General features: G+C 60.5%; 109 protein-coding genes, 2 tRNA genes and 3 pseudogenes (1 of these 114 cut by a window edge). 52 read left to right on the forward strand and 62 right to left on the reverse strand.

Annotated elements, in window-relative coordinates:
• The 3 genes and pseudogenes from AC0L2C_RS20890 to AC0L2C_RS20900 form a co-directional block, all read right to left on the reverse strand.
• Positions 1-380: pseudogene (locus tag AC0L2C_RS20890) on the reverse strand (hypothetical protein); the annotation flags it as partial.
• Between the two features lie 81 nt (positions 381-461).
• Positions 462-845, reverse strand: coding sequence for a hypothetical protein (locus AC0L2C_RS20895; RefSeq protein ID WP_287240880.1), 384 nt, complete (start codon positions 843-845; stop codon positions 462-464).
• Between the two features lie 418 nt (positions 846-1263).
• A complete protein-coding gene (locus tag AC0L2C_RS20900) occupies positions 1264-1422 on the reverse strand; it encodes a hypothetical protein (RefSeq protein WP_287364366.1) in 159 nt (52 codons plus the stop codon).
• A gap of 508 nt (positions 1423-1930) precedes the next feature.
• Here AC0L2C_RS20900 and AC0L2C_RS20905 point away from each other — a divergent pair.
• Positions 1931-2857 (forward strand): adenylate/guanylate cyclase domain-containing protein, encoded by a 927-nt coding sequence (locus AC0L2C_RS20905; RefSeq protein ID WP_287240882.1) that lies wholly within the window; start codon positions 1931-1933, stop codon positions 2855-2857.
• Positions 2858-3655: 798 nt separating this feature from the next.
• On the opposite strand, the gene AC0L2C_RS20910 is transcribed toward AC0L2C_RS20905, so the two are convergent.
• The 5 genes from AC0L2C_RS20910 to AC0L2C_RS20930 form a co-directional block, all read right to left on the reverse strand.
• Positions 3656-4192: a hypothetical protein gene (locus tag AC0L2C_RS20910; protein WP_287240884.1), complete on the reverse strand. Its 537-nt coding sequence runs from the start codon at positions 4190-4192 to the stop codon at positions 3656-3658.
• A 3-nt stretch (positions 4193-4195) separates the two neighbouring features.
• Entirely contained in the window at positions 4196-4630 is a 435-nt protein-coding gene (locus AC0L2C_RS20915) for a hypothetical protein (RefSeq protein WP_473524316.1), read from the reverse strand.
• A 236-nt stretch (positions 4631-4866) separates the two neighbouring features.
• The gene (locus tag AC0L2C_RS20920) at positions 4867-5892 is read right to left on the reverse strand and encodes a hypothetical protein (protein ID WP_473524317.1); all 1026 of its coding nucleotides are present in this window, start codon (positions 5890-5892) and stop codon (positions 4867-4869) included.
• Position 5893: 1 nt separating this feature from the next.
• Positions 5894-6091, reverse strand: coding sequence for a hypothetical protein (locus tag AC0L2C_RS20925; RefSeq protein WP_128248483.1), 198 nt, complete (start codon positions 6089-6091; stop codon positions 5894-5896).
• Positions 6092-6174: 83 nt separating this feature from the next.
• Complete coding sequence (locus AC0L2C_RS20930) at positions 6175-6384, reverse strand: MerR family transcriptional regulator (protein WP_287240889.1); 210 nt, start codon at positions 6382-6384, stop codon at positions 6175-6177.
• A 197-nt stretch (positions 6385-6581) separates the two neighbouring features.
• On the opposite strand from AC0L2C_RS20930, the gene AC0L2C_RS20935 reads away from it, so the two are divergent.
• The 5 genes from AC0L2C_RS20935 (at position 6582) to AC0L2C_RS20955 (ending at position 9261) form a co-directional block, all read left to right on the forward strand.
• Positions 6582-7139 (forward strand): hypothetical protein, encoded by a 558-nt coding sequence (locus AC0L2C_RS20935; RefSeq protein ID WP_287240890.1) that lies wholly within the window; start codon positions 6582-6584, stop codon positions 7137-7139.
• Positions 7140-7153: 14 nt separating this feature from the next.
• The gene (locus AC0L2C_RS20940) at positions 7154-8020 is read left to right on the forward strand and encodes a tyrosine-type recombinase/integrase (RefSeq protein WP_288142329.1); all 867 of its coding nucleotides are present in this window, start codon (positions 7154-7156) and stop codon (positions 8018-8020) included.
• A 6-nt stretch (positions 8021-8026) separates the two neighbouring features.
• Positions 8027-8359: a tyrosine-type recombinase/integrase gene (locus tag AC0L2C_RS20945; protein WP_288142330.1), complete on the forward strand. Its 333-nt coding sequence runs from the start codon at positions 8027-8029 to the stop codon at positions 8357-8359.
• Between the two features lie 226 nt (positions 8360-8585).
• Positions 8586-8675: transfer RNA gene (locus AC0L2C_RS20950), tRNA-Ser, on the forward strand.
• Between the two features lie 85 nt (positions 8676-8760).
• Complete coding sequence (locus tag AC0L2C_RS20955) at positions 8761-9261, forward strand: hypothetical protein (protein ID WP_473524318.1); 501 nt, start codon at positions 8761-8763, stop codon at positions 9259-9261.
• 600 nt (positions 9262-9861) lie between these two features.
• Here AC0L2C_RS20955 and AC0L2C_RS20960 read toward each other — a convergent pair.
• Positions 9862-10191 carry a hypothetical protein gene (locus tag AC0L2C_RS20960; protein ID WP_473524319.1) on the reverse strand — a complete coding sequence of 110 codons (330 nt, stop codon included), beginning with the start codon at positions 10189-10191 and terminating at the stop codon, positions 9862-9864.
• An 82-nt stretch (positions 10192-10273) separates the two neighbouring features.
• Positions 10274-10603 (reverse strand): hypothetical protein, encoded by a 330-nt coding sequence (locus tag AC0L2C_RS20965; protein ID WP_128248488.1) that lies wholly within the window; start codon positions 10601-10603, stop codon positions 10274-10276.
• A gap of 724 nt (positions 10604-11327) precedes the next feature.
• Here AC0L2C_RS20965 and AC0L2C_RS20970 point away from each other — a divergent pair.
• Complete coding sequence (locus AC0L2C_RS20970; protein WP_287240898.1) at positions 11328-11621, forward strand: hypothetical protein; 294 nt, start codon at positions 11328-11330, stop codon at positions 11619-11621.
• A 477-nt stretch (positions 11622-12098) separates the two neighbouring features.
• Positions 12099-12266 (forward strand): DUF3606 domain-containing protein, encoded by a 168-nt coding sequence (locus tag AC0L2C_RS20975; protein ID WP_128245077.1) that lies wholly within the window; start codon positions 12099-12101, stop codon positions 12264-12266.
• Between the two features lie 651 nt (positions 12267-12917).
• Here the strand turns inward: AC0L2C_RS20975 and AC0L2C_RS20980 are convergent.
• Positions 12918-13130 (reverse strand): KTSC domain-containing protein, encoded by a 213-nt coding sequence (locus AC0L2C_RS20980; protein ID WP_473524320.1) that lies wholly within the window; start codon positions 13128-13130, stop codon positions 12918-12920.
• A 248-nt stretch (positions 13131-13378) separates the two neighbouring features.
• Between AC0L2C_RS20980 and AC0L2C_RS20985 the strand changes: the two genes are divergently transcribed.
• Complete coding sequence (locus AC0L2C_RS20985; RefSeq protein WP_128245074.1) at positions 13379-13735, forward strand: DUF2934 domain-containing protein; 357 nt, start codon at positions 13379-13381, stop codon at positions 13733-13735.
• Positions 13736-13890: 155 nt separating this feature from the next.
• Here the strand turns inward: AC0L2C_RS20985 and AC0L2C_RS20990 are convergent, their stop codons facing one another.
• The 7 genes from AC0L2C_RS20990 to AC0L2C_RS21020 form a co-directional block, all read right to left on the reverse strand.
• A complete protein-coding gene (locus AC0L2C_RS20990) occupies positions 13891-14709 on the reverse strand; it encodes a hypothetical protein (protein WP_473524321.1) in 819 nt (272 codons plus the stop codon).
• A 1144-nt stretch (positions 14710-15853) separates the two neighbouring features.
• Entirely contained in the window at positions 15854-17626 is a 1773-nt protein-coding gene (locus tag AC0L2C_RS20995; protein WP_473524322.1) for an adenylate/guanylate cyclase domain-containing protein, read from the reverse strand.
• Positions 17627-17966: 340 nt separating this feature from the next.
• Complete coding sequence (locus AC0L2C_RS21000) at positions 17967-18767, reverse strand: endonuclease/exonuclease/phosphatase family protein (protein ID WP_128245071.1); 801 nt, start codon at positions 18765-18767, stop codon at positions 17967-17969.
• A 153-nt stretch (positions 18768-18920) separates the two neighbouring features.
• Positions 18921-20381, reverse strand: coding sequence for a phospholipase D-like domain-containing protein (locus AC0L2C_RS21005; protein WP_128245070.1), 1461 nt, complete (start codon positions 20379-20381; stop codon positions 18921-18923).
• Positions 20382-20522: 141 nt separating this feature from the next.
• A complete protein-coding gene (locus AC0L2C_RS21010) occupies positions 20523-20741 on the reverse strand; it encodes a DUF3072 domain-containing protein (RefSeq protein ID WP_128245069.1) in 219 nt (72 codons plus the stop codon).
• Positions 20742-20887: 146 nt separating this feature from the next.
• Entirely contained in the window at positions 20888-21562 is a 675-nt protein-coding gene (locus AC0L2C_RS21015; RefSeq protein WP_287241527.1) for an ATP-dependent DNA ligase, read from the reverse strand.
• A 478-nt stretch (positions 21563-22040) separates the two neighbouring features.
• A complete protein-coding gene (locus AC0L2C_RS21020) occupies positions 22041-23183 on the reverse strand; it encodes a helix-turn-helix domain-containing protein (protein ID WP_287363496.1) in 1143 nt (380 codons plus the stop codon).
• A gap of 229 nt (positions 23184-23412) precedes the next feature.
• Between AC0L2C_RS21020 and AC0L2C_RS21025 the strand changes: the two genes are divergently transcribed.
• The 3 genes from AC0L2C_RS21025 (at position 23413) to AC0L2C_RS21035 (ending at position 26774) form a co-directional block, all read left to right on the forward strand.
• A complete protein-coding gene (locus AC0L2C_RS21025; protein WP_287241524.1) occupies positions 23413-23715 on the forward strand; it encodes a hypothetical protein in 303 nt (100 codons plus the stop codon).
• 85 nt (positions 23716-23800) lie between these two features.
• Positions 23801-24034 carry a hypothetical protein gene (locus tag AC0L2C_RS21030; RefSeq protein ID WP_023801795.1) on the forward strand — a complete coding sequence of 78 codons (234 nt, stop codon included), beginning with the start codon at positions 23801-23803 and terminating at the stop codon, positions 24032-24034.
• Positions 24035-24734: 700 nt separating this feature from the next.
• Positions 24735-26774, forward strand: coding sequence for a family 16 glycosylhydrolase (locus AC0L2C_RS21035; protein ID WP_473524323.1), 2040 nt, complete (start codon positions 24735-24737; stop codon positions 26772-26774).
• Between the two features lie 245 nt (positions 26775-27019).
• Here the strand turns inward: AC0L2C_RS21035 and AC0L2C_RS21040 are convergent, their stop codons facing one another.
• On the reverse strand, positions 27020-27316 hold the full coding sequence (locus tag AC0L2C_RS21040; RefSeq protein ID WP_473524324.1) for a hypothetical protein: 297 nt from the start codon (positions 27314-27316) through the stop codon (positions 27020-27022).
• 162 nt (positions 27317-27478) lie between these two features.
• On the opposite strand from AC0L2C_RS21040, the gene AC0L2C_RS21045 reads away from it, so the two are divergent.
• On the forward strand, positions 27479-28330 hold the full coding sequence (locus AC0L2C_RS21045) for a LysR family transcriptional regulator (RefSeq protein ID WP_473524325.1): 852 nt from the start codon (positions 27479-27481) through the stop codon (positions 28328-28330).
• A 14-nt stretch (positions 28331-28344) separates the two neighbouring features.
• Here the strand turns inward: AC0L2C_RS21045 and AC0L2C_RS21050 are convergent, their stop codons facing one another.
• The 3 genes from AC0L2C_RS21050 to AC0L2C_RS21060 all read right to left on the reverse strand — a co-directional run bounded on the left by AC0L2C_RS21050 (position 28345) and on the right by AC0L2C_RS21060 (position 30205).
• Entirely contained in the window at positions 28345-29163 is an 819-nt protein-coding gene (locus tag AC0L2C_RS21050; RefSeq protein WP_128172559.1) for an ATP-binding protein, read from the reverse strand.
• Positions 29164-29270: 107 nt separating this feature from the next.
• Complete coding sequence (locus AC0L2C_RS21055; protein ID WP_287067154.1) at positions 29271-29795, reverse strand: plastocyanin/azurin family copper-binding protein; 525 nt, start codon at positions 29793-29795, stop codon at positions 29271-29273.
• Positions 29792-30205: a DUF5602 domain-containing protein gene (locus AC0L2C_RS21060; RefSeq protein ID WP_128170655.1), complete on the reverse strand. Its 414-nt coding sequence runs from the start codon at positions 30203-30205 to the stop codon at positions 29792-29794. Before AC0L2C_RS21060 ends, AC0L2C_RS21055 begins: the two co-directional genes overlap by 4 nt.
• 431 nt (positions 30206-30636) lie before the next feature.
• On the opposite strand from AC0L2C_RS21060, the gene AC0L2C_RS21065 reads away from it, so the two are divergent.
• Complete coding sequence (locus tag AC0L2C_RS21065) at positions 30637-31161, forward strand: PTS sugar transporter subunit IIA (RefSeq protein WP_287055665.1); 525 nt, start codon at positions 30637-30639, stop codon at positions 31159-31161.
• Here AC0L2C_RS21065 and AC0L2C_RS21070 read toward each other — a convergent pair.
• The gene (locus AC0L2C_RS21070) at positions 31073-31789 is read right to left on the reverse strand and encodes a winged helix-turn-helix transcriptional regulator (RefSeq protein WP_473524326.1); all 717 of its coding nucleotides are present in this window, start codon (positions 31787-31789) and stop codon (positions 31073-31075) included. The two genes, AC0L2C_RS21065 and AC0L2C_RS21070, sit on opposite strands and share 89 nt — an antisense overlap.
• A 200-nt stretch (positions 31790-31989) precedes the next feature.
• Here AC0L2C_RS21070 and AC0L2C_RS21075 point away from each other — a divergent pair, with 200 nt between their 5' ends.
• Positions 31990-33639 (forward strand): alpha/beta hydrolase, encoded by a 1650-nt coding sequence (locus AC0L2C_RS21075; protein ID WP_473524376.1) that lies wholly within the window; start codon positions 31990-31992, stop codon positions 33637-33639.
• A gap of 250 nt (positions 33640-33889) precedes the next feature.
• On the opposite strand, the gene AC0L2C_RS21080 is transcribed toward AC0L2C_RS21075, so the two are convergent.
• The 7 genes from AC0L2C_RS21080 to AC0L2C_RS21110 all read right to left on the reverse strand — a co-directional run bounded on the left by AC0L2C_RS21080 (position 33890) and on the right by AC0L2C_RS21110 (position 43502).
• The gene (locus tag AC0L2C_RS21080) at positions 33890-34876 is read right to left on the reverse strand and encodes a DUF2950 domain-containing protein (RefSeq protein WP_473524327.1); all 987 of its coding nucleotides are present in this window, start codon (positions 34874-34876) and stop codon (positions 33890-33892) included.
• 20 nt (positions 34877-34896) lie between these two features.
• Positions 34897-36237, reverse strand: coding sequence for a DUF3300 domain-containing protein (locus tag AC0L2C_RS21085; protein ID WP_473524328.1), 1341 nt, complete (start codon positions 36235-36237; stop codon positions 34897-34899).
• Between the two features lie 451 nt (positions 36238-36688).
• Positions 36689-38773 (reverse strand): adenylate/guanylate cyclase domain-containing protein, encoded by a 2085-nt coding sequence (locus AC0L2C_RS21090; protein ID WP_287241515.1) that lies wholly within the window; start codon positions 38771-38773, stop codon positions 36689-36691.
• A 382-nt stretch (positions 38774-39155) separates the two neighbouring features.
• On the reverse strand, positions 39156-40124 hold the full coding sequence (locus AC0L2C_RS21095; protein WP_287241514.1) for a formylglycine-generating enzyme family protein: 969 nt from the start codon (positions 40122-40124) through the stop codon (positions 39156-39158).
• Positions 40125-40141: 17 nt separating this feature from the next.
• Positions 40142-41149, reverse strand: coding sequence for an HAD family hydrolase (locus AC0L2C_RS21100; protein ID WP_473524329.1), 1008 nt, complete (start codon positions 41147-41149; stop codon positions 40142-40144).
• A 55-nt stretch (positions 41150-41204) separates the two neighbouring features.
• Positions 41205-41792, reverse strand: coding sequence for a hypothetical protein (locus tag AC0L2C_RS21105; RefSeq protein WP_287241510.1), 588 nt, complete (start codon positions 41790-41792; stop codon positions 41205-41207).
• Between the two features lie 72 nt (positions 41793-41864).
• Positions 41865-43502 (reverse strand): arylsulfatase, encoded by a 1638-nt coding sequence (locus AC0L2C_RS21110; protein ID WP_473524330.1) that lies wholly within the window; start codon positions 43500-43502, stop codon positions 41865-41867.
• Positions 43503-44137: 635 nt separating this feature from the next.
• Between AC0L2C_RS21110 and AC0L2C_RS21115 the strand changes: the two are divergent.
• The 5 genes and pseudogenes from AC0L2C_RS21115 to AC0L2C_RS21135 all read left to right on the forward strand — a co-directional run.
• Positions 44138-44403 (forward strand): annotated as a pseudogene (locus AC0L2C_RS21115) (hypothetical protein); the annotation flags it as partial.
• A 145-nt stretch (positions 44404-44548) separates the two neighbouring features.
• Complete coding sequence (locus AC0L2C_RS21120) at positions 44549-46624, forward strand: mechanosensitive ion channel domain-containing protein (RefSeq protein WP_473524331.1); 2076 nt, start codon at positions 44549-44551, stop codon at positions 46622-46624.
• A gap of 175 nt (positions 46625-46799) precedes the next feature.
• Positions 46800-47240: a hypothetical protein gene (locus AC0L2C_RS21125; RefSeq protein ID WP_287290416.1), complete on the forward strand. Its 441-nt coding sequence runs from the start codon at positions 46800-46802 to the stop codon at positions 47238-47240.
• Between the two features lie 94 nt (positions 47241-47334).
• On the forward strand, positions 47335-47862 hold the full coding sequence (locus AC0L2C_RS21130) for a hypothetical protein (RefSeq protein WP_353836000.1): 528 nt from the start codon (positions 47335-47337) through the stop codon (positions 47860-47862).
• 442 nt (positions 47863-48304) lie between these two features.
• Positions 48305-49018 (forward strand): annotated as a pseudogene (locus tag AC0L2C_RS21135) (mechanosensitive ion channel family protein); the annotation flags it as partial.
• Between the two features lie 218 nt (positions 49019-49236).
• Here AC0L2C_RS21135 and AC0L2C_RS21140 read toward each other — a convergent pair.
• The 6 genes from AC0L2C_RS21140 to AC0L2C_RS21165 all read right to left on the reverse strand — a co-directional run bounded on the left by AC0L2C_RS21140 (position 49237) and on the right by AC0L2C_RS21165 (position 56942).
• Complete coding sequence (locus tag AC0L2C_RS21140) at positions 49237-49371, reverse strand: HupE/UreJ family protein (protein WP_473524332.1); 135 nt, start codon at positions 49369-49371, stop codon at positions 49237-49239.
• A gap of 35 nt (positions 49372-49406) precedes the next feature.
• Positions 49407-50963, reverse strand: coding sequence for a DUF1254 domain-containing protein (locus AC0L2C_RS21145; protein WP_023801817.1), 1557 nt, complete (start codon positions 50961-50963; stop codon positions 49407-49409).
• A gap of 916 nt (positions 50964-51879) precedes the next feature.
• Positions 51880-53835: a DUF3604 domain-containing protein gene (locus tag AC0L2C_RS21150; protein ID WP_473524333.1), complete on the reverse strand. Its 1956-nt coding sequence runs from the start codon at positions 53833-53835 to the stop codon at positions 51880-51882.
• 54 nt (positions 53836-53889) lie between these two features.
• Entirely contained in the window at positions 53890-55005 is a 1116-nt protein-coding gene (locus tag AC0L2C_RS21155; RefSeq protein WP_473524334.1) for a hypothetical protein, read from the reverse strand.
• A gap of 21 nt (positions 55006-55026) precedes the next feature.
• Positions 55027-56070, reverse strand: a complete 1044-nt coding sequence (locus tag AC0L2C_RS21160; protein ID WP_473524335.1) for a HupE/UreJ family protein — start codon at positions 56068-56070, stop codon at positions 55027-55029.
• On the reverse strand, positions 56067-56942 hold the full coding sequence (locus AC0L2C_RS21165; RefSeq protein WP_473524336.1) for a peptidyl-prolyl cis-trans isomerase: 876 nt from the start codon (positions 56940-56942) through the stop codon (positions 56067-56069). Before AC0L2C_RS21165 ends, AC0L2C_RS21160 begins: the two co-directional genes overlap by 4 nt.
• Positions 56943-57177: 235 nt before the next feature.
• Here AC0L2C_RS21165 and AC0L2C_RS21170 point away from each other — a divergent pair, with 235 nt between their 5' ends.
• Positions 57178-57306, forward strand: a complete 129-nt coding sequence (locus AC0L2C_RS21170) for a mechanosensitive ion channel domain-containing protein (protein ID WP_473524337.1) — start codon at positions 57178-57180, stop codon at positions 57304-57306.
• A gap of 70 nt (positions 57307-57376) precedes the next feature.
• Here AC0L2C_RS21170 and AC0L2C_RS21175 read toward each other — a convergent pair whose 3' ends face one another.
• From AC0L2C_RS21175 to AC0L2C_RS21185, 3 genes are all read right to left on the reverse strand, one after another.
• Complete coding sequence (locus tag AC0L2C_RS21175) at positions 57377-58657, reverse strand: alpha/beta hydrolase (RefSeq protein ID WP_473524377.1); 1281 nt, start codon at positions 58655-58657, stop codon at positions 57377-57379.
• A gap of 62 nt (positions 58658-58719) precedes the next feature.
• On the reverse strand, positions 58720-59520 hold the full coding sequence (locus AC0L2C_RS21180; protein ID WP_473524338.1) for a porin family protein: 801 nt from the start codon (positions 59518-59520) through the stop codon (positions 58720-58722).
• Between the two features lie 275 nt (positions 59521-59795).
• Entirely contained in the window at positions 59796-60107 is a 312-nt protein-coding gene (locus AC0L2C_RS21185) for a hypothetical protein (RefSeq protein ID WP_473524339.1), read from the reverse strand.
• Positions 60108-60469: 362 nt separating this feature from the next.
• Between AC0L2C_RS21185 and AC0L2C_RS21190 the strand changes: the two genes are divergently transcribed.
• The 5 genes from AC0L2C_RS21190 (at position 60470) to AC0L2C_RS21210 (ending at position 65764) form a co-directional block, all read left to right on the forward strand.
• The gene (locus AC0L2C_RS21190) at positions 60470-62188 is read left to right on the forward strand and encodes a hypothetical protein (protein ID WP_473524340.1); all 1719 of its coding nucleotides are present in this window, start codon (positions 60470-60472) and stop codon (positions 62186-62188) included.
• Positions 62189-62758: 570 nt separating this feature from the next.
• On the forward strand, positions 62759-62983 hold the full coding sequence (locus tag AC0L2C_RS21195; RefSeq protein ID WP_473524341.1) for a hypothetical protein: 225 nt from the start codon (positions 62759-62761) through the stop codon (positions 62981-62983).
• 640 nt (positions 62984-63623) lie between these two features.
• Positions 63624-63857 (forward strand): hypothetical protein, encoded by a 234-nt coding sequence (locus tag AC0L2C_RS21200; protein WP_023801823.1) that lies wholly within the window; start codon positions 63624-63626, stop codon positions 63855-63857.
• 118 nt (positions 63858-63975) lie between these two features.
• Positions 63976-64185, forward strand: a complete 210-nt coding sequence (locus AC0L2C_RS21205; RefSeq protein ID WP_023801824.1) for a hypothetical protein — start codon at positions 63976-63978, stop codon at positions 64183-64185.
• 427 nt (positions 64186-64612) lie between these two features.
• Positions 64613-65764, forward strand: a complete 1152-nt coding sequence (locus AC0L2C_RS21210) for a hypothetical protein (protein WP_473524342.1) — start codon at positions 64613-64615, stop codon at positions 65762-65764.
• On the opposite strand, the gene AC0L2C_RS21215 is transcribed toward AC0L2C_RS21210, so the two are convergent.
• From AC0L2C_RS21215 to AC0L2C_RS21240, 6 genes are all read right to left on the reverse strand, one after another.
• Positions 65745-66305 carry a hypothetical protein gene (locus tag AC0L2C_RS21215; RefSeq protein ID WP_473524343.1) on the reverse strand — a complete coding sequence of 187 codons (561 nt, stop codon included), beginning with the start codon at positions 66303-66305 and terminating at the stop codon, positions 65745-65747. The two genes, AC0L2C_RS21210 and AC0L2C_RS21215, sit on opposite strands and share 20 nt — an antisense overlap.
• Positions 66281-66874: a hypothetical protein gene (locus AC0L2C_RS21220; RefSeq protein ID WP_473524344.1), complete on the reverse strand. Its 594-nt coding sequence runs from the start codon at positions 66872-66874 to the stop codon at positions 66281-66283. Before AC0L2C_RS21220 ends, AC0L2C_RS21215 begins: the two co-directional genes overlap by 25 nt.
• Positions 66871-67356, reverse strand: coding sequence for a hypothetical protein (locus AC0L2C_RS21225; protein ID WP_473524345.1), 486 nt, complete (start codon positions 67354-67356; stop codon positions 66871-66873). The genes AC0L2C_RS21220 and AC0L2C_RS21225 overlap by 4 nt, the downstream gene beginning before the upstream one ends.
• A 313-nt stretch (positions 67357-67669) precedes the next feature.
• Positions 67670-68026, reverse strand: a complete 357-nt coding sequence (locus AC0L2C_RS21230) for a VOC family protein (RefSeq protein ID WP_473524346.1) — start codon at positions 68024-68026, stop codon at positions 67670-67672.
• 29 nt (positions 68027-68055) lie between these two features.
• Positions 68056-68454, reverse strand: a complete 399-nt coding sequence (locus AC0L2C_RS21235; protein ID WP_473524347.1) for an SRPBCC family protein — start codon at positions 68452-68454, stop codon at positions 68056-68058.
• Positions 68455-68522: 68 nt separating this feature from the next.
• On the reverse strand, positions 68523-69317 hold the full coding sequence (locus AC0L2C_RS21240; RefSeq protein ID WP_473524348.1) for a helix-turn-helix domain-containing protein: 795 nt from the start codon (positions 69315-69317) through the stop codon (positions 68523-68525).
• A gap of 316 nt (positions 69318-69633) precedes the next feature.
• Between AC0L2C_RS21240 and AC0L2C_RS21245 the strand changes: the two genes are divergently transcribed.
• Together AC0L2C_RS21245 and rimO are read left to right on the forward strand one after the other, a co-directional pair.
• Positions 69634-70320 (forward strand): TerC family protein, encoded by a 687-nt coding sequence (locus AC0L2C_RS21245; RefSeq protein ID WP_023801832.1) that lies wholly within the window; start codon positions 69634-69636, stop codon positions 70318-70320.
• Between the two features lie 193 nt (positions 70321-70513).
• Positions 70514-71827 (forward strand): 30S ribosomal protein S12 methylthiotransferase RimO, encoded by a 1314-nt coding sequence (gene rimO, locus AC0L2C_RS21250; RefSeq protein ID WP_023801833.1) that lies wholly within the window; start codon positions 70514-70516, stop codon positions 71825-71827.
• 172 nt (positions 71828-71999) lie between these two features.
• Here rimO and AC0L2C_RS21255 read toward each other — a convergent pair whose 3' ends face one another.
• From AC0L2C_RS21255 to AC0L2C_RS21290, 8 genes are all read right to left on the reverse strand, one after another.
• Positions 72000-73067, reverse strand: a complete 1068-nt coding sequence (locus tag AC0L2C_RS21255) for a BMP family ABC transporter substrate-binding protein (RefSeq protein ID WP_023801834.1) — start codon at positions 73065-73067, stop codon at positions 72000-72002.
• 53 nt (positions 73068-73120) lie between these two features.
• Complete coding sequence (locus tag AC0L2C_RS21260) at positions 73121-74041, reverse strand: ABC transporter permease (protein ID WP_473524349.1); 921 nt, start codon at positions 74039-74041, stop codon at positions 73121-73123.
• Entirely contained in the window at positions 74041-75153 is a 1113-nt protein-coding gene (locus AC0L2C_RS21265; protein ID WP_128169542.1) for an ABC transporter permease, read from the reverse strand. Before AC0L2C_RS21265 ends, AC0L2C_RS21260 begins: the two co-directional genes overlap by 1 nt.
• Positions 75150-76727, reverse strand: a complete 1578-nt coding sequence (locus tag AC0L2C_RS21270) for an ABC transporter ATP-binding protein (RefSeq protein WP_287241493.1) — start codon at positions 76725-76727, stop codon at positions 75150-75152. Before AC0L2C_RS21270 ends, AC0L2C_RS21265 begins: the two co-directional genes overlap by 4 nt.
• Positions 76728-76934: 207 nt before the next feature.
• A complete protein-coding gene (locus tag AC0L2C_RS21275) occupies positions 76935-77912 on the reverse strand; it encodes a quinone oxidoreductase family protein (RefSeq protein WP_473524350.1) in 978 nt (325 codons plus the stop codon).
• Between the two features lie 34 nt (positions 77913-77946).
• Positions 77947-78783 (reverse strand): phosphatidylcholine synthase, encoded by an 837-nt coding sequence (pcsA, locus tag AC0L2C_RS21280; protein WP_287174826.1) that lies wholly within the window; start codon positions 78781-78783, stop codon positions 77947-77949.
• Positions 78780-79394, reverse strand: a complete 615-nt coding sequence (locus AC0L2C_RS21285) for a DUF1326 domain-containing protein (protein ID WP_023801840.1) — start codon at positions 79392-79394, stop codon at positions 78780-78782. The genes pcsA and AC0L2C_RS21285 overlap by 4 nt, the downstream gene beginning before the upstream one ends.
• Before the next feature lie 12 nt (positions 79395-79406).
• Positions 79407-80345 carry a DUF2182 domain-containing protein gene (locus AC0L2C_RS21290; RefSeq protein WP_473524351.1) on the reverse strand — a complete coding sequence of 313 codons (939 nt, stop codon included), beginning with the start codon at positions 80343-80345 and terminating at the stop codon, positions 79407-79409.
• Between the two features lie 62 nt (positions 80346-80407).
• On the opposite strand from AC0L2C_RS21290, the gene AC0L2C_RS21295 reads away from it, so the two are divergent.
• Together AC0L2C_RS21295 and hspQ are read left to right on the forward strand one after the other, a co-directional pair.
• Positions 80408-81619 carry a UbiH/UbiF family hydroxylase gene (locus AC0L2C_RS21295; protein ID WP_287174830.1) on the forward strand — a complete coding sequence of 404 codons (1212 nt, stop codon included), beginning with the start codon at positions 80408-80410 and terminating at the stop codon, positions 81617-81619.
• 200 nt (positions 81620-81819) lie between these two features.
• Entirely contained in the window at positions 81820-82143 is a 324-nt protein-coding gene (hspQ, locus tag AC0L2C_RS21300; RefSeq protein ID WP_023801843.1) for a heat shock protein HspQ, read from the forward strand.
• A gap of 172 nt (positions 82144-82315) precedes the next feature.
• Here hspQ and AC0L2C_RS21305 read toward each other — a convergent pair whose 3' ends face one another.
• A complete protein-coding gene (locus AC0L2C_RS21305; protein WP_023801844.1) occupies positions 82316-82945 on the reverse strand; it encodes an invasion associated locus B family protein in 630 nt (209 codons plus the stop codon).
• A gap of 232 nt (positions 82946-83177) precedes the next feature.
• Here AC0L2C_RS21305 and AC0L2C_RS21310 point away from each other — a divergent pair, with 232 nt between their 5' ends.
• The 3 genes from AC0L2C_RS21310 to AC0L2C_RS21320 all read left to right on the forward strand — a co-directional run bounded on the left by AC0L2C_RS21310 (position 83178) and on the right by AC0L2C_RS21320 (position 88115).
• Positions 83178-84992 carry an extracellular solute-binding protein gene (locus AC0L2C_RS21310; protein ID WP_473524352.1) on the forward strand — a complete coding sequence of 605 codons (1815 nt, stop codon included), beginning with the start codon at positions 83178-83180 and terminating at the stop codon, positions 84990-84992.
• Positions 84993-85015: 23 nt separating this feature from the next.
• Positions 85016-85696, forward strand: coding sequence for a DsbA family oxidoreductase (locus AC0L2C_RS21315; protein WP_023801846.1), 681 nt, complete (start codon positions 85016-85018; stop codon positions 85694-85696).
• A gap of 514 nt (positions 85697-86210) precedes the next feature.
• Positions 86211-88115, forward strand: a complete 1905-nt coding sequence (locus AC0L2C_RS21320; protein ID WP_473524353.1) for an ABC transporter ATP-binding protein/permease — start codon at positions 86211-86213, stop codon at positions 88113-88115.
• A 117-nt stretch (positions 88116-88232) separates the two neighbouring features.
• On the opposite strand, the gene gor is transcribed toward AC0L2C_RS21320, so the two are convergent.
• The 3 genes from gor to rpiA all read right to left on the reverse strand — a co-directional run bounded on the left by gor (position 88233) and on the right by rpiA (position 91047).
• Positions 88233-89621, reverse strand: coding sequence for a glutathione-disulfide reductase (gene gor / locus AC0L2C_RS21325; protein ID WP_128169533.1), 1389 nt, complete (start codon positions 89619-89621; stop codon positions 88233-88235).
• A 144-nt stretch (positions 89622-89765) separates the two neighbouring features.
• Positions 89766-90332: a DUF2059 domain-containing protein gene (locus tag AC0L2C_RS21330; protein ID WP_023801849.1), complete on the reverse strand. Its 567-nt coding sequence runs from the start codon at positions 90330-90332 to the stop codon at positions 89766-89768.
• Positions 90319-91047, reverse strand: a complete 729-nt coding sequence (gene rpiA, locus AC0L2C_RS21335; RefSeq protein ID WP_473524354.1) for a ribose-5-phosphate isomerase RpiA — start codon at positions 91045-91047, stop codon at positions 90319-90321. The genes AC0L2C_RS21330 and rpiA overlap by 14 nt, the downstream gene beginning before the upstream one ends.
• Positions 91048-91213: 166 nt before the next feature.
• Here rpiA and AC0L2C_RS21340 point away from each other — a divergent pair, with 166 nt between their 5' ends.
• From AC0L2C_RS21340 to AC0L2C_RS21370, 7 genes are all read left to right on the forward strand, one after another.
• Entirely contained in the window at positions 91214-91897 is a 684-nt protein-coding gene (locus tag AC0L2C_RS21340; RefSeq protein ID WP_023801851.1) for a phosphoglycolate phosphatase, read from the forward strand.
• Positions 91898-92025: 128 nt separating this feature from the next.
• Positions 92026-92100: transfer RNA gene (locus AC0L2C_RS21345), tRNA-Val, on the forward strand.
• Between the two features lie 447 nt (positions 92101-92547).
• Positions 92548-93810 carry an ABC transporter substrate-binding protein gene (locus AC0L2C_RS21350; RefSeq protein WP_473524355.1) on the forward strand — a complete coding sequence of 421 codons (1263 nt, stop codon included), beginning with the start codon at positions 92548-92550 and terminating at the stop codon, positions 93808-93810.
• A gap of 69 nt (positions 93811-93879) precedes the next feature.
• Positions 93880-94947 carry a carbohydrate ABC transporter permease gene (locus tag AC0L2C_RS21355; protein ID WP_473524356.1) on the forward strand — a complete coding sequence of 356 codons (1068 nt, stop codon included), beginning with the start codon at positions 93880-93882 and terminating at the stop codon, positions 94945-94947.
• 1 nt (position 94948) lies between these two features.
• Positions 94949-95824 carry a carbohydrate ABC transporter permease gene (locus AC0L2C_RS21360; protein ID WP_473524357.1) on the forward strand — a complete coding sequence of 292 codons (876 nt, stop codon included), beginning with the start codon at positions 94949-94951 and terminating at the stop codon, positions 95822-95824.
• 129 nt (positions 95825-95953) lie between these two features.
• Entirely contained in the window at positions 95954-97039 is a 1086-nt protein-coding gene (locus tag AC0L2C_RS21365; RefSeq protein WP_473524358.1) for an ABC transporter ATP-binding protein, read from the forward strand.
• Positions 97040-97163: 124 nt separating this feature from the next.
• The gene (locus tag AC0L2C_RS21370; protein ID WP_027151749.1) at positions 97164-97421 is read left to right on the forward strand and encodes a PepSY domain-containing protein; all 258 of its coding nucleotides are present in this window, start codon (positions 97164-97166) and stop codon (positions 97419-97421) included.
• Positions 97422-97511: 90 nt separating this feature from the next.
• Here the strand turns inward: AC0L2C_RS21370 and AC0L2C_RS21375 are convergent, their stop codons facing one another.
• Positions 97512-99404, reverse strand: a complete 1893-nt coding sequence (locus tag AC0L2C_RS21375) for a L,D-transpeptidase family protein (protein ID WP_473524359.1) — start codon at positions 99402-99404, stop codon at positions 97512-97514.
• A gap of 329 nt (positions 99405-99733) precedes the next feature.
• Entirely contained in the window at positions 99734-100645 is a 912-nt protein-coding gene (locus tag AC0L2C_RS21380; RefSeq protein ID WP_473524360.1) for an alpha/beta hydrolase, read from the reverse strand.
• 47 nt (positions 100646-100692) lie between these two features.
• Here AC0L2C_RS21380 and AC0L2C_RS21385 point away from each other — a divergent pair, with 47 nt between their 5' ends.
• Positions 100693-101145: a MarR family winged helix-turn-helix transcriptional regulator gene (locus AC0L2C_RS21385; protein ID WP_091590958.1), complete on the forward strand. Its 453-nt coding sequence runs from the start codon at positions 100693-100695 to the stop codon at positions 101143-101145.
• A 108-nt stretch (positions 101146-101253) separates the two neighbouring features.
• Here AC0L2C_RS21385 and AC0L2C_RS21390 read toward each other — a convergent pair whose 3' ends face one another.
• The gene (locus AC0L2C_RS21390) at positions 101254-101865 is read right to left on the reverse strand and encodes a pyridoxamine 5'-phosphate oxidase family protein (protein ID WP_473524361.1); all 612 of its coding nucleotides are present in this window, start codon (positions 101863-101865) and stop codon (positions 101254-101256) included.
• Positions 101866-101913: 48 nt separating this feature from the next.
• Between AC0L2C_RS21390 and AC0L2C_RS21395 the strand changes: the two genes are divergently transcribed.
• Positions 101914-102450, forward strand: a complete 537-nt coding sequence (locus tag AC0L2C_RS21395; RefSeq protein WP_473524362.1) for a nuclear transport factor 2 family protein — start codon at positions 101914-101916, stop codon at positions 102448-102450.
• A gap of 23 nt (positions 102451-102473) precedes the next feature.
• Here the strand turns inward: AC0L2C_RS21395 and AC0L2C_RS21400 are convergent, their stop codons facing one another.
• A complete protein-coding gene (locus AC0L2C_RS21400) occupies positions 102474-102827 on the reverse strand; it encodes a gamma-butyrobetaine hydroxylase family protein (protein ID WP_023801862.1) in 354 nt (117 codons plus the stop codon).
• A 304-nt stretch (positions 102828-103131) separates the two neighbouring features.
• Between AC0L2C_RS21400 and moaA the strand changes: the two genes are divergently transcribed.
• From moaA to AC0L2C_RS21450, 10 genes are all read left to right on the forward strand, one after another.
• Positions 103132-104127: a GTP 3',8-cyclase MoaA gene (gene moaA, locus AC0L2C_RS21405; RefSeq protein ID WP_473524363.1), complete on the forward strand. Its 996-nt coding sequence runs from the start codon at positions 103132-103134 to the stop codon at positions 104125-104127.
• A 147-nt stretch (positions 104128-104274) separates the two neighbouring features.
• The gene (locus AC0L2C_RS21410; RefSeq protein ID WP_287241942.1) at positions 104275-105195 is read left to right on the forward strand and encodes a DMT family transporter; all 921 of its coding nucleotides are present in this window, start codon (positions 104275-104277) and stop codon (positions 105193-105195) included.
• 61 nt (positions 105196-105256) lie between these two features.
• Positions 105257-105766: a molybdopterin-guanine dinucleotide biosynthesis protein B gene (mobB, locus tag AC0L2C_RS21415; protein WP_473493228.1), complete on the forward strand. Its 510-nt coding sequence runs from the start codon at positions 105257-105259 to the stop codon at positions 105764-105766.
• A 235-nt stretch (positions 105767-106001) separates the two neighbouring features.
• Complete coding sequence (locus AC0L2C_RS21420) at positions 106002-106784, forward strand: ABC transporter substrate-binding protein (RefSeq protein WP_027151758.1); 783 nt, start codon at positions 106002-106004, stop codon at positions 106782-106784.
• Between the two features lie 113 nt (positions 106785-106897).
• On the forward strand, positions 106898-107611 hold the full coding sequence (locus tag AC0L2C_RS21425) for an ABC transporter permease (protein WP_023801867.1): 714 nt from the start codon (positions 106898-106900) through the stop codon (positions 107609-107611).
• Complete coding sequence (locus tag AC0L2C_RS21430) at positions 107608-108441, forward strand: ABC transporter permease (protein ID WP_473524364.1); 834 nt, start codon at positions 107608-107610, stop codon at positions 108439-108441. The genes AC0L2C_RS21425 and AC0L2C_RS21430 overlap by 4 nt, the downstream gene beginning before the upstream one ends.
• A gap of 62 nt (positions 108442-108503) precedes the next feature.
• Entirely contained in the window at positions 108504-109373 is an 870-nt protein-coding gene (locus AC0L2C_RS21435) for an NAD(P)-dependent oxidoreductase (protein WP_473524378.1), read from the forward strand.
• Positions 109374-109381: 8 nt separating this feature from the next.
• The gene (locus AC0L2C_RS21440) at positions 109382-110083 is read left to right on the forward strand and encodes a DNA alkylation repair protein (RefSeq protein WP_473524365.1); all 702 of its coding nucleotides are present in this window, start codon (positions 109382-109384) and stop codon (positions 110081-110083) included.
• On the forward strand, positions 110046-110624 hold the full coding sequence (locus tag AC0L2C_RS21445) for a GNAT family N-acetyltransferase (RefSeq protein ID WP_473524366.1): 579 nt from the start codon (positions 110046-110048) through the stop codon (positions 110622-110624). Before AC0L2C_RS21440 ends, AC0L2C_RS21445 begins: the two co-directional genes overlap by 38 nt.
• A 47-nt stretch (positions 110625-110671) precedes the next feature.
• The gene (locus AC0L2C_RS21450) at positions 110672-111241 is read left to right on the forward strand and encodes a DUF3299 domain-containing protein (protein ID WP_473524379.1); all 570 of its coding nucleotides are present in this window, start codon (positions 110672-110674) and stop codon (positions 111239-111241) included.
• Positions 111242-111252: 11 nt separating this feature from the next.
• Here AC0L2C_RS21450 and AC0L2C_RS21455 read toward each other — a convergent pair whose 3' ends face one another.
• A protein-coding gene (locus AC0L2C_RS21455; protein WP_006333679.1) for an Lrp/AsnC family transcriptional regulator crosses the window boundary here: on the reverse strand, positions 111253-111286 show its end. It continues 458 nt past the right edge of the window; the window shows 34 of its 492 coding nt (coding positions 459-492); its start codon lies off the right edge, out of view — the gene reads right to left on this strand; it ends in the stop codon at positions 111253-111255.

Genomic DNA, 111286 nt, shown 5'->3' on the forward strand with positions numbered 1-111286 from the left:
TCAATGCTGCCGCTGCCGTCAATGCTGCCGGTGGCGCTGCCGTCAATGCTGCCGCTGCCGTCAATGCTGCCGCTGCCACCGATGCTGCCGGTGGCGCTGCCGTCAATGCTGCCGCTGCCGCTGCCGTCAATGCTGCCGCTGCCGCCGACGCTGCCGGTGCCGTGGTCGCCGACGCTGCCGGCGATGGTGTCCCTACTAGCTGTGCCTGTCGGATGGCCCTCGCCAGTGGTGAGCGGCGGGCACAAGCGACATTGCTGCCCCGCCAAGATCTGGCGCTCAATCGCCTGCGCAAATACTGGAACGGTCGCCGCTGAGCCGAAAAATGCACCTGAAATCAGCACCATACCGGTGCCGGCGAGGAGATGATGGATGGTTTTCATTATGTTGCTCCCTAAGACTTTCACCTTGGGTTAACAATTGAAACTCAGAGCTTGTTAAATCGGTTCCCTGCTATGTCGTTCTTAGGCGGGCCGTGCCGGAAACTGGCCGTTGGCAAGCGCCTGGGGTTGATTTTGAAACGCAGGCGAGCCGCTGGACGCGATCTCGCCCTTGGCTGGTCTTATGGACCGGGATGCGGCTCCCGCGCGTCCTGACGCGGCCGTAGGACTCGCCAATCGCCAATCCTGCGCCAGTCTGGTCAGCCGCGCATCGTCTTCGATCCACTCGGCATGCATCGGGTAGCACAACACCGCCCATGTTGGCGCGCCGTACCTCCGCTCAAGCTCATCGTCGCTCACGCTAAGATTGCCCCAGTACCTCGCACGCCATACTCGATCCGCCTCGGGCTCGGGCTCCGGATCGACCTGCACCCGCTTCGGTTTCGCGCCCTTGAGCTCCAGCAGCATTGCATCGAGACTGGTTTTCGTCCGCGTAACTGGGATCGCGTCAGCGACAGACGGCGCTGCGGTCGCGTCGAGATCGTTGAAGCGGCAGCCAAGGCCGCCGCAGCGGCAGCGGCGGTTGAAGTAGCCGCGAGGCCAAGCAGAAGGCGGCGGCGGTTGATATCGGGCATACCTTCGGCGGCTGCCCGAACAGTGGTGTTCTCGGGCTCGCCCAATACGCAGCGGGTCAATACGCCGATGCCGTCGAAACACTCAGGCATGAGGCGACGCATCGGCTCGGTTCGCAGCGCATCTTGGCTGCAAGTCTGGCGCGGCTGGGGCAGTTGGCAGAGGCCAAGGAAGAAGCAAGGGAATTCCTCGCCTCGAACCCGGATTTTTCGATACAGCACTTCGCCTGGTCTTCCGCCGTCCGGCAAAGCTGTCAGGAACTGCCCTCGCAATCGATGCAGTTCGGCGTCCGGCCAGCGCTGCCCCGCCGCTCGACCGCCGCTATAGCCTCATCCAGTTCCCCGAGCGCCCGTCGCACGTCACCGGAGAGTGCGCAGGCGTCGGCAAGCAGGCTGAGAAAGAATGGTCGCATCCATTCTGCGCCGCTGCCCGTCCACTCCGCGAGACCGCGCCGTCCGCTTCGACCGAGCATGACACCGAGGCGCTAGGTTCATGAGGTTGACGTTATTTTTTTCCGTCACCCTGCCCCCCATCGACATCGCACGGCATGCCGTGCGATCCTCCGGTACAATCACCCACGGGGATCTCGACGGCGGCCTGCCGGGCTCCATCGGGGCTCCGGGCTTGGCGGCTGGCGCTCCGGCTCGCAAATAAGAAGAACGCGAAACGTCGACGATGCAGCTTCCGCAGGACGCGACGGAAGCGGTCACCGTCCATGACTTCGGGACCCTCCCCCGCCGGGCGGCTTTTCGGGCCCTCCGGTCGACACAACGCGCTTCCTGTTCGCTGCGGCCAGAATCGCCATCCCCGCGCCCAGAAAGAGTGTTTTCAGTATCTTCATGCGACGCGGGAATGCGACGTAGACTCAGCCACCGGAGCACGGCAAGCTTCGGCTGCTCACATCGAGCAGGGACAGTTCAATGTCGGCGACACGACGCAAACTGACGACCATCTTTTCGGCGGATGTTCAGGGCTATACGCGCCTGATGGAAGCCGACGAAGAAGGAACGCTGGCGACTCTGAAACAGTACAGGGACGCAATGGCGCGCCTAATCGAGGCCCGCGGCGGGCGTGTCGTCAACACCTGGGGCGACGGGTTGATCGCCGAATTCCCGAGCGTGGTCGAGTCCGTCCGGACGGCCATCGACGTTCAGAACGAGTTGGCCGGGCACAATGCCGTTCGCCCGGCCGAAACGCAGATGCGCTTTCGGATTGGAATCAACCTTGGCGATGTCATGGTCGAGGGAGATGACATTTATGGAGACGGCGTCAACATTGCCGCCCGCGTTCAGACCGCCGCCCCGGCAGGCGGGATCGTGATCTCAAATACGGTGTACGATCAGGTCCGCAACAAAATGGCGGTCGGGTTCGAGTTCCTGGGCGACCTCGCCGTCAAGAACATCGAAGAAGGTGTGCCGAGCTACGTTGTCCGGATCGGCGGTGAGAAGAGCGGGGCCGAAGCGGTGGCGCGCCGTGCCGAACCGGCCGCTGACGGGCGGTCGCGCGACGCCGCCCGGTCTGGCGCTTTCCTCGGGCGCAGGATCAGCCGGAAATTCCTTCTGCTTGCCTTGACCGCGTTGGGGTTGGTGGCCATCAATGTGCTTTCGTGGAATGGGATTTTCTGGGCTGGGTGGCCGATGCTCGCCGTAGCGGTTCTGGCGGGCCTCCGCTGGGCAAGCATGACGAGGCTCATCAATCGGGGCGTCGCCATGCTGAGTGTCGTCGCATTGGGGGTCGTCGGTGTAAACCTGCTGACCTGGAACGGGATTTTCTGGGCGAAATGGCCGCTACTCGGCATCGCGCTTGCGGGAGGCATCGGCTGGATCATCCGGAAACGGGCGTCATGAGCAGGCTACATGCCTGATCGTCCCAGTTCTCAGTTTCATCCTCTTTGGCGTACAATGATTTCAAAGGTTTACCAACCAATCGCCCAATCGTAATGGCGGAAGGAAACCACGTGCTAGCAACAGCCGAATCTATTGCCCCACGCGTGCCGTCGAACTGTCCTAAAACTTTTTTCGTGGCGTTTATGGAAGAGAGACGACCCGACCGGTACGCACGCTCAGATGGCGCAGGGTTGTCGATGCCCCCCCGCCCCCCAGAGCCTCAACCGATGTCGTCTAGCGTCTGTCGGCAGAGCCACGCCATTGCTCGGACGTTAGCCAAGGATGCCATGATTTCCTTTGTCTGCCCGCCGTGGCGATAGTTGCCGTTACGCTTGCCCTCAGGTGCGCCGCCGGAAGCGCAAGCCGAACACGGGTGGCTAAAGCGAACGCTGGACACTCTGCGCGGGTGGATGAAATAGCCCTTCATTCAATCAAGGCCGCAAGCTAAGGAGCGCAGGCACAACGCCAGAATGAAGGCCGCGGCGAGCAGCATGGCGACTAGTGCCCAGTTAATCCGGTAGATCATCGATCGTCTGCCGACATATCCGCGCCATTGCCTGGACAACCGCCAAGGCTGCCATTGTGCGTTTGGTCCTGCCTCCTTTGCGATAGTTGCCGTTCCGCTTGCCTTCAGGTGCGCCACCGCCGGCACCGTGCATGCGACAGACTGCGCTGCCCCTCACCGCTGGTGACCGACACTGGCAACCCGTCCGCTTCGACCGAGCATGACACCGAGGCGCTAGGTTCATGAGGTTGACGTTATTTTTTTCCGTCACCCTGCCCCCCATGCGAGACGTTGCCGACAATAGCTTGGCCGCCTTCGTTCACCGTGACGTGCTTCACGGTGACGAGCTGCTGGCCGCCCGTGCGGTATTTCTTTAGGGCTTCGACCTGGGCCGCGAATGTCCTGGTGAGCTTGTTGAAAGCACGTTCGGCGCTGTCTTGCTGCGGGATAGTTTCGCAGTGAGCAAGGCGGCGGGCGAACGTCATTGTCGCTATGTGCACAGCAGCCATCTGCGAAGCCAACATAGCTTCGATCTGATCCTGCGGTTCAATGCCTTTCACGATCGAGGCAACGAAGGCCGTGCCCTGATCGTCTGGCGTTTTGCCGTGGCTGCCGACATTCACCAGCTGGCGAAGGAAGCCATTGATGAAATCTTCGTCTGATGACCCGAAGGCTTTCTGGGCTGCCGTATGATCGATCGTGACGCTGCTGCCCTTGATCTTTAAGAGGCGCGACGGCTTCGCTTGGCTCGCGCTATCGGGCTTGGGAAGGACTTCTGCTTTTGCCGTCATGGATTAGGCCGCCCATATTTCACGACTGCGATTAAGCGGCACCTTGCCCTGCTGGACAGGAACGTTGCCATCACGGTTGCCATTGGGATCGAACTTTGCCGCTGCGATGTCGCGGACCCAACGAGGAGCCTTCGCAGCGGCTTTGGCTTGCTTGCGCTCACGCTTGGTCTTCTTCTTCGGGCCGACCGGCATCGGGCCGCCCGACAGGATCTTGCTCGATATCCAGTCCGCACGATTTTCGGCCGTCGATACCGGCGAGTCCGCTAGCCGATCGGCAGCGCGCCACGCTTCCGCATTCGTCGGGAATGGTCCGGCGAGCGTTCGCCGATCATTCGGCGAACCGTCGTCGACCACAACGAGGCCTCCCTCAGTCTCAATCACCGTCATGCTGGCACCCCTCCTTTTCGGACCAAAAAATTTTTTGGCTTTCTCGCCCAAATCCTGTTTTTCCCCCCTTAAAACAGCAAAAATCGGCCGAACAGGAGAGACGGAGGAGGAAGAGGCCGGGGCACCTCTCTCCATATGTAAGACGTTTATGGCACACGTTCCTGTATCCATTAGGTAATTTCCTTCAGCCAAAGGTGACTTGCAGGGCTTCTATTCCAGTCTCGTAGGCCGCCCTCTGCATTGCCTCTTCAAGCAATTCGGCCTTCGACGCTTGGACCAGAAAACTGTCATGTACCGGCAGGACCGTGACGCCAGCCATCAGCATCAAGTGCATGACAGTTTCGGCAATGGCGCTGTCCAGGCACATAAAGTTCCGCGCCTTTGTCAGAGTGGAAGTACTTAGCGATGCGGTGATGAGCCTGCTTCACATCGGTTATCAATTCGTCTGCCGCTGCAAACGCCAATTGCGATCCAGGCCCCGCAACCCGCGCCATCTCCTTGTGATGCGCAATGGCAAGGCGAGCTTTTGCCTTGGTTGGGGCGTTGACCAGAACAAGCAATCCAAGTTTGGCGAGCGGTCTCGGCCAACCTGCTATGGCGTAGCAGTCTTCGGGCAAAGCTGCGCCCGCCTCGGCGTATAGGAGAGCTGGGTGCAGGGTTTTGTAATCAATCTCTACGACGCTCTCGCCGCCGATCGTAATCAGTTTTCGCGCTTCTTTGCTCATCGACTGCCAGCCTCCACCTAATGCGTAATAGCGGCCACCTCGGTTGAAGGTGCGGTTGAATATTCGAACCATTGGAGAAGGCAGGACGCCCGTTAGAAGCGTGCCGCGAATGGCTTCGTTCATCTCTTCGACACGACGGCGCATCCGGCGAATCGCGGGGGTGTCGCGATAGTCGACAGGCTCTTTGTCCGCGTCTCGAAGGATGATGCTTTCCCGAGGTCTGGCGATTAAAAGAGCCGGACCAGCGTTCAGTATTTTGCCGGTTCGCTCGATTAGCTCAGGCGTGGCTACCATCGAGCTTTGCCACCTCCGATGATTGGGTGGCACCTTGTCATGATGAACAAGGCCGACGCCATCGAGATAGTCGGCCGAGCCCGTCACCTTGACGTAAGTGTAGAGGGACTCAATGTAGCGGCGCGGCCGGGTGTAGTGATTGCGATTGCGCGAATACGAAACAGCACCATCAGCGGTGACAAGTGAGAGAATAATGGCGGCCGTTGTTTCAGAGCCGCCATACTCTTTGCGAAGGGCCGGCCAGTGAGGCCGGTGCTCCCATCGAAGTGACAGAGGGGTTTGCGCTTCCTCCAACCTACGCAGCCCTCGCCGTGATCAAGTGGCTTCTCGCATTTGCCTGGAGGGCCTGCAATGCAGTCATCGCCCAAGCCGGCCGGCCTTCAAGGTGGAAGATTTCGCCATCCGGCTCGACCTTGACCGTGAGAGTGAATTTCTTGTTCGCCGATGCTGAATGTGAATTAACGTGCGCCTTCGCGCCTGCTATGTCCTGCATGTCTGTTTCTTTCAATTCCCTGGGAGGGGTTGCGAAAAATTGGGCAGATTGGCTTGAGCGGTCGGGTCTGGAAACTGGACCGCTCAAGCAGCTTCCCTCCCCGCCGTTGAGCGGAGGCCGAGTTGCAGTGCGACCGGCGCCACCGGCACTACAATCTTTCGACCAATGCGGATTGTGGGAATGTCGCCACGTTTGGCGGCATCATAAGAGCCGTTCCGACTCAGGCCGTAGAATACCGCCCCGGCATCTGTCACGGAGATGGTGGGGCGGCTCAGCGCGTCTTCCAACGTCATATGGCCGTATCCTGTTCGTTCACGTGGTCGGATCATCCAACGCACTGCCATAGTAATACATCCCGCGATTCGGCGGTTCAAGGGCGGACAAGGGCAAAGTAGGGCTTTCCCCAGTCAAATTCACGTCATTTGAGGGTTTTTGTTGCTTCAATCGCCGACAGCGTGTACCGCTATGGCACTACAAAGGAGTAAGTGGCATGGCGAAAGAGGCGAAGCGCGGCGGCAAGACTGAGACGTTGACGATCCGCCTCGATCCGAAGACTCGCTTCATTCTGGAATACCTCTCCAGGTTGAAGGGCCAGAACATCACCACGGTTGTGGAGCGCGCTATCATGACGGCGGCGTCTCACGAGACGGTGCGTGATCCGAAATTTCCCGAGGAGCCGGACAGCTGGCAACGATTTTGGGATGTCAGCGACGGGTGTCGTGCGCTGCGGATGGCGGAACGCCCCGAATTCTTTCCAACGTATGAAGAAGAACGTCGACTGGCGTTTGCAAAGGAACACTGGCCTTTTTTCTACGCCTCACAGCAAAAAGAAACGTTCCTGACGTTCTACGTTGATGTGCTGTGGCCGCGCATTGATGAATTTATTCAGATTCATGACGACCAGAAAGCCGATGACTACTTTGCGGCCGGAAAGGCCATGCAGGGCGCTCTCCGAGCGGCTAAGCTCAGTGCGCCGGAATGGCCGATTCATGCGAAACCTAAACCGTCAGGGCCACCTCGCGACCTCGACGACGAAATCCCGTTTTGAAAGGGTGAATTGCGATGAAAGGCCACATTCGCGAGCGCAGCCCAGGCAAATGGGCAATTGTCCTTGATGTCGGCGAGATCGACCCGAAGACCGGCAAGAAGAAACGCAAATGGCATAGCTTCAGCGGGACGAAGCGCGAGGCGCAGAAGGAATGCTCCCGCCTCATCACGATTCTTGACCAAGGGCTTTACGTCGAGCCTACCAAACAGACGGTCGCCGAGTTTCTTGACGAATGGCTGGCGTTTATCAAGCCGTCAGTCGCCCCAAAGACGCACGAGCGGTACGCCGAGATTTGCCGGAAGGGTCTGGCGCCGCTCATCGGCAATGTGATCCTGTCCAAGCTGAAGACCGACCGGATAGACGCGACCTTCACCACAGCGCTGACAACGCCACGCGTTGACCATCGCAGAAAGAAAGATGGCGAAGCGCGCGATCCCCTGCCGCCGCTGTCGCCTCGTACCGTCCACCACTACCGCCGCGTGCTTATCAAGGCGTTGGGCCAGGCGGTGACATGGGAAAGGCTGTCGCGCAATCCGGCGCGCGCGACGACACCGCCGAAGGTCGAGCGGAAGAAAATGCTTGCCTACGACGTGAGCCAGACCGCCATCTTGCTTGAAACGCTCCGACCGACGCGCATGTTCATCCCGGTTCTGCTCGCTGTGACGTGCGGATTGCGACGCGGCGAGATCCTGGCGTTGCGCTGGCACCATATCGAACTAGGCGATAACCGCCGGCAGGTATCTGTCGTGGAGAGTGCCGAACAAACTGCAGAGGGTGTCCGCTACAAGGAGCCGAAGTCCGGCAGGGCGCGGACCGTGGCGCTGTCGGCCAGCGTCGTTGCCGAACTGAAAGCGCATCGCATTCGGCAAGCCGAGGAATAGCTCCGGTTGGGGCTGCGGCCGGACGGTGACAGTTTCGTTATCGCCCAGGTCGACGGATCGCCTTTGCAGCCAAGGTCGCTTACGCATGAGTGGGTGCGCGTCTTGGGCAAGACAGCCCTGCCCCGCATCCGCTTTCATGACCTTCGGCACACCCACGCCACGCAGATGCTATCGGCCGGCGTTCATCCAAAGGTCGCCAGCGAACGCCTTGGGCACTCGACCATCGGGATCACATTGGATCTGTATTCCCATGTCATGCCCGGCATGCAGGCTGACGCGGCAGAGCGAGTTGACGCGGCGTTGCAGGTAGCTATAAGCGCAAGTCGAAAGAACATATAGTTGCAAAGTGCGTAGCAAGCGGCCTTTTGAGCAAACCGCAAAGAGGCAGAAAGCACTGTAAAGTCAACTACTTGGAGGGATGGCCGAGCGGTTTAAGGCACCGGTCTTGAAAACCGGTGTGTGCTATCTCGCAAGACATTGTGGATTATTGAGTTTTACGGAGATAAGGCGTCGCAAGTGGCACAGAAATGGCACAAACTGAAAAAGCGACGCCGAGCAGTGACTTGGATGGGTGGCCGAGTGGTTTAAGGCTCTGGTCTTGAAAACCAGCGTAGGGGCAACTCTACCGTGGGTTCGAATCCCACCCCATCCGCCAGCCCTCCCCGCAAGTTGCCCCGCTTGACGGCGGCTTGCCGTTAGAGACAACTTCACCACCAGGAGTGGCATCAGGAGGAGGAACCATGCCGAGCCAGGCCTGGAACAAACCCAAATCGTATCGGCGGTCGTTTTCAGTGCCATTGGCGTTGCGACAAATGTCCCCGACGAGAGCCGTCCTTCTCGCTGTCAGCTTCTCGTCTTTTGCCACTGCGACGTCGGGTGCAGAGTTGCAGAGAAGCTGCATAGAACCGCCTGCGACAGTCATCGAGATCACCGGCGTTAACACCAAACATGCACGCGCCACGGCAAAATTCACGGAGCCGGATATCGTCAAGGCATGCCATGAAGGCTATGTGAACCAAGGCGGCTATGCCTCGCCCGAAGAGTGCATTCGCCAGCCGAAAGCGGACCTTCTCGGCGATGCAATTCGTGCGGAAGCAAATTGCAGTAAGGGCACCATCAAGTTGGGGCAAATGTCCTTCAAAATGCCCGTTGAAAATAACTGCGCCTCCGGCGGTATTTTTGCCGCGCCAGCTTTCACAATGCTCTGCCCTCAATATCGAGGCAAGGTTGTGAATGAATGAGCGAGCATTAGCTTTCTTAAAAACTGCCGTGTGGGATCACACGAAAGCTCCGACAAACGACCGACCCAGCAGAAGAATACAAGATGGTTGGATGCTGCCCTCGCCCGGCACTTCCGAGGCGCCGTGGTTCGCCCGATCGGGATCAAGTCTTCAAATGGGTGGGGTCGCAGGTTCAATCCCTGCATCGCCCACCAATTCTTCAAATTATATCAGCCACTTACCGTCAACTCTCCTCGGCCGCTGGACCTCTGCATCTTCCGTGTCGCCACAGTGTCGCCACCGTGCTGGCCGCTTTCGGATGTGTCTGCAAATGCGATGGACCCGCCACCAACGCCTCTTTCACGGCGGCAACAGGGGTTCGATTCCCTTGGGCGTACCAGAAAAATCAAGTACTCAGCTGAAAGCCTCCCCTCCCTGTCCAACGTTTGGACCAATTTCCCTTGGCGGGGCCGATTCGCATAATGCCGAATTTGCTTTCCACGGGTTTCCTGCGAGTATCCGCCTAGGGACTTCCGCGATCACGGAAGTTACATGAATCGCCACGGTCGGTACTTTCTAACGGCGGACCCCAATCCGCCCGGCCGGCGCACTCAGGCGATCTTACCCCAACGCCCCCCACAAGCGGCGCCGGCCACTTTCAGCCCTTCGTTCGAAAGTTGGCTTCCAGTCGCGATTGCGCGCCCGCTGCTGGCCTTCGTAGTCAGGAATGCATGTGAAGAACACCTGCCGGCGGTCACGGCCGGCAGCCTTGCAATTCGAGCAGACAAAGAGCCCGACCAAGTCGTCATGCATCGAGCCGTGGTCACGGCCGAGCCTGTCGATCAGCGCCTGGATGTCGAGTTTCGTCGATTTGCAGCACATCGGGTGTCCGCAATTGACATAGATGGTTTCGCGGGCGGCCAGGGTGTCGGCGAGGGTCTTTTGGGGCATGGCGATCTCCGTGAAAGGGGTTCGCCGCAACGGAGAGGATTATATTCCTGAGGTCTATGGGAAACGCAAGTGGGCCTCCCGATCAGAGTGTTGACGCAACCGCCTCATCTAATAGCCCGGAACCTGCCACGCCCAGGAGCAACAGCACGGAAAGCGCCAAAACAGCCAATAGCATGATGGGTGTTGCGTCTGGGAAGATGACGGTGATCGCGCGAGTCGACAGAGCCCCCAAAATCTCACCGCCGCCCTCGATCGACGCTTCTTTCCGCTGGCTTCTCCTCATCCCACGGGACGGGACCCCAACATTGTTCATGTTCAAAATTCTGGCCGAGATGTCTCTGGCAATTACCGGATCATCGGACAGATGGCCTGTAATCCATTCAGGGAGGTATTCCTCACCGCGCTCGCTCATGGCACCTAGTAACCCGCGTCACATTTACTCAACTTTTAGACTTAATCATATCAGTTACTACCATCGGTTGCGACAGGCAAGTCTTAAAGCGCGCGTCTGACCGACCTCATGCGACGCGCTTTATCCTGGCGCGCGGCCGGTATGTAGTAGACCCGCCGCTCCATTTGCGAAGCGACCGGCCTCCAACCCATTCCCCATCCTTGACCATGCAATTGCGGTGCCAGACGTATTGACCCATTGCGGGGCACCTTATGGCTTTACACAGCGGACTACCGCCAGTCAGCTTTGACGACAAGACGCCGTACAGCGAAAAGCCCGCTGGCGGGAGGGGCCGGCAACGGGCTTTCACTTGGGGAGTGTCTTAGCGGCTACATCCTGAAGGAATCGACCGCTGCAGTTGTAATGCGTGATTTCTGCAACGGTTCCGAAGTTTTTTGAGGCAGGGACCACGACCAACCAATCAAGCCCGAGGCGGAGCATTTCGAACATTGTCCAGTGTGCGGCATTTCGACATGCGCGATCTCGGCCAGGTGCTTCACCATGCGAAGCCGGAGCATCAACCGCTGCAGCCTGTGAATTGAAAAGCCCGCGCTCCACAGAGGAGAATGAACCCTACGGCGGGGTGGCGCCTGCCTTGTCGGCTAGACGCTCTAGCTGCTCCGGGTGAAGCTGCGGAACCACTGGCGAAGGTGCGCGTTAGGCACGACCCTGGTGAGGATGCAGCATGACAGCTCGCCCAATCGTATCGACAGCCGCGGCGATCCTGTTCGCGGCCACAAGCATGGCTTACGCCCGGCCGGATGCGCGCACCATGACTTGCGAACAGACGCAGCAGCTGATCCAGAGCCGGCGCGCGGTCGTCCTGACCACCGGCCGCAACACCTATGATCGATATGTCCGCCAATTTGGCAATGAGTGCGACCGGCCCGCCGTGCCCGTCGCCTCCTATGTCCAGACGCTTGAGGGTCAATGTCGGGTCCATCGATGCGTGGAATGGCAGCATTTCGATTTCCCGTGAGCCGGCTTTTGATCCAACGTCTGTTCGCGCGACGTCTCTGCCCCGCTCTTCACGGAGAAAAGCGAGAGAAGCCCGCGCCTCTGGCGGAGAGCGCGGGCCCGATCGGGTTGCAGCCCGATCTACAGCGGGCAGCGGGGGGCATGCCCACTGGTCACAGACAATTTTTAGAAATGGCTAAAGTTCCAGGAAGTTTCTGTGTTGGATTATGGCTCGCTATCGTCGGGTTGGAATGGCGCAAACCTCCCATGCAAACTCCAACGCAACAGACCCCACTCAATAAAATTTGAACGTTTCGGTTCCTGTGCACGGCGAAGCCAGCCCCATGAGGGGATTCGGTCCGATCCTCCACCGGACCTAAGTCTTATCTGTTCGCAAAACAGGCAAGGACGTATCGCCGCTCGGAACCGCGGCTGCAGGCAGTCGTTGCTAGGGTCCTTTCAACGTGCCGTTTGCTTGAACCCGGCTAGGAATACGGAAATGGAAGACAACCAGAATCGTTTGTCGATCGACGAGTACTACGAGATAGAACGTTTCGCGCGAGAGAATGGAATCTCGCCGAGCCAGGTCAGCAAGCTGATCAAAAAGAACGGCAATGATCGGTCAGCCCTGACAAAAGCCGCGAGGGTATTGCGGGAGCGGAAATGAGATATCGGACCAACAACGAAGGCACGGGTTTTCGAGGCAAAGATCACGACCGGCCGATCAAGCCCGAGGCGTAGCATTTGGAACACTGCCCTACATGCGGGCAGCATTTCGACATGCGCGATCTCGGCCAGGTGCTTCACCATACGGAGGCGGAGCACCAACCGCTCGAGCCTGTGAATTGAAAGTGTGCGACATCCGGTGTTCAACAGCACGCACGCGAAGTGAGCCCTAGTTGGAGGACTTGCGTAGCAACCCCTCCTCCTGGGCAGCAGCCTCGAAGGCCTTTCCTTACGTCGTCGCGGCCCTACTGACGCCGCGCGAGCCGGTCCATGGGTGCGTTTGCTTCGGCCAGACTAGCCAGCGCTTGCTCGACTTTTTGAGCCGAGGCGCCAGTGCGCTTGATGTGCCGGATCATTTGCTGCCTCAGGCGAACAAGCCTTGCGGCGCGATATACGTCGCCGTAACTCGCAGTTTCAAGGTGGAGGGTCGCGAGCCTCATGGGCGACGATTCCGATTATCTCGCAGTAGAATTCGCGAATCCGCCTTTCGTTCCGATATAAGACCTTGCCTCGCAAAGGGCCGGCCGGACGGCCGGACGGCCACGGCGAATGAGCCGCATCCCTGCCCAAAGAGATCGTCCGCTGATGCTGCTCAGTCGACCGCCGGTCCAACCAGACGGTAGCGGAAGTGATTGCGGATGTGCTCGTTGAAGTAGCGGCCCTTGGCAAAGGCGGCTTTGAACGCGGCAAAGGTCTCCGGCGGCACGCGCTCGAACTCGTACCGTTTGCCGCTGGCCACGAACCACACCGAGAGGATTCTGCTGTCGGGATCGTATGCCATTTTTCGTATCGAGGTCGATGGCATGATATGGCTCGATCAAAAGCCTTCAACGATCGGAGAGCCTGTCACGTTCCTTCGTGGTGTTGCTCCCGGAGCAGCGCACGAGGATTTGCGCTGGGCCACCTAACGCATCGCGGCATCGCAAACGCGGCAGGCACGGTCTTCCGGAAGCTAGCCTTCCGGGTCTCTGTTTTTCTCCGAAATAGGCGTCTAGGGTCGGATCGTTCCGACGCTCCTTCGCGTTGGGTGAGAACCTACAAGGAGGAACGTTCATGTCAGACGACAAACACGAACGCATTCGGCGCCGCGCATATGAGATCTGGGAACGAGAAGGCCAGACGCACGGTCTGCACGAGCGTCATTGGAATCAGGCGACCTTGGAAATCGAGAACGAAGACCGCTCGCTTGGTGCTCGTCCACCGGCCGACGTACCAGCTCCCGCGCAGACCCAAAGCCGAGGGAAGCAAGGCAAGCGCGCCGCTGGTCAATCGGATGTTGAGGCAGCGGAAGCGCTGGCGATGAGAACAGCCATCACCGGCGATCAAGCTCAAGACCTCATAGATCGCCTCGGTGACGATCCGCTGGCACTCGATGAGGCGGCGCGGAGCCTCAGGGCATCCGAAAGGTAACCGCCGGCTTTCTCAGGGAGCCCATCGCTGTACTCGACAGATCACCACAGATTTTCAACCTCGGCCCCCCGCCAGCGGACCGCCGCATCGGCCAAACAAATGAAAGCCCGCGCCTCTGGCGGAAAGAGCGGGCCGGCCGGGTCGCGGTCGGAGTTTCACGACATTGGACTGAGACGGCGGTTTCGCCTTCGACGCTCGATGACGCGCGCGTTTCGACGAGCAATTCTAAGTTCGCCAAGCGTCGGCCGCCACCAGCCGCGGGAGTGCTCCATTTCGCCGGCCTCACGACGAGCGGGCCATGTCCTGATGAGTTCCGTCAGCGTCGCCGAGCACCACGTTCCCCACACGTAGTCGATGTCCGTCCGCGTCGCATGTGGATAGAAGGCGGCCATTACTGGCGGCTCGGCGACTTCGCCTGACACATCGGTAAAGACGACGACGCCGTACTGCTCTGTTGCGACGGGGCGGCCCATCGGAGGCAAGTCTTCAGCCGACAACGGATAGCGTTGGCGGCGGCGTTCCGCATATCGCAACCGTGTGGCTCTTTGAGCCTCCGAGTCCTTCTCCGCCTCTCGTCGTCGCTTCCTTTCCTCGGGTTCGCTACATTTGGCAGCCTCTTCGATTGTCGGCCATCGGCGCCGCAGTTCCTCATAGGACCGAAACGGCACGCGCCACGCGCGGAGTTCATCATCCCAACTTGCCCAGGGAATTTCGTGTAGTTCCCGAAGGATGGTCTTCGAATAGGGTGTCCGAATGCGCAGATCCTCGGCAACCTCGAGATAGGGACTGGAGATGGGGTCGAACGAATAGGCATCCCGCCCCTTGCTGTCGCCGTGGATCGCCAGCAATTCGGCCTCGCGCGCCAGCCAACGGTCGACGCGGCGGGCTGCCGTCTTGCCTGGTACAAACCAGCTCCTGCGCTCGTCGCTCCACCTCGCTCGCGGAAAGGCCGCCCGAAATCGTTCGACAGTCATTCGGTCGTACGGAAAGTTCGCCAAAGCACCGGGCGTGTCTTGTTTCTGCCGCGCAGGCTTATGCTCGGATTTCTCCACGGTCTTGCCGTCAATGGTGTTGGATTCGCAGAGAAACGTCCGCCGGCCTTATCAGTTCACTCGGGAACCAGAACGCGACTGCCCTTCGCGACTGAAGGTCGCCCGCGGGTCGGAGCGCGAAAATCACGAATGTGGCAGCCGCTAGGCCGCGCGATCTTCGCAGGCGTCCCTTCGGGTCGCAACTCGGCATAAGCTCGAATCACTGCTCCCTTCGCCGCCTTGCGCTGCACCGCCACTGATCATTTGGCCCGCTCCCTGCCGGCCAGCACTGAAACTCCGTGTTAACGTCGTTCGCGGGTGAGAGGATGCGGCCGCAGCTCGAAAGTGTAGGGTACAGCTCGCTGCCAGGCACGGAGGCGGAAATGAAATTGCTTCGGATTGCGCTCTTGTGCACGGGCATGATCAGCGTAGCAATGCCGGCCGTTCGCGCTGAGGATCAGCTTGTTCCGCCTAACCACGTAGAAGCGCCAGAGCCGGCAGTTCATTGCGAGGGCCAAAACTGCCTTCCACCAGCCGATAACCCTGTCGAGGAATGCAAGGGGCAAGATTGCACGCCGGCTCCGCCGGTCGACCCAGGTCCGCAGATTGAACAGGTCGACTGAACAGCATCGGCCGAACACCCCGACTACGAAGGTGATCGCAGATTCGTGGAGAAGGTTGGATTTCAGGTCCTCTCCCTCCGCCAACGCACCTTGCCCCAACATTCTCTGTCGGTCTAACGGCCCGCGAATCCCGCAGAACTGCGGGCTTTTCAAAGAAAAGCTGGCAGCCGCACCGCCGACTATTCCCCGTTGAATGAGGGCTCTCTCGGCCGATATTCTCCGAACCTGGCAACCTCGCTCTTTTGGTTCACAGATTTCGATACCAATAGTCTCAACAGGTTACCGGTTTCGTGATCGTGCGAAGTTGCTAGGCGAATGCAATTGAGTTCCAACCTGCATGACGCGAACTGACCGCCAGTAGCGGCCGTCAGAGCGAGTGGCATTAAAAGACCGAAATGGGCCGGGAGCAGTAGGTCCGCTTGTGGTGCAGGGAAGAACGATAGCGGACGTCGATGCAGAGGAGCTTAGCCCTTTGCCGTGGCGTCATTCGCAGCAGGATCTAAATTCGGCCGCTCGATCCCTTGCGTCTCAACATTGTAGACGCGAACGTGCCCGTCTAGGCCTTTGAACTGGCGAGTACTGAGGTCAACGATCGGTATTTTGTCATGCAGATGGCGCGCTACGGAATAATCGATGAGGATTTGTCGATCTTCAGCGGACGAACACAGCCTCGATGCCAAGTTCACGACATTGCCAATTGCGGTGTAGTCAGCGCGGGCCTCATAGCCAATTCGACCCACCGTTGCCCACCCCATAGCGAGCCCCATGCCGAAGCCAATATCATAACCACGCTGCCGCCAGCCAGATATGAGCTCTTGTGTGGAATCCTGCATGTCGACAGCCATTTTTACGGCATGAAGCGCCGGCTCTTCACATGGAACCGGGGCGTTGACGAGAATCATCAATCCATCCGCCGAAAAACTGGTCAGCGTCACCTCATACCGGGTGATGATCGCGCCGAGCGCCTCGTAGTACTCACGCAAGAGCTGCATGATGTCCTCAGGCGCAGCGTGCGCCGAAAATGCGGTGAAGCCACGCAAATCGCAAAAAACAGCGACCACTTCCGCGCGCTGTCCGGCGAGCATTCTCTCGTCGCCAGCCTTTTCTACGAGCTCCGCCACCTGTGGCGCCAGGAAGCGCTTCAAACGCGTCATTCGCTCAGCGCGGTCCCGCGATATGGCGAGTTCCTGCGCCATTTGGTTGAACCGCGCAGCCAGCCGCTCGAGTTCGTCTCCACTGACAATGTTGATCCGATGATCGAATTGCCCGGCACCGATCTTGAGGGCGCCTTCTTCCAGCAATCGGATGGGCCCGCTCATTCGTCTGGCAAGCCAATAGGCGAGTACCGCCGCAAGGACTGTGGCGGCGAGGAACAACCCGCCGGTCCGCCACAATGAAGCGTATAGGGGTGCAAAAGCCTCTGCCTGCGACTGCTCGACAAATACCGTCCACCCGGCCGCGGCAACGGGCGCGCCAGCGGTCACAACGCGTTCATTCTCGGCGTTGCGGTTTGCAATCGCAGTGCCGCCCGCGGCGGCGATCGCATCCCCCAATCCGCGCAGGGCCAAAGCTGCTTTCTCGTCGGCGCCCTGCATCACTTTGCTGATCGCGGGGTGAGCGATGAGGTGGCCGGTCTGGTCGACGACAAGTCCCTGGCCGCTGCGGCCCACGCGGATTTCGGAAACGATGAGCCAGATCGGCTTCAGACTGATTTCGGCGATGATCGTGTTTTCTAGGACTGTATCGTCGTAGTTCGCCATCGCCATGGTTACCGACGGTTCGGAACCCTGGCGATAGGCGACCGGGCCATACCAGACCTTCGCCGTCCTGGCGCCGACGACAGCGGGATCGCCCGAGCGATCCGCCCCGCCTTCCGTCCTGTTTGAGCCAGTGCGCGAGACGTGCAGCCGTTCCGCGCCGGCGCCGTCGACGAAACTGATGCTGAGAATTCCCGGGACCTGGTGCATCACGCGCAGGACAAGAAGCCGAAGCTGTTTCACGCCGGCATTGGCCGACACGTCCTCCGGGATCGTGGAGCCGAGCGGAATCTTGATGTCGTCAAGATAGCTCTCAATTTTGTCGGCCGCCGATGTTGCCTCGGACCGCAGCAGGGCACTGAGGATCGCTCGCTGGTCGAAATAGCTGAACCACGTGTTGCTGATGCCACCGGCAGCCATTGGAAAAATGGCCGCCGCGAACAAGACTACAAAATACTTCTGAAATAGCGATCGACGCATGGAAGCGGCTTTGAGATTGGAGAAAGGTCTCCCACATGATGCGACCGACCATAAGTCGCGACAGCTCAGTCCCAGAAAGGTAGCCTAAATTCTTGCGTCTTGGTATGGGCTGAGCCGTTCCCACTCATGGTCGAGTCTGGTGCCTTCCATGGGGCTTGGATGGACGTTTCCCTGATCGGGGAGAGTCGCGTATTCACCAGCCACGTGAGCACGCCCCCGAAGGCTCGCTAGGCCCAGCGACCTCCCCCCGCAACCAAAGCCGCTGGGCCGCCCCGCTCCGCTAGTCCAGTCTAGAGCTTCCCTTTGAACCGATCTCCATTCATGGGGCTCGGCAGCTACATCACAGGCGAACGAATCCTATAAGCGGCAGATGATCGGAGGCGACCCGCGAAAGCGGCGTGTCATGGGCTTCGACGGATGAGATCATTCCGTGTCGATTTGCCATGATCCGGTCGAGCGACAGCAGCGGCAGACTCGATGGAAAGGTGGGGACCGCCGGTGGCGCGGGACCGAAAGTCGTGTGCAGCGTATTCAGCGCGGAACGGTTTCCGAGTCGCCATTCGTTCAAATCGCCGAGCAGCAGTGTTGGTTTTTCGTCCGGTCTGTTCATGATTTCGAGCACGACACGGGCCTGTTCGGAGCGCGATCGGCGCAGCAAGCCGAGATGGGCTGCGATAATGCGCAGAGTTCGTTTCTCGTCCAGATCGATTTCGGCAACCAGGGCTCCGCGCGGCTCCAGCCCCGGGAGCTTTATCTGATGGACATTGCGAACGATGCCCCGTTTGAAAAGCAGAACGTTGCCGTGCCAGCCGTGTCCTTTGCCGTTTCCGGACACCGGCACCGGCACCAGGCCTGTTTCCAATTCGAGACGCAGCAGATCCAGAAGGCCGGCACGATCTCCAAAGCGATTGTCCGCTTCCTGCAACGCAATGACATCCGGACCGATTTCCCGGATGACGCGAGCGATTCGTTCGGGATCGAACTTTCTGTCGACGCCCACGCATTTGTGAACGTTGTAAGATGCGACCAGAGTCCCCGCAGGGCGTGTCCCTTCGGACGGCGCAGCCTTCGCCTTCTGCTTCTTTCTGTCGCGAATGGATTTGAGCACACTTGCAGGAAAGCTCTGTCCAGTTCTTTGCATGAGTCTGCTGCTCGTCCTCACTACCTTCAAGACTTAGCTTTGTCTCACTCAAACAGGATCTGCAATCGCTGCTTCCTGCCCTGACGAGATGCGGCGCTCGAAAGGAGCGATGGCTGCGTCGCCCGAATTGCCCCGGGCAGAACGAGAAAGCCTCTAAAGGTAGGGCGATCCCAGCCACAACACTCGGTCGAACAGGCGGACGATGAATGGCCGGGCTCTCAAGGTTTCGATCGTTACAGACGTGGCTGAGGCGATTGCCGATCCGATCCGCGCATCAATCTCCGCGGCAAATCCTGCATCAAGAACCTCTACATCAATCTCAAAATTCAGCCGCAGGGACCGGGCATCAAGATTGGAGGAACCTATATAAGCCCAAACTCCATCGACCGACAGCAGCTTCGAATGATCGAACGAGCCCTGCGTGCGCCATACGCGGCAATAGTGCTTCAGGACCTGATCGAATTGCGCCGTCATCGCCCGGTCTACAAGGAAAAGATTGTTCATCGCCGGTACCACGATGTCGATCTCGACACCTCGCCTGGCCGCGGTCGTCAGCGCGCTGATCAGTTCCCGATCCGGCAGGAAATAGGGCGACATGATGCGGATCGATTTGCGGGCGACGGAAAATGCCCCGATCAGCAAGTTGTGGTTCGTTTCGATGCTGGCATCCGGCCCGGATGCAACCGCCCGCGCCAGCATCGGTTGACCGGGAGCCGCGGGAAACGTGGCCACTTGCCAAGTGTCGCCTTTCAGGAACTCGCCGCTCACGAAGCGCCAATCTTCGGCGGCAACCGAAAAAAGGTCGGCCACGACCGGCCCGGTGACCTGAAAATGCGTGTCCCTCGCGCTGGAGGAGCCGGCGAACTCGGCTGAGAATCCCTTTCGGATGTTCATCCCTCCGGTGAACGCAATCGTGCCATCGACGACCAGGATCTTCCGGTGCGTTCTGAGGTTGGCGTAGGGAAGACGCAGGCCCATGACAATGTTGCCGTTGAAGAGGTCTGCCGGGATTCCCGCCTCTCGCAGGCGCCCAAGAATGCTGGGGACGGAGTAACGCGCCCCGACGGCATCGATCAGCACGCGAACGCTGACACCCCGCTGGACGGCTCGCGCGAGAGATTCCACGAAAAGCCGCCCGACATCGTCATTGTCGAAGATGTAGGTCTCGAGAAGGACAGTGCGTTGAGCGCCGTCAATCGCTCGGCACATTGCGGCATAGGCCTCGTCACCTGTCTCCAATATCGCAATCGCGTTTCCCGAGGTCAGGGCACGCCGGGCCACCCTGTCGCCCAATGTCTTCAAGCCGGTGAAGCGTTGGCCGTACCGCTCGGCAATCAATTCCTCGGCGGCAAAGTTGCGCTCATGTTTTGCGGAAGCCGCCTCGCTGGAAGGGGGCCGCATGGCGCTGATCGTTGCACGACGAATGCGGTTTATGCCGGCAACGGCGTAGATGATCGCGCCGAGGAATGGCGACAGGAACATCACGCCGACCCAACCTGTGGCGGCGCGGACGTCTTCCTTCGTCATTATGGCGTGGACGATGCCGATGGCCGCCATCACCACCGAAATGATCGCGAGGACCTGGGGCCAATGAGTCATCAAGGTCTGCAACATCGCCAGGACTATCCAGCGAGCGGTTGCAGAACGCAATGCAACTCATCCCCGGGGTCAGACCACGGTAACAAACTGGACAGAGCCGCTGTCGGGTTCGATGGAACGGCCCCGTCGCCGGAGGCCAACAGCCACGAGCGGGCACTACAGGCCTAACTTCTCCCGGAGTGCATCGATGCGTTTAGAGGCTTCCGCCTTGCTGAGGCCGTCAGCATAGGCGTCAGGGTCGTCGGCCTGTTCGGCCAAAGTTTTCAAATAGGAGGCTTGTGCGGGGGTCATGGGATCATCTCCGCTGATCCAATCTTCCGGGTCCTTTTCGACATTTGCCGATGCCTCGATTTTTGGGTTGTGCCGGTCACCCATGATCAATCTCCCTTGATGATCACCACAATGAGAATGATCATGATTTGTTCCGCCAGATTGGTATGCGCGTCGCGTCCGCCCGCGTAGGCCTCAAATCGGTGAGGACGCCCGTGAGCAGCGATCAGGGCATTGGAACCGTGCCTGGCTCATAAACGACCCCCAACTCGGGAGTCGGCTTCTTCAAATTTTTTGGCCTTCAGCCATGTGCTCGACAGTCCGCTCCTGTAGCGGCTGTCGGCGCGCTTCGAGATAATTCCATTGAGCCCGATCTTCTCGACGGTGCGGAAGAGCGCCAGCGCGCTGCCCTCGAAATGCTCACTGTATTGGATCTTGCCGAGGCCAGGCTCAATCAGTTGCCACAGCGCCTGCTTGCGCTGCAGCAGCGGCAAGGAGCCTAGATCGTGGCCGTCGAGATGGAGGATATCGAACGCGACGAACACCAGCCGGCTCGGCTCGTTCCAGATCGCCACTTCCAGCGCAGGGCAATCGAAAGCGCTCTGCTCGCCGGGAACAATGACTTCGCCGTCGAGAATGGCAGTCCGGCATGGCAGATCGACGGCTAGTGCGATGGGCCAGTATTTCGTGGTCCAGTCGCGGCCGTTCTTGTTGTAAAGACGCTTACCGCCATTATCGATGATGATCTGGGTTCGATAGCCGTCGAGATTGGCCTCGTGGACCCAGCCCTCACCTTCAGGCGGCCGCTCGACCCGAGTCGGGATCTGCGGCGGAAGAAACTCCAGCCGGCCGCCAACGACCTTGGCACGCTTACTCAATGACGCCACCTTTGACCGCGCAGCGGCGGCTATCGGCACAGGCAGCACGACATCTCCCCAACATGATGCCTGCCACCTGTGCCGAGCCCCCGTCAAGCCGCCGAGCCCCCGCCAAGCATTGCAAGCATCTACGCACGAAGCCGATCTGTCGTTAGCTTTGCATCCTAATACTTATCCCGGCGTACATATCTTGCCCGGCGCGGCGCTCTTGCACCGTTCCCGACCGGCTAATTGCTGTCCGGGATCGCCGCCAGCCTACGCAGCCCTTTGCTGGTGAGATAATCCGGGCTAGAGCGGTTCGTCATTTCAAGGAACCGCAGAACCGCTCTATCTCTTTGTTTCTTGGCTTGGCAAACATACGACTCGCGCTCTCAACAAGTGTCTTATGCTGCGTAGTTGCAATGTATGCTCCGCTGTGATGCGCGGCGACATCGATGAACAGTCGGTTGATAAATCGGGGATCGGCTATAATTGATGGCGCGGTGAACGCGACACGAAAATATTCTGGTTCATCCCGATCTTGTACTCAGCTTCCGAGCGCTTTGAGCCAATGTTCAAAGGAAGAGGCCTCCTCGTGTCCGGCATGCGAAACGGAGTTGGCGGGGCGCGGTAACACCACGGAGCTTCGGACTTCGCGGGGGCTGTAGCCGAATTCCTTGCTAAAAGCTCGGCTGAAATTAGCCGCTGAACTAAACCCGACGGCTTCGGCAATATTAACAATGCGCCGGCTGTCCGCCGGATCGCTAAGCGCAACATGGGCTGCCAGAAGTCGGCGACTTTGTATGTAGTGGAGAACACCACCGCTCGGTTCGAACAACTGATAAAGACGCGTCCGCGAGACGCCGAGCGCCCGGCACATTGAATCCGGCGTCAGATGAGCCGCATCCAGATTGTTGTGGACGTATCGACGGGCTCGCTCCATCAGCGCGACACTCACCAATTGTTCGGTGGCCGCGGCATGTTCCGCCGGGGGCGAGAGGCAGGCAATGATCATGCTGCGGGTTGCGTGCACGATGCGGGGCAGATCGTCAACCGTGAGACTGCGCAGTCTTGCTTCGATGTTCTTGAGGTAGTCGAGCAAAAGGTTGGCAAAGTTGCCGGACAGAATTGAATTATTCTTTGCGTCCAGGGTTGCCGCCGCATCGGCGAACAAATCACGCGGCAAATAGAGAAAGAGACTTTGGGATTCCGTTGCCCTCCCCCGAAACGGGTAGCCAAGCGATCTAATCTCCAATTTGCCCGGCTGGTTTTCCGCTACGCGGCGATCGACCTCCGTCCACGACCGGCCAGTATGCGGCAAAGCGATATACCAGTGATCGATCGAGCTGGACCGAAGCTTCGCAGCAGAACGCATATAACTATGTGCCGGTGCGCGCTGTTGAACGATCAGCATGCCGCCGAGGTTCCAAGCCGTGTGGTCGGCGGGAAAGCCATCGTCGAGCGATTTGTCATCCGGCAACTTGATCTCGACAAGCGGAGCCATATGCGCCTGCCAAGCGACGAATTGATCTTCTGGCGCCAGTTCGAGCGTCGAAAAGGGCAAAGGTTCGAGCGCCGGCGCAAGTGACGGGGCAGCCTCATTGTAAGGCTGAGCTTCGCGCGGCCAACGACGTCGATCGCGCTCAAGCGCCTGCCTCGCAAGCGCCTTGTCCTGCCTCTTAGCGTCCATCGCGTAGTGCCGTATCCGATTCCGGTATGCCCATCGCCACCGCAATCATGTGGTGTATCACAGCCATCTGGCAAGACCAGCTGAACGCGAGTCCACAGAGGGCTATCACACTGGGTTACAGCAAGAAATGCATTCCGAGATAAGTTTCTGGATGCGACGATAACGACACTCTTCAACGTGGTGCGTATAGAGTCTGGCACGGTGAAAGCGTAGTTGAGGAGGCAACGAAATGAACGCAAAGCTCAAAACAGAAGCTCGTCGCAAGATAATTCTTGATGGATATTTTAATAACGAACCTTTGAAAGATATTGCAGCCAAGGTCGGATGCTCACTGGCGAGTGTGAAAGTCGCCGCCAGTAGACTCGGTTGCACACGAACTCCGAAAGAGGCGGCGGAATTTCGGCGAGGATTTCATGTCCCAGAACAAAAATTGCGGGATTACCGCCAACTTATGATTGCTGGACAGTATAGAGCTCGCGAGTGCGCCCTGATTTTGGGACTATTGAAAGACCAATTATCGGTCAGCGAGTAAACTTATTCCAATCACGCCTCAGCGGTTCATCGACAAAAAAAGTCCGCCGCAAACACTGGCAACAGGCCCTGAAAGGTTCGCACAGATGCTGCGTCGGCGTTTCAATCGCACCTGCCTCAGCCCTCATGATCTGGCTATTTGCGAACGCGTGTTCGATCAGGTTTGCGCAGATGAACACATGGACTCTTCAAGCCGGGATGCCGAGGCCTTAGCGGTGGCGATTGTCGCAATCTTCCGAAACATTACTACCAAGGAGCGCGAACTGCTGGATGAATTGAGGTCTCTTCGTCTCTCAAAGGGCGCAGAGAAGGCGCACTAGCTGGGCGGCTTTCCCTGACGAATTGTTCTAGTCCCGCGTTGGCATTCGCATCTGCATTGCCCCATTGAGTCCCGCCAGAGTGTAGCCACAGCGCTTGCGAAGGAGATGGAAATGGGTTTAGCCCAAGACTTGTCTGATGTTGCGCTCGCATTCGATTGTCCGAATTGCTCGCATCCGGCGGTAAGGAAGGGCTCTGCGCTAAGAACGATCGCGCACTTCAGATGCGACGGGTGCAACGCCAAGGTACGGATCACCTATCCGCAGAAGCTAGCGATCTTCGAAAAGTACAGGCTATTAGCCGCCCAAGGGGCATTGCGATAAGACGATCCGGAAACGCGTCGCCAATGGCGGTCACGTGGACCAGATGCAAGAGGTCGATGCCCTGGTGGGTCCCCGCTAAAGAAATAACGGCAGTAGCGCACGTTCCCGCAGCCGCACTCGGCTTTGACGAGCATGTTGTGCCGGGTCGCCTTGCCGAGCGTATCGATCGGATCATGCGCCATGGAGGATTCGCAGTATCGAGTCCCGGCTACGTCAACCGATTTGCGACTTCTCCCAAATTTCTCGTGAAGCGCTGGGGGATAAGCGCACTGACCCATTTGCGGCGGAATCGGTGTCCATTACCGTTCCGTTAACAAATGAACGATTAGATATTGGTGGGGTCAACCGCGAAAATGTTGCGAGAACGAGGAGCCCATCAATGGCTGCGATTGCCCTTCCTGGCGATTGGACCGAACAGTACAAAGGATCGGAGCTGAACCTCTCCGGGTTCAACCTCTCCTTTTCCGACGAGTTCAATACGCTTGATGTCGTGCCGAACAACGGCACCGGTAAGTGGTTCGCGCCTGTTCACGCCCCCGCGGGGGCCGCAAAGTACATGCCGCCGGTCGGAGAAACCAACCCGTTCTCCGTCTCTGACGGGCTTCTGACGATAACCATGAAGCAGGTGGACGGCGCCTGGCAGTCGGGAACGATGCAAACGGTTAACAGCGCCGGCGAGGGTTTCGCGCAAAAGTACGGGTATTTCGAGATGCGCGCCGCCTTTCACGGCGGAGCGGGAGCGTGGCCGGCCTTCTGGATGCTGTCGCCCGATCAGACTGTGCCACGCGTCGAGGTCGACATCGTTGAAGCGTATGGCGGCGATCCCGATGCTCATCACCAGGCGGTGCACTTGAGCAATAAGGAAAGCCACGCTTGGGAAAGCAACTATACGGGCCTCGACGGTTCGCTGTTCGACGGAGCGTTTCACACGTACGGCGCGAGGATAACGACTGACTGGATCACCACATATTATGACGGCAAAGAGCTGAGCCGCTTTCCAATGAGCGACTTTTTCCGCACGCCGCTCTATATGCTGGTCACGCTAAGCATGTATTCCTCCGAGCAGGCTTCCGGCACGTACGACATGGTCGTCGACTACGTGCGAGCCTATGCTGCGCCGGACGTGATGGAGCAGCACCCGACCGGGACGGATGCGGCGGATATCCTGAACGGCGGCAATTTTGATGACGTTCTGGACGGCGGAGCTGGTGCTGACAAAATGTCCGGCGGTTTCGGCAACGATACCTACCGCGTCGACAACGCATTCGACGTAGTCATCGAGGCTAAGGGCGCCGGCATCGATCTGGTCATCACCTCGATGACGTATTCGCTGTCCGGCCAGCAAATAGAGCAGCTCACACTCACCGGCGTTGCCGACATCGACGCGATTGGTAACGAACTCGACAACAGGCTGGTCGGCAACGCTGGCAGCAACCTGCTCGACGGCGGGGTCGGAATCGACAGCATGGAGGGCGGCGCAGGCAACGATACCTACTATGTCGACAATGCGCTCGACCGCGTGGTCGAGGCCGATGCGGCGGGCAACGATTGGGTGTTCAGCTCGATCACCTATTCACTGCCATCCTATGTCGAAAATCTGACTCTCATCGGCCTTGCCGCTATCGATGGTCGCGGCAATTCTTCCGACAATGAGCTGACCGGGAACAATGGGAACAACACGCTTGTCGGCCTTGCCGGCAACGACACCATAAGGGGCGGGGCGGGTAGCGACCGGTTAGCGGGCTATGATGGCGCCGACCTTCTCGATGGCGGGACCGGGGCCGACCAGATGAATGGCGGAGCCGGCAACGATACCTATTATGTGGACAATGTGCTGGACAACGTCATCGACGAAGCGGGCCTCGACCAGATTTTCAGCTTGGTCACGTACTCACTGGCGGTCGATCGCCGGCTGGTAGAAAATCTGCGTCTGACCGGAAACGCCAACGTCGGAGCCACGGGAAATTCCCTCGACAACGTGCTCGACGGCAACGACAGCGACAACAAACTGGACGGCGGCCGAGGCAATGATACCGTGCTTGGGCGGGGTGGCAACGATGCACTAACGGGCGGCCTGGGCATTGACCGGCTTACTGGTGGCGCCGGCAACGATTTCTTCGTTTTCAGCGCGCCGCTCTCAGTGGCCAACCGCGACATCATCACGGATTTCAACCATACGGCCGATACATTCAGGCTCCAGAATTCGATAATGCAGGGGCTTGGAGCCACCGGAGCCCTCGAGCCAGGGTACTTCTTCGCTGGGACTAGCGCGCACGACGCCGACGACCACATCGTCTATGACAAGGTTACGGGTGCGTTGTTTTACGATTCCAACGGAAACGTCGCAGGCGGCGTGACACAGCTCGCGACGCTGACGAACAGGCCGACGCTGCTGGCCGACGATTTTTTCGTGATCTGATCCGACACCTACAGCGATGCGCGTGAAAAAGAGATCAAGCACCGCTGTAACTTCTTGTTTGCGCATCGCTTTGTTCGAAAAACCGGTGACCTCTTTTCGAGCAATGCTCAAATTATATTGCTAGGCGATACGTATCAAATCTCTATCTGACGACGTCCTCAGGTCTGCCGCAACGTTTCAAAAATTCGATGACGAACCATCATGTAGAGTGAGTGCGCCGGCCGGCGTGATCGTGAGATCCTCGCTTACTCGAACATGATCCGAGAGGTTCCTCTTTCTGCGATCGACATTCTCCGAGCTTCCTGGATCCGCTCGGCCTGTTGTTTGGTATAGGGACCCATCGGCCGGGTCTTTTCACCGCCGCGACGAACCCGGCAGTACCAGTGGCCGCTGTCAGAGAAGATTTCAACCGAGGTCGGTGCATCGTTGGCCGCCTCCTTGGCGACCTCGTCGATGAATTTCACGACCTTTGAATAGTACTGGGCGGGTGCAACCGTGCGCAAACCACTGGTGACGCTAAGTTCCTGCTGCACTGGGGACATGGTCGAACTCCTGTCGGTCATTTGCTTGCGCTCCCTCCCACCGGCGCTGCGCAGCATTCAGCGCAGAGCTGGGTGGATAATCTCGAAGCCTATTGCTCTGACTAGCTATCTAGCAAACGAAATTGATTGACATTTAAACGCAATTTTTATGCTATATGTTTTATGGACATTGAACTCGCCCGGACTTTCATCGAGATCGTTTCGACAGGGAGTTTCATTCGGGCATCGGAGCGCTTGAATGTCGCCCAGACGACCGTAAGCGCACGGATTCGCAGCCTCGAGCAGCAATTGGGCCGCGCGCTTTTTGTTCGCCACAAAGGCGGAGCTTCTCTCACCCCGGCCGGTGAGCAATTTCTGCGCCACGCCCCGATGTTCGTCCAACTATGGCAACGCACCCTTCACCAGGTTGCCGTGCCCCCGGGACGTCGAGCTGTTCTGACGGTCGGCAGCGAAGTCAGCCTAGCGCAACCTCTTCTGCTCGATTGGGTCCGATGGATGCGCGGGTCGCTTCAGGACATTGCACTTCGAGTACACGTCGATGTGCCGAAGGATTTGATCAATCAGGTCGCGTCAGGAATGGTCGACTTGGCTATCATGTACGCGCCCCCCCACAGACCGGGTTTGAAAATCGATCTGCTTCTGGAGGAAAAACTCGTCCTCGTGACGACCAATTCCGAAGCGCGCCTCCTGGACGAATCCGATTATGTTTATATGGATTGGGGGCCGGATTTTGAACTTCACCACGGGATGAATTTCCCGAGTGCTGCTCCGGATCTTTCTTTCGATCTCGGTCCGCTCGCACTGAGCTATGTTCTTGCGACTGGCGGCTCCGGATATTTCAGGATGAGTTCTGTGCGGCCTCACATGGAGGCCGGCCGGCTGCACCTTGTGCCTGAAATGCCGCAGTTCTCCTATCCGGTTTACGCGGTGCAATCCGCAAGTGCGGACGAGAGCGTGGTAGGTCCTGCCCTGGCAGGATTGCATTCCGTCGCGAGCGCCGACATCAAATTGTAGGAGTTGTTGGGCGTCTAAAGGTCCGCTTGGATTGACGGGAACAGAAGGTCGACCGTTGTTCCAATCCCTCGCTCACTCTTTATCCGGATCCGACCACCAACCATTTGCGCCAATGCCTGCACTTGCAACATCCCTATCCCGGTGCCCTTCTCACCCTTCGTCGTAAAGAAAGGATCAAATACCTTTCGCAAGACTTCCGGAGCCATGCCGCAACCATCGTCCTTGACGCGAACGCATGCGTAGGTTTCGGGCCCGGGCAGGTCAGGCGTCGGGGCCGTCTGCACCAATCGCTCAGTGGTGACGCGGATCTCCCCGCCACTTGGCATCGCATCTCGTGCGTTCATTACGAGATTAAGCACTGCAGAGTCGAACAGCGCCGGGTCGATCAAGCAGTTCGGGATATCGGAACCAAGCTCCAGCTTGACGCGGACATCGGGGCCTGCGCCATATCTCAGGAAAGGCTCAAAAGACCTGAGGAATTCATTCAAATTGCCAGCGTGGATTTCGAGTTCCTGATGTTTTGCGAAGGCCAGTACCAGTGACGTCAGTTCGATACCTCGATCGATTCCCTGCCGCGCTGCAGCAATGTAGGTCCTCACGCTTTCGGGCTCCTCGGCTCTTATTTCGGCAAGCCTCAGGCCGGATCCGATGACTGCCAGGAGGTTTCTGAAATCATGGGCAATACCGCCAGTCATCTCGCCTAAGGCGGCAAGCCGATGTGTGGCACGCTCACGTTGTTGGGCTGCGGCCCGAGCACCGAGAGGCATATCTACCTGACGCTCGTCGCGCTTCGCTCGTGTTTCATTATCGTATGGAAACGCGCTGCCGGTCATGATGGTCGCCCCTATCGATCATTGACGACAAACAGGAAACTCGGGCTCCCATTCGCATCGTCGTTTGGGTTCTCCTGTTGCTGGTGTCACGCATCCTGCACGCATGCCTAGGCGCGCCGCACGATCCCTTTCGTCATGATGTCTTCGACCATCGGAAAGGCCTTGACGGCCTCTTCCGGTAGGTCTCCCTTCGCTCCGGTTAGCTTCGTCCAGTCATGCGCCTCGGGCTCGCCGACGACGATACGACCGACCATTCCAGCATGCTCATGCGGAATGCAGTAATAATCATAGACCCCCTGCTCGGTGAAAGTAACCGAAAAGCTTTCGTCGGGCAGTAGATAGTCAGAATCCCAAGATTTTGCCGCTTTGGGCATGCGGAGCGGCCGCTCGAAGTTTGTGGGATTGTATGCCGTCGTCGTGTGCGAATTGCCGGGATTGAGATTGGTCCAGCGGATCGTCTGTCCTGGTTTGATCAGAATGCCTATCGGGTCGAACCAGACGTGTGAACCGTCGTCGCGCCCTTGCATCTTGACTTCGATCATCTCGCCACCCAACACGGCCAGAGAAGAGAGGGAAAGGGCGGCGGCGAGCCCGCCGCCAGCGCCCAGTATCTCACGACGCGTCAGTGTCATTTGGCGACCTGTGCCTCGTCAGCCGCCGAAGCATGCCACAGCACGACATGGACATGCGGCTCTTCTACCCCCGGATGGCCGGCATTGTAGTAGACGTCCACATGGTCGACATTGCCGCCGGGTGAAGCGAGGTCGTCAAAACGCTTGTCCGGATTGAGGTCTTTGATCGGCAGCATGTAAATCGTGCTGACAAGCTCGCCATCGTGGTCATAGGCAAGGAATGGTCCGGCAGGCAATGTCGTCGGATCGACGAAAAGTTGGCCCATGCCCGGCAGGAAGTCGGGCAGTTTCACAAGCTTGCTGACCTGTTCGTAAGGAGCGGCTGGCGGAGCTTTGGTGACCTCATTCGCCGCCATGGCGCAAAGCGAACTGCCCACTGTCAAGGCAACTGCGAGGACGAGTTTTTTCATCACGGCATCTCCTGGTTGAAATAAAAATTGCGACGGCTGAAGATCTGGAAGTCCGTCTAAAAATTCGATTTTCACTTTCTGACACGGCATGTTCGCGCCCAGCTAGCAAGCAGGAGACTGTTCTGTTCGTCAAACGAAAATAACTGGCATTTAAAAGCATTATTTCTGTTAGTCAGGCCCGTACCTGTTTTGCTTGATTTTCAAAATATCTTCCACTACCTCTGAATTGCTATGAATATTTTCAGCCTCAATTTCCGGCGGGAGCCTAAACGCCTCAAAACGGCCATTAGCCCGGACGCGAGAGAGTTCGCGTCCGGGACAGCCAGCCTCATCTCCACTCCTTCAGTCCACAGAGAACTCTGTCCTGCTTGACCAGTGCGGCTGAACGCTCATTTGCGATCGCGTCTGGATCGACACGGAGGTTGACCCTGATGATCTCCCCCATCCTGTCAGAAGAAGACATTTCGCTTGATCTTGTGACGAAGGGAAAGCAATCAGCCTTGTCAAGAATTGCGATCAGGATTGCTCGGAGAAATGGGCTTGACGAGCAGATGGTTATCCGTGGTCTTTTCGACCGTGAGTGTCTCGGCTCGACGGGCATCGGTCGTGGCGTCGCGATCCCCCACGCTCTGCTCGGTATGATCTCTTCGCCTGCCGCGTCTTTGACACGTTTGGCTCAGCCTATCGATTTCGACGGCCCGGACGACGATCCCGTTGACCTCATTTACACTATACTTTGGCCGGCCTCTGCCACGTCCGCCTTCCTCCCTGCCCTTTCCCAAATATGCCGGCTGCTTCGGGCATCTCAGGTTCGGGCGCGACTCCGACAGGCACGGACATCCGATGAGGCGTTGGCGATTCTCGAAGCTAAGCCGGTTCCGGCAATTTCCACCAATTTGCATACTTGCTGCTTCGAGCCTGGCGTTCTGGTGTCCAGGCACCTGAGCAATGCCTAGTCAGATGGCCCTGCTCGACCAGCGCCTTCAGATGGTCCTTGATCGTGTTGCGGCTCGCGCCGCTGACCCTCGCGGTCTCGGCCACCGTAGCCCGGCCATGCTCACTCGCCAGTTCGAGGATCGGGACCGATGACTCCGGCAGCGCAGCGAGCATGACCTGCTCGCGCTCCATCTTCTTCTCGAGGTGCTGTTTTTGGCTCTGCAAGGCCCGCAGGAAGAACTCCAGCCATGGGTTCCAGTCCGGCGCATCCATCCGGATCGTCCCCTGCGTCCGCCGAAGCGACAGGTAATAACTTCCTTGTTCTGCTCGATCACGCTCTCCAGCGAGCTTGTAGGGCACGTAGGCATAGCCCGCGCGCAGCAGCAGCAGCGTCGTCAGGTGATGCCGCCATGGCCGTTTGTCCACCTGTTTCCATCCAATTGTCGTTCTGCGCAACACTCCTAACAGAGGATGGCCGGAAGGGGCCGTAGCGTAATCCAAGCGCACCTCCGCGCACATCGCTGGCAAGCATCGCACATCGCGGAATCGCCAGATATACAGTAAGCCTTTGTCCTTGCGCTTTGTGAGTTGTGGCGTTTCTGTTCCAAACTCCATTTCTAACCTCCACAAACGATGAAGCTCGGCCATCGTGCCGCGCTGCTCAGTCTCCTTTGACACGCGCGGTGAACGGCGAGCGACCGCACCCCTAAAGTTTGGAAAGAAGACTGCTCCAGATTGGTATCGAGTTCGTGGCGTCGCCGTGGTTCCGCGCAGTTGCGGGTTGCGCCGACGCATCTTGCACGGCAAGCTGCCTCGAAGCACTCCAGCGATCGCACGTGGCCGCTCCAATGAGGCTATTCTGGATCTTCAGGTTCTGGCGTTCCTTCTCAGCCGCTGGCCTGCTGATCGGAACACTTTTCTTTGCGGCCTCGCTCACCCCTACCCTGCTTCCACGCACGTTTGTGACGCAAGGCATTCTATCCGGATGTTCTTTCGCGGCCGGATATGGGCTTGGCGTGTTCGGGCGCTGGCTGGCCGACTATCTGGAGTTGCCCAAGCCCACCGGCCGCATCTTGCGGGCCATCAAACTCGTCGCTGCGGCCACCTGCATCCTGGTTGCCGTCGCGTTTCTCTGGCAGGCTTCTGAATGGCAAAATTCGATCCGGCAGCTCATGAGGCTCGAGCCGGTAGACACTGCGCACCCCCTGAAGGTCGGTCTGATCGCGTTGCTGACCTTCGTGCTCTTGATACTCTTGGCGCGATTGTTTCAGGTCACGTTCCTGTTCATCTCGCGAATGCTTGGCCGGATGGTGCCGAAACGCGTGTCATACGTGATCGGCATTGCCGCTGCGGCTGCGTTATTCTGGACAGTGGTCAACGGCGTTTTCTTCAGGGTTGCGCTCCATGCCGCGGATTCGTCCTTCCAGGCATTCGATGAACTGATCGAGCCCGAGACCCAACAGCCTGCCGACCCCAGCAAGACCGGAAGCGATACCTCGCTGATCGAGTGGGACGAACTAGGAAGGGCGGGACGGGAGTTCATCGCGACCGGGCCGACGAGCAAGGATTTAGGCTCGTTCCTGGGGATGGATGCGCGTGAGCCGATCCGCGTCTATGTCGGATTGCGGTCTGCGGAGACAGCCGAGGAGCGCGCAAAGCTCGCCCTCGAGGAGCTCAAGCGCGTCGGCGGATTCGATCGCTCGGTGCTGATCGTGGTGATGCCGACAGGCACCGGTTGGATAGACCCTGCTGCAATGGACACCGTCGAATATCTCCACGGCGGCGACGTCGCGAGCGTCGCCATGCAGTATTCGTATCTCACAAGCTGGCTGTCTCTCCTGGTCGAGCCCGGCTATGGCGCCGAGGGAGCTCGCGCCCTGTTTGCGGAAGTCTACGCGTATTGGACCACGCTTCCCAAGGAAAGGCGCCCCAGGCTCTATTTGCATGGGCTGAGCCTTGGCGCCTTGAGCTCCGAGCAATCCGCCGAGTTGTTCGAAGTGATCGGCGACCCGTATCAGGGGGCACTTTGGAGCGGCCCGCCATTTCCGAGCAGGATCTGGCGTTCCGTCACCGGCGACCGCGAGCGAGGATCGCCAGCCTGGCTGCCACGCTTCAGGGACGGGTCGTATGTGCGGTTCACGAGCCAGGAGAACGGCCTGGCGATCCCGGACGCACATTGGGGACCGATGCGGATCGTCTATCTTCAATATGCGAGCGACCCGGTGACGTTCTTCGACTACCGGTCCCTGTACCGACAGCCGGAATGGTTGGCGGGACCGCGCGGTTCCGACGTGTCTCCCGAGCTCAAATGGTATCCGGTCGTGACGCTTCTCCAGCTCACCGTCGACATGGCGATGGCCACAACGGCCCCGATGGGGTACGGCCATGTATATGCGCCGGAGCATTACATCGATGCCTGGATCGAAGTGACTGACGTTCGGGGATGGACCGCGGAGCAGATCAACCGGCTGAAGCTGGAATTTTTGCGACGGCGGTGAAGGGGCGCGGCTGGCGAAGGCCAAGCGCCTGGACGTATGCCGTTCACGACCATCCCGGGCGTTGAAGGGGGTGAGGCCTCACGGCACGGCAGCGAAAAACAAGAACACTGCGAAGATGACCAAGTGTACTATGCCCTGAAGCACTGTGGTCCGGCCGGTACCAAAGTGATCACGCTGACGATAAGCGTCAGAAACCAGCAGGACCTGGTGCCGATCGACTCGAAATAACCCGGCTTTTGATCCATTTCTCTCAATCGCCCACGACCTGCCACGTATCGTCCGGATTGAAGCGGTCGATGTATTTGACGATCTGCTCGGTGGTTGGCCCGAGATCGGCCTCGTAGACGACGCCGTGCTGGTTGACGGCGAAGGTTTTTGCGCCTGTCTCGCCATATTTGGCCGGCCAGGCGATGAGGCCGAAACCGGCGATCATGTTGCCGTTGATCACGTAGTCGTAGGCGCCGCCAGCGATATGATCGCCCTGGCCGGTCAGGATGTTGTATTTGTAGCCGAAATAGCCTTCGCCCTTGGCCGCGTCCTGAAGTTCGGCCTGATCGATATTGCCGCCGGCCGGACTCTCACCGTTGATGTCGTCGGTCGGCCAGTAGAGCCCGTCGGTCATGCCTTCAGTACTGATAAGCTTCTGCGCGTACTCCTCCACGCCGTCCTCGTCGCGGTCCTGAGCCGCATAGTCCTCCTGCGCATCGACATAGGCGCGCATCGTCTCGATCGCGGTGAGCTCGTTCTCGCCGACATACCGGTTTACGATCTCTTCGAGCCCGGCATAGGTGTCGAAAGCCCACTTGCCGTCCTCGCCCTTGACGATCGGAAAAGGCAGCGGCCACAGCTTGTCGCCGATCTGCGGCGTGCGGCGGTCGCCCTCGCCATCGAGGACAAGCTGCTTGGCCACACCCTCCTTGATCGCCGCCAGCGTCTCGTCCGCGTTCTCGTCGGCCTTCAGCTTTTCCGCATCGAGGCCGAGTAGGGCCGCAACCGCACCGTTGCCGGCGTCGTTGAGCGCCTGCTTGAATGCTTCGACCGCTGCCTCGGGCGTATCGAAGACAGGCGGCTCGGCGGCGGCCGCAAAGGCGGTGATCTCCGGCGCATCCGGCGCATCCTGTGCAGCGGCTGGCTGCGAGACGGCGATGCCCACTGCAAGCGCCACCGCGCAGACAGAGCGGAGAAGGATCGTATGCAAAACTCCCGTGTGACGGGTGGTGCTGAACATCTGTGTCATAATCCTGTCCTCCCGTTCCGTTAACGCCCGCGTCCGCCGCCGCCGCGCTTGATCTGCTTGTGGCCGCCACCGCCGCGCTGGCCGCCGCCCATCGACTTGTGGCCACGGTTGGAGCTGACCTTGGTCGCCTTGCCGCGATCGACGTTGCCAAGCCCCGACGGTTTCTTCGGCCGGTTGTCGACCCTTGCCGCAGGTTTTGGCTTGCCAGCCGGACGGTTCACCTTGGCCGGCTTCGCCGCCGGGCGGTTGGCGGTAGGCCTGGCCGCAGGTTTCTGGATGTTGGCGGGCTTGGCGGGGCGGGTCACGTTGGCGGGCTTGGCCTTCAGCCCGTCGAGCGTGCTCTTGCGCACGTCTCTCGTTCCCGCCGTCTTGCCCGGCGCCCTGGTGGCGAGGCTGTCGTTCTTCTTGATGTCGCGGGCGCGGTCGCGGATGGCGTTGTCGCCATTCTTCTCGATCCTGTTCTTGATGTTGTTCTGGTCGAACTTGTTCAACTGATCGCGGTCGATCTTGATTTTGCTGCGATCGACATTCTTCCAGTCGACGTCGTTGATGTTGATATTGCCGTTGAAGTCGCGGTTGTTGAAGCAGTTGTTGCAGTCGATGTCGATGTCGTTGCCGTTCCAGCGGCCGCCCCACACGCCCCAGTCGTCCCAGTCGACGGCGGCGGCCCAGATGGCGCCCGTCACCGCCCCGGCGAAAAAGGTCGCTCCCGGATACCAATAATAGGGGTAAGGATCAGGATAATAGCGGATCGGTTCCCAGACGTAATCCGGCTCATAAAACATCTGCGGCGGATATTGCGGGACGTAGATCACCTCGGGGCTCGCCGACTTGATGACGAAATTGTCGTTCTCCTTGACCACCTGGATCTTGTCGTCGGTCTTGATGACGCCCTTGGCAACCGCCTCGTCGCGCAGCTGCTGGATGGCAACCAGCACGTCCTTCTGCTGGTAGGCGATGGCATCGCCGAGCGTCTGCGTCCATTCGAGGTCGTCGCTCATCATCTTGACGATGTCCGGATAGTTGAGCAGCGACACCACTGAGCCGTCCCAGCTGTCCTTGGGTTTCAGGCTCTTGTCCTTCTCGTAGCGGTCGAGGAAGCGCGCCGCCTCGACGATCTGCAGCGGATAAAGCGCAGCCGCAGTGATCACCGCGATCAGCTCGTCCGGGTAGAGCGCGATGCGCGCGACCAGAACCTCCATCTCGTCGGCGCTCAACGGCTCCGGCGAGGCCGCCGCATCGGCGGATGCGTCAGCCGCCGCGACCTGTTCTTGTGCAAGGACAGGATGCGCCGAACCAAACCCGGCAAGCAGCAGCGCCAGCGCCGCAGCGCCGATCTTCAACAAGTCATTGCCCGTCATGCTCGATCCTCCCTGTCGGTCTCTGTCCGGGCAGCCTTTGCGCCGAAAGGCCGGCACCAACGAGGACGCCTGTCCGCAGGCTGAAACGATGCGCCAATAGACCCTGCTGCACCAGCGACTCTATGTAATTTACGTCGAACGCGAGCAGCCAAATGCGGGCGACCGCACAATTGGCGGTGAGCGGAAAACTGCATCTCGCCGGTGCCTACTCTGGATCCAATGCTCGACATATCGCGCCGATAAGAGATGTCCCGCAGAATACGCGGAGCGTCGAGAAGGCTGGTTCGAAGCCGCCTCAAGCGTCTGGTCGAGACCGCCCGTGTGCTCCCGGCGGGATAAGTCGCCACACTGCATAAGGCTTGTAAACGGATCGAGATGGATGTGCTGAATTTTGCCGTGCCAAGTGAAGCGGCGGCCGGTGACCATGTCCTCCACTTCGATCGAGGCGACTCTACAACCTCAAGAGCCAGGCCTCTACTTTCCCTTTGCCCTTGACTTCTATAGCGCCGCGCGGCTCGAAAACGAACTGGTCCTTAAGCCGCTCGTAGACGGCCCGCGTCACCTGAACCGCGTCGGGAATGCTACCTGATTCCATGCGGCTCGCGAGATTCACCGTGTCACCCCACAGGTCGTAGATGTACTTGCTCTTGCCGATGACGCCGGCCACCACCGGCCCGCTGTTGACGCCAACCCTAAGCTTCATCGGGACGTTGTGCTCCATGGCGTGCTCGCGGGTAATGTGGACCATGCGGATGGCCATGCGCACCATGCGCTCGGCGTGGTTGGCGACCGGCACGGGCAGACCGCACACCGCCATATAGGCATCGCCCACAGTCTTGATCTTCTCGATGCCGAGATCGTTGGCCGCGGCATCGAAGCGCGTGAACAGCCCGTTGAGAAACGTCACGACCTCCTGCGGCGGCATCTCCGATGTGAGAGCGGTGAACCCGACAAGATCGGCGAAGGCCACCGTGACCTCCGCGAAGCCGTCGGCGATCCTCTCTTCGCCTCCGCGCAGCCGATTGGCGATCGGCGCCGGCAGGACGTTCAGTAGCAGCTCCTCATTCTCGCGGTTCTTGTTCTCGATGACGACATTTTTTTCGCGCAGATCCTCGACCATGCCGTTGAAAGCTGCGCACAGCTGGCCGATTTCGTCGCGCGTGCGCACTGGCACGCTGGCGCGATAGTCGCCGGCAGCGAAGCGTTTTACTCCGGCAGTGAGCTCGCGCATCGGTCCGAGCAGCGCGCGCGACAGCCACGCGGCGGTGGCGGCCACCACCAGCAGGGCCAGTCCCCCTACAAGCAGCAGATCCTGGCGGAGCCGGGCGATCGGCGCGAAGGCCTCGGCGCTGTCGATCTTGGCGACGAGGGCCCAGGTGACGCCGGGAATCGCCAGCGGCCCCCACGAAGCGAGCGTCGGGACGCCACGGTATCCGATGATCTCGCCGGTGCCCTCGACACCGGCCAGTGCCGCCTGAGTGGCCTTGGTGTCAATGCGCTGATGCAGCACTGGCGTCCCGTAACGCTGAATTGCGTCGAGCTCCTCGTCGTCGGCGCCAACGGACTTTAGTTCGGCGAAGTAGGTCTCCCGGTTCTCGTAGAACGCCCGCGGGCCGGAGCGAACCAGATAATCGGGCCCCACGAGATAGGCCTCACCCGTTTCGCCGAACCCCTCCTGCCGCCAGCGGCGACCGCCGGTGACAACGTCGTCGATCTCCTCGTTCGACAATTGCGCGATCAGCACGCCGATGACGATCCCTTGGTCGATCACCGGTGCTCCCATGAAGGCAATCGGCGCGCCGCCAGAGGGCGCATAAGGAGCGAAATCCTCGAGACAGACGGCCGATCGGTCGGCGCTCTCCGCGCAGCGGGCGACGACGGCGGCGGCGTTGGAGCGGCGGTACGGACCGAACTGGAGGGACGTGGTGAAGTCGACCTCCTTCTGGACGGTGTAGATCAGGCGACCGGATTTGGAATCGGCGATCATGAAATCGAAAAAGCCGACGGTCATAGCCGCGGCGCGCATCAATGGATGATAAACGGCGTGCAGCCTGCTGTAGTCGCTCCTGTCGCCGGCGTCGTCCAGAAGCTTGCGCCGTTCCGCCGGGTTCGGATTTTCCACAATGTAGTGATACTGCAGATGGTAGGGGGCGCCACCGACCGGCAGGTAGTCCGACAGGGCTGGTTCCCTGCCCAGGATACGCGTCATCTGGGGGATGAAGTTCGCGGCGTACCAATCGCCGACCTTCTTCTGCAGTTCGGGCGGCACGCCCGCCCGGTCAAGTTGGTCGACTGCAATCCGGAACTCGCGCGTCGCATCGACCACCATCTTGGAGGTGGCGAGCAGGCGCAGATCGGCCTGTATCGTACGGAAGTAGGTTTCAACCTGGCGCGTCTTGGTCTGGCGGGCGGCCGTGAGCTGGTCGAAGACTGCCTTTTCGAGAGCATTCTGTGCGCGGAAGTAACCGAGCACCCCGGTCACCAGCACCGCGATAGCGCCGAGCAGGACGAGGGTTGTAAACAGCTTCGCCGCCAAGCCCCAGCGCGCGGGTCGAAACGATCCAGCCGCCTCCATAGAAGACATCAATTAACCCGCTAACCCGCTGCGGCAGAAATGACATCTGCAGCGCGAACAGGGAATGTGAGCATGGCGCGGCAAGCAAAATAAAGAACAAGGCGCTTCAGGTCAGATCGCATTGGAGACCTCTTCTGCCACAGCACAGCGTTTTACCGATCGACTCGAAAATAAACCGTTTCTCGATACATTGATATTAGCGTTGGCAGATGGAACGCGGTTTTCCTCAATCGGCCACCACTTCCCAGGTGTCACCGGGATTGAAGCGGTCGATATGTTTTACGATCGCCTCGGGTAGCCGGGCCGAGATCGGTCTCGTGCCGGGTCTTTTTAGCAGTATTTGTCACGTTCTGCGTGCAATGCAGCGGAACCCCAGATGGCACGTCGACGTGTCGATCGGCTGCGCCATTCGGGCGGCCGGGCGGTAGCGCCGGCAATAGTTGGGCGCGCAAAGATGCGAGCCGCCTTTCATCACCTTGCGCGGTATCCTGATCTGCGGCTGCCGTGGATCGAGGCTGTCGTCCCGTTTGGCACCGCGGGGGTTGTCAACCGTGCAGCACGGGCTGTCGATCTTGCCGTGTTCCTGGTACCAGTCCGTGGTCCACTGCCAGACATTGCCAGCCATGTCGTAGAGGCCGTAGCCGTTGGCGGCAAAGGAGCCGACGGGTGACGTCCCCTCGTAGCCGTCCTCGCAGAGATTCTGCCATGGGAACTCGCCTTGCCAGGTATTGGCCATGTGTCGGCCAGCGGGCGCCATTTCACCGCCCCAGACAAATTCGGCCGCGTCGAGCCCGCCACGCGCCGCGAATTCCCACTCGGCCTCGGTGGGCAATTGCTTGCCCGCCCACGATGCGTAGGCTTCGGCATCCTCAAAGTTCACATGCACGACCGGATGGTCGGCCAGCCGCTTGATCGAACTCGCCGGCCCGCGCGGATGGCGCCAATTGGCGCCGCGCACGTAGACCCACCAATTGTAGTGATCGCGAAGATCGACACCCTGTTTGGCCCTGCTGAACACCACGGACGATGGCGCCAGCATGTCCGGCTTCGCTCCGGGATAATCGTCGGGATTTACAGGACGTTCGGCCGAGGTGACGTAACCAGTTGCGTCGACGAAGCGAGCGAACTCGCGGTTGGTGACGGTGCAGACGTCCATCCAGAAGCCGCCCACTGTCACGCTATGCGCCGGGGCTTCTTCGGGATAGTGCTTGTCCGATCCCATGAGGAATGTACCGCCAGGAATCCAGACCATGTTCAGGAATGGCTCTTCGACCTGTGTAGATTGAGCCTGGCGTTCCACAACTTGACGCATCGTCTTGCTCCGACTCCTTACTTCTCGAAGGCGAACACCCGGTTCCAATCCTTCTTCATATCGACAACCGTCCAACCAGAATCGGCTGCAGCGTCGAGACCCTTGTCCAGACGGCCGATGTGCGACTGGCGGTCGTAGGCCCATTCGCGCTCCGCGTCGGTGTGGTGCACGTAAAGGCAAAAGTGCGGGCCAGGTCCCGAGCATGTCCATTGCAGCATCTGCAGGTCGCCGTCCGAATTGCCAAACGCCGCGATTGGCCGGCGACCGATGTGCTGGTGGATGCCGACAGGCTTGCCCGCCTTGTCATCAATGAAGTTGATTTCCGGCAACCGCATCAGCACCGGCGTTCCGTCGCGCATCTCGAACTTGGTCTTGCCACTGCTGCCGACGACCTGCTCGGGCGGTATGCCATAGACCTTCTCCGTCCATGGACGCATGAAATCGATGCCGCCGCCGGAGACGATGAAAGTCTTGAAACCGTTGGCGCGAAGATAGGCGAACAGCTCCAGCATCGGCTGGTAGACCATCTCGGTGTAGAGCCGGCCAGTCTTCGGGTGTTTGGCGGTGGTAATCCATTCGCGAACGATCTGGTCGAATTCCACCGTTGTCATACCTGAGTGCGTGGTCATGACGATGTCCATGATCGCTGGCTCGCCACCGGAAAGCGCAGTCTTGATGTCCCCTTTCAGCAATGAGGCGAATGGTTCCTTGTCCTTCCACTCCGGATGCTGCGGCGCCATTGCCTTGACCCGATCGATTGCGAACAGGAGCTGGAAGTACAGCGGTTGCTCGCCCCACAGCGTGCCGTCATTGTCGAAGACGGCGACACGCTCTGCTTTGGGCACGAAGTCTGCCGCGCCTTCCGCAGTTACACGTTCGACGAAGGCGACGATGGCTTGCTTGGCCTGGACATCATTCCAGGAAGGCAGCTGATCGGCGCCCTGCGCAGTGGCAGAGCCTGCGACCCCCAATAACAGGAGGATGGACACCAGGTAGCGCTTCGCGGCGCAAGCAAGATTGGTCATGGGTTGATGTCTCCTGTAGGTCAGCGCCCATCGGGAGCGCCATCATCAAACAGCGTTACCGGGAAAGGTGATCGCTCGGGTTCGTTGGGCCTGACTCTCTCGCGGCAGCTGCCAAACCGGCTGACTGAGGTTCGTCGAACAGCAGCGTCCAAAGCCTGCCTTCCCCAAGCGCAACGTTGACTTCCCTGGACGCCAAATAGGGGATCAGTATCAGCAGCATGATCAAGCTTGTGGCGAGCGTCTGCGGCAGCTTGTCTCCTCCGAATTCAGCGAGGGAGGCAGCGCTCGTTCGCCCGTGAACCAGCCCGACGATGACTTCCTCAATGACCGAGAGGACGAGAAGCAGGATCAGGTATAGCAGGGCCTTGTAGGCTATGACGTAGACCATCCTGCTTCGACGCCGGTCGCCCAATCGGATCATCTGCCCGAGCATTATGAACTTTGCCAGGATCAGTGCCTTGATGGCCGCCAGGCCTGATGGCAGATAGCTGATGCCCTCCTCGCCAAGGATCGCTGCCTTGTAGAGAATGAGCGCACCAAAGCAGACGAATAGATACAAGGACAGGAGCGCGTACTCGCGCAGCTCGTTCTTTGCCCGCTGAGCAATGGTCTCGGTCGAGGGATTGTTGTTCGCGACTGCCATTGATCTGCTTCCGAGTTGGCTTGGAGGCCGCGCCTGCCGATAGTGCGAGCGCGGCCTGTTCACAGCGAAGACTCAGTTCCTGCCACCCTCCTGCAGTTTCGCCAGGACCTGGTCGAGCGCGAAGCTGCCGGGCCTCTGCCGCGGCGGGAACTCGACATAGGTCTGCAGGTGTTTGGCGACATAAGCCTGCGCCGGCACGAGCGCGAAGGCGTGCTCGACACGCCATCTGGCGTATTCCCCGGCGTCCGTCTGCGCCCGTTCGAACGGGTCACCCTTGATGTCGAAGAGCTTCGGGAACCGCAGCGGAATCAGCGGATTCTCCCACACGGCAAGCCCCTCCTCGCGCTGCTCGAGGAAGACCATCTTCCAGCGTTCGTAACGCAAGCCGGCGAGATTGCCGTCATCGGTCCAGTAGAAGTATTCGTGGCGCTTGCCTTCGCCTTCGCCAGCCAGCACATCGCGTTGGTTGTAGCCATCCAGATGCACCTTGAAGCTCTTGCCAGCGGCTTCGTATCCCTTCAACAGCTTGGCCGTCACGTCCGGTTCGCCTGCGGCGGCGACGAGCGTCGGCACGAAGTCTTCATGTGACGTTATGTGATTGATTTCGGTTCCGGGCTTGATGACGCCGGGCCAGCGCATCATGCACGGCACGCGGTAGCCACCTTCCCAGTTTGTGTTCTTCTCGCCTTTGAAGGGCGTGGTGCCGCCGTCCGGCCACGAGAAAACCTCCGCGCCGTTGTCGGTCGTCCAAAGGACGATGGTGTTGTCGGCGATGCCGAGGTCATCGAGCTTGCCCAGAAGCTGGCCGACCATGCCGTCCATCTCCACCATGGCGTCCGCATAGATGCCCAAGCCGGTCTTGCCCTTCGAGGCCTCCTTGAGAAACGTGTAGATGTGGGTCCGGGTCGAATTGAACCAGCAGAAGAACGGCTTCCCGTCGGCGTTCGAGCGGTCGATGAAGTTGAGCGCGCTGCCGAGGAACTCTTCGTCTACAGTTTCCATGCGCTTCTTCGTCAGCGGACCGGTGTCCTCGATCTCCTGTTTACCCACCCGCCCGAACCGCGGATCCTCGGTAGGATCGTCGGTTGCACTGGCCTTGCATTTCATCACGCCGCGTGGACCGAACTTGGCCTTGAACTCGGGGTTCTTCGGGTAGTCGGGATGCTCAGGCTCGTCCTCGGCATTGAGGTGATAGAGATTGCCGAAAAACTCATCGAAGCCGTGAACGGTGGGCAGATGCTCGTTGCGGTCGCCGAGATGGTTCTTGCCGAATTGCCCGGTAACATAGCCCTGCGGCTTGAGCAGTTCCGCAAGTGTCGGGTCCTTCTCCGACAGCCCTTCCTTGGCACCTGGCAGGCCTACCTTCAGCAGGCCGGTGCGGAAGCAGGATTGGCCGGTAATGAATGCGGCGCGCCCGGCTGTGCAGGACTGCTGGGCGTAGTGGTCGGTGAAGATCGCGCCCTCTTTGGCGATCCGATCGATGTTCGGCGTGCGATAGCCCATCATGCCCCGGTTGTAGGCGCTGAGGTTCCAATAACCGACGTCATCGCCGAAAATGACGAGGATGTTGGGTTTTGCACCGGCTGCTTGAGCTTTCGCGCTCGTGGCTATTCCGGATGCGACAGCTGAAATGGCGAGCACAGATCCTCCGGTCAGCAAAATGTCGCGCCGGTTCGGTTGTCGGTCTGGATTCGCCTGCTTGTCACTCATCTGACGTCCTCCTTTGATTGTACCGCTTTTCCAAAATGAGCCGGGTTTTCGGTTCCTTGGCGAGAAAAACATGCTCCGCGTTCTGTCGACGAGACGAAACTCGTGGCAGGACGCTTCAACCATGCCTTCGACAAAGTCGTCCTTCGTGAGGTTTGCCTATTGCCGCTCGGGGCGGAAGGTAATTAACGGTAACCTACGGACGGAATCCGCTCGGTTGCATCGAAAGCGGGCTATCCAGGATACGGCTAGCTCGATGGGACAAATGGCAGTAGGGAGATCCAATTCCCGGCGCCGATATACCGCGCAATGGCCTTGGGTCGGATCGGGAAGACATTGCGGGTTCTTTGAGGACCGCTGCCACAAGCGTGTCAATCCTCGGCCATCGGCGGATACAGCTTCACCAAGCAACAGTCCGACTGCGTAACTTACATACCGATACTGGCACCATCAAAAAGACTATGCGCATTCTAGCGCATAAGGGATGGCGCTATGGCAGCAAACGGCAAAACTCCTGGCAGGGAGCAGTGATATTCGGCGGCAAGCGACGCCTGCCAAATGCCGAATTTGCGATCCGCAAATGAGGCATTCCGCGACAGTAGGGTGTGGACGGTCGACACCGACGTCTCCTTCAGTGAAGCGACGGCGCAGCCTGGGTGGATGCCACGGCCGGTCGTCGCGGAAACTATTCGGTCAGGCCCGAGGTCTATTCTGGCCGGTGGGGCTCGTCGGCGCCGGCGAAGCCGACATTGACTGGATGTCGCCGTGGCGATCGGCTATCGTTTCAGCGATCGCGTCTCATCGGTCATCGGGTACCGGGCATTGGGCGTCGACTACAGCAACGACGACGGTTTCCTCGATGTCGCAGCAAGGTCCGATTCTGGGACTCGTTGTCCGGTTTTAGTGGCACAAGGAGTCTGATGGATTTTGACTTCGCCCTTAGCTTGCAGCCACTCTGCCCGGAGACGTAGCATGCAGCCAGAACAGTTGCCCATAAAAGGGCGAGGAGCCAATATGTGCAGCTGCGGCATTCAAAACTCGAGGCACTCATGAATTACAAGCTACGGCTCGGGTTCTTGCCAGTTATCGTCGTGCTCTTGCTAGCGCTCTTGCAGGGAACTTCGCTAGCTCAACAGCCCTCCCCAGACCTTCCGCCCGAAAAGGCAAAGCAGTTCCTCGAGCTTTTGTCCGATCCGCAACTAAAGGCGTGGCTCGAGGGAAAGATTCCAGCGGCCACGGACGAGCCCGGCCTGTCCATTTCCGAGGACATCTTGAGCTTGGAGGCGGGTATTCGTGCCCGTATCGGTGCGCTCGGCGCCGCGATCCCGCGCCTGCCGGAAGAACTGTCGCGCGCCGCCAAAATTGTCTCGCGTGACGTGAACTCCGGCAGGCCAGGGCTGGTCATGGGCATCCTGGCGGTCTTGATCGCGGTCGGTTTCGGAGCCGAGTGGGCGGTGCGACGAGCGCTCGCCAGGACGAGGAGCGCGGTTGCTCAGGAAGACGCCGGACAAGCGATCCTCTTCGAGACTGTCGCCCTGCTGACTTTTGCGCTCGCCAGCGCCGGTTCGTTCTTGGCACTCGGATGGCCACCCCTGCTCCGCAGGATCATTCTGACCCTGCTTCTTGCGTTCATAGCGTTCCGTATCGTTCGCGCGGCAGCCCGATTGCTGTTTGCGTTCGGCGGTGCGACGAGCGCTCCCTCGGACAGGCCGACTCCGCTTTTCGAAAGCGAAGCTTCGACCCGTTTCTGGCGGTGGCGAGTCAGCCTTGTGGCCGGGTTCCTGTTGTTCGGCTGGGCGATTGCCAGCCTCATGCCTGGCCTGGGCTTCTCTCCCGAGGCTGCAGAGCTCGCCGCCTTCCTGTTCGGGCTTGGCATTCTGGCAACCGCAATCGACGTTGTCTGGCATCGGCCCGACGTGCGAGGTTCTCTGGTCAAGCAATCGTTTCTTACCTTGTTCCTGATCGTGCTCTGGGGGGCTTGGGTCGCCGGCCTGCTCGGCGTCCTGTGGCTTGGGATTTTCGCCCTGGTGCTGCCGACAGCCTTGCGCGGGGTCGGCGCCGCGGCACAGGCCTTCGCCGGCAGGTCGAAGCGCAGCGGCGCGATGGGCGTCGTATTCAACGTGCTCATTGTCAGGGGCGCCAGGGCGGCGGTCATTGCCGCGGCGGTGGCGTGGCTCGCCTATATCTGGCGGATCAGGGCCGCGAGCCTCGCCGGCAGCGAAACCGGCGGCTTCCTGATAACCGGGCTGCTCAACGGCATCATCATTTTGCTCATCGCCGACCTGCTCTGGCAACTGTCGAAGGCCTTGATCGAATATCGGATGAACCTCGCGCCGGCGGATGCGAGCAGCGCCGACCAGCTGGCCCGCAGCGGCCGGCTGCGCACGCTGTTGCCGATATTCCGCAACGCCCTTGCCTTGTTCATAGCGGCGGTCACCGTGCTAACGATCCTCGCCGGGCTCGGCGTGAAGATACTCCCGCTGATTGCGGGTGCCGGAATTTTCGGCGTCGCCATCGGCTTCGGCTCGCAGACCCTGGTCAAAGATGTGCTGAGCGGCGTCTTCTACATGATGGACGACGCCTTCCGGGTCGGTGAATACATCCAGAGCGGCAGCTACAAAGGCACGGTCGAATCCTTCAGCATGCGTTCGGTGCGTCTGCGGCATCATCGCGGCCCCGTCTACACCGTCCCATTCGGTGAGCTCGGGGCGGTCCAGAACATGAGCAGGGATTGGGTGCTCGACAAGATGATGATCAACGTTACCTACGATTCCGACGTGGATCTGGCGCGCAAGCTCATCAAGAAAATCGGCCAGGAACTGGCAGCCGATCCTGAATTTGCGACCGACACGATCGAACCGCTCAAGATGCAGGGCATCGACAGTTTCGGGGACTATGCGATCGTTCTGAGGATGAAGTTGATGACGAAGCCCGGGACCCAATTCGGCATCAAGCGGCGCGCACTCATGATGATCAAGGCGGCATTCGCGGAAAACGGTATCAAGATCGCGGTTCCCACCGTTCACGTCGAGGGTGGCGGGGAGACTGCGGCCGCTGCTCATCAGGCAAACCAAACCCTGAAAAAGAGCAAGGCCCCCTTGGAGGCGGTGAGGGACACGCCATAGAGCTGCGCGGTCCTGTCCACGTCATCCGAACTCGGCCTGACCTCTCTGAGAAAGGCATCGATGTTAACCGTGTACGTGGCTCAGATTTCAGGACGTGGGATTGTCGCCTCGACGCGGCGAACGAAGACGAGGCTAGAGTGCGGCTGGCAGACAGGACAATTCGGCGGGACCGATTGTGTTTTCAAAACCAAGATCGCCCCTTTGGAACGGCGTCTCGCAGCTTGCCCCCGATCTATCGGAGCCCTTCAAGAGCAAAGGTATTGCCGATCTCGAGGACGGCACCCTTGTCATTCGGGCAAAGTTCACGGCGAAACCGGGCAAGCAATTCGCGATCTGCCGGGCGGCACTGAAAGCGGTTCACAACGCATTCCGAGAGAACGGAATTCGGGCCGTGCCAAAGCCGACCAAAGGGCAATGGCTATCGCGTGATGGTCGTTCGCCGGATGTCGGCTATCTCTCAGGACGGCCGCAATGGGTCAAACCGGACATCATGCCGTCGTCGATGGCGTCGAGGACTGAACGGTCCGCAGTGCGCTGGCCAGCATTAGCCCGTAGGTTACAGTTATTTACGTTCCCTGACGTGAGCCGATCGGCCAAGGTCACTCACAGCGCGTAATATCGCCTCGCCCCGCAAGAGGATAGCAGCCTCTGAGCAATCGAAATGGGGGCGCCCATAGCCAGAAACAATCCTGCACACAAGGGGAATATCAATGCGAAAATTCATGACACTCATCGCGGCAACGTCAGTAGCACTTTCGTCTGCGATGGCAGCCTACGCACAAGATCAAAACCCCCTTCCCAAGGCCAGCGATGTGCTTGTCCGATACGGGGACGACATCGAGGGCTGGACGGTCTATGCCAATCAAACCCGCGGAGATTGCTTGATCGTGCGCCAAGATGGGCCAAGTGCGGTGCAAATGGGCGTTACCGCAAATCAGGAGGTCGGGTATCTTGGCGTGTTCACCAAGGAGGACATCGGCCTTCAGAACGGGAAGACGTCAGATATCTTCGTCTCTATCGACGGCCAACTCTTTAAGGGTGTCGCCACTAGCACGAGCGGCGAACTCAAGGGCGGATATTCTGGTGGCTACATATTGACAGACGATCCGAAATTCAAGCGCGCCGTGGCGAAGAGATATAAAATGACCGTGTTTCCGGAAACCAAGGGGGCCTTTGTCGTCGATCTGAAGGGGACTTACAAGGCAATGGCAATGGGCCGCAAGTGCCTCACGCAGTGACCCCCGCTGTGACCACTCATTTGCCTTCATGGGTCCGGAACGCGAGGTTGGCGTTTAAAACACAGAATTGAATTGGCAATTCTGTTCCACCCGATGCCTAATTGGGCACCGGGCGCGGGTGTATTTCTTGGGTGGCGCGGAGCACCATGGTCCGCCGATCTGCGGGCAGAAGAAAGGTGCAATTCCAACGCCGTCTTGAGCGTCGCAGGGTGGAAGGCCGTCGTCGGCCTCGTCGATCAGAACCGGCAGGAAGCGCCAAAAGCTGCCGTAGCGCCAGCGCGCAGGCGACCCTCGCCACGCACCCGGCAACTGGACGACGGCATAAGGGTAGATGGCACTAGCCGTCAGGTTTTCGGAGGAAATCGACTATTCGAGACGCGGCTTCCTCCGGCTGCTCCAAGGGTAGGAGATGCGCCGCCCCGGGGACATTGACGAGCGTCCCCTTGCCTTGTTCATAGCGGCGGTCACCGTGCTAACGATCCTCGCCGGGCTCGGCGTGAAGATACTCCCGCTGATTGCGGGTGCCGGAATTTTCGGCGTCGCCATCGGCTTCGGCTCGCAGACCCTGGTCAAAGATGTGCTGAGCGGCGTCTTCTACATGATGGACGACGCCTTCCGGGTCGGTGAATACATCCAGAGCGGCAGCTACAAAGGCACGGTCGAATCCTTCAGCATGCGTTCGGTGCGTCTGCGGCATCATCGCGGCCCCGTCTACACCGTCCCATTCGGTGAGCTCGGGGCGGTCCAGAACATGAGCAGGGATTGGGTGCTCGACAAGATGATGATCAACGTTACCTACGATTCCGACGTGGATCTGGCGCGCAAGCTCATCAAGAAAATCGGCCAGGAACTGGCAGCCGATCCTGAATTTGCGACCGACACGATCGAACCGCTCAAGATGCAGGGCATCGACAGTTTCGGGGACTATGCGATCGTTCTGAGGATGAAGTTGATGACGAAGCCCGGGACCCAATTCGGCATCAAGCGGCGCGCACTCATGATGATCAAGGCGGCATTCGCGGAAAACGGTATCAAGATCGCGGTTCCCACCGTTCACGTCGAGGGTGGCGGGGAGACTGCGGCGGCTGCTCATCAGGCAACCCAAACCCTGAAAAAGAGCAAGGCCCCCTTGGAGGCGGTGAGGGACACGCCATAGAGCTGCGCGGTCTGTCCACGTCATCCGAACTCGGCCTGACCTTTCTGAGAAAGGCATGAAGCGGGGCGAGCATCCACCCACGGGTCAGAGCCTTCCTGCGGATCGGATCGCTGCTCGGATTTCATTGTACCCATGGGGTCGCTCTACGCCCGCTACATGAACATTGAATCAAAGCGGTCAATGCTCCAGAACGCTGCGATCGCCCCGATGACATAGGCTCAGGCGACAACCGCCTGCCGCGGCAATTCATAAACGCGCTGGACTAGATGGATGGCGACCAGCACGACGGCAATAAATATCAGCTGGCCAAGTTCGACGCCGACGTTGAATGAGAAGAGCGCCAGCGGGACCATGGGATCCGCGCCCCATGGCCAACCGTATCCACTTGTCACGGGACGAGTTCGATCTCGCCCGGCTTCCAGGTCTTGTCGAACCATGGCTGCAGCGGACCATAGAGGCGAAGAAGAACGTTCCAGCCCTTGCCGGGAACTGTCTGGATCCAGTTGGCCTCATGGCCTTCCGGCGCCGTCGGGCCGAACCAGACATCGACCGAGGAGTCCGCGTTGATCACAATGTCTTTCTTGTCGCTGCCGATGCTAGGGAATTGCTGGTCCGTCTGCAGCATGGAACGCGTCTGATTGTCATACAAGACGAACGACCAGAAATTCTTTGCCGGAATGTTTGGCGGCAGATGCACCTTATAGGTCTTGCCGCCATCGAACGGCTTGCCGTCCTTGTCGGTCGTGGCGCCTGCATACTGCGAACCGATGCCGACGCGCTTTATCGCCATGGCCGGCGTGATGCCCGTCGCATAGTAGTGGAACAGGACACGGGCATCCAGATAGCGCACGCCGGGCTGCAGAAGAAACTCGTAGCTGCCGCCGACAAAACCGGTGAACCAGGCACTGTCCGGGTAGTAGTAGGCATCCTTCATGCGGGTCTTGAAGGTGATGGTGCGCGCCGTCGCGTTGCCGACGGCTACGGCTTCGGTGAGGATCTTTTTCATCCGCTCGTCCGGCGCGAAGGGTTTGCCTTTTACGATGCCGATGGCGGCGAGTTGTCCCAACACTTCCGGGTGATAGGACTCCTCCGGCTCGTATTGGACGATGTCGTTCACTTCCTCGTAGAAATGAAAATCATTGGCATGGATGGTGTTGAACTCCTTGCCGGAAGAATTGATGATCTTCATCGGCGGCGGGTTGTCAGCTTCCGAAAGAGGATAAACCTTGGCGAATTTCCTGGTGTTTTCGACAGCAGTGGCGGTACTGCCGTTCTCGAGGAAGCCGCGCCAGAAGAACAGGTTTCCGTAGGTTGACGTCTTAAACACGAAATAGCCTTCGGGTATCTCGCCTTGGTAACCCGGCGGCAAAAGCAGGTATTTTCCGCCCTTTCCCTTGTCCGGTCCGGCATTGCCGACATCGCCGACATATTGGAACCAATGGTTGTCGATCATGCCCAGGATATTGGGCGGTGTCTCGATGACCAGCGGGCCAGCCTTGGTGTCCAGCCACATGAGATTGTAGATGCTTTCGGTGTTGGCCGTCAGGAACAGCGAATGCGAGTCGGCCAGGTTTTCGAACACCAGGATGGTCTGGTTGTTGTCGGCTCCCTGGCTGGCAAATCCAACCCGCATAGCTTCGACGGATGCACCAGGCATGGCGTTGAGAAAAGCATCGACGCCGCGCATGAAATCGAGATTGTCGTAGATCTTCTCCGAAGTGGCGTCATCCGGGAAGCCATCGAAAAAATTCAGTTTGCCAATCCTGGTGTCCACACTTTCCGGCGTGACGATGGAATCCGGTATCGGCGTCGTCATTTTCATCTTCGGCGCTTCGGCGGAAGCGGTGCTCATGCCGATCAGTACCGCCGCGGCGGTGGCGCAAAGCAGTCTCGTCGTGCGTGCAGCGGTCGCAGTAGAGCCGGCCAATTTCAGGTAGTGTTTCATGGCTTTTCATCCTTCACAGCGGTTCAGGCCGCGGGGCGGCCGGTCTTCTCATTTTTTCGGGAACAGAAGCGTCCGGTCCATCAACCGACGGATCGGGAACCGACGCGCTGCGCTGAAAATGCTTTTCTTGCCTTTTGGCCGATACTCGCTGGCATTGCGCCACGTTATTCAAAGCAACTTAGGCTCGGCATTCGTGCCGTGCTAGCCGCAGTATGTAAATTACGTGGACCAACCCGTAATTGACGAAAAAACGAGGCGCGGGCGGTCGAAAACCTCAACACGCGAGGGTACGGTGATCCGGGCGGATGCCTCTGCAGTAAGGAAGTTCAATCCCCTGCGCGGAAAGACTGTCGTGCCCAAGTCCACCGGATCGCGGACGGCATACCGGTGGGCCTCGTTCCCAAGGCCAGCGCTGGAGCACGCGTTTGCCTTGGATGGTCGGGCGATTTCCTAACTATGCGACTGCCTGGGCCCTGCTGGCTCAAATCACCATCGACGAAGTCCGATTCACGCTTTCCGGCTGCCTCCGCCTCGTCGTCGGCGGTCGGTCGTGCCCTGGCCATCGCCCGGCACGCGGTGGAGTTAGATCCCCGCAAATGTGTGCGCTCTGCACGCCGAAATGTCCGCTCTATCAGCAAAGAATTCAGGGCGAGAGCCGTCGCGACAACTGGCGGCGAGAGCCTCCAGGGCCAGGCAAGATGTTCGGCGGGACGCGGGATGACGTCAACCTTCGCGGAGATCACAGCGTCGGTCACGGATGACAATGTCGCAAGATTAACAAGGTCGCCTGGCGCGAAAGCTGCTCTCGAAGCCAAGCCATCATTTGAACCAAAGCCGTGTTTGAGCCTTCTTGTCTTGGCAGGCGGCGCACGATCCGCCTGCCCCAACACCAGCCAAGCAAAATCCGGCGTTTCCTTTAGCCAGCCGGATTGTACCAGATCGGCGAGGTGTACGCGCGCTCCTGCATCTCCATCGTCGCTTCCGGCGGCATTTTTACGCCGAAATATTTGGCGTCGTAGGCCGTCCAGCGCGGCGTCGGGATTTCCAGCACGCGGCCGTAATAGAACGCCCGCTGGGCCGGATCGAACTCGGGATCAACCCAGACGGCGACCAGTTCCGGCGCGCCTATCGTGTTGGTCCAGGTGGCGTCGGCGACATCGACAGTGCTCCCGACCGAAGGCATCTTGCCGTCAGCGCCCGGCTTGCGGTCGCCCGACCACGCAACATCATAGACCTTTTCCTGCACTTCGCCCGCAGCATCGAGCCATCCCTTGACGATCTGGTAGCGATCGAGGTTTGCGCCGATCGGATCCTTCAGCGCTGCAACCAGGAAGGTCGGCGCCTTGCCTTCCGGCGCGGCTGTGAGATCGCCGCCCATCGGCACGCCCTTGGTATAGCCGGCCAGCGCCGGACTACGGGTATCGGCATCCGCGGCGACGAAATCGAAGCCGCCAAACAGGCGAACCAGCATCCGCGATCCGGTCGTGGCATAAGTCTCCCGGCGTGCCATCGCGTCGAAGATCGCCTCGCGGGTGTTCTCGGTCGCCCAGACCGCCGCGTAGCCGGAAGCGGTCTGCTCCCAGCCCATAATGGTCGCCTTCTCGGTCTTGACGAACGGGTGTGTGGCGCGGCCCGGCCCCGGCTCGCTGCTGGATGTCTTGCCGAAAAAATTGTCCTCCTCGACAGCGGCAAGCCCGGTATGCGCGTCGGTCGAGCCGACCATGCCGAACTTGTAGGGGTTCACCCCGAGTTCCTGCTCCAGCTTGAGCCCGTTCTTCAGGGCCGAGCGCGCATATTCGAACTCCAGCATATCGGGCGTCTTTACGACGGTCAGGTCGAGATTGCCCTTGTCCCAGCGCTCGAAGTTGGCGAATTCGTCATTTGGCGACAGGAAGGGGTGCGTTTCGCCGTCGCCCTTGATCTGTGTCGCCTCGTAGAGACGCTCCCACTTGGCGCGCGTCTCCGCATATTCGCGGTCTATTGGCTTGTCGACGCCCGGCTCGATCATCGGGAACATGCGGCCATTGGAAAGGTTGCCATTATGGGCGATGGCGAGCACGTCGCCGCCGGTTTTCTCCTCATAGGCCGCCATCCACTTCCATAGGTCGCGCGGATTGTCGCTGCCCGGTGCGAGCACGGTGAAAGGCACGATCTGGCGGGCGAGATCGCCATTGTCGCGGAAAATGACGTTGCGATGCAGGTTGTTGCCGCTCGTGTTGGAGGTCCACTCGTAGCCAATGACCGCCGTGAAGCGGCCTGGATCGTTCGCCTCCTCCGCCGCGTCGATAGTCTCCTGCCATGCCGAGCGATAGGGGGCGGAGTCGGGCGAATAAAGCAGCGGCCCGGTGAGCTCCCCTGCACCGAAAGCAGTGATGAGCTCGATCGCGGCAGCGGCGCCCTGGCCGGACTGGATCATGTCGTACCACCGTCGTCCCTTGGGGTCCGCCACGATATCAGGCTTGCCGGCCAACAGGTCGTTGAAGAAGCCCATATTGTCGGAATGGTCGGTGACGACCAGGAAATCGAGCGGCCGCGACAGTTTCACCAATTGCCCGGAGGATGCCATCACCTCCTCACCTTTGCCGAAGCGATAGGCATCGCGCGGTCCAAGGCGCGCACCGAAGGCGCCGGCATCGAAGGAGAAGGATGTGTGGGTGTGGGTGTCGCCGAACAGCGGCCTCGTCGGGAAGTTGCGCCCGGCCCAGGGAGAATAGGGCCGTTTGGCCGGATAGAGCTGGTCGGCGGTTCCCTTGTCCAAGGAACCGGAATCCAGCAGGGTATCCTGCGCCGCAGCGGGCAGCGCGCCTGTCAGGCTTGCTGTTCCAAGAGCGGCGACCGAAACAAACTGCAAAAGTCCGAACGTTCTCATCATAGTCCTCCTCCAACTGTGGTGCATGCCCAAGCCAATCATCCCCTGGAAAACTGGTCATCGGAGACCACCGGACCGCGTGAACACGGCCTTGGAACTCGCGCCTTCATCAGCGCTTGAAAGGTACATAGCGATCGCGAAATGCGATGCTTCGTCCAGGCCAACGCCCGCATTCAGGATTTCACGCAGCCGGGGGACGAAACGAACCACTTTCCAATCGGACAGGTCATTTGCGACATTCCCGGCAAGCTCGGGGTGATGCGCGAGCAGCCGACCGTAAGCTTCGATGATCGCGGATCGCAGTTCGACTGCCCCGCCCGTCCCCTGCACCGACAATGCTCTCACGATTTCGAGCAGCTCTGCATGACTTCGGCCCGGCTCGACGAAGTATTCTTCCGCAAGCTGCGTCACCCCGTCCGCGCCCGTCATTTCAATAAGCGCAGTGGCATAGGCACCGAGGCTGATCGTCAGCCCATACTCCGCCGCGGTCTTCAGTTTTCCGCGAACGAAGGCGATGTCGTCCGGGCGGTCCGACATGCCCAGCATGAGGATGTAGAGCCCACGCCATTCGACATGAAACAAGTCGTTGACGATTCGATAGATGTCGTCACGCGCAACGCTTGTCTTGAGATCGCGCAGCGTTGCGTAAGGCGCGCGCGCGACCTCGAGGAAGGCCAGTTCGGCGAGCCTGCGATCTTCGTGCCGGAGGTAAGTGGCGAAGAACACCGCGCGTTCGGCCAGCGTCTTCGAGCTCTTGTCCCACTGAGCCACCTGGCGCATTACACTTTGATACTCGCGCCCCGCCATGCCAAGCGCCCTCCAGGCCCCGCCGGGACCGTTCTGGACAAGAATAACCTGGAGAGCCGGATGCAGCTGGAGGGCGCGCGCCGTCGTCGAATCGAGGAACAGAGGGATGGCGCTGCCGTCGTAACGTCCCTTGAATGTTTCCAGCACTGCGTAGGAGAAAGGCCTTGTCGGATTCTCGCGCGCGAAGACCGCCGTGCCGCTCCCGACGACCTGGTCGGCATTCGTCACCTTGGGATAGGGCATACAGAGCACACAGGCATGTGCCGGCGTCGCGGTCAGTAGGAACGCCGCGGCAATCATGCACATCAGCGATGCCAGTGCTGCGCTTGTCAGCCCGGTTCGCCGATCCCTGCGCGAGGTGTTCATATGCCGCCCTTCCCGACAATCTCAAAAGGTCGCCACACGTTCGATCACCCAGAACATTGCAATCGTGCCGATAGCGTATGGCGGCACGAGATCCAGCCAGGCCGGCAGCGATCGCCTGCGGACCCGGATCAGTGCGACCAGCGCAAGTACGGCTCCGACAATAAGAAGCTGTCCGACTTCCACTCCGAGGTTGAAGAACAGTAGCGCAACGGGAATCTGTCCCGCCGGCAGTCCAATCTCGCTAAGGGCGCCGGCAAAACCGAAGCCATGGAGAAGCCCGAATGCAAATGCTACCAGCCAGGGTGCTCGAGCGGCTAAACTTCTGCGCCCCTGCCGTACGTGGACGATCTCGACTGCGACGAACGCGATCGACAACGCAATCACCGCCTCGACCGGCGGCGAGGGTACGTTAACAAAGCCGAGCGTCGCCAGCGCCAGCGTGATGCTGTGCGCAACGGTAAAGGCGGTGACCGTCTTGACGAGCCGCCACGAGCCCTCGGTGATGATGAGCAGGGCAAGCACGAAAAGCAGATGATCGAAGCCTGACAGGATGTGCTCGACGCCAAGTTTGAAATAAGTGGCGGCCGTAAACCAGCGGCTTGGAGTTGCAGGGATCATCGCTTCCGGGTCGCCGGGCGTCAGCCGCTCGATCCACACGTCGCCGCTGGCGAACTCGATGCGCACGAGCGCATCGGTCATCGTGTTTTGCAGGCCGTCAATCGATACTACCTGGCCTTCCAACGGCTCGACCGCGCGCATCTGCCAGGTCTGCACCATTGCGTCGCCGGTCGGGCGCGAGACGACCGGCGTGAGGTTCTCGACCTTGCCCGAGAATGCTGCCGACAGCGCCAGACGCGCGTCACCCTGCATCGGTGTCTTGAACAGCACGCTGAACGCGTTCGGCGCTTCTTCCTGAACGCTGAGGTAGGCTGGGCGCACCTCGTGCGCCGAGGCAACCTCCGAGAACAGCATGGCGATGGCCGCTGTCAGCACGACCAGCCGAACGCACTCCGTCGCGGCGCGGGCACCTCGGACGAGTGCAGACCATTTGGCCAGCGGGTTCATTGAGTGGCCACTTTCGGTGCGGGCTCGGGCCCCAATACCGCTTTCGTGGTGTCGTCCAGCTCGACGCCATACTTGTTGCGCAGCGCGATCAGATAATCGCGGCTGAACCCGGTCTGCTTCGCAGAGCGCCACTCAGAAAGGACCGCATCCCTGACCGTCTCGAAGGGCTTCAGCGCCGTCGCCGTATGCTGCGTGACGAGCACCAGATGAAAGCCATAGCCGGATTTCATCGGTCCCTGCCATCCGCCGGCTTCGAGTGCAAACACGGCGCGCGCAAAATCGGCACCGAACATTCCGGACAGCGCCAACTCGTCGGTATCGGCGAAGCTGTCGCCGAACAGCAGCCGGTCGCCCGCGGTCGAACCGTCCTCTGTATTCGCTGACAGCACACCCAGCGCGGCGGCCGCGTCCGCCGCGGCATCCTTGCGATGCTTCGGGTTGAAGTAGACCTGTCGGAACGAGAGTTTTCCAGGCGTCTCGAAGTGTGCAGGGTTGGCGGCATGGAACTGCCGCAATTCCGCTTCGGTCGGCTCGGCAAGCTTGGCCGTGTCCTCGACAAGGAATTTCAGCTTTTGCGCCAGGCGGCGGCGGATGATGGTGTCGTCCTTATCGAGGCCCATCTCCCGCGCCTCGCGCGCCATCACTTTCTCATTCAGCAGATCGTCGACAAGACCCTTGAGCTCATCGGCGGTTGGCTCACGCAGCCATTGGCTCGACCAAGTCTGCTCGAGCCAGCGCACATCGCCTTCACCGATCCGGATCGGCTCGGCGGCTGTGGCTTCGATGCGCCTGTCGTTCAGCCAGGAATAGCCGCCAAACAGGATCGCACCGACGACAGCAAAATGCAGCAGAGGCTCCCTGAGCAATATCATACGCTTTCCTGCGCCCCCGCTGTCGCATCCATGGTTCGGTCCAAGACGACAGCATCTCGCATCAGAGCCATTCGAATGTGATACTTCGAAGACTACTTCTTTCGCTCCTGCATGGATGGTAGGCCCCAAAGATCCGGGGCGGAATGTAATTTACGTGGGCAAGCACGTAACAGGGCAACAACAAAGCCGCTGCTGAGCGTGTGAGGAGTCGTGCCAAAATTACGGTGAGCATCGATTGCGAGCCGGTTACGTCGCACGACGATGCTCTCGCTCCGGCGAATTCATCAAAACATCCGGCACCAAAGGGACCGTGGAGAAGATTTCGATACGATCAGTGACACTGTGCACTTCGAGCGGTTCGTAGCACAGTTTTGCCGAGCCACTTAGGGCCGGAGACGAACCTCGAAATTACTCCGCGCAGGCCAACCGAGGGGCTATTTCTTGCAATCTTTTGTGGCGGAGCCAACGCATTTCTTGCCACCACCCGATTTCTGGCTGGTTTGGGAACCCGTCAAGGCGCCGATGTGATTGCCCAAATTTTCTCTGCTGTTTTGATCGACGGCTGCAACGGGTGCGGCAATCACCAACCCTGCCGCGCTGCCCGCCGCTGCCGCCACACCGGTCGTTGCGTGAATGATCGTGTCGCCGAGGCCTATCCTGTTGTCGGTCAACGTCTGGCCGCCGGCCATACGCGCCCCAATCAGTTGCACGACCTGCGGTGACGAGGCGAACTTGCCGTGATGCAAAGGATCTCCGGATTTGACTTTCGTCAGATCGATGACGGTTATGTTGTTGCTGGCGAGATCTTCCTTGTATGGAGCTTGTTCCGGATCAATCGATCCGAGCCGGGGGATATCGCCCCAGACCCGTCGCGAAACTTTGAGCGCGCGATCGTCCTGCGAGACAAAGAGGGTGAACTGCGGGTGCTGTTTGCCCATGTCGGCAATCTGTGTGCGAAACACATCGACGTCGACGTCTGGCGCTGCCAGCATGACGTTCTTGAACTTTTTCGGAAGGCCGCCATTGCGGATGGCCATCTGGCGCAAGCCTTCCAGCGCAAGCCAGTTGCCCATCGAATGGGCGAGGATCGAAACTTCCTTTATCTGGGGATCGCGTGCAAGGTATTGGAACAGCAGTTCAAGCGCATTTCGCGTGTAGTTGGTGCTTTCACGATCGTAGCCATACGCCAGCGCACTGCCTCGGGAGGGCCAGGTGACCAGGATCGGGACGCTCTGCGTGTCCGTGTCCTTTGCGATCTGCGCAAAGCGATAGACCGCGTCTTCAAAGCGATTGTTGAATCCGTGAATAAAGACGAGGGCACTGTGATCCGGGCTCTTCCTGACAGAGGCGCTAAGCCACGCCTTCGCTGTCTCGAGCGTCAATTCCTGGGCCTGCACGACGGCGAAATCGGTCGCCGGGTTTGACGGCAGCTTCTTGGGCCATGCGACCTCTCCAACCTTGCGGACCGATGCCGGAGGGATCGACACCGTAATCTCCGCGAACGAGGGAGCCAGTCCGCGCTCGCCCGTAAACATTTGTGCCGGATTGGAGGAACGACTGCGTGTCGTTGTGACCAGCATCTCCACCTTGCTGGAGGAAGGCGAGGTATCGGCCACGGGCAGCAGCACATTCGTCGGACGGGACGCGCACCCCAACAGCAGGCCAGCCAACGCCGACGCCAACAAGACGTCGCTGATACGCCTGACTTTGGACAGGCTCACGAAACAGTTTCCCAAACTCTTCTCCCGTTTCGAAGTCATCCCAGGCTCAGATCCGATCAGAACCGAAATCTGGCGCCAATGATTGGACCCTGCATTGCTATGTCAAACACAAATCGGTCGTCGTCGTAGTCTACGGCAAGGTAGCGATAGCCCGCTTCCAGCGTGACCCAATCACTGTACCGGTATTGAAGCGTGCCCTGCACTTGCCAATCGATGTCGGCGCCAAGGCCGAAGCCACCGACATCCGCCTCGCCATGGAGCACGAAACCGTTGCCGAGAGCAACATCGCCGGCCACGCCAATAATGGGGTCGACCCAAGTCTTGCTGCCGCTGGCCTCTCTTACGGCGAGAGGGCCAGTAACGGTCAGATCCGCATCGAGGTACCAAAGCCGTCCGCCGGCCAGAACGTCCAAGGTCGCGGTGGCATTGTCGACGACCCGATAGGAGCCGCCGAAGGTCCACACCACCGTATTCATGTTCGCTTCGGCCGAAAAAAGAGCCAATGGGCCGGGCGACGTGCCATCGGCCTCGAGTCCCAGGTATATGAAGTCGGTGAACAGTGCGTAGCGGCCATTGCGCGCCTCGCCGGCAAGCATGACCGGCGGAGGAGACCAATCGATGTGGTCGAAAATCTGGCCGAAATCGACGTCGATGTCTACCGGCGACAGGCCCCTGACGCCGACCCTGCCCTTCATTCCAGCCATCCAGAAATAGGGTTCTGCGGTGAAGGTCCAGGCCGGCACGGCTTCAGCAGGCACGGGCGGGGCTTCAGGAAGTTGCGTCGCAGCGTCCGCAGCGATCGCCGGCACCGCAAACAGCGCTGCCGAAGCCAACACGAGAGTTCGAAAGATTCCCATATCGAAGTCCCCACTAGTTCCGTCCTTTACTTCATGTCCGACGCGATCGTCTTGCCCGCAGTGACAACATATCTCTATTCGCGCCGCTCAGCTAATGGATATCGGTTTCCGATCGTCTTTCATGTCGACAGGGGTTCATTTATTGCTGTCACGGACGGACAGTGCCGGGCCTACTTCGGGAACAGCAGGCTGATTCCCGTGCGGAAACCGAAGCTGTCGGGGCTTACCGCCCAACACCGCACGCAGGTCGATTGCCATTCCAAGCCAGCCTCGGCTCAGTTCTGGCGTGGCGGCCAAGGAATGACGTGCGGTTTCCGGGCGGCATCCGCGCGCAGCACGGCTCCGACCTCCCCAACCAACCGATCAACCAGTTCCTGCCATTCGGCTCGTCTGGACTCGCGGGATGCCGGCGGGACCTTGTCGATCCTTGAGAGTGCGAGTTCCGCTTCAGCAAGTTCCTCGCACATATCCTGAAAGCCCTCACTTCGGTCCACCAGCCGATGGATCGACAACTCAAATTGCGGGAACCGACGCACCGCCGCCGAGACCGCTCTTTTTTTATCAGCCGGTTCGTCGTCCATCCTCATGACGCAGATTCGTGTTTCCCTGGACCACCGTAACCTATCGCATGGAGGCGGCTGCGGAATGTAAGTTACGTGGGCAACAGGGTAATTTCTGAACATCCCGTAGCGAGTTCGATCGGCGCCAAGCCCTATAAAATCGCAAATTCAAATTGCGCTGCCGGCGAGGCCGCCCAACTCTTTGATCCGTCGTCATCCGCCGGCGCATTGCGAGAACCGTCGCCGTCGTCCCAGCGTTATCTGTTCAGACTACTGGGAGTATTGCAAGAACAGGCTCGCGGTTATAAATTACGCAGCGAGGGTAGCCGGCGAAAAATGAAATATAACTGGGAGTGGTCACCCCCAGAACGTCAGGTGAGGGAACCAAGGTGATCCGGGCCGAACCAGCCATAGGGAGGGAGCATGGGCTCGCCCCAGAGGATTGTCGTGCCCAGCTTGCCCGGATACTCAACAGCGCGGACTTCGATGCAACCGGTCGCGAGCGCCGCTTCCTCAGCCATGTGGTGGAGGAGACGCTGGCGGGTCGCGGTGATCGGATCAAGGCCTATTCGATCGCAGTCGAAGTGTTCGGCCGTGACATGTCCTTCGACCCGCAGACGGATCCGATTGTCCGCATCGAGGCTGGCCACCTCCGGCGCGGGCTCGAACGATACTACCTGACTGCCGGACACGACGATCCTATTCTCATCACGATCCCGAAAGGCGGTTACGTTCCAACGTTCTCGGTGCGATCGCCCCTCGAGACCATTGAGCCGGCCTTGCCGGTCAACCGAGCAGAAAAAGTCCCGCCCCCTGCTCGATGGATGAAGGCATCATGGCTGACGGTGGCTCTTGCGGCAATCATCGCGGCACTGGCTGTTCTGGCATTGGGATTGGCGAGGAGCGACGTTCGCCCGACTTCGCCTGAGATCCCGCGACTGCTGGTCGAGACGTTTGACGACCTTTCAGGAACGGAAGCCTCCAAGGCCATCGCGAGTGGATTGAGGCAGGAAGTCGTCAGCCAGCTTTCCAAATTCAAGGATATCGTGGTCGTGGAGTCGGCCGCAAAGGGGGAGGATCCATCGATCTCGCCGGCACGATTTGTCCTGGCCGGAAGCGTGAACCTGTCGACCGATGCCTTCCGGCTTCGGGTCCGGCTGCTCAACCGGGCGGACAACTCGGTTCTGTGGGCAGAAAGTTATGATGGCGGGCTGAAAGTGGCGCAGCTTGTGGAAGTCCAGACGGACATCGCGCGTAATGTGTCATCGAGCCTGGCCCAGGCATATGGCGTCATCTTCCAGGCAGACGCCAATCTCCACGTCGTCAATCCGCCCGACGATTGGGCCGCCTACTCTTGCACGCTTTCTTTTTACGCATATCGGGTCGGTGTCGATGCAGAAAGCCGGTCATCGGTACGCGCGTGCCTTGAGAAGGCGGTGGACCGCTTTCCGACCTACGCCACCGCTTGGGGTCTTCTCTCGCTGATCTACATAGATGACTACCGATTCGAGTTTTCAGCCAACCCCGCTGAGTCCGCCGCTGCGCTCGATCGCGCCTTGGCGGCGGCAAGGCGATCTGTGGGGCTTGATCCTGTCAACATCCGGGGACGCCAGGCGGAAATGGTTGCGCTCTATTTCCACAAGGAGATCGATGCCGCATTGAAAGTGGGCAAGCAGACTTTGACAATCAACCCGAACGACACCGAGTTTATGGGCGAATATGGAGAGCGCCTGGCGGTTTCTGGAAATTGGCATGACGGATGCCAGTTGATAGCGGAGGCGCGTCAGAAGAACCCAGGGCCAGGCTACTATGACGTGGATCTGGCCCTTTGCTCGTATTTCAGCGGGGATTATCCTCAGGCAGCTATGTGGATCAACAAATCGCCATTTCCGTCGAATCCGATCTATCATTTGCTTGCCGCTGCCGTTTTCGGTGAGGGAGGCTACAAAATCGCGGCTGATCGCGAGGCCGCATGGCTGAACCAAAATCAACCTGATTTGGTGAAGAACATGCGCCAGGTGGTTTCGGCGCGGTTGGCCCGTCCGCAAGATGTCGAGTTGTTCCTCGGCTCGCTAAGGAAAGCGGGCCTTGGCGTCGCAGACGACTAAGAGGTCAGCGGCGCCCGCCCCTCACCTGCCCTGCGTCGAAGCCGGCATCAAAAACAACGAGATCTGGATGGACGGAAGTGTTCGTTCGAATGATGCTATTGCGTTGTCTTGAGCGCAGATTTTGCTCAGCCAGCACAGCGCCTCCTCTTAAGCCCGCTGGTCTTGGCCCGGCGGCCTGCTGACAGTCCCCCAGTAGAGCTGCCGGGCCACTCGAACTTGCTCAATGGAAGGCGCGGACTTCCAGGATTAGAACCAACAAGCACACCAGAGGCATCATCTTTGGCGAGTTGCTGCATCATTGAGCACTTGCCAATGAAGAACGCAAAAAAGCCCCGCCGCTCCATTTGCGAAGCGGCGGGGCCCCCCACTCGCCCCCCATCAATGCCCATGCAATTGCGGTGCCAGACATGTTGACCCATTGCGGCGCACCTTTGATGCCACGACCGCCTGTCGCAGTTGCGAGGGCTGTATCGAGCCGGTCGATGGAGTATCGACTTTTTTGCCGCAAAAGCCTTCCCGCCGGAACGCTTGCTCGTCTGGATGGTTGGTTGGGATGCAGGAGATGCAGGCGTGGCCAAGAAGCTGTCAATCGCGCAAACGTTGCGACGAACCTCCGACCAACTGAAGAGGATCCGCAAACACGTCGCCAATGCCGGTCATGTGGACCAGATGCAAGAGGTCGACGCCTTGGTAGGCCTCGCCAAAGAAGTGGCCGACCGGCAGCTGGCCGGGTTTGAAGGCCCGGCAGATGAAAACGATGGCTCTGTGCAAGACGATGACGATGCAAAGGACTGAGCGTTGTCGACCGGCTCGTGACATTCCGCGATAACGGAATTACTTGATTTGCCAAAATCGGTACTATCCAACGGCGGCGGACCCCCAATCCGCCTGGCCGGCGCCGTCGAGCGTTCTTACCCCACGCCCCCCAAGCGGCGCCGGCCGCTCGGCTGCGCACCCTCGTGTCCGGCCCCGAGGGCATGCTTTTGGGCAACATGCATTGGACCAGGAGACGCGCGGGTTTGACGGGTTTTTTCTGCAACTTGCGGCGATCTGTTCACGCGCCACGCAATCGGCAGATTCCCATCGCTCTCGGCGGCCTTTAATATCCGATCTGCGATATCGCAGCGGATAATGGGATCGTCTGTTAGATGATCCATTGAATTCTGTGGATTCTGTTTGAAAAACATCTCCGCCCCCGCGCTTGGCGCTGAGAATGCTCAACGGATACCGCTTTGAACAGTCGTCAAATGACGACCACAGACGGATTTATACGCCATCCCACGACGCACGTTGGCGTAATTGCGTGGAGGCGAGATGCGGATCCTGCCGGTGGTCGGTGCAACAGAAGCTTGCAGCCGGGAACAACCACTCGACGGTTCGCGTTTGTGCAAAGGCCCGCTTCTTTTGCACGGGCAGCGAGCCTCGAAGGTTCGCAATGCCGCACCGGCGTTTCAATCGCACCCGCCTCAGCCCTCACGATCTGGCTATTTGTGAACGCGTGTACGATCAGGTTTGCGCAGATGAACACATCGACCCTTTGAGCCGGGATGCCGAAGCCTTGGCGGTGATGATTGTCGCAATCTTCCGAAACATTACGACTAGTGAGCGCGAACTGCTGGAGGAGGTCAGGTCGCTTCGTCGTTCAAAGGGCGCAGAACAGGCGCGCTAGCTTGGCGGCTTTCCCTGACGAATCGTTCCAGTCCCGCTTTGGCACAGCCGGATTGGCATCGTAATTGCCTTTTGAGTCTCGCCAGAGTGTAGCCACAGCGCTTGCGAAGGAGATGGAAATGGGTTTGGCCGAAGACCTGTCTGATGTTGCCCTCACATTCGCTTGTCCGGATTGCTCGCATCCGGCGGTAAGGAAGGGCTCTGCGCTGAAAACGATCGCCCACTTCAGATGCGACGGGTGCAACGCCAAGGTGCGGATCACTTATCCGCAGAAACTGGCGATCTTCGAAAAGCACAAGCTATTGACTGCGCACGGGGCATGGCAATAACTCAACGCAGTTAAGAGCCAGGTTCGACTTCCACGTGATTCCAAAGGGTTTTGGCGAATTGATGAATTGATTTGGACGATGACGGGGATCCCCGATCGCCCGGAAACAACTTGGCCGAGCATGGCTGCGCTGTGAAACGGATTTGACGGACGCGAATGCCATGGTTGAACCGCAGCTGCCATCGCCTGCAAGGCGGATCAGGTAAACTTGCGAGACCCTCCGATCGTATTCAACCCCAGGTGGTTTGATTTGATCGCAACGGTCTGAAGGCGGACCGTTTGGTGAAACAAACTGTTGAAGTCCAGGATCGGACTACGAAACCGACGCGATGACCACGGCAATTGAGGACATATATCGGCCGCTTGCCTTAACCGCGAGATTGCTTGTCCAGTGCTGGCCGCAGCTATTGCTTGTCGGCTGCCTGGGTATGATCGCTCGTGGTCTGCTGCTTCAGGGCGCCGTGACGATCGGCCTCCAATTCCCGCTGGGCGGAATGGTCATGCTGTCGCTGGTGGTCCTCGCCAAGCTGACGGTGCTGGTCGTGATGTTCGTGGTGCTCCGGCCGCATATGCCGGCGGTGGCGGCACTGAGGCAAAAAGCCAAAAAGGCAGTGGACGAAACAAAGCGCGAGCCGGTCCTGGCGATTACCGCCGCTGCGATCCTGCCGTTCTTCGCCTATTATGCCGCCTGGGGTTTTCTTGGCGATACGGTTCGCGAATATTCGCGCATGGCGCTCGCCCAGGCCGATTTCGGCAAGAGCGTCGACATCTTCGCCATTCTTCAGTCAAGCGGCGTGGTCCTGTCGATCGTCGTATGCTGGCTGGTGCGTTTTGCCGCCAAGCGACTGAACGCGCGCGCGTCCCACCCTTACTGGCGGCTGCTGATCGTGGCGACGGACGCAACCTGGGTCTTCATCGGCCTCTACGCGCTCGGCGTATGGAAGGACCAGTTGATCCGCTGGCTTGGCGCAGGCGCCGCGCTGCAACAGCTCAGCCTCGATTTGCATGCGCCGGTAAGTCAGGCGGTCGCAGCCGGCCAGTTCGTTCCCGTTGAATTCCGGCCGCTTCCCTTCGGCGAGCAGCTTCAGAATCTATTCTTTTTCGCGTTGCTGCCGATTGTCTGGCTGGTGATGGCGGCGATCATCAACGGCTATGAGCTTTCCGCGCCGGCCGCTCCCGGTCGTGCGCCATCCCGAGCGACCTCCTGGCAGAAGTGGCTGAAGGATTTCGCGTCTCACTTCGTTGGCGGTTACCGCAGCCGCTATTCGCCGGTCTGGACTTGCGTCAAGCTGACGCTCAGTGCCGGCCTGGCCACGCTTGTCACCTTCGTCATCGCCTATCAGGCCATCTCCTGGGCCGGCGCCTGGACATGGTATGGCCTGACGAGGCTGATCGGAGCGCACGATCTCGGGACCTGGCAGATCTTCGCCGATGCCATCAGCCTGTTCATCGGCAGCCCAAGCGAACTCGACGGAGGAATCCTGCTCGACCCGGTCCGGGTCGCGCTGCTTGCAGCCGTGCTCGAGACCGCGGTCGCCATGGCTGGCGCAGCGAATGGCGTCAGGACCGCGGCTCGCTGACGCTGAGATAACTCGGCAACGCCGAGTAGAGGGCAATCGACAGCGTGAGGCTGCTCGCCGCAGGTGGGATCGAAAAGCTGGCAGCCATCCGTGCCGGTTTGCCGGGCTCCGTCGTCGCGAATGCCATGCCGCCGCACCGGGACCGTTGCTCGGCCTCCGGATACTGCTTCCTGACCACCGGATCGGCAAACAGGGTTGGCCGCCATTCGCGACTGCTGCCATCGGAAAGCCGCACCTCGCAAGGTACCGAGCCGAGCGCTTTCGGGTCAGCAGCGAGAGCTTCGAATTCGGCAAGCACGACGGCGCTGCCCGCGCTGCCTGCCAGTCTGGTGAAGCGTGTCACGGTCCAGCTGGCGCCGGCATAATCGATCGGCTGTCTCAGGCTCGCAGATAGCGGCTGGCGCAGATGTTGGGAGCGCCAGTTCTTGATGCTTCCCCACGTCTGCACGGCCAGCGCGGCAGGCAGTGCGACCACCAGCGCCATCATGCTCAGCCAGTAGCCTCGCCGCGTTGACGTCACCTTTGCGGGAGAACTGTCCATGGCGGCCTTTCTTCGTTGCGGCGTATGATGATGGCCGGCTCGATGTCCTTGCCGGAAACATTCGTGGCGATGCGGATCTCGTCGTCGAGCGGCAGCAATTTTGTGGGTGCGACCACGACGGTGCCGCCGGCGACGGCATCCTCCGGCACTTCGAAGACCAGAAGGACCCGGCGTGGCAGCCCGGGCTGGTAGACATCGCCCGGCATCATTTCGATCGTCGCCCACAAGCGGTCGGTCAGGACATAACGGATGCCGCTGCGGCTCAGCCACTCGCCCGATGTGAGACCCAGGGTTTTGAATTTCGCCTCGGCCTCGCCTTCGACGACAACCCATACGCCGGAACTCGTGTAGGTCTTTGACTTGCCGAAGGTCTCGACGTTGAGCACACGCGCCACCCTGGCGCTGTCCAGCGAAAGCGCGAAGGCGCGGGCCTCCACACGCTTGTTCATGCCGCCCGAAGCGACTATCGGCGATGTAATGTCGCTGTACAGCGGGCGCGTGTGCTGCATGCCGAAGAGCACGGCGGCAGCCAACAGCAGCGCCAGCGCCGAACGCACCATGCGCATCATGGCGCCTTCTCCACCGGCAGGTCGACCGTCGCAACGGGATCACGTTCGAACCACCCGCTTGCGCCGTAGACATTGTCGCGCAATTTGTAGATCTGGCCGGTGACGGTGATCGTCACCTTGTCGGGCACGGGCACACCGGCCGGCCACTCCCAGGCCATGGTCAGGCGTTCCGGCATGTTGGGATTGAAATATCCCGCCAGATACTTGTCACGATCGAGATAAGCCGTTGGCATCGGCAGCTTTTGCGCCGGCGCGCTGAGCGTGACGACGCGATGGAGCACGTTGTTAGGGGTGGCGGAACGGTTCACCACCTCCATATCCACCATCACAAGCTGCACGGGCCGCGATGGGGGAACGCCTGTCGGCGACACGGTTCCGACACGTGCCGTTCGCAAGGTCACAAACCAGCGACCGGCATCGATTTGCTGGCCTGCCTGCACAACCGGCACCTTTGGCGGATGGGCAGCTTCGTAGAGCGTCATTGAAAACGAGATTGCCGATGCGGCCAGCCCGCCCAGGCCTGCAATCAAAAAAGCATACAGCCTTTGCCGTATTGTCGTTCGTGTCGGTTCCGTCATGCGCCGTTTGGTATGAGATGGTCCTCAGGCCAGCCTTATACGATGCAAGAACAATTTGTTACAACAGCAGCGGCAGGCATCTCCAAAGCGGTTCAGCGCAGGGACACCAGTCGCGCAACCGGTGGCTCGCCCGGTCAGTGTTATCTCGGCTCCTGGCGCCGGGAGCGGCCCGCCTAAACCAGTCGGCCGGGCTCGGCTCGGCGCCCCCTCACCTTCTTCACGTATCCGACCACACCGCCAGTTCGTAGCCGTCCGGATCGGAGAAGTGGAAGCGGCGGCCGCCCGGGAAGGAATAGGCGGGCTTGACGATCTTTCCGCCGGCCTCCTCGACATGGCGCTGGGTCTCGTCGAGCTTGTCGGCATAAAGGATCACCAGCGGCCCGCTTGCCGCCTTGCCCTGGCCGCCGAGAGCGAAGCCGCCGGTCAGGCGGCCGTCATTGAACTCGCAATAGCTCGGCCCGTAGTCCTTGAAGGACCAGCCGAAGGCCTTTCCATAGAAGTCGCGCGAGCGCGCAATGTCGCCGACGAAAAACTCGACATAATCGATGCGCTTGTCGTTGCTGGATTTGGCCATGATCTTCTCCTTTCGCGGTTTTTGGATGCTCAGCGCTCGAGCATTGCCTTCAGGCTGTTGAGGTCGCGCTGCACGGCCTCGGCGTCGGCAGCGAATATCTTGTCCGTCATGTCCGGCGTCCTCAACAGCACGAACATGACCTCCGCGCCGGTCCCGTTAGGAACCACGCGCACCGCATTGCGGGTTTCCTTGTCATCGGCAAAGACGATGTGATCGAGGACGCCGTATTCGTTCGGCCGGGAGAAGCGGATGCGGATGGGCCGGCCGTCGGGGTCCTCCGCAGTCCATTCCTCGCCCGATCTTTCGAAGCGCCTGCCGAGGCCTGCCGCCCAGCGCTGGAAATTCTCAGGGATGGAGGCGAAGTCATAGACTTCGCGCCAGTCCCGGTCGATGGACGCGGTGATGATGCGGGATTTGTAGATCGTCATATCTGCCTCCTTTCAACCAAGGCAGACTAGGCGGCGTTGGCGGTGGCGTATTGAACGAAACGGCCAGCTCAGGCGCCGAACTGTCGCAGAACCGTCGCCGGCGAGAAGCCCGACAGGCGCCGCACCTCGCGCGTCAGATGCGCCTGGTCGGAATAACCCGCTTCGAACGCAAGATCGGCCAGGCGCGGCTCGGTGGACTGCCGCGCCAGGTTCAGGAACCGCTGGAAGCGGAGGATGCGGTCGAGCGTCTTCGGGCCATAGCCGAAAGCCTCCCGGCAGCGGCGGCGAAGCGTTCGCGGGCTGACGTCGAGCCGGTCGAGGATCACCGCCATGCCCGGACCGGCGGATTCGGTTTTCAGCGCGTTGAAGGCAAATCCCATGTCCGCAGGCGGCGGCTCGACATCCGGCGCAAGCCTGCAGAGTGCCGCTTGCATCGCCCGCATCCGCTCTATCGTCGAGGACGCCTCGCCAATTTTTTCGGCGATTTCGCGCGCAAGCGCTCCCCAGAAGTGGCTGAGCGCCACCCGGCCGCCGACGATTTCCGACATCGGCAGGCCGAGCCATCGGCTTGCCGCACCCGGTCGGAAGCGGGCGCCGATCACCGTAGAGCCAGGTGTCAGAGTAGAGAGGGCAACGGCCACGTCGGGGCCCGCCACGACCAGATCGCCGTCGATCCAGGTGATGTCGACGCAGCCGTCGGGGACCACGGCCGACAGGCTCGCCGCGTCCGGGCGCAATGTATTGGACCAGGCACACTGGAAATGCCCGTCGAGTGCGGCCGCAGGATCGAACTCGCGGTACTCCCCGATTGCCCCGGAAAGGATTGGTGCCCCGGAAGGGACGGGTGTGTTGTCGGACGTCACGAGCCTCTCCTGTGAGGAACTTTAGGCATCGTGCCCTTCGGTCCCCAAAATCTATTGCGCTGGCGGCGGGCTTCAACCCTGTCCTCTGTGCTCCAACCCTCGTTTGGGGCCTGCACTGTGAGCGGGCGTCTGCGGTGCAATGCGTCTTGACGACCGGGGCGCCGTTCGATTGGCAGCTTTCACCGGCTGCTGGCGATGTCGCCCGCGATAGGCAGTTTGCCGTCTTTATCGCCATGGAGCCTTGACGCACGGGAACCATACACGTTAGGGCGTCCGGGCACGAACGATTGGCGACCAAGCAAGGAAATTCCAGCTGATGGAAATTTTTACCGCCGCCGGCCTCGCGGCCCTGCTCCAGGTCATTGCCATCGACCTTGTGCTTGCCGGCGACAATGCCATCGTCATCGGCCTTGCTGCGGCGGGCCTGCCGTCGGATCAGCGCAAGAAGGCGATTCTCGTCGGCATTGCGGCGGCCACCGTGCTTCGCATCTTCTTCGCTCTGATCACCCAGTGGCTTCTCACCATCGGCCCCATTCTCCTCATAGCCGGCGGCCTGCTGCTGCTTTGGGTGTGCTGGAAGATGTGGCGCGAGTTGCGTGTCAGCTACGAGCAGGAACATGACGCGACGGAAGCGTTGTCGAATGTCGATTACGACAAAAGCGGGACGATTGGCGGCAAGGGGCCGCGCAAGACCTTCGCTCAGGCAGCCTGGCAGATCGTCATTGCCGACGTTTCGATGTCTCTCGACAACGTCCTTGCAGTCGCCGGCGCGGCGATGGACCATCCGACGGTCCTGATCATCGGCTTGGCGCTGTCGATTGCGCTGATGGGCTTCGCCGCTTCGTTTGTCGCTCGCCTCCTGCATAAGTACCGCTGGATCGCCTATATCGGCCTGGTGATCATTTTCTATGTCGCCGTGAAGATGCTTCTGGATGGTGCTGTGCAGCAGTGGCCCGAACAGTTTGCGTTCCTGGCGCCCTGGTTCGGGCCGGGCGGTCATTGAAACCTGAGCAGTGCCGGTCTTAGCAGTGCAGGCCCGCCCGAGGCGCCAAGCCATTCCTCGGTTTGCCTGATTGCGGAACTATGCTATTGCGCCGTGCGAATTGAGCTTCTGCGAAAGTTCAAAAGATCAACATGCATCGAGACTTCCGGGCCGGGCCTAAGGGTTTCCGGCCCGCGTCCATTGGAAACCGCAAATGTCTGCCCCTCGCGTCAGTTTCGTCAGCCTTGGATGCCCCAAAGCCCTCGTGGACTCGGAGCGCATCATCACCCGCCTGCGCGCCGAGGGCTATGAGATCGCGCGCAAGCATGACGGCGCCGATCTTGTCGTCGTCAACACCTGCGGCTTTCTCGATTCGGCTCGCGATGAATCGCTCAATGCCATCGGCTCCGCCCTTTCGGAGAACGGCAGGGTCATCGTCACCGGCTGTCTCGGCGCCGAACCGGACGTCATCCGCGAAAAACATCCCAACGTTCTCGCCATCACCGGTCCGCAGGCCTACGAGAGCGTGATGGCCGCAGTGCATGAGGCCGCGCCCCCGAGCCACGATCCCTATGTCGATCTGTTGCCGCCGCAAGGCGTCAAGCTCACGCCGCGCCACTATGCCTATCTCAAGATTTCGGAGGGCTGCAACAACCGCTGCACGTTCTGCATCATCCCGGCGTTGCGCGGCGATCTCGTTTCGCGGCCGGCGGCCGACGTGCTGCGCGAGGCCGAGAAACTGGCCAAGGCCGGCGTCAAGGAAATCCTGGTGATCTCGCAGGACACCAGCGCCTACGGCATCGACATCAAATACCAGACCAGCATGTTCGGCGATCGCGAAGTGCGGGCCAAATTCCTCGATCTGTCGGAGGAACTCGGCAAGCTCGGCGTCTGGGTACGCATGCACTACGTCTATCCCTACCCGCATGTCGCCGATGTCATCCCGCTGATGGCCGAAGGAACGATCCTTCCCTACCTCGACATTCCTTTCCAGCACGCCTCGCCGCGAGTGCTGAAGAACATGCGTCGGCCCGCCCATGGCGAAAAGACGCTCGACCGCATTCGCGGCTGGCGCGAAATCTGTCCGGATCTGGCGATCCGCTCCACCTTCATCGTCGGCTTCCCCGGCGAGACGGACGACGATTTCGAGATGCTGCTCGACTGGCTGGACGAAGCCAGGATCGACCGCGCCGGCTGCTTCAAATACGAGCCGGTCAGGGGCGCCCGCTCCAACGACCTCGGCCTCGAACAGGTACCGCAGGAGATCAAGGAGGCGCGCTGGCACCGTTTCATGCAGCGCCAGCAGAAGATCTCGGCAACGCAACTCGCCAGGAAGGTCGGCAAGCGTCTGCCAGTGCTGATCGACGAGGCGCATGGCACCTCGGCGAAGGGCCGCACCAGATACGACGCACCCGAAATCGACGGCTCGGTGCATATCCAGTCGCGGCGTCCGTTGCGCGCCGGCGATGTCGTCACCGTCAAGATCGACCGTGCCGACGCCTACGATCTTTACGGCTCAGCGGTCTGACCGCATCTCGCCCTACGGCGCCGCGTCCTTTCGGGCGGCAAAGGACGCCGCATAACATAACACCTGATTTTGCGCATGACCCTTCCCGAAATCGATCCCTATTTCGGGCTCTTGCTAAACGAAAGGGCGCCGCGCGGCGCCCTTCCTGTCAAGATTTTGGCCCATCTTGCGCTTACTGCGGCAGCTTGTCGTCGACGCCCTTGACGTAGAAGTTCATGCCGAGCAGCGTCGGGTCGTCGGCGACTTCGCCTTCCTTCAGCCACGGCGTGCCGTCCTGCTTGGCGATCGGGCCGGTGAACGGGTTCCATCCTTCGACGATCTTCTTCTCGGTGGCTTCCGCCATCGCCTTCACGTCGTCGGGCATGTTGGTGTAAGGGGCCATTTTAACGGCGCCGTCCTTGATGCCCAGCCAGACATTGCCGGGTTTCCATGTGCCGTCGAGCGCGGCCTTCACCCGGCCGATATAGTACGGGCCCCAATCGTCGACGATCGAGGTCAACTGCGCCTTGGGGGCGAACTTGATCATGTCCGAAGACTGGCCGAAGCCCTGCAGTCCGCGCTCTTCGGCGACTTGCAGGGCAGCGGTCGAGTCGGTGTGCTGGACGATGATGTCGGCGCCCTGGTCGAACAGAGCCTTGGCGGCATCGGCTTCCTTGCCCGGATCGAACCATGAATTGATCCAGACGATCTTCGCCTTGAAATCCGGCTTGATCGACTGGGCGCCGAGCATGAAGGAATTGATACCCATCACCACTTCGGGAATCGGGAACGAAACGATGTAGCCGGCGACGCCCGACTTCGATTGCTTGGCGGCGATCTGGCCGAGGATGTAGCGGCCTTCGTAGAAGCGTGCGTTGTAGATGCCGAGATTTTCTGATGTCTTGTAGCCGGTCGCGTGTTCGAACATCACGTCGGGGAATTTCTTGGCGACCTTCACTTCGGGGTCCATGAAGCCGAAGGACGTACCGAAAATGATCTTGCACCCTTCGCGCGCCAGGCGCTCGAAGGCACGATCGGCATCGGGACCCTCGGAGACGTTCTCCAGATAAGCGGTCTCGACCTTGTCGCCGAGCGCCTTCTCCACGTCCAGGCGGCCCTGGTCATGCTGGTACGAATAGCCGAAATCACCGATCGGGCCGGTATAGACCCAACAGGCTTTCAGCTTTTCCTGCGCTTCGGCGGTCGCCGCCAGCGACAATGCCGCCGCCGCGGTCATCAGCGCAATAAGCAGTTTTTTCATCGTGTTACCTCTCTGAGTTAAGCCCTGGAGCTTCCCGTTTGTCTTTTCTATCGTCAGCGATCCGGAACGAATGGCTGCCCCAAGGAAGCCGGTGTGTTCATCATCGTCAAACGCTTGTTGCGCGAGATTAGAACGAGAACCACGATGGTTGCCAGATAGGGCAACGAAGAAAGCAGTTGCGAGGGAACCGGAATGCCGAAAGCCTGTGCATGAAGCTGGCCGATCCAGACCGCGCCGAAGATATAGGCGCCCGCCAGCACGCGCCATGGCCGCCATGATGCGAACACGACCAGCGCCAGCGCAATCCAGCCGCGCCCGGCGGTCATGTTCTCCACCCATTGCGGCGTATAGACCAGCGACAGGTGGCCCCCGGCAAGGCCCGCACAGGCGCCGCCGAAGATCACTGCCAGATAGCGGTAGCGGATGACCTTGATGCCAAGTGCATGGGCCGATGTGTGGCTGTCGCCGATCGAGCGCAGCGTCAGCCCGGTGCGGGTCTTGAACAGGAACCACATGACGGCGGCGGTCAATGCAATCGAGATGTAGAAGATCGGGTCCTGGCCGAACAACAACCTGCCGATGACGGGCATCGCCGTCAGGCCGGGAATGTCGAGGTTTGGCAGCCTCGCGCCGGGCTGGCCGACAAAGCTGGTGCCAATCATGCCGGAAAGCCCCAGGCCGAGCAGTGTCAGCGACAGGCCGGTCGCCACCTGGTTAGTGGCCAGCGACAAGGTCATGACGGCGAACAGCAGTGAAAACACCGCACCCAGGGCGATCGCCGCCAACAACCCGATCCATGGCGATCCGGTGAGATAGCCGGCGCCGAAACCGCCGACCGCCCCCATGATCATCATGCCTTCGACGCCGAGATTGAGCACGCCGGAACGTTCGACCACCAGCTCGCCGATCGCCGCGATCAGCAAAGGCGTCGCCGCGGTTGCGATGGTCAAAAGAATGTTGACGGTGATGTCCATCAGCGGGCCTCCTCCAGCTTCGGCGCGGCTTCAAGCGTCGGCGCAGCCAGGCCGATCAGACGAATGCGGTAGTGAATGAGCGTGTCGCAGCCGAGCACGAAGAACAGGAGCATGCCCTGGAACACGCGCGCCACCTTGTCGGAGATGCCGAGCGCGCTTTGCACCGCCTCGCCGCCAAGATAGGTCAGCGCCAGCACCAGGCCCGCCGCGACAATGCCTAATGGATTGAGCCGGCCGAGGAACGCCACGATGATGGCGGCAAAGCCGTAGCCGGGCGAAATCACCGGCTGCAGCTGGCCGATGGCGCCGGAGACTTCCGAGATGCCGGCAAGTCCGGCCAGTGCCCCCGACAGCATGAAGGCGAAGAACACCATCCGGTGGATGCCGAAGCCGGCGAAGCGCCCTGCCCTGGGGCTTGAGCCGAGCACGCGGACCTCAAAGCCTTTCAGCATGCGGCTCATCAGGATCCAGACCAGCACCGCCGCGACCAGCGCGAACACGAAACCCCAATTGGCGCGGCCGGAGGCCGGCATCAGTTCCGGCAATATCGCCGAGTCGTTGAACTGTATCGTCTGCGGGAAATTGAAACCCTTCGGATCGCGCCACGGCCCGCGCACCAGCCAGTCGAGGAACAGCTGCGCGACATAGACCAGCATCAGGCTGGTCAGGATCTCGTTGGTGTTGAAGCGCGCCTTGAGCAGGGCGGGAATGGCGGCGTAGGCGGCACCGCCGACCATGCCGAACAGCAGCATCAGCGGCAGCACCAGCGGCCCTTCAAACTGCGGAAACAGCACCGGAATGCTCGATCCGACGATGCCGCCCAGGATGAACTGGCCTTCCGCGCCGATGTTCCAGATGTTGGCTCTGTAGCAAACCGACAGGCCGACCCCGATCAGGATGAGCGGTGCCGCCTTGATCGCCAGCTCATGCAGCTGCCAGACCTGACTGACAGGCTCGAGGAAGTAGATCTGGAACGCCTTCAAGGGATTGACGCCAAGCAGCGCGAACAGGATGGCGCCGGCAATGATCGTCAGCACGAATGCAATGAAGGGCGACAGCGCCGAGAACAGCATCGAGCGCTGCGGCCGTTTGACGAGTTCGAGGCGCATCATGACGTCTCCAGAGCGTGTTCGGCGTGGCCCGGCTCGGCCCCGCCCATCAGCAGTCCGATCTTTTCGAACGTCGCCTCGGCGATCGGCAAAGGCTTCGACAACTCGCCATTGTGCATCACCGCGATCGCGTCGGATATCTCGAACAATTCGTCGAGATCCTGGCTGATGACCAGCACTGCCGAGCCGCTGCGCGCCAATTCGATAAGCGTCTGCCTGATATGGGCGGCCGCACCGGCGTCGACGCCCCAGGTCGGCTGATTGACGACCATGACGCTTGGCCTGCGGTCGAGTTCGCGGCCGACGATGAATTTCTGCAGGTTGCCGCCTGAAAGCGCTGCCGCCTCCGGGTCCGCAGCGCTCTTGCGCACATCCATCGCCTTGATGATGCGTTGGGCAGCTGCATAGATCGCATCGCTTTTGACCATTCCGCCGGCGCCGACAAAAACCTTGCCGTCGGTGGCATGGCGCGACAGCAGCAGGTTTTCCGAAAGCTTCATGCGCGGTGCTGCACCGTGGCCGAGCCGCTCTTCCGGCACGAAGGCAGCGCCCATCAGCCGTCTGCCGGTGATGCTGAGGTGGCCGGCGTCCTTGCCGCGGATACGCACCGAGGCGGCATCCTGCTGCGGCACCTCACCGGAAACGGATTCGAAGAACTCGCCCTGGCCGTTGCCGGCGACGCCTGCAATGCCGATCACTTCGCCGGCGCGTACGGCCAGGTTGATGTTTCTGAGCGGGATCGAGAACGGCGTTGCGGGCTTGCGGCTGAGGGCGCGGATTTCAAGCAGCGGCTGCGCAGTCTCTATACCCTGGGCCGGCGCGCGCACCACGGCCTGCACGTCGTTGCCGACCATCATGCGCGCCAGCGATGCCGCGGTTTCCTTGCGCGGATTGCAATGGCCAACGACCTTGCCGTGGCGCAGCACGGTAGCGCGGTCGCAGATACGCTTGACCTCTTCCAGCCGGTGCGAAATGTAGAGGATGGACTTTCCTTCCGAGCGCAGCCGTTCGAGCGTCTCGAACAGCTTGTCGGCTTCCTGCGGCGTCAGCACCGAGGTCGGCTCGTCGAGGATGATGAGCTGCGGCGTCTGCAGCAGACAGCGGATGATCTCGATACGCTGGCGCTCACCGACCGAGAGGTCGCCGACCAGCGATTGCGGATCGAGCGGCAGGCCGTAGCTATAGGAAAGCGCCCTCGCCTTCGCGGCGATCGTGCTGATCGGCGAACCGTCGTCCAGCGACAGCGCGATGTTTTCGGCCGCCGTCAGTGCCTCGAACAGCGAAAAATGCTGGAACACCATGCCGATGCCAAGCTTCTTCGCAAAGCCGGGATTGGTGATCGTGACCGCCTGGCCGTTCCAGAAAATCTCGCCCGAATTGGGCTCCAGCGTTCCGAACAGCATTTTGACGAGCGTCGACTTGCCGGCGCCGTTCTCGCCGAGCAACGCATGGATTTCGCCTTTTGCGACGATGAGATCGATATGGTCGCACGCTGTCAGTGTGCCGAACGTCTTGGTAAGGCCACGAACCTCAAGCAGGTTGGCGTCGTCCTGATTTGCACTCACAGTGCCTCCCATCTGGTTTGCAGGCATGGTATGCGTGGCCTGCTGTCGTCGCAAAGCGGCACCCGTCTTGAAAGAGCTTCAAGAATTTCAGCGGAAACCTAACGCATCGGCCCGAAAATCGAAATCGATTTTCGGAAAGCACGATGCGCAGATTCAAAATGTCAGAGCGTGCTTTTGTGCGTCCAAGTGGACGCAGGTCGCTCCAAGCGATGGCAAGGCTCAGGGGACAAAAATGGTTGTCCCGGTCGTCCTGCGGCCTTCGAGGTCGGAATGCGCCCTGCCGGCGTCCTGGAGCGCGTAGCGCTGATTGATCTTGATCTTGACCGCGCCGCTGAGCACGATTTCGAACAGCGCGGCGGCGGACGCCTCCAGGTCTTCGCGCCTGGCGTTGTAGACGAACAGTGTTGGACGGGTTGCAAACAGCGAACCTTTCTGCGCCAGCAAGGACATGCTGAACGGCGGGACCGGTCCCGACGATTGGCCGAAGCTGGCGAACATGCCGAGCGGCTTCAGGCAGTCGAGCGAAGCCGGAAAGGTGTCGTTGCCGACCGAATCATAGACGACGTCGCACTTCTTGCCGCCGGTGATGGCGAGGACGCCGGCGACGAAGTCCTGCTCGCGGTAGTTGATGACGTGGTCGAAGCCATGCGCCTTGGCGAGCTCGATCTTGTCGGCGGAGCTGGCGGTGCCGATCACGGTTGCGCCGAGATGCTTGGCGCATTGGCCGAGGATCAGCCCGACGCCGCCGGCCGCCGCGTGAAACAGGATCGTGTCGCCCGCCTTCACCTCGAAGGTACGGCGCAGCAGATATTCCGCCGTCATCCCTTTCAGCATCATGGCGGCCGCCTGTTCGTCGCTGATGCCGTCCGGCACCTTGACGACGCGATCGGCGGCGATCACGCGTTGTTCGGCGTAGGCGCCAGTCGTCACGGCGTAGGCGATGCGATCGCCCGGCTTCAGCCAGTCGACGTCCGCGCCCACTTCCACCACCACCCCGGCCGCCTCGCCGCCGGGTATCAGCGGGAAACCGCCTGGCGGCGGGTAAAGGCCGGAGCGATGATAGACGTCGATGAAATTGAGGCCGATCGCCGTGTGCCTGACCAAGATTTGCCCCGAGCCGGGTTGGCCCGGATCGGCGTCCTCATAGGTCAGGACCTCCGGACCGCCATGGGCGTGGATGCGTATTGCTTTGGACATTGATGAGGCTCTCTTGGGACCAGACTCTATGGGATCAGGTTTTCTTGGCGCCGAGCGTTGGAAAGAGCTGCATGATACCGCCGATGCATGCGAGGTAAAGTCCGGTGACCGTGATGCCGATCTTGGTGAAGACACTCACCTGCTCGCCCAGGACGCCGATCTGGTCGTAGAAGGCGGCAAGAGCTGCCTGCGCCAGCGCCAGCGCTCCGAAAGCGCACCATAGCAGCGTCATGCCAAGGTTGATCGGCCGCAGCCGCGCCACCCGCACCGGGTGGATGAAATTGATCGGCACAAAGGTCAGGATGCCGGCCACCACGACCACGGCGAAGGAAACCCATTGTCCCGGCTCGATGACGAACAGCGTGAACACCACCATGTTCCAGACCACGGGAAACCCCTTGAAGAAATTCTCCTTGGTCTTCATCCCGGTATCGGCATAGTAGATCGCGCTCGACACGACGATGATCGCCGCCGACAGGAACGACAGGCCCTCGCCCATGAAGCCGCGCTGGTAAAGCGCGAAGGCCGGTATCAGCACATAGGTGACGTAATCGATGATGTTGTCGAGGAGTTCGCCCGACCACGTCGGCAGGATTTCCTTGACCTCGAGCTTCCTTGCGATAGGCCCGTCGATGCCGTCGACGAACAGCGCCAGCCCCAGCCACCAGAACATCGCCGTCCAGCGCTGCTCGCTCGCCGCCACCAGCGACAGGAACGCCAGGAACGAGCCTGATGCGGTCAGCAGATGCACCGAAAACGCGCGCGCCTGCGGCCATGTGACTTTCTTCTTCGGCCTCGGAATCTTGTCGGCGATTTTCCTGGCCGTGATTTTTCCGGCCGTGATTTTTCTGGCCGTTGCTTTTTTGCTCACGGGCCCCGCCAGTCCAGCTTGCAGATTTCGGCCGAGCGGCCGGCAAAATTCCAGTTGCGGCCGAAGGCCCGCATCTTGCTCTTGTCGGACCTGGCGACGATGATTTCCGGTGCGATCCAGTACTCCGAATTGCTGATCACCGTATCCTTGTCGCGGTCCTTGCCGGAAATCGGCGTTACGGCTCCATCGATGATCTTCGGGATCTGGAAGATTCGGGTCCTGTCGCGCGTCTCATAGGTGATCGGCGCCTGCTCGACGCCGAGGAACTTTCCGACCAGGATGGAGAGCAGCGAGGTGGTCCCGCCAGCCTTGCCGGTGAAAATCCTGGTCAGCGCCTTTACCGCGTAGACGGAGGCGCGCTTGTCGATGAACAGTCCGGCGGTCCAGTTGCCGCGGCTCATATAGCCGGGGATTTCCATGACCAGCCCAAGATTGAGGCCGGACAGCTCGACCTCGCCGAAATGGCCGGCATCGATGCGGAACCCCGCCCAGGTCTGGCAATAGCCCTCGGTCGGCGGATGACTGCCGAGAGAGAGCACGCAAGGACAAAAAACCGTGCAATTGCAGGAGAGCACCAACTCTCCTTTCATTGCCCAGCCTTGATCCGCCATAGAATTCTCTCCCTATGCCGAGACTACTAGCAGGGCGGTTGCCCAGACAAGCAGTATCGCACCGGCGACCCGGGTTGGCAGCCTGCCCGCCGTCTGTTTTTCGATCAAGGTGAACAGGCCGATCAACGCCAACCAGAACACGTTCATCACACCGACGGCGAACATCACCAGCATCAGCGCCCAGCAGCAGCCGAGGCACCAGACGCCCTGCTCCATGCCGAGCCGGAAAATGCGGCCGGGCCTCGCGCTCCAGTTCGAAAACAGGATCGAGAACGGGCTTTTGCATTTTGTCAGGCAGGCTTCCTTCAGGCCGCTGAACTGATAGAGGCCAGCAACCAGAAGCGCAGCCGCTCCTGTCGCTCCGACCACCGGATCGAGCATCTGCACAGATGAGGCGAAGGCGTGAACGATGAGCGTCAGCGCCGCAAACACTGCCGACGCAGCCAACCACACGCTGAGGTAACCGGCGACCAGGATCAGCGGATGGACGACCGCTTCGCCCTTGATCCGCGCGGTATCGGCAATCTCGCAATAGGTGCGGATCATCGGCGCCGCCGAAGGCAGCATGGTGGCGACCGCCATCAGGAACCACATGACGATGAGCGCTCCGGCCTGCGCGCCGACGCCGCCGTCGAGCGGCGCAGGTGCAAGACAAAGGCTGAAGAAGCGCTCGAGAAGATCCGGCAGCGGCAGCCCCGGCAGGTGCCTGAGCATCGTGTCGCCGGGTGCATCCACGCCCGGAACCCGGCTTTCGGCGCCACGTATGGCCATGGCGCCGAGCAACAGCCATGCCAGGACGACGGCTGCGCCCAAAACGATGTTCACCGCCGGTCGAGGATTGCGCGAGACGCTCGCCGCTGCGCGGCCGAAACGGTCGAGATGACTGAAATCATGGTCTTCGGCGGTCATGGCAGTCGAATGGGCCGAATCGCCGCGTTGATCAAGCCGCATGATCTGATCTATATGCTCCTCAGGTCGGACCGACCGCCTCACATCGCAACCGGGAAGCCGAATTGGACCGTCGGGAAACAGCACGGATACTGGTGGCCGGCAGTGGCCCGGCAGGGCTGATTGCAGCGCTTGGTTTCGCAGACGCCGGCTTTCCCGTGACGCTCGTCGGACCCGAGGCAAATGGCCAGGACGGCCGCACGACGGCCCTGATGAACCCGGCCCTGAAGATCCTCGAGCGGTTGGGCGTCCTCGATGCGGTGAGGTCCCAGGCCGCACCGCTGAAGGTGATGCGCATCGTCGATGCAACCAGCCGGCTGATCCGCAGCCCGGTGGTCATTTTCCGCGCCAGCGAAATCGGCGAGGAGCAGTTTGGGCTGAATTTACCCAATAGTGCGCTCAACCCCGCGCTTGCCAGTGTTGTTGCCGCCCATTCCGGCATCGAATGGCGAAAAGCGATGGTGGAGACCTGGCGCCTCGAGGGCGACCATGCGCATGCGATCCTGCCTGACGGCAGCGAGATCACGGCATCGCTGGCCGTCGCTGCCGATGGCCGTTTGTCGCCGGCCCGCGAGGCTGCCGGCATCTCGACGTCGGCGCGGTCCTATCCGCAGGCGGCATTGGTTCTCAATTTCGGCCACCGCAGCGACCACTCTTTCACGTCGACCGAGTTCCACACCGAGACCGGCCCGTTCACCCAGGTTCCCCTGCCCGGCAACCGGTCCAGCCTTGTCTGGGTGGTAGAGCCGGAAACGGCGAAGGAACTCGCCGCACTGGACGACGCGGCGCTTTCGATGCGCGTCGAACAGCGGATGCAATCGATGCTGGGCCGGGTTTCCGTCGAACCCGGCCGGCAGATCTACCAGCTTTCCGGCGTGACGCCGCGGTGCTTCGCGCGCAACCGGGTCGCACTTGTCGGCGAAGCCGCCCATGTGTTTCCGCCGATCGGCGCACAAGGTCTCAACCTTGGTATCAGGGATATCGATGATCTGATTGGAATTGCTTGCAAAAACAGGGATGACCCGGGCGCCGTCAAGGCCCTCGCAGCCTATGATTTCAAGCGCCGGCCCGACATCCTGGCGCGCAGCAATGCGGTCAACCTGCTCAACAAATCGCTGCTCTCGCAGATGCTGCCGGCACAGATGGCGCGCAGTGCTGGCCTTGGCGTGCTCGGCGGATTCGCGCCGCTCCGCGCCTTTTTCATGCGCGAGGGGCTGCGGCCCGGCAGTGGTTTTGCAGCGCTCGCCGGCGGCTTAAGGAAACAGATCCGGCGCTAGCACAGGGCCGGCTGGCCCGTAGCTTGGCGGGGCGTCAAGCGTTCGGCATTGAAATCATGCGGCGTCTGCGTCAAATAGGTCAGGTATCAGCCATAAGTCGGGCTCGATTTTTTGAAGCGTAACGCGTAAATTCAAGGTCTTAGGGAGTCTTTGCGCATTCCAAGGGCGCGGCACTCTAGGACTTAGTGGTGAGTTCCATGATGAAAACAGCCAAATTCTCGATCGGACAGGTGGTCCGCCACCGGCTGTTTCCGTTCCGCGGCATCATTTTCGATGTCGACCCGCAATTCGCCAATACCGACGAATGGTACGAGGCGATCCCAGCGGATGTGCGGCCGCGCAAGGACCAGCCCTTCTACCACTTGCTCGCCGAGAATTCGGAAACGGAATACATCGCCTACGTGTCTGAGCAGAACCTGCTCGAGGACCGGTCTGGCGAACCGGTGCGGCATCCGGAGATCGGCGAGATGTTCGACAAGAGGCCGGACGGACGCTACGAGCCGAGACGCCAGTCAAGACATTGACCTGACGAAAATTGCGGGGACCTGACGAAAATTACGGAGACCTGACGAAAATCGCGGAGACCTGACGCGATTGCGGGCCTCATGGGATCAAGAAAAGGCCGGACGGAACAAAAAGCGGGGCATGACCCCGCTTTTTTGTTGGCTTGAGGAATTGTCTTGTTTGCCTCAGGAATCAGTTGGCGGTCTTCGCTTTGTCCTGTTCTTCCTTGAGCTTCTTGGCGAAGTCCTGGTTGTTCTTGGCAACGAAATCCTGAAGCTTCTTCTGCCGATCCTCGATGTCCGACTGCTGCAGCGGCGGCCCGTCGAAGGCGCCGCTGAAGCCGGTCAGAGCGACCTTGATCGGGTTCGGCTGGTTCTGGAAATTGACTGAGGTCAGCGTCAGGTTCGAACCCTTCTTGAAGGAACTGATGAGCTGATCGGTCAGCGGCACTTCCGCCACGCAGCGGTCGGGGAAGCAGATCACATAGTCGAGCTTCTGCGCCTTCGCGGTGTCGATCTGGAGGCCAATGCCGGGAGGAATCAGGCGACCGCTCGGAACCGTCACCTGGAACACCTTGCGGTTTACCTTGCCCTTCAATTCGATCAGGCTGACGCCGGTGACGAGCTGGCCGTTGCCGGCGGTGGTGATGTTCTGGACATTGCAGATGTCGACGTCTTCCTGCTTGGTGCAGGCTTTGAACCAGCCCTGCGGAATCTGCTGTTGCTGCTGCGCAAGAGCAGCGGGAAGCTGTGCGCCCAAAAAGCCGACCACGCCAGCGGCCATGACCGACAGGCGGTACGCGTTGCTGTTCAGGCTCGTCATATCGTGCACTTCCTCTCAAATGATCCCGGGACCGGCTTCTTCGCGCCGTGTGGTCCAGCTAACTGTTGTCGAAATGAGGCAACAGAATGACTTCGAACGGCGTGTTACACTGCAAGCGGTGCCGAATCCAGCCCGATGCCCGCAATTCTTGAGCTCGCGATTAGCCGGGAGGCGGTCGGCTCATGTTAGGGTGCGCTCCGAATCATCAAGCCGACCCGGTAAGGAGACGGTCATGGGCCGCGTTCTTGTTTGGCTGATCGCCGCGATTATCACCCTTTCGCCCCAGCCGGCCTTGTCGGAGCCGAAACACGCGATCGCCATGCAGGGCGAGCCGGCGCTGCCGGCCGACTATGCGCATTTCAACTACATCAATCCCGATGCGCCGAAGGGCGGCAGCATCACCTATTGCGTCGTTGGCAGCTTCGACAATCTCAACCCTTTCATCCTGAAAAGCCTGCGCACGACGGCACGCGGCATGATCGACAGGATTTTCGGCAATCTCGTCTTCGAGCCGTTGATGCAGCGCAATGACGATGAGGCTTTCAGTCTTTACGGCCTGCTTGCCGACACTGCCGACATGGATCCGGAGCGCAAGAGCATCGAATTCCACCTCGATCCGAGGGCCAAATGGTCTGATGGCCAACCGGTGACTGCGGAAGACGTGCTGTTCACCTACGACGTCTTTACCGAGAAAGGCCGGCCACCCTACAGCGCCCGCATGAGCATGGTCGCCAAACTGGAAAAGACCGGCGACCGCAGCGTGCGCTTTACATTCAACGACAAGGCTAATCGCGAGACTCCGTTGGTTATCGCGATGACGCCGATCGTGCCGAAGCACGCTTTCGACAAGGAGACTTTTGACAGGACCACGCTGAGACCTTTGATCGGCAGCGGCCCCTACACTGTGGCGCACGTGGCGCCTGGCCAGCGCATCGTGTTCAAGCGCAACCCGGATTATTGGGGCAAAGACATCCCCGCCAAGCGCGGTTTCGACAATTACGACCAGATCACCATCGAATATTTCCTCAACGCCAACGCCAAGCTGGAAGCTTTCAAGAAAGGCATCTGCGCTATCGCTGACGACAGCGATCCGGTCAAGCGCGAGCGCGATCTCGACTTCCCGGCCTTCCACAGGGGCGACGTGATCGCCGAAACGTTCGACACCGGCATCCCGCCAGTGGTGACGGGGTTCCTGTTCAATACGCGGCTGCGGAAGTTTTCCAATCCGGTGGTTCGACGCGCGCTCGGCATGCTCTACGACTTCGAATGGGCCAACAAGAACCTGTTTGGCGGCAAGTACATGCGCACCATGAGCTATTGGCAGAATTCCGAGCTGTCGGCACTTGGCCATCCGGCCGACGGCAGGGAAAAGGCGCTCCTGGCACCCTACCCGGGTCGTGTGCCAGCCGATGTCATGGACGGCACCTGGCGGCCACCTGTCACCGACGGCTCGGGCCAGGACCGCAGGGTGCTGAAAGCTGCCTTCGACATATTCAAGGGCGCGGGCTATGCCTTGCAGGATGGAGTGATGCTCGATCCCGAGGGGAAACCCTTCGGCTTCGAGATCCTGACCGCCTCCCAGAACGAGGAGCGCCTTGCCGCCATCTACCAGCGCACGCTTGCGAAGATCGGCATCGATGTCACCATCCGCAGCCTTGACGGCGACCAGATCCAGTCACGTAAGCAACGTTTCAATTTCGAGGTGCTGATCGGCGCGAGCGGCTTCGAGAACTCGCTGTCGCCGGGCATCGAGCAGTTCGGGCGCTGGGGATCGGCTGCCGCCAATGCCGAAGGGTCGTTCAACCTTGCCGGCGTCGCCGATCCGGCGATAGATGCAGCACTTGAGGCGATGGTCGACGCCCGCAGCCGCGAAGATTATGTTGCCGCCGTCCGGGTCCTCGACAGGTTGTTGATCTCCGGCCACTACATGGTTCCGATGCAACACAACACGCAGCAATGGCTCGCCTACTGGAGCTATCTGGAACATCCGCGAAAGACCCCCATATCCGGTTATCGACTGCCGACATGGTGGCGCAAGCCGAAGTGACCTCTTCGGAACAGGAGATCAAGATGAGCGACGCGAAGTCGATTACCGTCGATGTGGTCTCCGACGTCGTCTGCCCCTGGTGCTTCATCGGCCAGAAGCGGCTCGACAAGGCGATCGCCGCGGCAAACGAGGTCGAGGTGCATATTCGCTGGCGGCCGTTCCAGCTCGACCCAACCATCCCGCCCGAAGGCAAGGATCGCCGCGAATACATGATGGCCAAATTCGGCAGTGACGAACGCGTCAGCGAGATCCACGCCCGCATCGAGCCATTGGGCGAAGCCGAGGGCATCAATTTCGCCTTCGCCGCCATAAAGGTTGCGCCCAACACGCTGGACGCGCACCGCCTCATCCGTTGGGCTGGTGCCGCCGGCGAGGTCATGCAGAACCGGCTGGTTCGACGTCTGTTCCAGTTGAATTTCGAGGAAGGCGCCAATCTCGGCGACCATGTCGTGCTGATCAACGCCGCCCGCGAGGCCGGCATGGATGCGTCCGTCGTCGAGACGCTTTTGCCGACGGACGCAGATGTCGAGGCGGTGCGCACCGAAATCGCCACCGCATCGAGCATGGGCATCACGGGCGTGCCGTGCTTTCTGCTTGAGGGCAAGTATGCGGTGATGGGCGCGCAAGACGTTGACACGCTCACCGACGCCATTCGCCAGGTTGCGGCGGCGAAGGCGCGGGGCGAGTTGAAGAAAGCGAACTGATAGACGTCCTTCCATAGGCGCGTTTGGCGACATCGCCACAGCAGCCAACGCCCTCCGGGCCAACGCCCTCCGGTCACTTTCCGGCTGCCGCCAGGTCGATATGGCAACAAAGATGACGGCGCGCTTTGCGTCGATTCGTCTTCCGCAGCATAAAAATCGGCCGATCGATCACGCTATTCCCATAACAAAACTGTGCAAAAGCTTTCCCTAGGGGAAGATGCTGACGCTTGCACACGTGAATCAGCAACTCATTGATATTAGACGGATAATCTGCGTCGAGGGCGACCTCGCAAGGCGTTGCCGCTGTTGCTTAATGGCAACGGCCAGGGGTTCAATCCTCGACAGCCCGAGAAAAGATAATGGAAAATGATCAATTGGTGTTACTGTCTGTAACAAAACTAAAAGAGGGTTGGGCGGGATTGTGATTCGGGTCGGTAGACCAAGGCGACATTCAATATCGGAAAAATGGCTCCGCGGTGCCGCAAGGTCGCCGCTCCTGACACCGGTTTCCTCGATGCGCAGCTTCTGGGGACTGATGCGGGCCTACTGGTTCTCGGACCGCTGGGTGGAGGCCTGGACGCTGACGCTGGTCATCGCCCTGTTTACCGCGCTCTCCAGCAAGGCTGGCGTCTGGTTCGCCGAAGCATCCGGGGAACTGGTCAACTCGATCGCCTTCTACCACGACGCCGCGAACACCACGCCGCTCGCATCGCTGCTCACCAATGCCGGCGTGCTCATCCTTCTGGTCGTGCTCAAAGACGCGGGCTTTACCGGCATCCGCACTTTTGTTTCCGCGACGCTGCATCGCAAATGGCGCGCTTGGCTGGACAGCCGCTTCAACGCAGCGCTTCTCGACACCAATCACACGCATTTCCATGCTCAGCACGGTTCCTCCGGCGCTGCTGCCCCCGACAACATCGACCAGCGTGTCCAGGAATCGATCAAGGACATGACCGGCGGAGCCATCGGCCTCGCCATCGGGGTGATGGCTGTCGCCACATCGCTTTATTTCGTCGGCCGGAAACTGCTTGAAACCTCGGCAGAGGTGAAAGGGCTGGAGTTCCTCGGCAGCTATGGCAGCGCGGTCCTGGCTTTCCTGGCGGTCGCCATTTACGTGCCGCTGAACACCTGGATCGCGGTGAAGCTCGGCAGGTTGCTGGAACGGATCAACATCCGGATGCAGCAATCCGAAGGCAGTTATCGCGGCGAGCTGACCACGTTCCTGCGCCGCAGTTTCCATGTCGCCGCCTCCCAGGGCGAGAATGTGCAAAAGACGATGCACGAACGGCTTTATGTCGACATCGACCGCACCTGGGCAAGGCTGAACATCGTCAACACCAGTTATCGTTCTTTCGAGCTGGTCTACACTTTCATCGGCGCCCGCATTGTCGCCTACGCGCCGGGCCTGGTGCCCTATATCCACAACCGTTTCGACCTCAAGGGCTACATAACGGGCTCCGAGATGGTCAACTCACTCATCAATCAATGTTCGTGGTTCATCCATGTCATGCCTTCCATTGCGGCGCTGCGCGCCAACAGCCTACGCGTGACCGAACTCGCCAACGCGATCGAAAACGTCCAACACCCGCAGGAATTCTATAGTCTCACCGGCTGTTCCGATTTCCGCTACGACCGTCAGAACCCGGTTTTCGGCCTGACCATCCAGAAACTCGAGCTGACCCATCAGGGCGAGGACGCCACGCCCTTCCTGAGTGCCGCGAATTTGCGCTTCCGGCGTGGCGAGTGGACGTTCCTGAAGGGCGAATCCGGCTGCGGCAAGACATCGCTGATCAAGGCGATCAACGGCCTGTGGCCCTATGGCCGCGGCTCCATCGTCTTTCCGGAAGGGGTCGAAAGTTTCTATGCCGCCCAGGACGTCAAGCTGCAGCAGGTCTCGCTGAAGCAACTGGTCTGCCTGCCCGGTTCAGAGCGCGATCACACCGACACGCAGGTTGCATCGGCCCTGCATAAAGCCGGCCTTGGCGATTTCATCGAACACATGGGCGATGAGAGCCGCGACGGAATGAGCTGGGACCAGGTGCTTTCGGGCGGCCAGAAACAGAAGCTGGTTGTCGCTCGTATCGTGCTGCAGCAGCCGGGGCTGCTGTTCCTCGATGAAGCGACCGGAGCGCTCGATCCGGAAGGGAAGATCGCTTTCCATCAAGCGATCAAGGACAATTGTCCAGATGCCACGGTGATCTCGATCATGCACGAGGCCGTGCCGCCAAGGTCGCTTTCAGGCGCCGAATTCTACCACAGCATCGTTGCCATCGCGGACGGCGTCGCGACCAAAAAGCCGCTGGCGCCGAGCCTGCCGGTCGAGCTCACCACCATCCTCGCGCACCCCAGGCCAGTCGAGGAAACAAGGCCGGTCGAGGAAAGATGGCTGCGCTTCCCTCGCCGCATCAGGCAGAAATAGCGGCGAACAGAATATCGTTGCACAGTGTCGCATCGGATTGGTGATCTGTGGTCGGGTGGTGCGGCGCCATTGCTTGCGAGCATCGAGTGCTCCGTTGGCGAGGGTGTGGGAAAAACGTCAGGCGCGCTCGCCGTCCCTCACCCGGTAGGTCGGCTTGTACATGGTGACGAGTTCTTCCGCCGCAGTCGGGTGCACGGCCATCGTGCGATCGAAGTCATCCTTGGTCAGCCCGGCCTTCAGCGGAATGCCGAGAAGCTGCGCCATCTCGCCGGCATCAGGCCCGAGGATATGGGCGCCGAGCACCTTTTTCGAGGCGCCGTCGACCACCAGCTTCATCAGCATCTTTTCGTCGCGGCCCGACAGCGTGTTGCGCATCGGCCGGAAGCTGGCGCGGTAGACCTCAACGTCGGAAAAACGCTTTATGGCCTCGTCTTCCGACAGGCCGACCGTGCCGATCTCGGGCTGCGAGAACACCGCTGTGGCGATCGTTTCATGGTCGGGCGAGGTCGGGTTGCCCTTGAAGGCGGTCTCGACGAAACACATCGCCTCATGGATCGCCACAGGCGTCAGTTGCACGCGGTTGGTGACGTCGCCGATCGCCCAGATGTTGTCGATGCTGGTGCGCGAATATTGGTCCACATGGATAGCGCCGGTCCTGGTCATCTCGATGCCGACGCCCTCAATCCCCATGTTTTCGGTATTGGGCAGACGGCCGATGGCGAGCATGACCTGATCGACCGTCAGCACCTTGCCACCGGTGACGACAGCGTCGAGGCGCCCGTCGGGACGCTTCCTGACCCATTCGGACACGGCATGGCAGAGGATTTTTATCCCCTTCTTTTCCATCGTCTCGTGCAGCATGCGCCTGAGATCCATGTCGAAGCGAGAGAGGATCTCCTTGCCGCGATAGACCAGCGTTGTGTCGACGCCGAGGCCGTGAAAGATGTTGGCGAATTCGACGGCAATATAGCCGCCGCCCTCGATCATGATCGCGTCAGGCAATTCCTTGAGATCGAAGGCCTCGTTGGAAAAGATACAATGCTCATGGCCGGGCAGAGCCGGGTGCGGTGCCGGGCGGCCGCCGGTGGCGATGAGAATCTGATCGGCGGTGACGGTGCGGTCCTCGCCGAGAAGATGCACCGCATGCGGATCGACGAGCATGGCGCGTGACTGAAACGTCTCGCCGCCGGCGCCTTGGACATTTTTCCTGTAGATAGCTTCCAGCCGGCTGATCTCGCGATCCTTGTTGGCAACCAGTGTCTGCCAGTCGAAGCTCGCCTGCGGCACGGTCCAGCCATAACCGGCGGCGTCGGCAAAGTGCTCGGGAAATTGCGAGGCATAGACATAGAGCTTTTTCGGCACGCAGCCGCGGATGACGCAGGTGCCGCCATAGCGGTATTCCTCGGCGATGCCGACGCGCTTGCCGAGTGCCGCCGCCACGCGCGCCGCCCTCACCCCGCCGGAGCCGCCGCCGATGACGAAAAGATCGTAGTCATAGACGGCCATGGCGCGGCTCCTTGCCCTTCAAAATGTCTGAGACAGGTAGGCTGCGAACCGCCAAAAGAAAAGCCCGGACGCCGCGCATCCTGTCGGACGCGCAACGGAGGCGGGCTTTCCGGTCCAGCAGCGATGACGCCGCCGGAAACAGGCTCAGTTCTTCGGTGCTTCCGGCTGCGTGCCATCAGCAGGAGCCGCGGCATTTGACGGTGCTGTGGCCTTTGCCGCCGCGGCCAGCGTTTCGCCGACCTGCTGGGCGAGATCGCGAGCGAGGCCGTTCTGCCATATCTCGGCGGCCTTGAGCAGCTCACGCGTCACGGCCTGGCCGCTGTCGAGCAGTTTCTTGCCGGTATCGGAATTGTAGAAAGCGGCGATTTCGGTAAGCTCTTTTTCGGAAAATACCTTGGCATAGGCCAGGGCCGCTTCCTTCTCGAGATCGGCGCGGCGCGAGGCCAGCGCCAGAGCCTTTTCGCTAACCGTTCTGCCGATCAGCTCCTGCATGTCCGGGTTCTTTTGGATAAGCTGCTGCTGAAGCGCGGCGGCGGCCTGCGGCAGGATGTTGTCGAACGGGTCCGTCGCGTCGATCGCCGCGACTGCGGCGCGGGCTGCCTTAAGATGCCCTTCGCTGACGTCCTGCGAGAACGCCGGCGATGAAAACGCAAAGACGGCTGAAGCTGCCAGAATTGCAGAAAAACGGCGAACCCGGTTATGCAACATCATGATCGGTAGAACTCCCTGGTTTTCGGGCGGCATGGACGGTTTGGACGCCGTCGCCGGCTATGATGGCCGCTGATGCCAGCCCGATGAAAAGACCATGCTCGACCACGCCCGGAATGGCATGGAGAGCATTCGAAAGCGCTCTTGTATCCGGAATGCGGCCAAAAGATGCATCGAGGATAAAATGGCCGCCGTCTGTAACAAAAGGCTGGCTTCCCGTCATCCTCAATGTGACGGGGCCGGAATGGCCGAGCCTTCCGGCTGCCGCGGCGACCGCGATTTCAGTGGCACGCAGGCCGAACGGGTTGACCTCGATCGGCAGTGGAAAACGGCCAAGCGTCTCGACCATCTTCGAACGGTCGGCGATGACGATCATGCGGGCGGAAGCCGCCGCCACGATCTTTTCACGCAGCAGCGCACCGCCGCCGCCCTTGATCAATGTAAGCTCCGGATCGATCTCGTCGGCCCCGTCGATGGTAAGATCGAGCTCGGGCGTTTCTTCCAGCGTCGACAGCGGCACGCCAAGCTCGCCGCAGAGGATGGCGGTGCGCTCCGAGGTCGGCACGCCGATAATGGTAAGGCCGGTGGCGACCTTTTCGGCGAGCAGCCGCACGAACTCTTCGGCCGTCGAGCCGGTGCCGATGCCAAGCCGCATGCCATCGCTGACATGGGCAAGTGCCGCCCGCGCGGCCTCGACCTTCAGTTGCCTCGCATCCATGCTTTGCCCCGGATTTCGCTTGTTTCGGCGCTCCTAGCATCTTTGCCCGTCCGGTCAAAGACTTTGCCCTGTGGATTGACGCCCTGTGGATTGAGCCGGCACGGCTTGCCTGGATGGGCTGCAGCGGCTATCGCCTGCAGGCAGCGCAATCGTCACAGGACATGCCATGACCCGACCGATCATCGTGTTCGACCTCGACGGGACGCTGGTCGACACAGCGCCGGACCTGCTCGACAGCCTCAACCACAGCCTTGCCGCCAGCGAACTCGCAGCCGTCGACGAGGCCGGCTTCAAGCGCTTCGTCGGCCATGGCGGCCGGGTGATGATCGAGCGCGCGCACGCCGCGCAGCAGAGATCGCTGGTGGTAGAGGAACACGACCGATTGCTAAAGCTGTTCCTCGATCACTACACCGACAACATCCCGGGCAAATCGCTCCCCTACCCCGGCGTCGTCGAGACGATCGCGCGATTCGAGGCGGCTGGCTATCTCCTGGCCGTCTGCACGAACAAATACGAAGCCAACTCAGTGGCGCTGATCGAGGCGCTCGGCCTGGCGAAGCATTTCGCGGCGATTTGCGGTCAGGACACGTTTGCGTTCCGCAAGCCCGACCCGCGCCATCTGACCGAAACCATCGTGCTCGCCGGCGGCGATCCGCACCGCGCGCTGATGGTCGGTGATTCGCAGACCGACATCGATACGGCGAAGGCGGCCGGCATTCCCGTGGTGGCGGTGGATTTCGGCTACACCGACCGCCATGTGCGCGAATTCGAACCGTCGGCGGTGATCTCGCATTTCGACGCGCTGACGCTTGGTCTGGCCGAACGCCTGATTGCCGCTGCCGGGCACTGAGCGCGACGGCGACCGGACCGTTCCCGGCGTGGTTGCATTCGGTCTTCGTCGGAACGCCAGCACATCGCCTTGACTTCCCCGGCCGGCCTCCCTTATATCGCGGCGCGCTTGGCCTTCGGGCAACGAGCGGGCGATTAGCTCAGCGGGAGAGCACACCCTTCACACGGGTGGGGTCGCAGGTTCAATCCCTGCATCGCCCACCAATACCCGCTTCCGGTACAAAGCTACCATCCGCTTCGGAGCCGCCTACGCTTCGAACTTCCGCCTCATCGCCAGGTTTGCCATGACTTGGTCATACGACTCGCCAGGCAGCCGGGGACACATCACAAGGCGCTCGTTACCCTTGGAATCGCTCAAGCTGCACATTGAACGCGGCCGGGAGAAAGTTGACGGACGATAAAATCGTCCTAGGTGAACTGCTATCTCAGTGGCCCGGGAACTGACGAGGGGAAATCGCCGTCGACCTGCTGCTCCGACCAGGTGAAACTGCGCAATTGCAAATGCGTCCGGCTTCCGCGAACATTGCTGGACCCCATCAAGGGCCCGTAGCGGCCGACCCGAAACTGAGCGCTGGCTTCCCGGCCCGCTGTCCTGGCGGCCTCGCCTTGGATCCAGCCAGCGTCCTTAAAGTCAAAAGGGAGGAATATCAGATGAAACTGACAAAACACCTTGCCGGTGTGGTGATCGCGTCGACCTGTCTGTGTGCGCCCGCGCTGGCGCAGACCAGGTTGACCATGTGGTATCACGGCGCCGGCAATGAGGTGGAGTCGCGAATCCTCAACCAGATTATTTCCGACTTCAACACCAGCCAGTCCGACTGGACGGTGACCATCGAGAGCTTCCCCGAGAAGAGCTATAACGATTCCGTCGCGGCGGCGGCCCTGGCGGGCAACCTGCCCGACATCCTGGATGTGGACGGGCCCGTCATGCCCAATTGGGCCTGGGCCGGCTATCTGCAGCCGCTGCCGATCGACGAGAGCGAGTTCGCCGACTTCCTGCCCGGCGCCAAAGGCGTGTGGGATGGCAAGCTCTATTCGGTCGGTCTGTGGGAGGCGGCGGTGGCGCTTTTTGCACGCCAATCGACGCTGGATGAATTGGGCTTGCGCACCCCGACCCTCGACAAGCCTTGGTCGCGCGAGGAATTCATGGCCGCGCTCGACGCTGCCAAGGCCTCCGGCAAGTATGAATTCGCCCTTGATCTCGGCATGAACGACCAGGCCGAGTGGTATTCCTACGCCTTCTCGCCGTTCCTGCAGAGCTTCGGCGGCGACATTGTCGACCGTTCGACCTACAAGACGGCGGAAGGCGCGCTGAACGGCGAGGCTGCGCAGGCGTTTGGCAAGTGGTGGCAAGCGCTGTTTACCGGAGGCTATGCGCCTGGCACCAGCGAGGACCCGGCCGATCAGCAGACCGGTTTCATCGGCGGCAAGTTCGCCTTCCAGTGGAACGGCAACTGGCGCGCGGTGGCAACGATGGAAGCCGTGGATGACGTTGTCTTCCTTCCAGCCCCCGATTTCGGCGCCGGCAACAAGATCGGCGCGGGATCTTGGCAATTCGGCGTGTCGGCCAAGTCGAAACATCCGGAAGGCGCTGCCGAGTTCATCAAGTTCGCCGCGCAGGACAAGTACCTGGCCGCCTTCTCCGACGGCATCGGCCTGATCCCGCCGACGCCCTCGGCGGCGCAGATGACTAAGAACTACAAGGATGGCGGCCCGCTCGCGGTGTTCTTCGACCTCTCCAAGGCACAAGCCCTGGTGCGCCCGGTCACCCCGGGCTACGTGGTCCAGGCCAAGGTCTTCACCAAGGCACTGGCCGATATCGCCAATGGCGCCGACGTGGCCGACACGCTTGACGCGGCGGTCGACGAGATCGACGCCGACATCGAAAGCAATGGTGGCTACGGTCACCGCTAGTTCTGTCGCGCCGGGGTCCTCGCCAGCCGCGGACTCCACCCTCTGTGGCTTGCTGGGCGGATACCGCAAATGGCGTCGAAGCTAACCCTGTCGAACCGGGCGGGCTGGACATTCGTCCTGCCGGGCTTCGCACTTATCTTCACATTCATCGTGCTGCCGTTTTTCTTCGCGATCGGTCTGTCATTGACAAATCAGCGGCTGCTGTCGCCGAACCCGACCCAGTTCGTCGGGTTGGAAAACTATCAGCAGCTCCTGGGCCTTGCTGTGGTGACCCTCAAGCCAGAGCGCGACGATGCTGGCGAAGTGGTCCGAAACGAGGCCGGTGAAATCCAGTATCCCCGCCTGCGTGAGATCACCCGTAGCGACGACTATCCTCAGTATCGCGGCATGCGCGAGTGGTTTCGCTGGCAGTCCGGCGAAAACGTCATGATCGTCATCGCCAGCGACGTCGTGTTCATGAAGGCGCTGGTAAACACCTTCCTGTTCGTCCTGGTCGTGGCGCCGGTACAAGGCAGCCTCGCGCTGATGCTTGCTTTGCTGATCAACCACAAGGTCAGGGGCATCAACCTGTTCCGGACCATCTACTTCATGCCGGTGGTGGTCTCCATCGTCGTGGTCTCGCTCCTCTGGCGGTTCATCTATGACGGCCAGAACGGGCTGTTGAACAGCATCCTCCAGGCCCTCACCTTCGGCCTCTTCCAGCCCGTCGACTGGCTCGGCAATCCCTCGACGGCGCTGCCCGCAGTCATGGCCATGTCGATCTGGCAGGCCGTCGGCTTCCACATGGTCATCTGGCTGGCGGGGTTGCAGACGATCAGCCCCACGCTCTACGAGGCCGCCGCCATTGAGGGGGCTTCGAGATGGCAGACCTTCCGCTATGTCACCTGGCCGGGCCTGCGCAACACTGCCATGCTTGTGCTTGTCGTGATCACCATGCAGGGCTTCGCGCTTTTCGCCCAGATCGACGTGATGACCAATGGCGGTCCGCTCGACAGCACCCAGACCCTCGTCTTCCAGGCGGTCGAGCGCGGCTACGGCAAGCAGGACATCTCAGGCGGCTCGACCATCTCGGTCATCCTGTTCGCGATCGTGCTGGCGATCTCATTCATCCAGCGCTGGCTGACACGGGAGCGTTAGGATGGCCTTCGATCCCGACAATTACGGCCTCAGGCTGTTCGTCCGCTATCTGGTGCTGTGCCTGATCGCGCTGATCTTCGTCTTTCCGCTCGTGTTCATGATCAACTCGAGCTTCAAGCCGGACAGTCAGCTTCTCGCGGACACTTCCAGCCTGCGTGCATTCCTGCCCGTCGGGGACATCAGCCTCAACAACTATTTCGGTGCGTTCCGGCGGGCGCCTGTCGGCCTGTTCGTCCTAAACTCGGTTCTGGTCACCGGGGTGACCGTCCTTCTCTCGCTGCTGATCTGTTCGCTGGCCGCGTTCTCCTTTGCTTTCCTGCGGTGGAAGGGGCGCGATGTCCTGCTCTCGATTGTCATCGCGACGCTGATCATCCCTTTCGAGACCATCGCTATCCCGCTCCTGCTGCTGGTCTCGAAACTGCCCTGGATCGGGCTTGATGGGCTGCATTGGGGCTGGCTCAATAGCTACCGGGTGCAGATCATCCCGTGGATCGCCGACGGACTGACGATCTTCCTGTTCGTGCAGTATTTCAAAGGGCTGCCGGGCGAACTGATTGAGGCAAGCCGGGTGGAGGGCGCGAATTGGTGGCAGGTCTACTATCGCGTCGTCATGCCGCTTTCAGGGCCGGTACTGGCGACTGCCGCCATCCTGAAATTCCTCGTCATGTACAACCAATATCTGTGGCCGCTGATCGTGGTGCAGCAGGAAGGCTATCGCCCGGTCATGGTCGGCCTCGGCTACTTCTTTCAACTCAACGTCGCCTGGGGCGAAGTCATGGCTTATCTCACCCTTATCACCGTCCCGGTGCTGGTCTTCTACCTGTTGCTGCAGCGCGCCTTCATCGCGTCGATCGCCTCGACCGGCGTGAAGGGCTGACTGCATGGCTCTCGCGCTCAAACGCCAGTGGATCTGGGACGGCCGGTCAGCCCCATTCCTCAAGGCCGACCAATCGATCGGAGACCCCCGAATTGCCGCACATGAATCAGGAAACGGGAGCCATCGCTCATGGCTGAGGTCTCACTCAAGGGCGTCAAGAAATCCTTCGGTCGCGTCGAAATCATCAAAGGCGTCGATATCCACATCAACGACGGCGAGTTCGTCGTCTTTGTTGGACCGTCGGGCTGCGGGAAGTCCACGTTGCTGCGCATGATCGCCGGACTCGAGGACATAACCGAAGGCACCCTCGAGATCGGAGGCCGGGTGGTCAACCAGCTGCAGCCCAAGCAACGTGGTGTTGCGATGGTGTTCCAGAGCTATGCCATCTTTCCGCACATGACCGTGCGCGAGAACATCGCGTTCGGCCTTACGATCGCCGGCGCTTCCAGGCAGGAAAAGCAGCAGAAGGTGGCCGAGGCCGCACGCATCCTGCAAATGGAACATTTGCTCGACCGCCGGCCAAGTCAGCTTTCGGGCGGCCAGCGCCAGCGCGTCGCCATCGGGCGCGCAATCACCCGGAAACCGGCCGTATTCCTGTTTGACGAGCCGCTCTCCAACCTCGACGCTGCACTGCGCATGGACATGCGCATGGAAATCGGCCGGCTGCGCAGGCAACTGGGCACAACTATGATCTATGTCACCCACGACCAGGTCGAGGCGATGACGCTGGCTGACAGGATCGTCGTGCTGAAGGACGGTCAAGTCATGCAGATCGGAGCGCCGATGGAGCTCTATCACGAGCCGGCCAACAGGTTCGTAGCCGGCTTTCTCGGAGCCCCGTCGATGAATTTCCTGAACGTCGACGTCCTCGCCCTCGATGGCGAAGCGGCAATGGTTGGCAACCAATCCCTGGAGCCGATCAGGGTAGCGACCAGAAGACGCGCCTTCCGGAAAGACGGCAAGGCCATCCTGGGTGTCCGTCCGCAGCACCTCCGGCCGGTGCAATCTGGAAAAGGCTTGCTGCATGGCATCGTGGCACATGCCGAGCGATTGGGCAGCGAGACGGTCGTCGACCTGACACTTCGCGATAACAGCGAACTCATTGCCGCCTTCAATGAAGATAAGGTCTTTGAACCGGGTGACGCTCTGGAACTCACGTTCGACACGGCCTTGGCCCACCTCTTCCCCGACGAAGGTGAGTTGCAGACGCATTAGCATGAGCAAACGACAATGCGTCGGCGCAATTCGCGGGTGTCCATTCCGGAACCCGGAACAAACCTGCCCGGAACAAACCTGCATGGCCGCGAGTTTCTACTTTCGCGAGAAGCGAGGGAAAGCCATGTTCAGACTTGTTTTGGCGACAGGCGTCGTAGTTCTCTTTTTCGGTGAACCGGCCCTTGCCGCAGACGGAAGTCCGTTGCCGCCGCAGAATGCCAGGAAACTCTCGGAGATAATCGCCAAGGTCGAGCAACGCGACGACTTTCGCTACGTCGACGAGGTCGCTTGGGACAGCGGCGCCTACACCGTTACTTATTACACGACCGACAAGGCGAAGGTCGAAATCACCTACGATCCGGTGACAGCCGAACCCAAATAGATCGCCCCTCCAGGCAATAGGTGCCCAGCTCGGCGACACTGATGGCGGCGCGGCCGGGTTCCGGCGCCCGCTCTCCCTGCGTTAGCATCCTCACATCGCCGGCGAGCGCACTGCTTCCGTGCTGTCGAGCGCCTGCTGCAGCCGCGCGTCGCGGTCGTAGACGTCGCTGAAATATTCGACTTTGCCGGACATATCAGGCCAGGCGGTGAAATAGGCGACATAGACCGGGATCCTGCGCGCTACCTTCTCCGTCGCATGTCCGTGCTTCAGCTTCTCCGCGATGTCATCGACCGAGGTGCCGAGCACGGCCGCCGCCATGCCGCGCGGATCCTGCAGGCGAACGCAGCCATGGCTGAGCGCGCGCATGTCACGCTGGAAAAACGTCTTTTGCGGCGTGTCGTGCATGTAGATGGCGTGCTTGTTGGGGAACAGGATCTTCAGTTCGCCCAGCGCATTGGCCTCGCTCGGCAGCTGGCGCACGCCATAAGGTATCTTCGCGCCATAGGCGCCCCAATTGACCGAGGAGGAGGGAATGCGTTTGCCGCGCGCGTTGACCACTTCGTAGCCGGCGCGGTCAAGATAGCCGGGATCCCTGCGCAGCCGGGGCAGCATCTCGTTGACGAGGATCGACTGCGGCACGCCCCAATAGGGGTGGAAGTCGACCTGCTCGAGCTGGTCGTAGAAGAAGGAAGTCTGGTTGGTGGTCTTGCCGATGACGACGCGGGTCTTCAGCTTCTCCTCGCCATTCTCGATGTAGCTCGCGGTAAAGGCTGGCTGGTTGATGAAGACACGCGGGCTGCCGAGATCGGATGGCAGCCAGCGCAACTCTTCCAGCGCGACATGCACCTTTTGAATCTTGTCGGCCTTGGACGTCCCGACCAGCGCCGCGACGGTGCGCGGACCGATGACGCCGTCGCCTTTCATGCCAGCCTTTTTCTGAACCGCCTTGATGACCGGCACCAGTTCCGGATCATAGACCTCGCTGGTGGCGAGCCTGGCCAATATCTCGCCATAGGCGCCGCCCATCTCGTCGTCGAGATTGCGCGCGATCTTCGCCAGAAGCTTCGGCAGTTCGGGGCTGGTCTCCCCCGGCTTCAGCAACAGCTTGGGATCGACGACGATCTCGTCGTCGGCGCTGGCCTGGAGTGATTCCAGTTCGACGCGCAGCGCCTGATATTCGGCGTTCTGCGGATGCCGCGATTCGAGATAGGTGCGCACTTGCTGGGTGCGCGTCAGCGTTTTCAGCACGCCTTCCATGTCGAGCGGCTTGACCGGGAAATCATAGTAGCCGGTGATGCGATTGGGATCGACGCGGCCGCTTTGCGCGTCGTGGACATAGCGCAAGACGCGCGCTGACAGCGCCATCTCGAAGCGGACGAGTTCCTTTAGCCGCGCATCGGCGCTGCCGGTCGATGCGCCGGCGGCAGGCACTTCAACCGTATAGTCGGCCGGCGTGAGGCCATAGCTCGTCGCCTCGCCAAGCACCCGCACCGCATCTTGCGCGCGGCTGTTCGCATTGGCTGCCGTCACCCAGATGAAATCCGGATTGGCCGCGTAATAGGCGACGAGCGCCTTGGCGATGTCCTTCTCGGCGTAGAGCTCGTAGTCATCCAGTCCGGCAATCGCTTCGCGGAAGGCCGCGCCGGTGACGGAAGATGGCTGGAATGCGGCGTCCTGTGGCATTGCCGGCTCCGGCGCTGCCGTCAGCGTCGAGAAGTCGACGCGCACGAGCGGATCGCTCTTGTAGGTGTAATAGGACGGGCTGCGAATCCGAGAGGCAGCGGGCGCTGCCGCATATGGCTTGTATTTCGGCCTCTGCCTTGATGGCGGCAGGGGGTAATCACCTCGCGGCGAATGCCTGACACCACCGCCGAAGAGCCTCTCGAAAAACCCTTGCGCGTCTGCCTGCGGCACGCCGAAGGCCAGCATTGCCGCGACCGCCGCAAGCGGCATCACGGTTGCTTTGTTTCCGAGGAATTTCATGGAATCACCCGCTCCGGCTGCAGCCGGCTCCCGTTCCGCATCGCTTGACGGTCTCGCCACCGCATCATGGATGTAGGGCGCGACTACACCGATTCATACTGATTTCGTTAAGCTTTCATAAATTTCATAAGGTCTGTTGCAGAACAGTTTCACAACGGTGGCAACCCGAAACGAATTGGCTCCGCTCCGGTTCCAGCAAATAGCGCTCGGGTCAGGCGACCCCGCCGCGGCGATGGGAATCAGCGCGCCCGGCCCCTACGCATTCGGCTGCAAGGAAGCGCTCTTCCTCGAAGCGCTCAATCTCTGCACGCAGGTCGAAGCCGCCGATGTTAATGCAGCGATACCGGCTGCCGGTGTTCGGCAACGAAGCCGACCGCACGCTCGACCACGCCCTTGTCGGCGAGGATGCGGCGGTGGCCGAGCCCGTCGGCCCAGTAAAGCCGCACATGGTCGCCGGCCCCGGCATAGAGCCTGGCATGGTCGGCGGACACTTCGCGGTCGTCCGGCGCATGGATGACCAGCGCTGGCACCGGCGTGCTGGCAAGCTGCCGGTCGCCGGTGAATTCGTGCAGCGGCCGGCCGGCGATGCGTTCGACCCGGTCGGCCATGGCGGCCTGCGAGCGTGGGCCGACACTGAGCATGCGGCTGAAATCGTTGAAGATCTCCGGCAGCGAGCTCGGTGCCGCGATCAGCACCAGCCGCTCGGCCGCCAGCGGCGGAACGTCCTTGACCGAACCGGCGACGGCATTGGCGGCGACGGCACCGCCGAAGGAATGGCCGACGACCGCCACGAATGGGCCGAACCATTCGCCGGTCAGCCGTGCGGCTTCGACAGCGCTGACCAATGTGAGCCGGCGGCCCTGCGATTGGCCGTGGCCCGGCAGGTCGAGCGAGACAACCTTGTAGCCGGCGTCACGATAGGCTTCGATCAGCGTGCGCATGTATTCGGTGCGCGAACGCCAGCCATGGATGACGAGCACCGTGCCGGCGGCCCGCCTGCCCGGCTCTGGCCTGAATTCATGCACCATGACGCAGCCGTTCTTGGTCTTCAGCCGATGATGGCGCGCCTCGGCCATGAAGCCGGCGGCGCGGTCGACGGCGCGTCGCTCGCCGTCGCTGAGAATTTTGGCGTTCGGCGTGCGGCAGAACAGTTCGAATGCCGCGCGCCCGGTAAGGCGGGGAGCCACATGTTCGGCGGCGGCAAACACGCCCCGGATGACCTTCAATCCAAATGATGCCATAGTGGCGATCCATCCATTCGTTCAAGCATGAACATAATAGTTCAAACATGAACATTAAACAAGAGCTGCCCTGGGACAACCCGCGTTTTCGCAACTGGGTCGCGGTGGCGCGCGCCTGCCATGTCCTGGAGCGCACGCTGGCAGTGAAGCTTGCGCCGCTGGACCTGAAGCCGGCGCAGCTCGACGTGCTGATGAACCTTTACCGCCATCCCGGCATGTCGCAGCACGATCTCGCCCGCCGGCTGCTGGTCGGCCGTTCCAACATCACCATGCTGCTGCCGCAACTCGAGACACGCGGCCTGCTGCGCCGCGAAGGCGATCAGAAGGACAAGCGCGTGCTGCGCCTGACCCTGACCGAAGCCGGCACGGAACTGCTGATGCAGGCGCTGAAGGTCCACATGGCGCTGATCGAGAAAGCGATGAGCCAGTCGACGCCGGAGCAATGCGACATGATCGGCGAGCAGATGCGAAAGATTGCCGACGTGCTCAAGGAAGCATGACTGGAGCATCGGACCCAAAAGCCCGCCCTCGAGCCCGCCCCGGGGTGGATATCGGTTTTGGGAAAATCCGATGCTCAAACAAAGGATGGCGCTCGCGGAGCGACCCACTCACCACATCGACTTTTTCGCGCGCTCCGGCCATTCCCTGTCGTAAGCCTTGCCGTCGATGCCTTTCCGGCTGGTTATTTCCAGGATTTTTCCGGGTGTCGGCAGCGACTTCGGGTCGACATGCCTCGCCGGGTTCCACAGTTCCGATCGGACAATGGCGCGGGCGCACTGGAAATAGACCGAATCGACATGGATGACCGTGACCGAACGCGCCGGTCGGCCGTCGACGCTGAACGAGGCGCACAGCGCCGCATCCGTGGTGATGTGGGCGCGGCCGTTGACGCGCAGCGTCGTGCCGCAGCCTGGGACCAGGAACAACAGGCCGACGCGCGGATCGCGAATGATGTTTTTTAGCGAATCGGCACGGTTGTTGCCGCGCCGGTCCGGCATCATCAGGGTTTTCGGATCATGGATGCGGACGAAGCCGGCGAGATCGCCGCGCGGCGAGCAATCCAGGCCTTCCGGCCCGCTGGTCGCGAGCGCGGCAAAAGCCGAGGCCTCGATGAAGGCGGCGTATTCGGGGATCACATGGTCGAGTTCCTTGACCATCGAGGTCTCGCCGGGCAGGCCATAGAGCGCTTCGAGCTGCTCGACCGTGGTGATGACGGACATGTTTTCGCCTCCGAGTATCCGCAGCCGCTACTCCAATTCCGTGACGTCTTGACGACACGTGCTGCACCTCATTTCGACCGTCTGGAAACGGGTGTCGATCCCCCAATATTAAGGGTAAGCCACGTTGATAGCACGATCCCGCAACGGAGACGGAAAATGGATAAACCCTTCGATCGGCGACGTACCGCCTTGGAACTTCTCGAAAATATGTTCGAGGCTGAGATGCGCTTCCTGCAATCAGGGTCGGAGAGCCTCGATATCCTTGCCAGCGCGTTTCACGCGGAAGTTGTCGTGCATGAGCCGCAGTCCCTGCCCTATGCCGGCGACTGGAATGGCCTCGACGGCGTTGGCGCCCTTTTTCGCAAGATGCGGGAAATCTGGAGCGACGTGACCGTGGAAAGCCTTCAGGCCGCCCAAAACGATGACATGGTATTCATGAGCTGCACACTTGCGCTGACATCGCGGGCCAATGGTGCAACCATCAAACAGCCATTTGCCGAAGTCTTGCGCTTCAAGGATGACCGGCTGATCGAAGGCACGCCGTTTTATTACGACACCAGCGAAATACTGGCGATCCTGCGTTGACCGGAGCGTCCCGCCCGAACCATTCAACGATCGCGGCTTAGCCCCTTCTCTTCCAGCTCGGCGAGATAGGCGGCCCAGCGTGCGTCCTTCTCATGACCCAGCGTATGCAGGTAGTTCCAGGTGAAGATGCCGGTATCGTGGAAATCGTCGAAGGTGATGCGGACGGCATAGTTGCCGACCGGTTCGATCTTCAGGATCGCAACGTTGCGCTTGCCGGGAACGGTCACGCGCTGTTCGGGCGAATGGCCCTGCACTTCGGCCGATGGCGAGGCAACCCGCAGCAGCTCCGCCGGCAGCTCGAACGGCTGATGGCCAGGGAACGTTACGGTAAGCAGCCTGCGGTCCTTCGAGACCCTGAGTTCCTTCGGCGCCGTCATGGTGATAGGTTCCACATCATCTGTCCTTTCCCTACGCCGCTTCGCGCAGCGGGAAAAGGCCGCTTCGAAACTTCCGACACGATCTGTCGGCGGTGTGATGTTGCCTAATGCATGTCGCGCAAAATTGTGCAGCGGTTTTTGCGATAACGACATGCATAAAACAACAACCTAAAGCGCGTCGTATGAGGCCGGTCGAACGCGACGCGCTTTAGGAATCGGAACTTCTTGACTTGAATGGTTGGTTGGATCGTATCACATAGCCATATATAACGAAGCCGTTCGCAGCCACGGGAAACGCACCAGCATGGACATGATCGATCCTTTTGGTCGCACGATCAGCTATCTGCGCGTTTCGGTCACCGACCGCTGCGACTTCCGCTGCACCTATTGCATGGCCGAGGACATGGCTTTCCTTCCCAAGAAGGATTTGCTGTCGCTGGAAGAGCTCGACCGGCTATGCACGGTTTTCATTGAAAAGGGAGTCAGGAAACTGCGTCTTACCGGCGGCGAGCCGCTGGTGCGCAAGAACATCATGCATCTGGTGCGCCAGATTTCGCGTCATCTCGAAAGCGGCGCTCTGGACGAACTGACGCTGACCACCAACGGCTCGCAGCTTTCGCGCTTTGCCGCTGAACTCGCCGATTGCAGGGTCAAGCGCATCAACGTCTCGCTGGACACGCTGGACCCGGAAAAATTCCGTCAGATTACCCGCTGGGGCAATCTCGACAAGGTCATGGATGGCATCGACGCCGCGCAGGCAGCGGGACTGAAGGTGAAGCTCAATGCGGTGGCGCTGAAGGATTTCAATGACGCCGAACTGCCCGAGATGCTGCGCTGGGCGCACGGCCGCGGCATGGAATTGACTGTCATCGAAACCATGCCGATGGGCGAGATCGACGCCGACCGCACCGACCAGTATCTGCCGCTGTCGCTGCTGCGCGCAGCACTCGAGCGGCAGTTCACGCTGACCGACATCCCCTACAAGACCGGTGGCCCGGCCCGCTACGTCCACGTCGCCGAGACCGGTGGCAGGCTCGGCTTCATCACGCCGATGACGCATAATTTTTGCGAAAGCTGCAACCGCGTCCGGCTGACCTGCACCGGCACGCTCTATATGTGCCTCGGCCAGGAAGATGCCGCCGACCTGCGCGCACCGTTGCGTGCATCCGAAGGCAACGAACTGGTCGCCGACGCAATCGACGAAGCCATTGGCCGCAAGCCAAAGGGCCATGATTTCATCATCGACCGCCGCACCAACCGTCCGTCGGTATCGCGGCACATGAGCGTCACCGGCGGCTGATCTTCCTGGTCGCACCGCCGAAATAAATCCTGCCGCTCTTGCGAGGAGGTTGTAACGAGCCGCCGAAGGCCGTGGACCAGCCCTTTGACGTTGCTGTCTTGCCGCCGGCTGGTAGAGGCTTGATGCAGGACCACAGTGGTAACGCCTTTGCTTTTTTCCCCAAATCTTCGCGGTGCACTGTTCATGGTGGTGGCGATGAGTGGTTTCACCCTCAACGACGCGATCACCAAAGTCGCGTCGGAATCCATGAACATGGCGCAGGTCATGCTGATCCGCGGCGCCTTCGCTTCGCTTTTCGTGGGCCTGCTTGCCTGGCAACGCGGTGCGCTTGCCCTGCCCGGCTCGATGCTGCAGCCGATGGTGGCGATACGCGTGATCGGCGAAGCCGGCGCTACCGCGTCGTTTCTCATCGCCCTTGCCCATCTGCCGATTGCCAATGTCTCGGCCGTGCTGCAGGCGCTGCCGCTGGCGGTGACGATGGGCGCAGCACTTGTGTTCAAGGAAGGCGTCGGCTGGCGGCGCTGGCTGGCCATCGCCATCGGTTTTGCCGGCGTGCTGATCATCGTGCGGCCCGGCTTCGAGGGGTTCAGCATCTATTCGCTGCTGGCACTGGCCTGTGTCGCCTGTTGTGCGGTGCGTGACCTCGCCACCAAGCGGATACCGCAAGCCATTCCGACATTGCTGGTGTCGACCACCACGGCAGTCGCCATGACCGTGCTCGGCGCGGCGCTGCTTTTGCCGATGGGCGGATGGACACCGATGACGGGGGAAAGCACGGCGTTCCTGGCATTGGCGGCAGTGCTCGTGGTCATCGGTTACCAGTTCATCATCATGGCGATGCGGGTGGGCGACATCTCGTTCATCGCGCCGTTCCGCTACACGGCCCTGCTCTGGTCGATCCTGCTTGGCCTGTTCATCTTCGGCGACGTTCCTGACCTGCCGATGATCCTCGGCGCCAGCATCATCGTCTGCTCCGGCCTCTACGCACTTTACCGCGAACGGATCGTCGGCCGGCGCAAGACAGCCGCCGAAAGCGCTGGACCTGATATGGCGCCGGACGGCATATAGGCTTGCCGTTCGCCACGAGTGACATTGTCCGTGTCGAGGGACTGTTGCAGAGCATGAAGTCATGATGAGACGCGTCTTCGGTATCACCGGCTGGAAGAATTCCGGCAAGACGACACTGACCGAAAAGCTGGTCGCCGAACTCGTCCGGCGTGGCTGGAAAGTCTCGACGGTAAAACACGCCCATCATGCCTTCGACATCGACAAACCGGGGGCGGACAGTTTTCGCCATAGGCAGGCCGGGGCCACTGAAGTCGCCATCGTGTCGGACAGGCGCTGGGCGCTGATGCACGAATTGCGCGGCGAGGACGAGCCGACGCTGGATGCGATCCTGTCGCGGCTCGGCACCGCCGACATCGTGCTGGTCGAAGGCTACAAGCGCGAGGCGCACAGCAAGATCGAGACGCGGCGGATGGAGGCCAAGGACTGGGCACCGCTTTCGGCAAATGATCCGCACATCGTCGCCATCGCCGCCGACTTCGCCATAGCCGACGAAAGCCTGCCTGTCTTCGATCTCGACGATACCAGATCGATAGCCGACTTCATCGAGCGCGCGACAGGTTTGACGCGCTGAGGGTACTTGCCGAAGAAGCATCGGCCGCCCCCTGTTTCCCCGTTGCCCCCCTGTTTTCCTCGGTTGTTTGCCTGCCGCAACGTCAGCATTGTCCGGCAATGCGAAACCCGCAAGCAACGGTTTTACAGTTGCTTTTTCTTGGGAAAGAATGGGAGTATCGCGCCAGCGGGCGGTCAACAGAACCGCCCACAGAGCCGCTCGGAACGACGGCCGGGGACATACAGAGAGGACTATCATGCGTACTGCACTGCGTATAGCGCTCGCCGCATCGGCGGCGCTGCTGACATTGGGCGTTGCCCAGGCTCAAGAGAAAACCTTGAGGATCGGCTCGGAGGGAGCCTATCCGCCGTTCAACAACCTGACCGCTGATGGCCAGCTCGTGGGCTTCGACATCGATATCGCCAAGGCGCTTTGCGACGAGATGAAGGTGACGTGCACTTTCGTCGCGCAGGATTGGGACGGCATCATCCCGGCGCTTCAGGCCGGCAAGTTCGACGCCATCGTCGCCTCGATGTCGATTACGCCGGAGCGTGCCGAGAAGGTCGACTTCACCAACAAATACTACAACACGCCGCCGGCCATCGCCGCGCCCAAGGACAGCGATATCAAAGGCGTGACCAAAGAGGACCTGGCCGGCAAGACGATCGGCGTGCAGGCGTCCACCACCCACTTCAATTATTCAACCAAGACTTATGCCGACAGCACAATCAAGCCGTACCCGACCGCGCAGGAATACCAGCTCGATCTCGCCAATGGCCGCGTCGATGCGGTCAACGACGACATCACTGTCATCGAAGGCTGGCTTGCCACGCCGGACGGCGCCTGCTGCAAGCTGATCGGCGCGATCACGCCCGACATCGAGATCCATGGTCCGGGCGCCGGCATCGCGGTACGCAAGGGCGATACCGCGTTGGTCAATCAGTTCAATAAGGCGATCGACGCCATCCGCGCCAACGGAAAGTACAAGGAAATCAACGACAAGTACTTCAAGTACGACGTCTACGGCGGCGAGTCCTGATCCTTCCGGGTTGACGGCGAACGGCGGGACATCCCCGCCGTTTGCGCAAGGCGCGGCGCGCCAGGGCTGACGCCGCGCTCTCAAAAAAAGCATAGAGGAGAACAGGCAGGCGGATGCAAAGCGTTTGGACGCTGCTCAGTTGGGGACCCGAAGGCTGGCTCGACGACATCGCCTATGGTGTCTTCATCACCGTTTTGCTTGCAGCCGCGACCCTGCCTGTCGGTCTGATGATCGGCTTTCTGGTCGCACTGGCCAAGCAATCCAACGAACCGTCGCTGCGGCTGGCCGGCAATATCTACACCACGATCTTTCGTGGATTGCCTGAGCTGCTGACCCTGTTCATGATCTTTTACGGCGCGCAAATCGGCATCCAGCAATTGATGCGCCTGTATGACCCGACCGCCGCGGTCGAAGTGAATGCTTTTGTTTCCGGCATGATCGCGCTCGGCGTCGTCTTCTCGTCCTACGCCAGCGAGGTCTTCCTCTCGGCATTCCGCGCCATCCCGAAGGGACAGTATGAGGGCGGCTATTCGGTTGGCCTGTCGGGCGGGCAGACGATGCGACTGGTGGTGCTGCCGCAGCTTATCCGCATCGCCCTGCCGGGTCTTGCCAATCTGTGGCTTATCTTGCTCAAGGACACTGCGTTAGTTTCGGCGATTGGCCTTGCCGATATTCTGCGGCAGACCGGTGTTGCTGCCCGCGTGACCAAGCACGCCTTCCTTTTCTATGGATTTGCGGCCCTTATCTATCTGCTCCTCGCCATCATATCGTCTTTCGGCATCAATGCCATTGAACGCAGGGTTGGCCGACAACAGGTGCAACGATGAGTGCGGCAGCGGCCGACGTGGCGACCAAGGTCGAAAAACCGCCGGCAATCCCGCGCGGCTGGTCCCGGCAACGTGTATTGGGATATGCGTTGGTCGGTCTCTGGATCGTGCTCGGCATCGGCATGATTGTATACTTGGTCGAGGCTTGGAATTCCGAACTCTTCCAAAAATACGCCCCGGGCTACATCTCTGGCCTGGGAGTGACCCTCACGCTTGTCGCTGTGTCGATCGTATTGGGAGCCGTTCTTTCAGTTCCTGTCGCGTACGCGCGGATGTCCAGGAACCGGACCCTGTCCAGCTTTGCCTACGCTTACGTCTACTTCTTCCGCGGCACTCCGCTTTTGACCCAAGTCTTTCTTATCTACTATGGAGTGGGTTCGTTTCGACCGGCACTTGAAGCTGTCGGCCTGTGGGGCTTTTTTCGCGAAGCTTGGTACTGCGCCATTTTCTCGTTCACACTCAATACAGCAGCCTATCAGGCTGAGATCCTGCGCGGCGCAATCGAGAGCGTGCCCAGGGGCCAGTGGGAAGGCGCTGCCTCGCTTGGCCTGCACAAATTGCAAACACTGCGCAAGATCATCCTGCCACAGGCATTGATCGTGGCGCTGCGCCCCTACGGCAACGAGATCATCCTAATGATCAAGGGCTCGGCCATCGTAGCCCTCATCACCGTCTATGATCTGATGGGCATCACGAAGCTCACCTATTCGCGGACTTTCGACTTCCAGTCCTATGTCTGGGCGGCGATCATCTATCTGATCATTGTCGAGATACTCCGCCACGCGGTCGAGTGGATAGAACGGCGCATTACCATACATCTGCACCGCTGACTCCCATAGCTTTGCCTGATCCGCTAAGAAGGCCGGAAACAGGATTGAAGGGATTCGAAAACATGGCATCGGTGGCATTTCTCGGTCTTGGCGTCATGGGCTATCCAATGGCCGGACATCTCCGGAACAAGGGCGGCCACGACGTCACCGTCTACAACCGCACCAAGGCAAAGGCCGAGCAATGGGTTGCCCAGCATGGCGGCAGTGTTGCCGACGCGCCGGCTGAGGCCGCCGACGGCAAGGATTTTGTCTTTTGCTGCGTTGGCAATGACGATGATTTGCGCGCGGTGACGATTGGAGCCGAGGGTGCGTTCCAGTCGATGAAGAAGGGAGCCATCTTCATCGACAACACCACGGCCTCGGCTGAAGTCGCGCGCGAACTGGCGGAGAAGGCGCAAGTTCGCGGTTTCTCGTTCCTCGACGCACCGGTCTCCGGCGGTCAGGCCGGCGCCGAAAACGGCATCCTGACCGTCATGGTCGGCGGCGAACAGAAAGCCTTCGAGCAGGCGAAGCCTGTCATCGATGCCTATGCCCGCATGGTCGGGCTGATGGGCCCGGCCGGCTCGGGCCAACTCACCAAGATGATCAACCAGATCTGCATCGCCGGCCTTGTCCAAGGGCTGGCCGAAGGTATTCATTTCGGAAAGAAGGCTGGGCTCGACATCGAAAACGTCATCGAGGTGATCTCCAAGGGCGCGGCCGGCTCATGGCAGATGGAGAACCGCCACAAGACGATGAATGCCGGCAAATATGATTTCGGCTTCGCTGTCGACTGGATGCGCAAGGATCTCGGCATCTGCCTGGCGGAGGCCGACCGCAACGGCGCCAAGCTGCCGGTGACGGCACTTGTCGACCAGTTCTACAAGGATGTGCAGGGGATGGGCGGCAAACGCTGGGACACGTCTTCGCTGCTGGCGCGACTGGAGAAGTAGGTTTTGTCGTGGCCGAGCTTTCGCCTCAATCCAGCGCCGAGGAGATTGTCGCCCATCTGCGCTCGATCGGCTCGCAGGAGAATCGCCTTGGCATGCTGCGCTACGGCATCAAGATCGAACGTGCGCTCGGAATCCCGCATGGCGTCCAGCGGCAGATTGCCAAGAAAATCAAGTGCAACCATGAGCGTGCCTTCGAACTATGGGAGTCGGGCATCATGGAAGCGCAGTTCATCGCTTCCGTCACAGCCGATCCGAAGCGGTTTTCTGCTGCGGATGCAAGACGATGGGCGGCGACTTTCGACTCGTGGGATATCGTCGACGGCGTCTCCGACCTCTTTGTCGATTCGGATTGCTGGAAGGAGCTGATAGAAGAGTTCGCGGCCGACGAACACGAGTTCGTTCGACGCACGGCTTTTGCCATGATGGCCTGGTCGGTCGTCCACCGGAAGAAGGAGCCAGAGGCGACCTTCCTCGACTTCCTGCCGATCATCGAAGCGCACGCCGCCGATGGCCGTAATTTTGTGAAGAAGGCGGTGAACTGGGCGCTTCGCTCTATCGGCAAGCGATCGGTGAATTTGCACGGCGCTGCCCTTGCCTTGGCACAGAAGCTTGCCGGTTCGACCGACAAGACGGCGCGCTGGATCGGCAAGGACGCTGTACGGGAGCTTTCCGATGCCAAGACGCTCGAGCGGCTCGCCAGGAAAGGCTGACCGGAGCCAGATCCGTTTTACCGAGGTGACGCGATTGACGCGCGCCGATTTCGAGAACCTGTTCGAGCAGCCTGGCGGCCCGAAATATTGCTGGTGCATGGCCTGGCGCCACCTCGAAAACCGCGAGCACGCGTCCAACGATGAGAGGAGACGGGCCATGATGGCGCTCATCGAAGCCGGCACGCCGGTCGGTATCGTCGCCCATGCCGAAGGCAAGACCGTCGGCTGGTGCTCCGTGGCGCCACGCGAGACCTATCGCAAGCTGTCGCAGGAGCAGGACGACAGCGAGGCGGGCGTCTGGTCGATCGTTTGCTTCTATGTGCCGAGGGCGTCGCGCGGCCGTGGACTGGCAAGCGCCCTGCTTGACGCGGCCATCGATCACGCCTTCGCCAAAGGCGCCAGGACCATCGAGGCCTATCCGGTCGACCAGGCATCGCCGAGCTACCGTTTCATGGGCTTTCGAGAGATGTTCGTGGCCCGCGGATTCCATGAGATCGGCATGGCTGGCTCGCGCCGGAATGTGATGCGGCTCCAACGTTGACGCTGTCGGCGACGGCAGCTTTACTCCTGTCAAATGGAGAGCACACGGTGAGCAATCGTTTCAAATCGACAGCGGCGCTGGCGGCCGTGCTGATTTCCATAGTGGCGGGCAGCGCTTCCGCCGAAACCGCGCGCATATTCTGGAGGGACCTGCGCCCGGCGACCCAGCCCGCTGCCGAAAGTGTCGGATTGCCGATGGTCGCGGCAAAAATGCCTGACCGTGGCGAGACGCTGTCTGTCAATTTGCGAGACAAGGCCATTCAACTGGCGGGCTACGCGCTGCCGCTCGATCGCGACGGCGATCTCGTCTATCAGTTCCTGCTGGTGCCGTGGACAGGGGCGTGCAGCCACATGCCGACGCCGCCGCCCAATCAGATCGTCCTCGTCACGCCCGCCCGCCCCTACAGAATGTCGCAAGCCTATCAGCCGGTTGCCGTGACCGGCGCGCTGGAGCCGGGCATGGAGAAAAGTCAGCTCTTCATCCTCGACGGTGTCAGCGTGATCCAGTCGGGTTACACCGTACGCAAGGCGGAGGTGACGGATGTCGATCTCGTGCCGGACACGATCACGCTACCGGCAAACTCGCCGTGGAGTTTCCTCAACAAAAAGAAGAACTAAGCGAAAACTCCTCAGGCCGCGTTGGCGCCCGATTCCTTGTCCAGA

This window comes from Mesorhizobium sp. WSM4845 (assembly GCF_055811455.1).

What these genes read in the sequence shown, in the direction of transcription:
- AC0L2C_RS20895 (WP_287240880.1), bottom strand. Translation starts at nt 845, where the DNA reads ATGCTGCTGGAGCTCAAGGGCGCGAAACCGAAGCGGGTGCAGGTCGAT.
- AC0L2C_RS20900 (WP_287364366.1), bottom strand. Translation starts at nt 1,422, where the DNA reads ATGCGACCATTCTTTCTCAGCCTGCTTGCCGACGCCTGCGCACTCTCC.
- AC0L2C_RS20905 (WP_287240882.1), top strand. Translation starts at nt 1,931, where the DNA reads ATGTCGGCGACACGACGCAAACTGACGACCATCTTTTCGGCGGATGTT.
- AC0L2C_RS20910 (WP_287240884.1), bottom strand. Translation starts at nt 4,192, where the DNA reads ATGACGGCAAAAGCAGAAGTCCTTCCCAAGCCCGATAGCGCGAGCCAA.
- AC0L2C_RS20925 (WP_128248483.1), bottom strand. Translation starts at nt 6,091, where the DNA reads ATGCAGGACATAGCAGGCGCGAAGGCGCACGTTAATTCACATTCAGCA.
- AC0L2C_RS20930 (WP_287240889.1), bottom strand. Translation starts at nt 6,384, where the DNA reads ATGACGTTGGAAGACGCGCTGAGCCGCCCCACCATCTCCGTGACAGAT.
- AC0L2C_RS20935 (WP_287240890.1), top strand. Translation starts at nt 6,582, where the DNA reads ATGGCGAAAGAGGCGAAGCGCGGCGGCAAGACTGAGACGTTGACGATC.
- AC0L2C_RS20940 (WP_288142329.1), top strand. Translation starts at nt 7,154, where the DNA reads ATGAAAGGCCACATTCGCGAGCGCAGCCCAGGCAAATGGGCAATTGTC.
- AC0L2C_RS20955 (WP_473524318.1), top strand. Translation starts at nt 8,761, where the DNA reads ATGCCGAGCCAGGCCTGGAACAAACCCAAATCGTATCGGCGGTCGTTT.
- AC0L2C_RS20960 (WP_473524319.1), bottom strand. Translation starts at nt 10,191, where the DNA reads ATGCCCCAAAAGACCCTCGCCGACACCCTGGCCGCCCGCGAAACCATC.
- AC0L2C_RS20965 (WP_128248488.1), bottom strand. Translation starts at nt 10,603, where the DNA reads ATGAGCGAGCGCGGTGAGGAATACCTCCCTGAATGGATTACAGGCCAT.
- AC0L2C_RS20970 (WP_287240898.1), top strand. Translation starts at nt 11,328, where the DNA reads ATGACAGCTCGCCCAATCGTATCGACAGCCGCGGCGATCCTGTTCGCG.
- AC0L2C_RS20975 (WP_128245077.1), top strand. Translation starts at nt 12,099, where the DNA reads ATGGAAGACAACCAGAATCGTTTGTCGATCGACGAGTACTACGAGATA.
- AC0L2C_RS20980 (WP_473524320.1), bottom strand. Translation starts at nt 13,130, where the DNA reads ATGCCATCGACCTCGATACGAAAAATGGCATACGATCCCGACAGCAGA.
- AC0L2C_RS20985 (WP_128245074.1), top strand. Translation starts at nt 13,379, where the DNA reads ATGTCAGACGACAAACACGAACGCATTCGGCGCCGCGCATATGAGATC.
- AC0L2C_RS20990 (WP_473524321.1), bottom strand. Translation starts at nt 14,709, where the DNA reads ATGACTGTCGAACGATTTCGGGCGGCCTTTCCGCGAGCGAGGTGGAGC.
- AC0L2C_RS20995 (WP_473524322.1), bottom strand. Translation starts at nt 17,626, where the DNA reads ATGCGTCGATCGCTATTTCAGAAGTATTTTGTAGTCTTGTTCGCGGCG.
- AC0L2C_RS21000 (WP_128245071.1), bottom strand. Translation starts at nt 18,767, where the DNA reads ATGCAAAGAACTGGACAGAGCTTTCCTGCAAGTGTGCTCAAATCCATT.
- AC0L2C_RS21005 (WP_128245070.1), bottom strand. Translation starts at nt 20,381, where the DNA reads ATGTTGCAGACCTTGATGACTCATTGGCCCCAGGTCCTCGCGATCATT.
- AC0L2C_RS21010 (WP_128245069.1), bottom strand. Translation starts at nt 20,741, where the DNA reads ATGGGTGACCGGCACAACCCAAAAATCGAGGCATCGGCAAATGTCGAA.
- AC0L2C_RS21020 (WP_287363496.1), bottom strand. Translation starts at nt 23,183, where the DNA reads ATGGACGCTAAGAGGCAGGACAAGGCGCTTGCGAGGCAGGCGCTTGAG.
- AC0L2C_RS21025 (WP_287241524.1), top strand. Translation starts at nt 23,413, where the DNA reads ATGAACGCAAAGCTCAAAACAGAAGCTCGTCGCAAGATAATTCTTGAT.
- AC0L2C_RS21030 (WP_023801795.1), top strand. Translation starts at nt 23,801, where the DNA reads ATGCTGCGTCGGCGTTTCAATCGCACCTGCCTCAGCCCTCATGATCTG.
- AC0L2C_RS21035 (WP_473524323.1), top strand. Translation starts at nt 24,735, where the DNA reads ATGGCTGCGATTGCCCTTCCTGGCGATTGGACCGAACAGTACAAAGGA.
- AC0L2C_RS21040 (WP_473524324.1), bottom strand. Translation starts at nt 27,316, where the DNA reads ATGTCCCCAGTGCAGCAGGAACTTAGCGTCACCAGTGGTTTGCGCACG.
- AC0L2C_RS21045 (WP_473524325.1), top strand. Translation starts at nt 27,479, where the DNA reads ATGGACATTGAACTCGCCCGGACTTTCATCGAGATCGTTTCGACAGGG.
- AC0L2C_RS21050 (WP_128172559.1), bottom strand. Translation starts at nt 29,163, where the DNA reads ATGACCGGCAGCGCGTTTCCATACGATAATGAAACACGAGCGAAGCGC.
- AC0L2C_RS21055 (WP_287067154.1), bottom strand. Translation starts at nt 29,795, where the DNA reads ATGACACTGACGCGTCGTGAGATACTGGGCGCTGGCGGCGGGCTCGCC.
- AC0L2C_RS21060 (WP_128170655.1), bottom strand. Translation starts at nt 30,205, where the DNA reads ATGAAAAAACTCGTCCTCGCAGTTGCCTTGACAGTGGGCAGTTCGCTT.
- AC0L2C_RS21065 (WP_287055665.1), top strand. Translation starts at nt 30,637, where the DNA reads ATGATCTCCCCCATCCTGTCAGAAGAAGACATTTCGCTTGATCTTGTG.
- AC0L2C_RS21070 (WP_473524326.1), bottom strand. Translation starts at nt 31,789, where the DNA reads ATGGCCGAGCTTCATCGTTTGTGGAGGTTAGAAATGGAGTTTGGAACA.
- AC0L2C_RS21075 (WP_473524376.1), top strand. Translation starts at nt 31,990, where the DNA reads ATGAGGCTATTCTGGATCTTCAGGTTCTGGCGTTCCTTCTCAGCCGCT.
- AC0L2C_RS21080 (WP_473524327.1), bottom strand. Translation starts at nt 34,876, where the DNA reads ATGACACAGATGTTCAGCACCACCCGTCACACGGGAGTTTTGCATACG.
- AC0L2C_RS21085 (WP_473524328.1), bottom strand. Translation starts at nt 36,237, where the DNA reads ATGACGGGCAATGACTTGTTGAAGATCGGCGCTGCGGCGCTGGCGCTG.
- AC0L2C_RS21095 (WP_287241514.1), bottom strand. Translation starts at nt 40,124, where the DNA reads ATGCGTCAAGTTGTGGAACGCCAGGCTCAATCTACACAGGTCGAAGAG.
- AC0L2C_RS21100 (WP_473524329.1), bottom strand. Translation starts at nt 41,149, where the DNA reads ATGACCAATCTTGCTTGCGCCGCGAAGCGCTACCTGGTGTCCATCCTC.
- AC0L2C_RS21105 (WP_287241510.1), bottom strand. Translation starts at nt 41,792, where the DNA reads ATGGCAGTCGCGAACAACAATCCCTCGACCGAGACCATTGCTCAGCGG.
- AC0L2C_RS21110 (WP_473524330.1), bottom strand. Translation starts at nt 43,502, where the DNA reads ATGAGTGACAAGCAGGCGAATCCAGACCGACAACCGAACCGGCGCGAC.
- AC0L2C_RS21120 (WP_473524331.1), top strand. Translation starts at nt 44,549, where the DNA reads ATGAATTACAAGCTACGGCTCGGGTTCTTGCCAGTTATCGTCGTGCTC.
- AC0L2C_RS21130 (WP_353836000.1), top strand. Translation starts at nt 47,335, where the DNA reads ATGCGAAAATTCATGACACTCATCGCGGCAACGTCAGTAGCACTTTCG.
- AC0L2C_RS21140 (WP_473524332.1), bottom strand. Translation starts at nt 49,371, where the DNA reads ATGGTCCCGCTGGCGCTCTTCTCATTCAACGTCGGCGTCGAACTTGGC.
- AC0L2C_RS21145 (WP_023801817.1), bottom strand. Translation starts at nt 50,963, where the DNA reads ATGAAACACTACCTGAAATTGGCCGGCTCTACTGCGACCGCTGCACGC.
- AC0L2C_RS21150 (WP_473524333.1), bottom strand. Translation starts at nt 53,835, where the DNA reads ATGATGAGAACGTTCGGACTTTTGCAGTTTGTTTCGGTCGCCGCTCTT.
- AC0L2C_RS21155 (WP_473524334.1), bottom strand. Translation starts at nt 55,005, where the DNA reads ATGAACACCTCGCGCAGGGATCGGCGAACCGGGCTGACAAGCGCAGCA.
- AC0L2C_RS21160 (WP_473524335.1), bottom strand. Translation starts at nt 56,070, where the DNA reads ATGAACCCGCTGGCCAAATGGTCTGCACTCGTCCGAGGTGCCCGCGCC.
- AC0L2C_RS21165 (WP_473524336.1), bottom strand. Translation starts at nt 56,942, where the DNA reads ATGATATTGCTCAGGGAGCCTCTGCTGCATTTTGCTGTCGTCGGTGCG.
- AC0L2C_RS21180 (WP_473524338.1), bottom strand. Translation starts at nt 59,520, where the DNA reads ATGGGAATCTTTCGAACTCTCGTGTTGGCTTCGGCAGCGCTGTTTGCG.
- AC0L2C_RS21185 (WP_473524339.1), bottom strand. Translation starts at nt 60,107, where the DNA reads ATGAGGATGGACGACGAACCGGCTGATAAAAAAAGAGCGGTCTCGGCG.
- AC0L2C_RS21200 (WP_023801823.1), top strand. Translation starts at nt 63,624, where the DNA reads ATGCCGCACCGGCGTTTCAATCGCACCCGCCTCAGCCCTCACGATCTG.
- AC0L2C_RS21205 (WP_023801824.1), top strand. Translation starts at nt 63,976, where the DNA reads ATGGGTTTGGCCGAAGACCTGTCTGATGTTGCCCTCACATTCGCTTGT.
- AC0L2C_RS21210 (WP_473524342.1), top strand. Translation starts at nt 64,613, where the DNA reads ATGATCGCTCGTGGTCTGCTGCTTCAGGGCGCCGTGACGATCGGCCTC.
- AC0L2C_RS21215 (WP_473524343.1), bottom strand. Translation starts at nt 66,305, where the DNA reads ATGGACAGTTCTCCCGCAAAGGTGACGTCAACGCGGCGAGGCTACTGG.
- AC0L2C_RS21220 (WP_473524344.1), bottom strand. Translation starts at nt 66,874, where the DNA reads ATGATGCGCATGGTGCGTTCGGCGCTGGCGCTGCTGTTGGCTGCCGCC.
- AC0L2C_RS21225 (WP_473524345.1), bottom strand. Translation starts at nt 67,356, where the DNA reads ATGACGCTCTACGAAGCTGCCCATCCGCCAAAGGTGCCGGTTGTGCAG.
- AC0L2C_RS21230 (WP_473524346.1), bottom strand. Translation starts at nt 68,026, where the DNA reads ATGGCCAAATCCAGCAACGACAAGCGCATCGATTATGTCGAGTTTTTC.
- AC0L2C_RS21235 (WP_473524347.1), bottom strand. Translation starts at nt 68,454, where the DNA reads ATGACGATCTACAAATCCCGCATCATCACCGCGTCCATCGACCGGGAC.
- AC0L2C_RS21245 (WP_023801832.1), top strand. Translation starts at nt 69,634, where the DNA reads ATGGAAATTTTTACCGCCGCCGGCCTCGCGGCCCTGCTCCAGGTCATT.
- rimO (WP_023801833.1), top strand. Translation starts at nt 70,514, where the DNA reads ATGTCTGCCCCTCGCGTCAGTTTCGTCAGCCTTGGATGCCCCAAAGCC.
- AC0L2C_RS21255 (WP_023801834.1), bottom strand. Translation starts at nt 73,067, where the DNA reads ATGAAAAAACTGCTTATTGCGCTGATGACCGCGGCGGCGGCATTGTCG.
- AC0L2C_RS21260 (WP_473524349.1), bottom strand. Translation starts at nt 74,041, where the DNA reads ATGGACATCACCGTCAACATTCTTTTGACCATCGCAACCGCGGCGACG.
- AC0L2C_RS21265 (WP_128169542.1), bottom strand. Translation starts at nt 75,153, where the DNA reads ATGATGCGCCTCGAACTCGTCAAACGGCCGCAGCGCTCGATGCTGTTC.
- AC0L2C_RS21270 (WP_287241493.1), bottom strand. Translation starts at nt 76,727, where the DNA reads ATGGGAGGCACTGTGAGTGCAAATCAGGACGACGCCAACCTGCTTGAG.
- AC0L2C_RS21275 (WP_473524350.1), bottom strand. Translation starts at nt 77,912, where the DNA reads ATGTCCAAAGCAATACGCATCCACGCCCATGGCGGTCCGGAGGTCCTG.
- AC0L2C_RS21285 (WP_023801840.1), bottom strand. Translation starts at nt 79,394, where the DNA reads ATGGCGGATCAAGGCTGGGCAATGAAAGGAGAGTTGGTGCTCTCCTGC.
- AC0L2C_RS21290 (WP_473524351.1), bottom strand. Translation starts at nt 80,345, where the DNA reads ATGCGGCTTGATCAACGCGGCGATTCGGCCCATTCGACTGCCATGACC.
- hspQ (WP_023801843.1), top strand. Translation starts at nt 81,820, where the DNA reads ATGAAAACAGCCAAATTCTCGATCGGACAGGTGGTCCGCCACCGGCTG.
- AC0L2C_RS21305 (WP_023801844.1), bottom strand. Translation starts at nt 82,945, where the DNA reads ATGACGAGCCTGAACAGCAACGCGTACCGCCTGTCGGTCATGGCCGCT.
- AC0L2C_RS21310 (WP_473524352.1), top strand. Translation starts at nt 83,178, where the DNA reads ATGGGCCGCGTTCTTGTTTGGCTGATCGCCGCGATTATCACCCTTTCG.
- AC0L2C_RS21315 (WP_023801846.1), top strand. Translation starts at nt 85,016, where the DNA reads ATGAGCGACGCGAAGTCGATTACCGTCGATGTGGTCTCCGACGTCGTC.
- AC0L2C_RS21320 (WP_473524353.1), top strand. Translation starts at nt 86,211, where the DNA reads ATGCGCAGCTTCTGGGGACTGATGCGGGCCTACTGGTTCTCGGACCGC.
- gor (WP_128169533.1), bottom strand. Translation starts at nt 89,621, where the DNA reads ATGGCCGTCTATGACTACGATCTTTTCGTCATCGGCGGCGGCTCCGGC.
- AC0L2C_RS21330 (WP_023801849.1), bottom strand. Translation starts at nt 90,332, where the DNA reads ATGATGTTGCATAACCGGGTTCGCCGTTTTTCTGCAATTCTGGCAGCT.
- rpiA (WP_473524354.1), bottom strand. Translation starts at nt 91,047, where the DNA reads ATGGATGCGAGGCAACTGAAGGTCGAGGCCGCGCGGGCGGCACTTGCC.
- AC0L2C_RS21340 (WP_023801851.1), top strand. Translation starts at nt 91,214, where the DNA reads ATGACCCGACCGATCATCGTGTTCGACCTCGACGGGACGCTGGTCGAC.
- AC0L2C_RS21350 (WP_473524355.1), top strand. Translation starts at nt 92,548, where the DNA reads ATGAAACTGACAAAACACCTTGCCGGTGTGGTGATCGCGTCGACCTGT.
- AC0L2C_RS21355 (WP_473524356.1), top strand. Translation starts at nt 93,880, where the DNA reads ATGGCGTCGAAGCTAACCCTGTCGAACCGGGCGGGCTGGACATTCGTC.
- AC0L2C_RS21360 (WP_473524357.1), top strand. Translation starts at nt 94,949, where the DNA reads ATGGCCTTCGATCCCGACAATTACGGCCTCAGGCTGTTCGTCCGCTAT.
- AC0L2C_RS21365 (WP_473524358.1), top strand. Translation starts at nt 95,954, where the DNA reads ATGGCTGAGGTCTCACTCAAGGGCGTCAAGAAATCCTTCGGTCGCGTC.
- AC0L2C_RS21370 (WP_027151749.1), top strand. Translation starts at nt 97,164, where the DNA reads ATGTTCAGACTTGTTTTGGCGACAGGCGTCGTAGTTCTCTTTTTCGGT.
- AC0L2C_RS21375 (WP_473524359.1), bottom strand. Translation starts at nt 99,404, where the DNA reads ATGAAATTCCTCGGAAACAAAGCAACCGTGATGCCGCTTGCGGCGGTC.
- AC0L2C_RS21380 (WP_473524360.1), bottom strand. Translation starts at nt 100,645, where the DNA reads ATGGCATCATTTGGATTGAAGGTCATCCGGGGCGTGTTTGCCGCCGCC.
- AC0L2C_RS21385 (WP_091590958.1), top strand. Translation starts at nt 100,693, where the DNA reads ATGAACATTAAACAAGAGCTGCCCTGGGACAACCCGCGTTTTCGCAAC.
- AC0L2C_RS21390 (WP_473524361.1), bottom strand. Translation starts at nt 101,865, where the DNA reads ATGTCCGTCATCACCACGGTCGAGCAGCTCGAAGCGCTCTATGGCCTG.
- AC0L2C_RS21400 (WP_023801862.1), bottom strand. Translation starts at nt 102,827, where the DNA reads ATGACGGCGCCGAAGGAACTCAGGGTCTCGAAGGACCGCAGGCTGCTT.
- moaA (WP_473524363.1), top strand. Translation starts at nt 103,132, where the DNA reads ATGGACATGATCGATCCTTTTGGTCGCACGATCAGCTATCTGCGCGTT.
- mobB (WP_473493228.1), top strand. Translation starts at nt 105,257, where the DNA reads ATGATGAGACGCGTCTTCGGTATCACCGGCTGGAAGAATTCCGGCAAG.
- AC0L2C_RS21420 (WP_027151758.1), top strand. Translation starts at nt 106,002, where the DNA reads ATGCGTACTGCACTGCGTATAGCGCTCGCCGCATCGGCGGCGCTGCTG.
- AC0L2C_RS21425 (WP_023801867.1), top strand. Translation starts at nt 106,898, where the DNA reads ATGCAAAGCGTTTGGACGCTGCTCAGTTGGGGACCCGAAGGCTGGCTC.
- AC0L2C_RS21430 (WP_473524364.1), top strand. Translation starts at nt 107,608, where the DNA reads ATGAGTGCGGCAGCGGCCGACGTGGCGACCAAGGTCGAAAAACCGCCG.
- AC0L2C_RS21435 (WP_473524378.1), top strand. Translation starts at nt 108,504, where the DNA reads ATGGCATCGGTGGCATTTCTCGGTCTTGGCGTCATGGGCTATCCAATG.
- AC0L2C_RS21445 (WP_473524366.1), top strand. Translation starts at nt 110,046, where the DNA reads ATGCCAAGACGCTCGAGCGGCTCGCCAGGAAAGGCTGACCGGAGCCAG.